Consider the following 112,575-nt stretch of genomic DNA (forward strand, 5'->3'; position numbering starts at 1 on the left):
CCGCCGCCGGGGCGCGAGCGCAGCATGGCGCGCACCACGCCCTGGGTCAGGGTGTCGACTGTCTCTCGCACGCTGGCGGAGGCCGCGCCCTGGGTGCCGTGCACCGCGAGGAAGGCCTTCATCATCGCGATCGCGATCTTGTTGGGCTCGAAGGGAACGACCGCGCCGTTGCGGCGGATGATCTGGTAGTTGGCAAGCGCATTGCCGGCGGGTGAGCCGGCTTTGTCACGGGCTTGTTGCGGCGTCGAGGGAACGGCGCGGGACGTGACGGGATGGTTCTGGGCAGTTTGCATTCAGTCCTCTGTAGGCAATTCTTGTTGGGGCGGCCGTGCCGCGTCTGGCCGGTTGCTCGGCGTGAAGCACGGGGCAGGGCACACTATATCTGGGGTCTCAGAGGGCCACAACCCACTAGATGTAGTGTTTTCCTTGTAGTTCAATGGCATGCATCCCCGTGAAAGCGGGCCTCGATGGGGAGTTATTCCGCATCGTTGCTGCACGACCTTAGCGCGTACCGCTCTCCATGCGCCCTGCGCACGCATTTGGGCTTGGAAGGCGCATGGTTGCTGAGTGGCCGCGGGCGAGGGCGGCGGTGGCGGCAACGTGGCGCCGGTGCATCAGGGCCGAGGTGAAGATTGAAAAAATTCAGCGCGCCATGACGGTGTCGGGAAACATCGTGCGCTGCCAGCCCAGCTGCTGTTGCAGGAGCACCCAGTCGAAGCCGCTGCCGGGGTCCGCCTTCCGGCCCGGCGCGATGTGCTCGTGGCCCGCGACGAAGGCGATGGCGTAGCGCTGCGCGATGGCGGGACAGAGGCTGGCCAGGGTTTCGTATTGGGCGAACTCGAAGCGCTCGCCCTCCAGGCCTTCGAGCTCGATGCCGATCGAATCGTCGTTGCAGTTGGCGCGGCCGCGCCAGCGCGAGGGCCCGGCATGCCAGGCGCGGTCGTCGCAGCTCACGAACTGCCAGAGCTCGCCGTTGCGGCGCACATAGAAATGGGCCGAGACCTCGAGGCCGCGGATGCTGTCGAAGTAGGGGTGCGCCTCCCAGTCCAACTGGTTCATGAAGAGCTGCTGCACTTCGTCGCCGCCATAGCGGCCGGGCGGAAGGCTGATGGAGTGCAGCACGATCAGGTCGATCTGCGCGCCGGCCGGGCGTGGCCCGAAGTTCGGGGAGCGCAGCGATCTGGCGAATCGGTACCAGCCCTCCTGCCAGAGCTCGGCGCTCGGGCCCTCAGTCGTCGGCGCCGCTGCCATTGTTGTCGTCGCCGCCAGGCGTCGCAATTCCCAGGCGCGCGATGCGATAGCGGATCTGCCGCAGACTCAGGCCCAGCCGCGCCGCGGCCGCGGTGCGGTTGAAGCCGCTTTCCTGCAGTGCGCGCACGAGGATCTCGCGTTCCTGCTGGTCCAGATAGCTTTGCAGGTCGCTCGGGACCGCGACGGGTGGCTTAGCCGCAACCGCCGCGGCCTGCGGCTGTTCGACTGCTGCCGGCGCCGCTGTCTGGGGTGTTGTACTCGCCGGCTCGAGCGGCGCCGCGGGACTCGAAACATCGATGTGCAGCACATCGCCGTCGCTCAGGGCAACCGCACGGTGCAGCAGGTTCTCGAGCTCGCGCACGTTGCCGTTGAGCGGATGCTGCGACAGACGCTGCAGCACCTCGGGCGACAGCGCGGGGATCGGCATGCCGGCGTCGCGCGCGATCCGGGCCAGCAGCGCCTCGCAGAGCGCCGGCAGATCCTCGCGGCGCTCGCGCAGCGCCGGCACCGCGATCTCGATCACGTTGAGCCGGTAGAACAGATCCTGGCGGAAACGGCCGGCCTGCACCTCGGCCTGCAGGTCCTTGTGCGTGGCGCTCACGATGCGCACGTCGACGGCGTCTTCCTGCGTCGAGCCGATCGGCCGCACGCTGCGTTCCTGGATCGCGCGCAGCAGCTTGGACTGCATCGCCAGCGGGAGGTCGCCGATTTCATCGAGGAAGAGCGTGCCGCCGCGTGCGGCCTGGAAGTAGCCGTCGCGGTCTTGCGAGGAGCCGGTGTAGGAGCCTTTCCGCGCGCCGAAGAACTCGGCCTCGAGCAGGTTCTCGGGAATGGCACCGCAATTGACCGCGACGAAGGGCCCATCGCTGCGCTGGCTGCACGCATGCACCGCGCGCGCCGCCAGTTCCTTGCCAGTGCCGGACTCTCCGCGCACCAGCACCGGCGCCATGCCGCGCGCCACCTTGGCGATGCGCGACTTGACCAGGCGCATCGGCTCGGAATTTCCGACCAGCCTTTCGAGGGCCGCCGTGCCGGCGTTGCTGACGGTCGCGGCCAGCTTGCTGCCGTTGCCCTCCGCCTGGCGCACCGGCCGCGCGGGCGCGGCCTGCGCCTGCACTGCCGAAGCCACGACGGTACGGAACTGCTTCAGGTCCACCGGCTTGGTCAGGTAGTCGAAGGCGCCCGCCTTGAGGGCCTCGACCGCATTCTCGGCCGAGCCGTAGGCCGTCATGACCACGCAACGCTCGCTGCGCTGCTCCTGCTGGATGCGCTGCAGGATCTCCATGCCCAACCCGTCGGGCAAGCGCATGTCGGTGATCACGGCATCGAAGCGGCCCGCGTCCAGATGCTCGCTCGCCTCCGACACGCTGCCGGCCGCCTCGACGCGGTAGCCCTCGCGCAGCAGCGTGAGCTCGTAGAGCGTGCGCAGGTCGGGCTCGTCGTCGACGACCAGGATCTGGGCGGGGCGTGGCGCGGAAGGATTGGGGCTGCTCACGGCGCTATTGTGTCAGCCCGCCTTCGCCCGGCATGAAGACGACGGCGAATTCATTGCCCTCCGGCCCGCCTGCCGGCAAGGCACGGCGCTCGTAGCCGATGGTGGCGCCGTGGCGTTCGCACAACTCGCGGCACAGGTAGAGGCCTAGGCCGCTGGAGCGGCTCTCGGACGAGAAGAAGGGCTCGAACAGATGGCGCTGCACCGCGGGCTCGAGCGGTGCGCCGTCGCTCCACACCTGAAGGCTGGCGCGGCCGGCGGCGTTCAGCCGGGTCGTCACCTGGATCGAGCCGTCGCGCGCACCCGCGTAGCGCGCGGCGTTGTCGAGCAGGTTCACGAGGATGCGCCGCAGGTGCTCGATGTCGAAGCGCACCACGCTGCCGGGCGCCTCCAGCACCAGCAGCACGCCCTGGCGCTGCGTTTGCCGCACCCATTCTTCGGCCAGCGTGCGCACGGTGGGATCGAGCACCAGCTGCTCGCCGAGCGGCAGCACGCGCTGCTGGCGGGCGCGGGCGACGTCGAGCACGTCGTCGACGATGCGCGACAGCCGCTGCGCATTCTGCTGGACCATCGTCGTCAGTCGCCGGTGGCCGGGATCGACCAGGTCCTCGCCCAGCAGTGCGCTGGCCTGGGCGATTGCGGCAAGCGGGTTGCGGATCTCGTGCGCGACCGCGGCCGACATGCGCCCCATGGCCGCGAGCTTCTCGGTGCGGATGCGTGCCTCGAGCTCGCGCAGATCCTGCAGGAACATCACGCACAGGCTCTCGATGCCACGCTCGGCGGCGCGGGTGAGCCGAGTGCGCACGCGCACCTCGCGCGGCGCGCCCTGGGCCTGCGCGATCGGGATCTCGCGCGACTGCGACGTGCGTCGCGCGAACGTGTTGCGCGCGATCGCGGCCAGCGGCATCCAGGCCGGGTGCGCGCCAAGCGCGAAAGGCAGCTCGAGCTGTGCCAGTCCCTGCCCGAGAATCGCGTCGGCCGCGGGGTTGGCCGCGTGCACCTGCCCCTTGGCGTCGATCACCAGCACACCTTCGCTGAGCGTCTCGATCACCAGGTCGTTCACCAGGGCATGCATCTGCGCCGTGCCCCGGTTGCGCTGCGCCAGCGCCTCCTCGCGTATCAGCCGCCGAGCCAGCTCATGCGCCAGCAGCGCCACCACGAACAGGCCGGTGCCGGTCAGCGCAGCCTGCACGAAGCGCGCCGATGGCTCGGCCTGCTGCTGCAGCCAATACCAGCCGGCATGCGCCAGCAGCAGCAGCGTGACCACGGCCGTGGTGCCCAGGCCGACGGCGCCGCTGCCCAACACGGCGCCCATCAGCACCGGCAGGGCGAACAGCGGCGTGTAGTTGATGCTGCCCACCTGCAGAAGCTGCAGCGCGCTGAAGACCACCAGGTCGACGCCGATGGTCGACAGCCAGGCCGTGCCGAAGCGCCGCACCGGTGGTTGAAAGAGCGCATAGCGCGCGACCAGCAGGGTGGCAAGCAGGTAGCCGCCCGCCAGCGCGAGGACGATCGGCTGCACGGCCTGCCCGAGCGCGAAGACCAGCGCCTGGAGCAGCAGCAGCACGACGGCGACGAAGCTGCGCGCGGTCATGAAGCCGCGCCACAGGCGCAGCAGGGCGGAGCTTTCACGGCCGGCCGCCTGGTCGAGCGGCGTCCAGTCGGTCCCGGGCTCGGCACGCGACCAGAGGAAGGTGCTCATAAGGCAACCTCCGCCCTGCGGGCTGCGGTGCTGTTGGCCTTGGGAGCGGCCCGGCGGCTCATCGGGGGCGCCTCGTTCAGTGCGTCGCGGCCCGGCGGTGCGCCGCGCTGCAATACGCCGTGCCGTCGGCACCACGCACCGCGTCCGAGGCCGGCAGGTGCAGCCCGCAGTGCGCGCAGCGCAGCATGGCTTGCGGAGGCCCGATGCTGCGCGGTGCAGGCGGAGGAGGGGGCGGCGGCGTGCGCGACTGCAACTCTTCGCGCCGGGCCTTGCGCCAGAGCCAGACCGCCACCAGGATGATCGCGAGCACCAGCAGGTATTTCATGTCGCTGCGCGCCCCAGCACCACCTCGAGCACGAAACGCGAGCCCACATAGGCCAGCAGCAGCAGGGCCGCGCCGGCGTAGAGCACGCGCCGCGCGGTGCGGCCGCGCCAGCCAAAGCGCGCCCGCCCGACCAGCAGCACCGCGAAGCTGATCCAGGCCAGCACCGAGAACACGGTCTTGTGGTCCCATTTCCAGCCGCGCGCATTGGCGCCGTACAGCTGCTCGCTGAACAGCAGGCCGGCGAGCAGCGTGGCCGACAGCAGCACGAAGCCGGCGGTCACGAAGCGAAAGGTCAGCCGCTCCATCGTGAGCAGAGGCACGCCGGCCTGCGGTTCGGCCGCCAGCCGGATCTGCTTCTCGGCGCGGGTCATGAGCCAGGCATGGACCACGGCTGCGCCGAACAGGCCGTAGGAGGCGATGCCCAGCGCCAGGTGCAGCGGCAGCCAGGGCGAGGCCGAGACGTGCAGCGGCGTGCCCGGAAAGACCATCGCGAGCAGCACGGCCGCCGCGCCGAGCGCCGCGAGCACTCGCCGAATCTTGAGCTGCGGATACAGGCGGCTCTCGATCGCGTAGATGGTCATCACCAGCCAGGCGGTGACCGACAGCGCCGGCGCGAAGCCGAAGTGCGGGTCGCCGCCGGCCAGCGACCAGGCGAGCACGCAGGCGTGCAGCACCCAGGCCAGGCCCAGCATCCATTGCGTGGAAGGCCGCCCGAGCCAGGAAGAGGCTGCGGCAGTCGCGCCGTAGGCCGCGGCGGTGGCGATGCCCAGCGCCACGCCGAGTGGGGAGGGGATCGCTAAAATCATCGACCGGAGTTTAGCGTCTCGCCTTTGCGTGATCCCTCGCGAAGACGCCCTCGCTCCCCACCTACCGATCCCGCCCGCGGGAAACACCATGGCCAGCGCCCTCACCGAAAAATTCTCACGCCTCGTCAAACAGGTCAGCGGGCAGGCCCGCATCACCGAAAGCAATGTGCAGGACATGCTGCGCGAGGTGCGCATGGCCCTGCTGGAGGCCGACGTCGCGCTGCCCGTGGTGCGCGACTTCGTGGCCCGCGTCAAGGAAAAGGCGATGGGCCAGGAGGTGCTGGGCTCGCTCAAGCCCGGCCAGGCGCTGGTGGGCATCGTCAACCGCGAGCTCGCTGCGACCATGGGCGAAGGCGTGGCCGACATCAACCTGGTGGCGCAGCCGCCCGCTGTGATCCTGATGGCGGGTTTGCAGGGCGCCGGCAAGACCACCACCACCGCCAAGCTGGCCAAGCACCTGATCGAGAAGCGCAAGAAGAAGGTGCTCACCGTCTCGGGCGACGTCTACCGGCCGGCGGCCATCGAGCAGCTCAAGACCGTCACGAAGCAGGCCGGGGCCGAGTGGTTCCCGAGCACGCCGGACCAGAAGCCGCTGGACATCGCCCGCGCCGCGCTCGATCACGCCAAGCGCCATTTCTTCGATGTGCTGCTGGTCGACACGGCCGGCCGCCTCGCCATCGACGAGGTGCTGATGAACGAGATCCAGCAGCTGCACGCGGCGCTGAACCCGGTCGAGACGCTGTTCGTGGTCGATGCCATGCAGGGCCAGGACGCGATCAATACCGCCAAGGCCTTCAAGGAAGCGCTGCCGCTGACCGGCATCGTCCTCACCAAGACCGACGGCGACTCGCGCGGCGGCGCCGCGCTGTCGGTACGGCAGGTGACGGGCGTGCCGATCAAGTTCGCCGGTGTCAGCGAGAAGATCGACGGCCTGGAGGTGTTCGACACCGAGCGCCATGCCGGCCGCATCCTCGGCATGGGCGACATCGTGGCGCTGGTCGAGCAGGTCACGGCCGGCGTCGATGTGGCGGCGGCACAGAAGCTGGCGGCCAAGGTCAAGAGCGGCGCGGGCTTCGATCTCAACGATTTTCTCGGCCAACTGCAGCAGATGAAGCAGATGGGCGGGCTGTCCAGCATCATGGACAAGCTGCCGCAGCAGCTCGCCGCCAAGGCCACCGATGCCGACATGAACCGCGCGGAGCGCGACATCCGCCGCAAGGAGGGCATCATCAACAGCATGACGCCGCTGGAGCGGCGCAAGCCGGAGCTGCTCAAGGCCACCCGCAAGCGCCGCATCGCCGCCGGCGCGGGGGTGCAGGTTCAGGAAGTGAACCGGCTGCTCAACGAATTCGAGCAGATGCAGCAGATGATGAAGAAGATGAAGGGCGGCGGGCTCATGAAGATGATGAAGCGCATGGGCGGCATGAAGGGCCTGCCCGGCATGGGTGGAGGCGGCGGCATGCCGCGCTTCTGAGCAAAGAAAAAGCCCGCTCGTCGAGCGGGCTTTTTCCTGGGCAGCGAACCGTCAGGCGCGCGCCAGCCGCACCGCGTGCATCCACGCCCTGCGCAGCACCGCCGGCGAACGCGACTCTTCCGGAATCACCAGGAAGCCCCGGTCGCGCATTGCGTTGCCCAGCGCGATCTGGCTGGTCAGAACGGTCAGAGGGATCGCCAGCAGCAGCGGGAGGCCCACGGGCATCAGCCAGGCCAGCGCGCTGGCGTCGATCAGCGCAATACCCACCGCCAGCGCCGCGATGACCAGCGACATCGGCGCCAGCTGGGTGAAGGCGATGCGCCACGGCACGGCAGCGGCTTCCCGCGGCGGGGACTTCCAGTCCAGCTTGATGCCGGTGAGCGCCACCACCACGAACAGCGAGTGGGCCAGCATGCGCACGGGTGCCTGCACGATGGCCAGCGCGCTTTCGAGCGCGGCGCTCTTGAGCAGGCCGCCGACACCGCCGTACTGGCGTTGCTCGCGGCGCATCACCACGGCGGCAATGCCCAGCATGCGCGGCAGGAACAGCAGGCACAACGTCCACAGCCAGAGGCCGGCCAGTTCCATCGGCATCGCGAGCCAATGCGCGACCACGCTCGAGCCGGTGAGCCACAGGGCCGTGCCCAGCGTCAGGAAGGCGAGCCACATCGGCGCCGAGGCATAAGCCATTGTGCCGGTGACGAACATCGCGCGGTGCACCGGATGCAGGCCGGGCTCGGCCATCAGGCGGGCGTTCTGCAGGTTGCCCTGGCACCAGCGGCGGTCGCGCTGCAGCTCGGCCAGCAGGTCCGGCGGTTGCTGCTCGTAGCTGCCGACCAGGTCGGCGACCAGCCACACGTGGTAGCCGGCGCGGCGCATCAGCGCGGCCTCGACGAAGTCGTGCGACATGATGCCGCCCGACATGCCGCCGGTGCCCTTGATCGGCGCCAGCGCGCAGTGCTGCATGAAGGGCTCGATGCGGATGATCGCGTTGTGGCCCCAGTAGTGCGACTCGCCGAGCTGCCAGAACTGCATGCCCAGAGTGAACAGGCGGCCCGTCACGCGCGAGGCGAACTGCTGGGCGCGCGCGTGCAGGGTGACGTGGCCGATGGCCTGCGTCGCGGTCTGGATGATGCCGGCCGTCGGATTGGCTTCCATCAGCTTGACCATCGAGGTCAGGCAGTCGCCGCTCATCACGCTGTCGGCATCGAGCACCACCATGTAGCGGTAGTCCTTACCCCAGCGGCGGCAGAAGTCGGCCACGTTGCCGGCCTTGCGGTGGGTGCGGCGCTTGCGCAGGCGGTAGTACACCTCGACCTGCGGCTGGTTCGGGCTGTCCGCCAGTGCGGCGCGCAGATCTTCCCAGGCGGCGCGCTCGGCGGCGGCGACCTCGGGCGTGTAGCTGTCGGACAGCACGAAGACGTCGAACTGCCTCGCATGGCCGGTCGCGGCCACTGATTCGCAGGTCGCGCGCAGGCCTGCAAAGACCGTCGCCACGTCCTCGTTGCAGATCGGCATGACGATCGCCGTGCGCGCTTCCGGATTCATCGGATGGTCAGCCACCTGTTTGGCCGACAGCGCGTGCTTGTCCCCGCGCACCGAGACATAGAAGCCCATGAGCGCGGTCACGAAGCCGGTCACCACCCAGCCCGAGAGCAGGCCGTAGAGCGCGATCTGGCTGTATTCGAGCCAGAGGTTGTCGTAGTCGGGCTGCACGCGGGCAAACAACGTCGAGGCGACGACCGTGCTGAACACGGTGAGCGCCATGAAGGCGAGGCGGCGCTGCTGGGCCGCGCGTTCCCAGGCCTGGGAACGCTGCGGTGCGCGCGACGCGCTGGCCGCGGCCTTGCCGCCGGCGCCGAGCTTGACCAGCAGTGCCGTGCCGATGCTGTTCCAGAAGCCGCGCCAGGGGCGGGGCGTCATCGAGCCACGGTTGATCGGCGGCGCCGTCACCGAGTTGGGATGGCGTTCTTCACGCAGCGTGCTGCGGCGGGAGAAATCCGCTTCGGTGAGAACGTTGAGCTGGGAGAAGTCGTTGGGCTTCATGTGCGACTCACCACCGTTGCTTGTCGGCGGAAGGCGTGTCGCCAATAGCCGGAAGACGCTTGAAGACGCAGTCCGGTGCCGCACCGCCGGCGCTTGCCAGGCCGGCCGGCGGATGACCCGCGGCGCGGGACCGCGAGAGGGAAAACTGCTTTTGACGCAGGCCGTCGCGCTGCGGACGCAGTGCGAAAGATGGGCTGGTAAGGGCTGTCATGCCCTTCTAAGGGCAATCCCTGTGCCAGCCAGGAATAACGCTTTCAGATCAACGAGTTAGCGCGGTCTGCGACTCTTGAGGCCCGGTTTTGAAACCAAAAGGCCACCAAAAACCCTGAATTTGTCGCCGTAGCCCGACAGCGCAAGTGAACTCTGGACGAACTCTCAATGAAATCAAGTACTTAGGAGCGTCGCTCGTCAGCGACAGTGTCGCCGCCCGGCGGCACGGCATCCGATTTGAAGTGCCCGGCGGTGAGCCCGTGCTTCTGCAGCAGCCGGTAGAACTCCGTCCGGTTGCGATCCGCCAGACGCGCCGCGTCGGCCACGTTGCCGTCGGTCAATTTGAGCAGGCCGACCAGGTACTCGCGCTCGAAGCGCTGCTTGGCCTCGGCATAGGTCTGGACCTCGACGCTGGGCGAGCGCAGCGCCCGCTGCACCAGCGCCAGCGGGATCAGCGGCGAGCTGGACAGGGCGCAGACCTGCTCGACCACGTTGAACAACTGGCGCACGTTGCCCGGCCAGGGCGCCATGGTCAGCGCTTTCAGCGCCTCCGGCGCGAAGCCCGACAGGCGCTTGCCGTACTTGCTCGAGAGCCGGTTGAGGAAATGGTTGGCCAGGAGCGGGATGTCCTCGCGCCGCGCCGACAGCGGCGGCAGGTGCAGCGTCACGACATTGAGGCGGTAGTAGAGGTCCTCCCGGAACTGCCCGGCCTCCATGGCGGCATCGAGGTCGCGATGGGTGGCGGAGATGATCCGCACATCGACCTCGATGGACTGGGTCGAGCCCACCGGCCGCACCGCGTGCTCCTGCAGCACCCGCAGCAGCTTGACCTGCAGGGCCGGCGGCATGTCGCCGATCTCATCGAGCAGCAGGGTGCCGCCGTCCGCTTGCTGGAACAGGCCCTTGTGATTGGCCACCGCGTCGGTGAAGGCGCCCTTCACATGGCCGAACAGCTCCGACTCCAGCAGCGCCTCCGGAATGGCGCCGCAGTTGACCGCCACGAAGGGCTTCTCCGCGCGCGTGCTGGCCCGGTGGATCGCTCGGGCCAGAAGTTCCTTGCCGGCGCCGCTGTCGCCGCGCAGCAGCACGCTGGCGTCGGACTTGGCAACCATCCGGGCTTCGGCCAGCAGCTCGGCCATGCGGTTGCTGCGGCTCACGATCTCCGAGCGCCAGCTCTCGTCGACGCCCTTGCCGCCGCTGGGCGCGGGCGCGCCGAGCGCCAGGGCCTGCGCGATCTTGTCGAGCAGCTCGCGGGCGTCGTAGGGCTTGGTGAGATAGGTGAAGACGCCGCGGGCCGTGGCCTCGACCGCGTCGGGAATGGTGCCGTGGGCGGTCAGCAGGATCACCGGCAGCGTGGGGTGGCGCTTGCGGATCTCGTCGAACAGCTGCAGGCCGTCGCGGCCCGGCAGCCGCACGTCGCTCAGCACCAATTGGGGATGCTCGATCTCGAGCTGCGTCAATGCCGACTCGGCCGAGGTCACGGCGGTGACCTGGTAGCCGGCGCCCGTGAGCCGCATCGACAGCAGGCGCAGCATGTCCGCGTCGTCGTCCACCACCAGCAGGCGGGCGCCGGGCGGGCTGGCGGATTCCTTCGCGGAGCCGGTGTTGTTCATGGTGCGGGCTTTGGAGCCGCCGGTGCGATCGGTGGTGGCGGGCTGTTGGGACGCGAGAAGCTGCGCTCGATGGCACGCAGCGCCTCGATGCGATCGCTCAGCTGGTCGATACGCCGCTGGCTGTCGCGCACCTGCTGCGCCTGGCGGTCGCGCTCGTCCTCGACGCGGCGCTGTTCCTGGTAGCGCGCGGCCAGCAGCCGGGCGAGCGGGTGCAGCGCCTGGGCCTCGCTCGCCGGGTTGGCGATCACGCGCTGCACCAGGCCGAGGGCGCGCGCGAGATCGGCGGGGGCGCGCGTTTGCGCGAGCAGCAGTGCCAGCTGCATCTGCACCAGGGGCTGCTCGCCGGGCTCGCCCAGGCGTGAGATCTCATTGGCGAGCTCGTTGCCGCCCAGCGGGCGCACCTTGTCGGCGTAACCGAGCAGGGCGGCCACCGGGCCTTGCGTGAGCTGCGCGAAGACCAGCGCCGGCTGCGTGGCTGGCGCCATCGGCTCGGCCTCGACGGGCTGCACCGGCGGTGGCGGGGGAGGCGGTGGCGGCGGCTGCACGGCCACCGGCTGGGGCGGCGGTTCGGGCGGCGCGGCGCATGCAGCGAGCAGCAGCGGCATGACGAGGACGGTCATGGCAAAGGCGGATCTGCGAGCGATCGAACTGAAGAGCATGGGTCGGAGAAAACGCTTGAGGCGGGGGCGGTGGTCAGGTGGAGCGCGGCAGCTCGATGCGGAAGCGCGCCCCGGGTCCCTCCGGCAGCAGCGTGATGCGACCGCCATGGGCTGCAATGTACTCCTGCACGATCGACAGCCCGATGCCGGTGCCCTTGACGGCATGCTGGGGTTGGCGCTCGCCGCGGAAGAAAGGCTCGAAGATGCGGTCGCGGTCGCCCTCGGCGATGCCGGGGCCGGCGTCCTGGATCTCGATGCAGACGGTGTCGGGCGTGCTCGATACGGTGATCGCGATGGTGCCGCCGCGCGTCGAATAGCGAATCGCGTTGGACAGCAGGTTGGCCACCGCGGTGCCCAGCTTCACCGGGTCGACCACCACCGCGATCGGCTCGCCTTCGGCCCGCACCGTGAGCCCGTTGGCCTGCCATTGCAGGCGCTGGGCCTCGATCTGCTCCTCGATCAGCGGCAGCAGGGGCGTGCGCTGGCGGCGCAGCTCGCGCGCTTCGAAGGCCGCCGCGTTGAAGCGCAGCAGCGCCTCGATCTGTCCCTGCAGCGCGACGGTGTTCTGTTGCAGGATCTGCGCCACCTCGCGCTGTGCCGGGTTCAGGGCGCCGGTCACGCCATCCTCCAGCAGCGAGACGCCTTCGCGCAGCGCGGCCAGCGGGGTCTTGAGCTCATGCGAGACGTGGCGCAGGAAACGCGCCTTGTCCGCGTCCAGCTCGGTCAGCCGCAGCCGCAGCCATTCGAGCTGTTGCGCGATGCGGCGCACGTCGGCCGGGCCGCGGATGTCGATCGGCTCGTCGAGGCGGTTCTCGCCCAGCCCGACGATCGCGCGCTGCAGCCGCTTGAAGGGCCGCGCCAGCCACACACCGAAGGCCAATGCGAGCGCCACGGCCAGCGTGCTCGCGGCCAGCACTTCGCGCATCAGCCGCCGGCGTGCGTTCTCGATGCGCTGCGCCAGCGCGTTGTTCTGCGCCTCGATCAGGATCTGGGCCTGCTGGGCGAGGTTGGTGTTGAGCGCGTCGAGGTCGCGGAACTGCATCGCCATCGAGCTTTCGCGCGCGAGCGCGGTTTCGGGCGCGCCGCTCATCAAGCCCTCGATGACCGCGAGCTGGGCCCGCCACAGGTCGAGGCCGGTGGCGGGCAGGCCGTTCGCGCCCAGGCGGTCGAGCGCATGGTGCGCGTCGCGCGCCGCGTCGTCGAAGCGGCGGCGCAGCACCGCGTCGTTGAGCACCAGCGACTGGCGCCCGGCGCGCTCCATCGCGGCGCTGCGCTCGGCCAGGGACTGCGCCGCGCCCGAGAGCGTGAGCGCGCGGCCCGCGGCGTTGCGGCTCTGGGTCATCAGCGCGTCGTACTGGAACACGGAGCGCAGGGCCACGCCCACCAGCAGCGCGGTGATCAGCAGGAACGCGAACAACAGCAGCTGCTGGAACGAGCCGCGCGCCGATTTCAGGCTCGCCATCAGGCGGCCGGCGCGGCGAGGCCCGCCGATGACGCGGTCGATTCCGCGGTGGGCACCTCGCCGCGCAGCGTGTAGGCCAGCGAGCGGGTGATGTTCACGTCGACCATGCGGCCGGCCAGCCGCGGGTCGCCCTCGAAGTTGACCACGCGGTTGCACTCGGTGCGGCCCATCAGCTCGTTCGCATCCTTGCGCGAACGGCCTTCGACCAGCACGCGCTGGGCCGTGCCCACGAGCGCCTGGCCAAAGCGCTTGACGTTGCCGTCGATCACCGCCTGCAGCCGCTGCAGCCGAGCCAGCTTGATGTCGTGGGGGGTGTCGTCATGCAGCTGCGCCGCCGGCGTGCCGGGGCGCGGGCTGAAGATGAAGCTGAAGCTGTTGTCGAACTCGAGCTCGTCGATCAGCTTCATCATCTTGTCGAAGTCCGCGTCGGTCTCGCCCGGGAAGCCGACGATGAAGTCGCTGCTCAGCGAAAGGCCGGGGCGGATGGCGCGTAGCTTGCGCACCGTGCTCTTGTATTCCATCGCCGTGTAGCCGCGCTTCATCGCCATCAGGATGCGGTCGCTGCCGTGCTGCACCGGCAGGTGCAGGTGGCTCACCAGCTTGGGCACGCGGGCATAGGCCTCGATCAGGCGCGGCGTGAACTCGTTGGGATGGCTGGTGGTGTAGCGGATGCGCTCGATGCCGGGGATCTCGGCGATGTACTCGATCAGCAGCGCGAAGTCGGCGATCTCGGCCCCGTCGCCCGCGCTGCCCATGCGGCCGCGGTAGGCATTGACGTTCTGCCCCAGCAGCGTGACCTCGCGCACCCCCTGGTCGGCCAGGCCGGCGACCTCGACAAGCACGTCGTCCAGCGGCCGGTTCACCTCCTCGCCGCGCGTGTACGGCACCACGCAGTAGCTGCAGTACTTGGAGCAACCTTCCATGATCGAGACGAAGGCGGTCGCACCCTCGACGCGTGCCGGCGGCAGGTGGTCGAACTTCTCGATCTCCGGAAAGCTGATGTCCACCTGCGGCTGGCCGGCGCGCTCGCGCTGGTGCAGCAGCTCGGGCAGGCGGTGCAGTGTCTGGGGGCCGAAGACCACGTCGACGTACGGGGCGCGCGCGATGATGGCCGCGCCTTCCTGGCTGGCCACGCAGCCGCCGACGCCGATCTTCACGCCGCGTGCCTTGAGGTGCTTGACGCGGCCGAGGTCGGAGAACACCTTCTCCTGCGCCTTCTCGCGCACTGAGCAGGTATTGAAGAGGATCAGGTCCGCCTCTTCCACGTCGTTGGTGGGCTCATAGCCTTCGGCAGCGCGCAGCACGTCGGCCATCTTGTCCGAGTCGTACTCGTTCATCTGGCAGCCGAAGGTCTTGATGAAAACTTTTGGGGTCATGAGGAGGCTCCTTGGGGGGCGCCATCGGAAAGCGGAAATCCTGCCGCGAAAGGAAGGAATCCGCGAAGGACGCAAAGGAAAACCAGGAAAAGGCTTTCGGATGTCCTTCGCGCTTTTCGCGTCCGGCACCCGAATTCGACAGCTACTGGCCGTAGCGGGGCAACTGGTCGAACGGCGTCTTGCCGTCGTCGCGCGGTCCGGTGTCGGCCACGAAGGGCCAGAAATTCAGCAGCGGCTTGTCGGCGGTTTCGCGCTTGGCCTGGGCCTCCTCGGGCGTGAGGATCCAGACCTCGCTCACCATGCCGGCGGGATCGCGCTTGTAGTTGACCAGCAGGTTCTGGCCGGTGAGGTTCGCCGGCATCACCAGCATCTGCTGGGCGCTGCGAATCCGGGCGCCCGGCGAGAGCCGCTCGGGCTGGCCGTCGAGCTGGATCTCGGGCGCATTCACGACCATGAAGCGGCCTCGCAGGGTGCCGATGGGGAAGTTGCGGCCGCCGAGCGCGGCCTCGTTCTGGGTCTGGACCGGGTCCTGCGCGACAGCAGGCGCCGTCACGGCGCACAGCGCTGTCAGAAGGAGGGCAGTCCAGGGGGTGTTGCAGCGGTTCATGGTGTTCATCCAGAGGCTGTGGGGCAGCGGCGATTCTAGCGGTGGCCTCCCGCCCTTCCCCGGAGAACGCAGCGCCTTCCGTGCGGTGCTTCATATCCGCTTTACTTATCTTTACGGCACCGATGGACGGCAGTCCCCGACCCCTGCTCCAATAGCTGTTGTCAGGCAAAAGTGCGCCTCGAACAACCGCGGCCGGCTTTCTACCCAACCCAGAAGTGCTCATGAACAAGAAACTCGTCCTCGCCCTCGCGGGTGTGCTGATCCTGAGCGCAGCCGGCGCGTGGCGCTGGGCGGGAAACAGGACGCAGGACGGGGCGCAGACGGGCGCGCCGCCCGCAGGAAGCACCGCCGCGCCCGGCAAGGGCGCCGGCCCGGGCGCTGCGGCGCCGGCCCTGGTTACGCTCGCCGCGGCGCAGAAGCGGGACGTGCCGGTCACCGTGCAGGTCAACGGCAGCGTGGTCTCGCTCAACAGCGTGGACCTGCGCCCGCAGGTCACGAACACGGTGCGCGAGGTGCATGTGAAGGAGGGGCAGTTCGTCAAGCAAGGGCAACTGCTCTTCACGCTCGACGACCGGCCCGACCAGGCCAACCTCGCCAAGGCCCGCGCGCAGCAGCAGAAGGACGAGGCCACGCTGGCCGACCTGCAACGGCAGTACCGGCGCAGCCAGGAACTGGTGGCGCAGAACTTCATCGCCAAGGCCGCCGCAGATGCCACGCTGTCGCAGCTCGAGGCGCAGCGCGCCGCGGTCGCGGCGGACAAGGCCGCGGTGCAGTCGGCGCAGGTGGCGCTGGGCTATGCCACGCTGCGCGCGCCCATTGCCGGGCGCATCGGCGCCGTCAACATCTACCCGGGCACGCTGGTGCAGCCCAGCCTGTCGCTGGTGACCATCACCCAGCTCGATCCGATCGCGGTCAGCTTCCCGGTGCCCGAAGGCAGGTTGCAGGACCTGCTGGCCGCCGCGCGCTCGCACACGCCGGTCGAAGCGCTCGTGAGCGGGCGCAAGACGCCAATGAAGGGCATCCTGAACTTCGTCGACAACACCGTCGACCCGCTGATCGGCACCGTGCGGGCCAAGGCGGTGTTCGACAACGCCGACCAGGGCCTGTGGCCCGGCCAGTTCGTCGAGACCCGCGTGACCGTGCGCACGCTCGAGGGCGCCACCGTGATTCCCGCGGCCGCCATCATGATGCTGGCCGAGGGCAGCTCGGTCTACGTGGTCGACGCCGAGCGGACGGCGACGCGCCGCAAGGTGCAGGCGCTGTACACCTTCGGCACGCAGGTCGCGGTGCGCGGCGTGGAGCCCGGCGAGCTGGTGGTGATCGAGGGCAAGCAGAACGTGCGCCCGGGCGGCAAGGTGCGGCTCGACAGCGCCGCGCAGCCGCAACAGCGCCCGAACGGCAATGCGCCCGAGGCGACGCCGGGCAGCGCCGCCTCGGCCACGCCGGGCAACGCCAGCGTGGTGGCGGAGCGGGAGCGCACATGAGCCCCGCCCGGCCGCCCGAAGGCGCTCGCCCCCTTCTTCCGGCGAGGGTGCGCGAAGAACACGGAGTGACGAGCCTGGGGGAGGCCATCCAGTGAACATCTCCGAGCTCTGCATCCGTCGTCCCGCGATGACGGTGCTGCTCTCTGCCGCCGTGGTGGTGGCTGGCATCTTTGCCTACTTCCAGATCCCGGTCGCGGCCCTGCCCAGCTACAACACGCCGGTCATCAATGTCAACGCGCAGTTGCCGGGCGCCAGTCCCGACACCATGGCTTCCTCGGTTGCGCTGCCGCTGGAGAAGCAGTTCTCCACCATTCCGGGCCTGTCGACGATCAGCTCGGTCAACACCCAGGGCGTGAGCTCGATCACGCTGGAATTCGTCAGCAGCCGCGACATCGATGCCGCCGCCGTCGATGTGCAGGCCGCGCTGTTGCGGGCGCAGCGGCAATTGCCGGTCGAACTGACGCAGATGCCCTCGTACCGCAAGGTCAATCCGGCCGACGCGCCGGTGCTGTTCATCGCGCTGGTCTCGCCCTCGATGAGCCCGTCCGAGCTGAACGACTATGCGGAAAACCTGATCTCGCCGACGCTTTCCACCATCGACGGCGTGGCCCAGGTCGTGGTGTATGGCCGCAAGGCGTTCGCGGTGCGCATCAAGGCCAACGCCGACCTGCTCAACGCCCGCAACATCACCCTCGACGAACTGGCCAACGCGGTGCGCCTGGCCAACGCGAACACGCCGGTGGGCGTGCTCGACGGCCCGCGCCAGACACTCACCATCCAGGCCAACGAGCAGATGCTCAAGGCCGCCGACTTCGCCAAGGTGATCGTTGGCCAGCGCAACGGCGCGCCGGTGCGGCTGGACGAGGTAGCCACCATCGAGGACAGCTTCGAGTCGGTCAAGACCGCCAGCAGCTTCAACGGCCAGAGTTCGGTCTCGCTGGCCGTGCAGAGGCAGCCCAATGCCAACACCGTTCAGGTGGTGGACGCGGTGCGGGCGCTGATGCCGCGGTTCCGTGAGGAGCTGCCGCAGTCGGTCGAGATCAACATGGTCAACGACCGCTCGATCTCCATCCGGGAGGCAGTGCACGACGTTCAGCTCACGCTGCTGGGCACGGTGCTGCTGGTGGTGCTGGTGATCTTCCTGTTCCTGCACCGCGTGGTGGCCACGCTCATTCCGGCGGCCACCATCCCGATCTCGCTGATCGGCGCCGTCGCGCTGCTCTACGCCTTCGGCTACAGCCTGGACAACGTGTCGCTGCTGGGCATCACGCTGGCGGTCGGCCTGGTGGTGGACGACGCCATCGTGGTGCTGGAAAACATCATGCGCTACGTCGAGAAGGGCATGGAGCCGATGGCCGCCGCGCTGCGCGGCGCCCGCGAGGTGGGCTTCACCATCGTCTCGATCTCGGTCTCGCTGGTGGCGGTGTTCATCCCGATCTTTTTCATGCCGGGCGTGATCGGCCTCCTGTTCCACGAGTTCGCGGTCGTGGTCGGCCTGGCGGTGCTGGTGTCGGCCGTGGTGTCGCTGACCCTGGTGCCGATGATGGCCAGCCGACTCGTGCGGCAGACGCATCGCTCCGCAGGGGCGGAGGAGCACGAGGACGGCCACGCCGAGCCTGGCACCGCGATAGGCCGCGCGTTCGAGCGTGGCTACCGCTGGGTCCACGGCACCTACCTGCGCTCGCTCGACTGGACGCTGCGCCGCCGCAAGCTCATGCTGGTCGTTGCGGCATCGACCTTCGCGCTGACGGCCTGGATGTTCATCGTCATCCCGAAGGGCTTCTTCCCCGAGGAAGACATCGGCCAGATCTTCATCACGACCGAAGCGGCCGAAGACATCTCGTTCCCGGCCATGAAAGCCTTGCAGGATCGCGTTGCCGAGGCCGTGCGGACCAATCCGCACGTGGCCTATGTCAACTCCTTTGTCGGGGTCGGCGGCTCGAGCTCTACACAGAATAGCGGCCGATTGTTCGTGGTGCTCAAGCCGCGCAACGAGCGCGGCACGATGGCGCAGGTGATGGAGTCGCTGCGGGCGCGCTTTCGCGAGATTCCCGGCATCGCCGCGTACATGCAGCCGCTGCAGAACCTGCGCCTGGGCGGCCGCCCGAGCAAGGCACGCTTCCAGTACACCCTGCAGAGCGTGAACGCCGGCGCCATCAACGAGTGGGCCGAAAAGCTGATGGAGCGCATGCGTGCCGACCCCGCTTTCCGCGACGTCACCAGTGACTCGCAGAACCGGGGCCTGCAGGCCACGTTGGACATCGACCGCGACAAGGCCGGCGTGCTCGGCGTCGCGGTCGGCGACCTGCGCACTGCGCTCTACAACGCCTACGGCGACCGCCAGATCGGCAGCATCTACGCGCCCAGCAACACCTACCAGGTGATCCTCTCGGCGGCCGACGACGACCGCCAGTTCGAGGAAGACATGTCGCGCCTGTCGGTGCGCAACAAGGCCGGGCAACTGGTGCCGCTGTCGGCCTTCTCGACCGTCAAGCGCACGGTGGGACCGACTTCCGTCAACCACCAGGGCCAGCTGCAGGCGGTGACGGTGTCCTTCAACCTCGCGCCGGACGTGCCGCTGGGCAACGCGACCGCGAAGATCGATCAGCTCAAGGCCGAGCTCAAGATCCCGCCCTCGATCATCACCAGCTACGGCGGCGACGCCGCGGTGTTCCAGAGCTCGCAGACCAGCCAGGCGGTGCTGCTGGTGCTGGCGGTGCTGGTCATCTATGTGCTGCTGGGCGTGCTCTACGAGAGCTACATCCACCCACTCACCATCCTGGCCGGCCTGCCCTCGGCGGCGGTGGGGGCGCTGCTCTCGCTCAAGCTCTTCGGCTTCGACCTCACGCTGATCGCGACCATCGGCATCCTGCTCTTGATCGGCATCGTCAAGAAGAACGCGATCATGATGATCGACTTCGCGCTGGACGCGCAGCGCACCCAGGGTATGCAGCCGGTCGACGCGATACGAGAGGCCTGCCGGCTGCGCTTCCGCCCGATCCTGATGACCACGCTGGCCGCCCTCATGGGCGCGCTGCCGCTCGCGCTGGGCCTGGGTGCCGGCGCCGAGCTGCGCCAGCCGCTGGGCGTGGCGGTCGTCGGCGGGCTGCTGTTCTCGCAGGTGATCACGCTGTACATCACGCCGGCCATCTACCTGGCGCTTGACCGCTACAGCGGCAGCGGGCCGATGCAGGAGCTGCCGGGGGAGAAGCTGGCGCACGTGGCGCCTGGATCTGCCGCCTGAGCATCGGGCCAAGCCGAGCCGGCCCTCACTTCGCGAACAGCCGCCCGATGTCGGCGAAGGCTTTGAGCTCCAGCGCATTCCCCGAGGGGTCGAGGAAGAACATGGTCGCCTGCTCGCCCGGCTCGCCCTTGAAGCGGATATACGGCTCGATGACGAATTGGACGCCGTGCGCCTTCAGCCGGGCCGCCATCGCCTCCCAGTCCGGCATCGGCAGCACGATGCCGAAATGCCGCACCGGCACGCCGTGCCCATCGACCGCATTGCGCTGCGACGCGCCGGTCTCCTCGGGCGCGAGGTGGGCCACGATCTGGTGGCCGTAGAAGTTGAAGTCCACCCAGTCCTGCGCGCTGCGGCCCTCGGGGCAACCCAGCAGCTCGCCGTAGAACCGGCGGGCCAGCGCGAGGTCGTGCACCGGGAAGGCGAGATGGAAGGGAGACAACAGGGCGGGGTTGGTGGTCGGGGTGAGCATCGCTGTGGCTGGCGTGGAGATGGATGCCTGATCCTAAGCCTGCGCGAGATGCTGCCGCACGCGCGTGGTCCCCGGCGCGTCGACGGGCTTGCTCGGCCTGGGCATGCTCCTCCCGCGGGTCACGGAACGCCGCTCGAGGGCGGCAGCCCGCTCAGATCACCGGATCCCGCTGCAACGCAACCGCCGGCCTGCCGCTCGCGAACTGCCCGCCCGCGCGTGCTGGCTCGGCGGCATGCGGCGAGGGAGCCGCTGGCGCACCCTGCACCACCCGCAGGGCCCAGTCGCACACCACCTCGATGAAGATCTGCTGCGAAGCCATCGAGGTGAGGCTGTGGTCGATCTCGCCGATGAACTGGTACTCGAAGTGCTTCGTGAAGGCCTCCTTCGCGAAGGGGCCGAGCTGGTCGCGCTTCCGGTCGGTCACGTGCATGGTGCCGGTGTAGAGCAGCAGCACCGCGACGTTGCGCTCCGCCACCTGCGTCATCGAGCGGCGGAACAGCGCGGCCGTGACCTCCGGCGGATCGGGCTCGAAGATGTGCGGCGCGGCGGCCGCCGCGGCGGCGGTGGAGAACTTGCGCTGCAGCCAGCGCATCGTCTTGCCGATCACCGCGGGATTGGTCAATGCCAGTGCGCGCCACAAGGTGCGCTCCAGCTGCGCGCGCCGGCCGGGGAAGGCATAGCCGTCGAACATCAGCAGGCCCACCACGCGGGAGTCGGCCACCGCCAGCGACAGGCCGTTGGTCGCGCCGGAGCACAGGCCGATCACGATGAAGCGGCGCACGCCCAGCATGGTCTGGATCAGGTTCATGGCCGCCTGCAGGTCGAGCACCGCCTGCGTGAGGAAGTGCTCGGCGCCGCTGGCCGGCCCGCTGTCGCCCAGGCCGGCGAGGTCCATGCGGATGCAGCTGATGCCGCGCGCCGCCATCTCACGCGCCAGCTTGACGTTGATGCGCCGCGGTCCGATGCGGTGGTTGGCGCCCATGTTGAGCATCAGGCAGGCCACCGGCGCCAGCGGCCCCTCGGCCGGGGTGGTGATGATCCCGATCAGCGAGCCGTCGGGTCCGAACTGAACGGGTGTCTCTTTGTAGTCACTCATGTATTACCGCCAGCAGTCGTTGCAGCGCCTCCGTGGGAACCATCGCGTTGTTGGGATGCGGATCGGAGGTCCAGACCAGCGGGTGCTGGAAGGCCGAGATCCGCAACGGCATGTGGCGGGCCGTCTCCTGGGCCGCCCATTGATGGGTCGCGTGGTCCTCGGCATCGGCCAGGACCACCGTCTCGTGCAGCGCCGTGAGCTGCAGGCTGGCCGGCGAGAGCGCGCGCAATTGGTCGCGCATCAGCGGCGACACGCCGAAGCCGAAGGTCTCCTCGGTGAAGGCATCCGGGTCCCGGGCGAGCTGGCGGCGCCAGGCCGCGTCGGGCACGCAGAAGGAGCGCTCCAGCGCGTCGACATGGCCGGCGCGCAGCTCGTCGACGTAACGCGCGCCGTCCACGATGGGGTCCCAGAGGATCAGTCGCGCCGGGTCGCAGCGTCCGCTCTTGGCGGCCATCACCGCCAGCGACGCGCCCAGCCGAGCGCCGAGCCAGATGATGCGCCGGCTGCCGGTGCGCCGCCGCAGCTCCTCGTGCGCGGCGCAGACATCGCGGCGCCAGCCCTCGAGATCGCCGTCGGTGTCCTCGCCGGGCGAGTCGCCGCTGCCGTAATAGTCGAAGCGCAGCACCGCCACGCCGGCCCGCGCGAGCCGGTCGGCCAGCACGCGGAACAGCCGGTGCCCGCGCACGGCCTCCTGGCCCAGGGGCATGCAGATCACCACCGCGAGCTTGGCCTCGCGCTCGGGTGCGTGGAAAAGCCCGAACAGCTGCCTGGAGGCCGGGCCGAAGAGCATCGGAGTCATGCGTACATCTCGTTGTCGACCAGGGGCCGGCACGCTGCCTGGGCCGGCCCGCAGGCCAGCACGCGGGCCACGGCGCACTGCGCTCCCTGGACATCGTGGAAAGAGGATAGCGCCAGCCGCGCGCAGCCGTCGGCGGCGTCGATCTGCACTTCGCGCGCATCGGGCAGGACGCCCACCTCGAAGCTGCGCGTGTCCACCGACAGGCCCATGCCGGTGGCCTTGAGGCAGGCCTCCTTGCGCGTCCAGCAGCAGAGGAAGGCGCGGTCGCGGGTTTCCTGCGGCAGCGCGGCGAGCGCGCGTCGCTCGGCCGCGCTGAAGTAAGTCTCGGCCAGGGCCTCAGCGTCGGGCATCGGGCGCAGCAGCTCGATGTCCACGCCCACCTCGGCGTCGTCGCACACCGCGATCAGGGCCAGCGACTCGCTGTGGCTGAGGTTGAAGCGCAACCCGCCGTGCTCGATCAGGCCCGGCTTGCCGAAGGGGCCCAGCGCGAATTCCAGCGTGGAGGCCGGGAGGCCGCATTGCGAGGAGAGCGTCTCGCGCAGCGCGGCATGGGCGGCGATGAACCGGTTGCGATCGCGCTTGAAGACGAAGCGCCGGGCACGGTCCCACTCCGCTTCAGAGAGGGCGGCCACGGCCTGCGGCGCCGGCGCGGCGTCCAGGTCCACCTGCCAGAGGCGGCAGTTCATCGAGGACGGCAGCTGCATCGTCGTCATGGCGATTCCCTCAATGCTTGCGGCCCCAGCCCAGCACCCGGCCCAGCAGGCCGCCGCGTTTCGCGCTGCCCTCGGCGGCAGGTGCGGCTGCCGCCTCGAGCGGCGTCCCCGCAGCGGCTGAGGCGAGCTGCCCCAGGTTCTCGAACACGTAACGGCGCGGCTCCACGCGGAACCCCATCACCTGCTCGGCCTGCTGCACCACCCGCATCGCCAGCAGCGAGTCGCCGCCCAGGTCGAAGAAGTTGTCGTTGGCGCGGATGTCGTTGACGTCGATGGTGAGCGCGCTAGCCCAGATCTGTGCCAGCTTGGCCTGCTCGGGCAGGAGCAGCGCAGGCTGCGTCTGCGCCGGACGCGCGGCCACGGTCTCGGCCGCGCTCGGCGCCGGTGCCGCGTCGGCGGCCAGGCGCTGCAGGTAGACCGCGCTCTCCGAGCCGTCGGGCGCGGAGAGCGTCGCAAGCGTCGTATCCGGCTGCTGGGCCACCCGGCGCAGCAGCTCCATGTAGCGCTCCTTGAACGCTTCGCCGGTCTCGCGCCGATAGATGTCGGCGTTGTAGACCACGGCGCCCTCGAGGCCCTGGGGCTTGTCCATCAGCCAGATGCCGAGGTCGTCGGTCGCGCCGCGCTGCGGCAGGTGCATCTGCCGATGCGCGAGGCCGCCGATGTCGCGCGGGCGCTCGCGTGCATCCTGGAAGGAGAACAGGGCCTGGTACAGCCCCACGCCCTGGGCCCGCTCCACGAACTCCGGCTCGCTCACCAGGCGCTCGAAGGGGATCTGCTGGTGGCTCATCACCGCGATGAGCTCCTGCTTGACGTAGCGCATGAACTCGCCGAAGCGCAGGGAAGGGTCGACCTGGAAGGACAGCGGCAGCACGTTGTTGAAGAAGCCCATCACCGGCTCCAGCTCGGGCGCCTCGCGGCCGCGCACCGGCGTGGCGATGACGATGGCGCGGCTGTCGATGATGCTGCTCATCATCAGGATGTAGACGCCCAGCGTCAGCATGTTGAGCGTGACGTCGTTGCGCTGGCCGATCTCGCGCAGGCGCTCGGTCAGCGCCTTGTCGACGGTGATCCAGTGCGCGCCACCCTGGCCGCTCATGCCGGCCTTGCGCGGCATGTCGGTGCGCGGCGCCTTCGGCGTTGGCGAGTTGGCGAAGCGGTCCTTCCAGTAGCGCAGCTGCGACTCGAACTCGGGCTCGGTCAGCCACTTCGCATACCAGTCGGCATAGTCGCCGTGGGTCACGGCCAGTTCGGGCAAGCCGTGCGGCTCGCCGCGCACCAGCGCGCCGTAAATGGCCGAGAGCTCGCTCTGCATCACGTCGAAGGACCAGCCGTCCCAGACTAGGTGGTGCGGCACGAACACGAAGGCGTGGTCGTCCTCGGCGATGCGGAACAGGGCCGCGTGGAACATCGGCGCCTGGTGGATGTCGATCGGCCGCTCGGCCAGCGCGTGCATGCGCTCGACCAGCTCGGCCTCGCGCTGGTCCGCCGGCAGCGTGCCCAGGTCGATGACAGGCAGCTCGTAGTCCACCTTCGCCGCGATCAGCGCGGCGGGCGCGCCGGTGGCCGGATCGGGGCCGACGGAGGTGCGCAACGAGGGCTGGCGCTCGATGATCATGGCGAGCGCGGCCTTGAATTTCTCCACGTCCAGCGGCCCGCCGAGGCGGTGCGCCGAGGGCGCGTTGTAGGTCGGCCGGCCCGGATGCAGCTCCTCGATGAAGCGGATGCGCTCCTGCATCGGCGTGAGCGGGGCACTGCGGCGCTCGGCCATGTGCGCGATCGGCGCGCTGCGCGGCGCGTTGCTGCCGTTCAGCCCCTCGATGGCCGCGGCCAGCCGCTCGGCGGTCGGCGCCTCGAAGAGCATGCGCAGCGGCACGGTGAGCTCGAACTCGCGGCTCAGCAGGGTGGTCAGCCGTGCCGCCAGCAGCGAGTGGCCGCCCAGCGAGAAGAAGTCGTCGCGGATGCCCAGGCCCGGCAGGTTGAGCACCCGCTCCATGGTCTGCAGCACGATGCGCTCGCGCTCGTTGCGCGGCGCCAGCCGCTCGCCGGCATCCTGGTGCGTGGCGCTGGGCTTGGGCAGCGCCTTGCGGTCCACCTTGCCGTTGGGCAAGAGCGGGATGGCGTCCAGCGGCACCACGTGCTGCGGCACCATGTACTGCGGCAGGCGGCTGCGCAGATGGCGGTCGAGTGCGGCCAGGTCCACGCTGGCGCCCGGCGAGACGGCCAGGTAGGCGACCAGGCGGACGTCGCCCGGCTGGTCCTCGCGGGTGATCACCACACTGCGCGCCACGCCCTCGGCCTCGTTGCAGCGGGCCTCGATCTCGCCCAGCTCGATGCGATAGCCGCGCACCTTCACCTGGAAGTCGAAGCGGCCCATGTGCTCCAGCAGGCCGTCGTTGCGCCAGCGGCCGCGGTCACCGCTGCGGTAGATCAGGGTCGGCACGCCGTCGATGGGGATGGTGACGAAGCGCTCGGCCGTCAGCTCCGGGCGATCCAGGTAGCCCAGAGTCACGCCCAGGCCGCTGATGCAGATCTCGCCCGGCACGCCGATCGGGCAGGGCTGCAGGTTGGCATCCAGGATCCAGACGCCGGTGTTGGCCATCGGCTTGCCGATGGAGACGCCGCGCGCCGCGATGAGCGGACGCTCCATGCGCCAGACGGTGGACCAGACGGTCGTCTCGGTCGGGCCGTAGAGGTTCCACAGCTCGCTGGTGCGGCCCATCAGTTCGAGCGAGAGGTCTGCGGGCACCGGCTCGGCGCCGATCCAGGCGCGGAAGCCGCGCGGGCCCGACCATTGCGCATCGAGCAGCAGCCGCCACATGCCGGGCGTGGCCTGCAGGATGGTGACGGCCTCGGATTCCAGCAGCGCGCGCAGCCGGTTGCCGTCCATCGCGACTTCGCGCTGCACGATCACGATCTCCGCGCCGGCGGCCAGCGGCAGCATGACCTCGGGCACCGCCATGTCGAAGGACAGGGTGGTGACGGCGGCCAGCCGGTCCTCGGGGCCGATGCCCGGCTCGCGCTGCATCGTCTGCATCAGGTTGGCGACCGCGCGGTGCGGCACGCACACGCCCTTGGGCTTGCCGGTGGAGCCGGAGGTGTAGATCACGTAGGCCGTGTCTTCCGCCTGCGCGTCCTGCGCGCCGGGCGGCAGGGCGGTCGCGGGCTGGTCGAGCCAGGCGGAATCGGTGTCGAGCAGCAGCACGCGCTCGGCCGCGTCCTCGCGCCAGGCCTTGGGCGCGGCGGCGATGGTGGAGGAAGTCAGCAGCAGGCCGAGCCTCGCATCCTGCGCGTAGTAGTCCAGGCGAGCTTGCGGGAAGGCCGGGTCCAGCGGCACGTAGGCCGCGCCGCTCTTGAGCACGGCCAGCAGGGCGACGAACATGTCGAAGCCGCGGTCCAGGCACAGGCCGACGCGTTCGCCGCGGCCCATGCCGCGCGCGCGCAGCGCGTGGGCCAGGCGGTTGGAGCGCTCCTCGAGCTCGCGGTAGCTCAGGCGCTGGGCGCCGTCGCGCAGGGCGGGGCGCTCGGGCTGGGAGGCCGCGTGGGCCAGGAAGCCGGCATGCATCAGCGGCGCGCCTTCGAGCGGCGTCGGCGCCGGCTGCAGGGCTGCCAGCGCGTGCGCCTTCGCCTCAGACAGCAGCGCGAGCCGGCCCACGGCCTGGGAGGGCTGGCGGACCACGGCGCGCAGCAGCTGCTCGTACATGTCCAGCCAACTGCGCACCGTTGCGTCGTCGTAGAGGTCGGCGTTGTACTGGGCCTCCATCTGCATGCCGCCCACCACGGGCGTGATGTTCAGGAACAGCTCGAAGTTCTCGTAGCGCCGGCCGATGGTGCTCTGCTCGACCTTCAGCTCGGGGAAGTTGCCGTCGTTGGGCGCCGCATCGCGGTCCACGTTGAACAGCACGTTCACCAGCGGCAGGCGGCTGGGATCGCGCGGCACCGGCAACTTCTTGAGCAGCGCGCCGTAGCCCAGGGTCTGGTGCTCGAAGGCGTCGAGCAGGGTGCTGCCGGAGGTCCGTGCCAGCTGGTCGAAAGGAGCCTGCGCGTCGACCGCGACCCGGATCGGCAGCAGGTTGACGCAGTGGCCCACCAGCGAGGGCATGTCGCTCGGCATCTGGCCGGCGGCGGCGATGCCGATCACCAGGTCGTCCTGCGCCGTCAGGCGGTGCAGCATGGCCGCGAAGGCGCTGAACATGGTGGCGAACAGGCTGGTGCCGGCACTGGCGCCGAACTTTCGCAGGCCGTCGATGAGCGGCTGCTCCAGCAGATGGTCGATGCGGTAGGCGTTGAAGGTCCGCACCGGCGGGCGCGGGCGATCCAGCGGCAGCTCCAGCACCGGCAGGCTGCCGCCGGCAAAGCGCGAGAGCCAGTAGCCGATGTGGGCGTCCATCTCGGGGCTGTTCGCCTCCTTGGCTTCCCAGGCGGCGTAGTCGGAGTACTGGGCGGCCGGCTCCAGCGCCGGGCCGGCGCCGATCTGCTCGGCGTAGAGCGCGCCCAGGTCCTGGCTGATCACGCCCCAGGACCAGCCGTCGCAGACCGCGTGATGCGCACTGAGCACCAGCACATGATCGATGGACGACAGCCGGTAGAGCGCGGCGCGGAACAACGGGCCCTGCTCCAGGTTTAAGCGCTCGAGCACCACGGCCAGGCCGTCGTCCTCCAGCCGGCGCGCCTGCGCCGCCGGGTCGAGTGTGCTCAGGTCATGCTCGGCGAGGACGACCGGGGCCGGCTCGCCGATCAGCAGTTGCGTGCCGTCCGGCGAGATGGTGGCGCGCAGCGACTCGTGGCGCCCCACCAGGCGGTCCAGCGCCAGGGCGAGCGCGGCGGTGTCCAGCACGCCCTTCAGGCGCAGGCGCATCGACTCGTTGTAGGCCAGCGAGGCCTCGGGGCTCAGGCGATCGCCGAGCCAGACCTCGCGCTGGGCCTCGGTGGTGGGAACGATCCGTTCGATCAGGCCCGAGGCGAAGGGATCGAAGTCCTCGGTGGTGTCCTCGGGAGCGAGGGTGGCAACGGCGCTCATTCATTAACCTCCGCCCTGCGGGCTACGGTGCTATTCGTCTTGGGAGCGGCTGTGCGGCTCATGCTTGGTACTTCGTGAACTTGCCCTGGGCCTTGGGGTCCGGCACGAACCAGGCAGGCTGGCCGTCTTTGTCGCGTCCGAGGCGGGCGTTGGGCGTAGGAGGATGCGCCGGATCGAGGGCCATCCGGGGGGCCGCGCGGCGCGGCAGCAGCTCGGCTTCCTGCATCTCGGCGATCGACTCCTTGAAGGCCGACTTGATGGTCGCGATGTCCTGCTGCGAATGCGCGGTGGTCATGAAGCAGGGGAAGTTGTCCAGGATGTGCACGCCGCGGCTGCGCATCATCGCGAACAGCAGGTCCTGCAGCGGATGGTCTTCCAGCCAGCTCACGCGCCAGAGCGACGAGAAGTAGCGGATCTCCAGCGGCGCGCCGACCTCGCGGCAGAAGGCCGTGAGCTCGTCGGCCATCGCCGCCGTGTGCAGGTTGAGCTGGGTCTGCAGCTTGTTGTTGTCCTGCTTGAGGTGCTCCAGCGCGGCCTTGGAGGCCGCCAGCGCGAGCGGATGCCGCACGAAGGTGCCGGCGAAGTAGGTCACGCCCACGGTGGGTACCGAGTCGTCGCCGTACTGCCAGGGGCCGCCGTCCAGCGCATCCATGTAGGTGCGCTTGCCGGCGATCACGCCGACGGGCATGCCGCCGCCCAGGACCTTGCCGTAGGTGGCGAGGTCGGCGCGGATGCCGAACAGCGCCTGCGCCCCGCCGAGGTCGCAGCGGAAGCCGGTGATGACCTCGTCGAAGATCAGGCAGGTCTCGGACTTCTCGGTGATGGCGCGCACCTCGCGCAGGAACTCGCGCGGCTGGAAGTCGGGCCGGCGGCTCTGCACCGGCTCGACCAGCACGGCGGCCAGGTCGTCGGCGTTGGCGCGGATGAATTCGAGCGCCTCGGGCGTGCCGTAGTCCAGCACGCGCACGTCGCCGAACATGCCCTGCAGCACGCCGGGCGCGGCCGACATGCCCTTGGCGCTGCGGCCGGCACGCACCAGCACCTCGTCGAAGGTGCCGTGGTAGGAGCCGGTGAACAGCACCACCGTGCTGCGGCCGGTCACGGTGCGCGCGATGCGCAGCGCCGCCATCACGGCCTCGGAGCCGGTGTTGCACAGGCCCGCGCGGTCGAAGCCGGTGAGCTCGCACAGCAGCCGGGTCACGTCGGCCGCCAGGGGGTGCTGCGGGCCGATCTCGTAGCCCAGGTCGAGCTGCTTCTTCACCGCCTCGTTGATGAAGTCCGGCGTCCAGCCGAAGAGGTTCATGCCGAAGCCGTTGAGCGTGTCGACGTACTCGTTGCCGTCGATGTCCCACAGGCGCGACCCCTTGGAGCGCTCGATCACGATCTGGTAGGTGATCTCCTTGGTCGCGGGCCGGAAGCCGTTGACCACGCGCGGGTCCGCCATGTGCGGGCGGTTGTGCTCGGTGAACGCCTTGCTCTTCTGCGTGCGCTCCACGTAGCGGCGCATGAAGGCGGCCAGCCGCGCCTTCTGGCGTTCGGTCGGCTCCTTGCTTTGCGTGTGGATGCGCGCGATCGCGCCGAAGGCCTTCTTGACGTCGTACGTCGGCGCCGGGACCGGCTCCTCGGGAGCCGGCTCGGGGGTGTTGGACGCCGTGGCCGCGGCGGTGGCCATGGGCGTGGGTTGCTCCACCGCCGGCACCGGCAGCGCGGGGCTGACCGGAACCGTCGGCGCCGCCGACAGCAATGCGAGTTGCTGTTGCATCAATTGCATCTGTTGCGCGATGACCTGCTGGACCAGGCTGCCGCCGGCGTGCGCGACGGCAGGCAGGGGCTGCAGGACCTGCACCGCCGGCATCGCCATCGCAGGCACCGCTGCCGCCGCCTGCTGCGGCGCCACGGCCGCGGGCATCGGCGCTGCGGGCGGCATCGCGGGCGCGGCTTCCGGGGGCAGCGTGGCATCGAGGAATTCGGCCAGCGCATCGAAGCTGCGATAGCTCTCCATCAGCTGCCGGAAGCTCAGGTTGACCTTGAAGGTCTTCTTGACCTGCAGCGCGGCCTGGGTGAGCGTGAGCGAGTCCAGCCCGATCTCGACGAAGGGCGCGGCCCCGTCGACCTCGGCCATGTCGGCACCGGAGAGGTTCTCGAACAGCTCGCGCAGGCGTGTGACGAGCGAGGCGCGGCGCGCGGGTGGCGGGGAAATGGCGGCTGCGGCGGTCATGGGTGTCAACTCCGGAATCGATGGGGCCTGGGGTCCAGGTTCAGGTGTGGAAGAAGAAGCGAGCGCAGGCGCGACCGGTGCCGACGATGCGATGTCGACCCAGAAGCGCTTGCGCTCGAAGGGGGTGGTGGGCAGGCGCACGCGGTGCTTGCGCGCACGACGGTCCAGCGGCGAGAGATCGATCTCGGCGCCCTGTGCCCACAGCCGGCCCGCGGCCAGCCGCCAGGCGGCGCATTCGCTCGCGGGCTGGTCGGCCAGCAGCGAGACGGCGGGCGCCGGCTGGGCCTTGCTCGCGTGCTGGCGCACCAGCGTGGCCAGGGTGTTGCGTGGGCCGAGCTCGACGAAGAGCGGATGCGCGAGCTGGGCCAGCACCTCGCGCACGGCGGGCGAGAAGCGCACCGTCTCGCGCAGATGGCGGGCCCAGTAGCGCGGGTCGGTCGCTTCCTCGGCTGTCAGGAGGCGGCCGGTGAGGGTGGAGTAGATCGGCAGGCGAGGTGCCGAGAGGCTGAGCTCGCCCGCCAGGGCCTCGAAGGGCGCGACGGCGGGCTCCATCATCGCGGAGTGGAAGGCATGCGAGGTCTGCAGCGCCTTGGCGACGATGCCCTTGGCCTCGAGCGCGGCGCGCAGCTGCTCGATGGCCTCGGCCGGGCCGGCGGCGACCGACACCGCGGGGCCGTTGTCCGCAGCCAGCGAGATGCCTTCGGGCAGCAGCGGCAGCAGCTCGGCTGCGGCCAGGCGCACCGAGAGCATGATGCCCGCCGGTTGCGCCTGCATCAGCGCGCCGCGGCGTGCGACCAGCCGCGCTGCGTCTTCCAGGCGCATCACGCCGGCCAGCACGGCGGCGGCGAATTCGCCCACGCTGTGGCCGATCATCGCGGCCGGCTGCACGCCCAGAGACATGAGCTGGCGGGCCAGCGCATATTCGAGCGCGAAGGTGGCAGGCTGGGTGACCGAGGTGGGCGAGAGCGCCGTCGGATCTTCCGAGGCGATGCGCTCGCGCAGATCGAAGTCCAGCACGCCCTCGAAGGCCTGCAGGCATTCGTCGAAGGCGGCGCGGAACACCGGCTCGGCCGCGTGCAGCGCCAGGCCCATGCCCGCGTACTGCGCGCCTTGGCCGGGGAACATGAACACCGGCTGCGGCACCCAGGCCGGGGCGGCGGCGCCGGCACGGGCGGGGGAATCCGCGGTGCGCAGGGCAGCCACGGCCTCGTCGATGGATGAGGCCACCACGCAGGCGCGCTGGGCGAAGGCCTTGCGGCCGACGCGCAGGGTGTGCGCGACGTCGGCCAGCGGCAGTTCGCGGTGGGTGTCGAGGTGATCGGCCAGCTGGGCCGCCGCCGTCGCGAGCGCGGCCGGCGAGCGGGCCGACAGCACCAGCAGCTGCGGGCCGGTGGCCGTATCGGAGGGCTCGCGCAGCGGCGCCTCTTCCACGATCACGTGCGCGTTGGTGCCGCCCACGCCGAAGGCGCTGACGCCGGCGCGCCGCGGCGCGGCGCCGCGCGGCCACGGGCGCAGCTGGCTGTTGACGCTGAAGGGCGTGGCGTCGAAGTCGATGGCCGGGTTCGGCGTCTCGTAGTGCAGGCTGGCCGGGATCGCCTCGCAGTGCAGCGCGAGCGCGGTCTTGATCAGGCCCGCCGCGCCGGCCGCCGTGACCATGTGGCCCACGTTGCTCTTGAGCGAGCCGATGGTGCAGAAGCCCTTGTCGGCCGTGTGCGCGGCATAGGCGCGCACCAGGCCCTCGACCTCGATCGGATCGCCCATCGGCGTCGCGGTGCCGTGCGTCTCGACGTAGGAGATGCTGCGCGCCTCCACGCCGGACTGCGCGAGCGCAGCCCCGATCACTGCGGCCTGGCCGTCCACGCTGGGTGCGGTGAAGCTGGCCTTGGCGCCGCCATCGTTGTTGACGGCCGCGCCGCGCAGCACGGCGTAGATGGTGTCGCCGTCGGCGATCGCGTCGGACAGGCGCTTGAGCAGCACCACCGTCGCGCCGTCGCTGAAGACCGTGCCCTTGGCCTTGGCATCGAAGCTGCGCGTGTGGCCATCGGGCGAGAGCATCGAGCCTTCGTTGTAGAGGTAGCCGCTCCTCGGCGGGCAGGTGACCGAGGCGCCGCCGGCCAGCGCCATGCGGCACTGCCCGGTGCGCAGCGCGTGGAAGGCCTGGGCCACCGCCACCAGCGACGTCGAGCAGGCGGTGTGCACGCTGACGGCCGGGCCGGTCAGGTTGAGCCTGTTCGCGACGCGGGTGGTGATGTAGTCCTTCTCGTTGGCCAGCATCACCTGGAACTCGCCGACCATCTCGACCAGGTCGGGCCGCGTGGACACGTGGCGCTGGAAGTAGCTGGCGTTGTACATGCCGGCGTACACGCCGACCGGGCCCGGCGCCTGGTCGGGCGCGTAGCCGCCGCGCTCCAGGCATTCCCAGCAGATCTCGAGGAAGACGCGCTGCTGCGGGTCCATCAGCTCGGCTTCCTTCGGGTTGATGCCGAAGAAGGCGGCGTCGAAGTTCTCGATGCCGTCGAGCACGCCGCGGGCGCGCACGTACAGCGGGTCGGCGCGCAGCGCGGCGCTGACGCCGGCATCGAGCGTCGCATCGTCGAAGAAGCTGATCGACTCACGCCCTGCCATCAGGTTGTCCCAGAACTGCTCGACATCCGCGGCGCCGGGGAAGCGGCCGGCCATCGCCACCAGGGCGACGGCTTCGCTGTCGGCGCCGGCCGCGGGCCGGGCGGGCGCGCGTTCGGCAGGGGCTGCCACCGGGGTGGTCTCGGCGGCCTGCATGTCGCCCGCCAGCGCGGCCGGCGTAGGTTGCCGGAAGAACAGGTTGGTGCTGAGGCGGCGCGTGCTGCCCTGCTGCAGGTCCTTGAGCACCCGCAGCACCAGCAGCGAATCGCCGCCCAGGTCGAAGAAGTTGTCGTCTCGGCCGACCTGGTCGAGGCCCAGCGCGCGGGCAAAGGCGGCGCAGACGCGGCGCTCGGTCTCGTTGCGCGCTTCAGCGTAGGGCTGCGCCAGCTCGGGCCGCTGGCGCGGCGGCTCGGGGAGGGCGCGGCGGTCGAGCTTGCCGTTGGTGGTCACGGGCAACTGCGCGAGCCACACCTGGGCCGCGGGAATCATGGGCTCCGGCAGGCGTTCGGCCAGGTGCTGGCGCAGCGCGCTCCAGGGCAGTTCGGCATCCCGCGCCACCAGGTAGGCGACGAGGCGCAGGCGGCCGGCCGCGTCCTTCTGTGGCACGACCGCGCAGGACTTGAGGCCTGGATGGGCCAGCAGCGCGGCCTCGATCTCGCCGGTCTCGATGCGGTGGCCGCGGATCTTCACCTGGCCGTCGATGCGGCCGATGTATTCGATCGTGCCGTCCGGCAGCCAGCGCACCTGGTCGCCGGTGCGATAAAGGCGCTCGCCGTCGGCGAAGGGATCGGCCACGAAGCGCTCGGCCGTGAGCGCAGGGCTTTGCAGGTAGCCGCGCGCCAGGCCGCGGCCGCCGATGCACAGCTCGCCGACCAGGCCCGCGGGCAGCAGCGCCATGGAGGGGCTCAGCACGCGCAGCGCGGTCTCGTTGATGGGACGGCCGATCGGCACCGAGCGCGCATCGGCCGGCAGCTCGCGCGGAATGCGGTGGGTGGCCGCGAAGGTGGTGCACTCGGTCGGGCCGTAGCCGTTGATCAGCGTGGTGTCCGGCAGGGCCGCCAGCGCGCGCCGCACATGCGGCACCGACAGCGCCTCGCCGCCGGTCAGCAACTGCCGCAGGCCGGCGAGCTGCACCGGGTCGTCGTCCACCACGGCGTTGAACAGGCCGGCCGTCAGCCAGGCGGTCTTCACCTGGTGCCGGGCGATGGTGCGCGCCAAGCCGGCACCGCTGGGCACCTTCTCGTCGTGCACCACGCAGATGCCGCCATTGAGGAGCGGGCCCCAGATCTCCAGCGTCGATGCATCGAAGCCCAGCGGCGCCGCATGCAGCACGGCCTCGCCGGGCGGCAGCTCGACGTAATTCGAATCGACCGCCAGCCGCAGGATCGAGCGATGGCAGATCTCGATGCCCTTGGGCGTGCCGGTCGAGCCGGAGGTGTACATCACGTAGGCGACGGATTCGCCATCCGCGGCTGCGGGTGCGAAGGGAGGCAGCGCGGCCTTTCCATCGCCCTCGGCGGCGCCTTGCTCGTCGATGGCCAGCAGCGGCCGCTCGGCCGGCACCAGCGGCTTGTAGGCGGCCTGCGTCACGACCAGCCCCACATCGGAATGCGCCAGCATGAAGGCGATGCGCTCGGCCGGGAAATCGGGTTGCACCGGCACGTAGGCCGCGCCGGCCTTCAGGATGCCGAGCAGCGCCACCACGGCGGCGCTCGAGCGATCCAGCAGCACGCCCACGGTGTGGCCGGCGCGCACGCCGCGCGCCTGCAGCCGGCGGGCCAGCGATTCGGCATGCTGGTCCAGCTCGCGATAGCTCAGCGCGCCCGTCTCGCCGATCAGCGCGACGGCGTCGCCCCGCGCGGCCACCTGGCGCTCGAACAGGGCGTGAACGGTCAGCGCCCGGTCGAAGGCGCCGGGCGGGGCGTTCCAGGTCTCGAGCTGCCGCTGCCGGTCCGCGGCCGGCAGGGTGCGGATCTCGCCCAGGCGGGCTTCCGGGTGGTCGAGCAGGTCGGCCGCGGCATCGGCTACGGCCAGCAGCAGGCTGATCTCGATCGCGCTGTCCATCAGCGAGGCGGCGCCGGTCAACCGCAGTGCGGCCGGCAGGCCGGGCGGCGCCTGCAAGCCCAGCTGAAGCATGACGGTGCCGTCGGCCTCATGGGCCACGCCTTCGCGCAGCCAGCGGGCAAAAGGGCTGGCCGATGCTTCGACCGGCTGCGCGTCCCGGCGCGCGCGGTCGACCTGTGCGATCCATTGCCAGGCCGAGCTGTCCCGGTCGCAGTGCAATGCGAGCCGGGCCGAGGCGCCGGCGCCCAGCGCCTCGTGGAATTCCACTGAGGGCTGACCTAGCCAGTGGGACTGCAGCAGCACCCAAGCCGCGGCGAACAGGGTGTCCGGGAGATAGCCGCCCTGCTGGGCTTCCGACGCCCAGCGCGCTGCGAGCGCCGCCGGAATGTCGAGGCTGGAAGCGTGTACTGCGGCTTGACCCGGCTTGCTGGAACGGGGAGCGAACAGGTCAGCGAGTGAAAGCGCGCCGGCCTCGGTCGAGGAAGGGGGGAGGGGTTCGTGCTCCATGAACTGTTGATTCCGCATTGAACTGCCCTTGCCTTCCTAACCCCGTATGTGTATCGATGCCGCAACTGGCGACACATGTATCGACCCCGCGGTGATTAACTACAAAGCATTCAAACCACCAGGGCCGATATTGCTCTCCGGGGGCGAATCGCGCCACCTTACGAAAGCCATGCTGGCCGCCTATGCCGTTCGGACACCCTGCGACACTCCACGCATTTGGTTGCGTTCGGCGTGTCAGCCTGAAACCCGTCTGGTCACGATTTTGCCCCTGTTTTTACATTTTGAATACAAAGGGGGTACTGCAAAAGGCTTGAAAGCGGTAAGAACTCATAGAAAAGTTCTATTTCAGGCGTTTCGCCCGCGGGGCGGCTCAGGTCGTCGCTTCGTCCAGCGTGCCGTGGTCGAGGTGACTGACATCGCCCCAGCCAACGAGCGTGAACCCCTGGGGGGTCCAGAGAAGGCGGTTGATGGCGGCATTGCCCAGGTGCCAGGTGCGCGGGGCCTGGAGTTCCTGGCGGGTGGCGGCGCGGTAGAGCACGTCCATCACGCCGCCATGGGCCACGAGCACGACCAACTCGCCCGGATGCCGCTGCGCCAGTTGCCCCGCGATGCCGGTTACCCGCTGCCTGAACGCCAGCAGCGATTCGCCGCCGCCTTCCGGCGCGAATTCCGGGTCGCGGGTGCGCCAGAGCCGGGCCTGTTCTGGCAGCGAGGCGTCGATGTCGGCAAAGGTGCGGCCCTCGAAGTGGCCGAAGGCCCGCTCGCGCAGCCCGGGCTCGGGCAGCACCTCGATGGCGCGCGGGCGCGCGATCTCGAGGGCGGTCTGCCAGGCACGGGCCAGGTCGCTGGCGTAGATGGCGGCGACGGGCTCGTCCGCCAGCGCCTCCCCGACGCGCCGGGCCTGCCACAGGCCGGTGTCGTTCAGGCCGATGTCGAGCTGGCCCTGGATGCGGGTGTCGACGTTCCAGGCGGTTTCGCCGTGACGCACGGCGATGAGTCGGGTGGCCTCCATTGGAAAGATTCTAGGAGGGGGTGGACTCCGAACGTCAGTTCCTGGCGGCAGGGATCTCGATGTCCACCCGCCGCTCGCCGGCCGGCGGATTCGGGAAGCCCTGCAGCGCGGCCTGGAACATCACCGGCAACACGGCCCCGCTTGCGGTGTAGGGGCCGTCGTTGCGGGCGTGCGTTTCATAGACGACGCGGTTGGAGGGGAGCTCGCGCAGCACGATGCTGACCTCGCGCGCATACCAGGGATTGGCCGGCGGCGTGAAGGCCGGCCCGTACCAGCCGCCGCCATACCAGCCGCGCCCGTGCCAGCCTGCACCGTAGCCCCAGGGCCGGTAGCCCGGGGTCCAGGCGCCGTGGAAGTACCAAGGGTCGGCCCAGGGCGAGAGCTCGGCCGTCACGCGTGCGCCGATCTGCGCCGTGTATTGCGGGTTGGCATCGTCGCGGCGCAGGCCGACGCGTTCGAGCGCGGCGCCGGCCATCGCCTCCAGCTGCTGTTGCTGCGCCTCGCTGGCCTGCTGGGAGGGCAGTCGCTCGAAGCGGTAGGTGGCGCCTGCAGGCACGGCGCCGAGGCTCGAGAAGCTGCGGACATCGCTGTCGACCACCCAGCGGGTGGCGCAGCCCGCGAGGCCGGTGCAAAGCGCGAGGGCGGCGACTCTGGACTTTTTCATGCGGATCTCCTCGTCGGCGGGCCAGCCTCGCGCGAGGCCCCGCCCTCAAAGCTGCACGACGCGAAGCGGCGAAGGCGGCGGGAAATCCGGTGGATCGAAGGCCTTGTCACCTTCCTCGTCGGCCACGCCGGTCGTCCTCAGACCCTTGAAGTCGAAGGCCGTTCCGTCCAGCAGGTGCGAGGGCACCACGTTCTGCAGCGCGTTGAACATGTTCTCGATGCGTCCGGGGTGCTTGCGCTCCCATTCGCGCAGCATCTCGCCGACCTGCTTGCGCTGCAGGTTCTCCTGGCTGCCGCAGAGCGTGCACGGAATGATGGGGAAGGCGCGGTGCTGCGCCCAGCGCACCAGGTCCTTCTCGGCCACGTAGGCCAGCGGCCGGATCACGATGTGCCGGCCATCGTCGCTCACCAGCTTGGGCGGCATCGACTTGAGCTTGCCGGCGAAGAACATGTTGAGGAAGAAGGTCTGCAGCATGTCGTCGCGGTGATGGCCCAGCGCGACCTTGGTGGCGCCCAGCTCGTCGGCCACGCGATAGAGGATGCCGCGGCGCAGCCGGCTGCACAGGCCGCAGGTGGTCTTGCCCTCGGGGATCACGCGCTTGACGATGGAGTAGGTGTCCTGCTCCTCGATGTGGAAGGGCACGCCCAGCGCCTTCAGGTAGGTGGGAAGCACTTCCTCGGGAAAGCCGGGCTGCTTCTGGTCGAGGTTGACCGCGACGATGTCGAAGTGCACCGGCGCGCGGGCCCTGAGCTTGAGCAGGATGTCGAGCAGCGCGTAGCTGTCCTTGCCGCCAGAGACGCAGACCATGACCTTGTCGCCCGCCTCGATCATGTTGTAGTCGAAGATGGCGCGGCCGACCTCTCGGCACAGCCGCTTCTCCAGCTTGTGGGTCTCGCGCTCGATCCTGGGCGATGTGGCGCAAGGTGACCCGATTTCGACGTCAGTCCAAAGAGCACTCATGGTGCAACCCGCTTTCCAATACAGCCAACAAGAGAACTTGATACCAGGAACACCGCGGAACTGGCTTTGCCAGGCCGCTGGTGTTGCCCCCGGTGAGGGGGTGGGCGGCTACACGAAGTGAGCCAACCTGGGGGAGAGCCATTCATTTGCTCCTGAAAACTTCAACCCCGACCGCTGCGCAATCGGGATACACATCGGGCTTGGCGGTCGACACCCGCGCCGCCTGCACCTTGGGATGCATGAGCACCTGCGTGAGGATGTCGTCGCACAGCGTCTCCTGCAAGTGGATGTGCCCCTTGGACAAACGCGTGGCGACAGTGCGGCGGATGAAGTCGTAGTCGACCACCTCGTCGAGCTCGTCGGCCTTGGGCGTGGAGACGTCCAGCGGCACGTAGAGATCGACGTTGATCACCACACGCTGCTCGGCGCGCTTCTCGAACTCGTGCACGCCGATGTTGATCCAGACCTCGTAGTCGCGCAGAAAGAGGCGCCTGCAGGTACTCAGCAACGGGTCGATGGAGGTCGGGCTCATGACTTGGGTGCTTTCAGCAGCTCGTCGACGACGAACATGATGTCGCGCGGCAGCGGCACCAGGTGCTGGCCGTTGTCCACGCTGAGGGTGCTGCCGGTCACGCTGGGCGTGCCGGCGAGGAAGACGCAGGTGCGCGCCACGTCGGCCGGATCGATGGGCCGCCGCAGCAGGTTGGCGCGCGCCGCCTGCTGGAAGTTGTCCTCGTCCTGCGGCCCGCTGCGGTAGAGGATGCCCGGCGCCACGCCGCACACGCGCACCGCCGGTGCCAGCGACTGCGCCTGCAGCGCCACCGCGCGCTCCAGCGCGAGCTTGGACACGGTGTAGGAGAAGTAGTCCGGATTCAGGTTGTGGACCTTCTGGTCGAGGATGTGGATCGCGCAGCGGTCGATGCCGTCGCCCGCGGCGGCGCGTTGCGCCAGCAGGCGCGCGAAGTCCAGCGGCGCGATCAGGTTCACGCCGATCTGGCGCAGGGCGGCTTCCTCGTCGAAGTCCAGGCCGGTGTCGGGCTCGAAGGCCGAGGCGTTGTTGACGATGCAGCCGACAGGGCCCTCGATGCGTTCGAGCAGGGCGCGCCGCCCCGCGGCGCTGCCGATGTCGGCCTCGATCGCCGTGGCCCGGTGCCCTTCGCCGCGCAGCCGGGCGCACAGCGCCTCGGCCTCTTCGCGCGAGGCGCGGTACTGGCACCACACCGGCCAGCCCGCGCGCGCGAAGGCTTCGCAGACCGCGGCGCCGAGCCGTCGGCCGCCGCCCGTCACGAGAACGCCGGGGCGTAGGGTGGATTCGGGCATGCTGATAGATTTCCTGTCTTATGAACGAGGAGCCGGGCGCCGCGCGCGCCAACCCCCTGACCCGGATTATCGACGCCGCCCTGCAGCGCGACGGCGGCTGGCTGTCCTTCGACCGCTTCATGGCCCTGGCTTTGTATGCCCCCGGCCTGGGCTACTACGCCAACGCGAGCCGCAAGTTCGGCCGCATGCCCGATTCGGGCAGCGACTTCGTCACCGCGCCCGAGCTCACGCCCCTGTTCGGGCGGACCCTGGCGCTGCAGCTGGCCGAGGCGCTGGATCGCACCGGCACCGACGAGATCTGGGAGTTCGGCGCCGGCTCGGGAGCCCTGGCGGTGCAACTGCTCGGGGCGCTGGGCGAACGCGTCGCGCGCTACCGCATCGTCGACCTGTCCGGCACCTTGCGGGAGCGCCAGCAGCAGGCGCTCGCGCCGTGGGCCGCCAAGGTCGAATGGCTTTCCGAGCTGCCGGCGCGGATGCGCGGCGTGGTGGTGGGCAACGAAGTGCTCGACGCGATGCCGGTCCAGCTGCTGGCGCGCCGCGGCGGGGTGTGGTTCGAGCGCGGCGTGATCGCGCAGGATGCGGGTTTTGCCTGGGACGACCGCCCGACCGAACTGCGTCCGCCGGTGGAGATCGCCGGCGCGCACGACTACCTGACCGAGATCCACCCGCAGGCCCGTGCCTTCATCGCCACGCTGGCGGAGCGCCTCGAACAGGGCGCCGCCTTCTTCATCGACTACGGCTTTCCCGAAGCCGAGTACTACCACCCGCAACGCCACATGGGCACCGTCATGTGTCACCGCGGCCACCAGGCCGATGCCGATCCGCTGGTCGAAGTCGGCGCCAAGGACATCACCGCCCATGTCGATTTCACCGGCATCGCCCTGGCCGGGCAGGACGCCGGCCTGGCAGTGCTGGGCTACACCAGCCAGGCGAGGTTCCTGCTCAACGCCGGCCTCCTGCCGATAATGGAAGAGGCTTCGCTCGCCGAGCGAACGCTGGCGGCGCGGCTGATCCACGAGCACGAGATGGGCGAGCTGTTCAAGGTGATCGGCTTCGCGGCGGGCGAGGGCTGGGAGCCGATCGGCTTCGCCGAAGGCGACCGCAGCCATACGCTGTGATGCAGGAGAGGCGGGCACCAGAGGCCCGGGCGCGATTGCGGCACCTCGACACAGTCCTCCTGGCCGCCGTGCGCGCCGCGCCGCGCAGGTACCGCATGCCGCCGTTGCCGGCCGACGCCGATGCGGCCGCGTCGATCGGGGTGGACGCCGCACTTGCCTTCGCGATCGAGACTGTGCGCGCCGTGCGCGAACGCGGATCGACAACGCCGGCGCGCATGGAAGATTTTTTTACGCATGCCCTTGCCGGCCTGATCCGCAGGGCGCTCGCGCCCGAAGGCGGCGACCCGGTATTCCAGGCGCTCGTGCTTCAGGCGCAGAGCGCGGAAGTTCGCGAGTATGTGCGCATGGCCTCGCAACTCGCGAGCGACCGTCGTGCGGTTCGTGCCGCCACGGATGCCATCGGACATCCCGGCAAGCTGCGCGACATGCCCGCCGGCGCGACGCGGGATGCGCTGGCCCGCTTGCACCGTCTCGCGGCCGACAGTGCCTGGACAGAGCTGGCCGCGGCGACCGGGCAACCGCTCGCACAGGACATCACGGCAGGGGAGCAGGTGGTGCGTTCACTGCTGGAGGGGCTCCGCTCGAGCCCGGCACTGCAGCGTCTTGCGCATGGCAGCGCATTGCTGCGCAATGAAGCCGTGCAACGCTACCTGCGGCTGAGCGAACGAAGGGGGCCGCCGGCGGGCAGCGATGCCGCGGCCGCGTCGGGGCGCGCGTCGGCCCGCCTGGGTGAACTGGCCGAGCACGCCGCCGTGCAGGCCTTAGGCGCCATCGCCGAATTGCTGAACCGGCACCGCGAACAAGGCGGCGGCGGCTACCGTGTCGTGCAAAGCCTTCGCCCGCCGCGAGGGTTCCCCGGAGAGACGAACAAGGCGAAGGACGAATGGGACGCGGCGATCCTGCGAAGCGGCCAGGACGGCGCCGACGAGATCGTTCTTCTTGCCGAGATCAAGGCATCCCCTGCTGCTGCCACGTCCGACTTCTCGCGGCTCCTGCGCGGCTTGCGGCGACTCGCGCATGCCGACCCCGACCGCACCTATGCCTTTGCTTCGGTACACGGCCAGACGCACATCGCGGGCACCTCGCTTTGCAGGCTCCGGCCCCATGGCCATTCGCTGCCGCCCCACGTGATCTATTGCTGTTCCGCGCCGAGGGAATCGCATCCGCCGTACTTGAGTGCAGCGACAAGGGCGGTCCTGCTCGGCGGGCCCGCTAGCTTTGCATTCGCGTGCCGGCTCGCGCGCGGCGAGGCGCCGCCGGATTCGGAGCTCCTTGCGGTGTGGAGCGCCCTGGCAACAGAGCCTCGATTGCGCTCGGCGCTCTACCAGTACGAAACCGCGAAGCGGGTGCGCGACGCCATGGTGCACCCGCTCGACCTCTTGTCTGCGATGGGCAACGGGCCTGCCTAGTCGCCTTGCCTCAGTCCTAATCTGGCGGGCGCGTCAACGGCCGGGCAGGGGCTGTTCGGGCAGTGTCCGCGAGCGGCCCTGCTGCCGCATCGCGTGCAGCTCCTGCATCAGGAAGCCGCGTGCCTCGAGCGCCTTGCCGTCCGCGAGCGTGACCATGTAGGGCTTGCCCGTCACTTCCGAGCGCGAGGCGCAGCGCTCGATGAAGTCTTCCGCCGTCACGATCTCGTTGCGGAAATGCTTGTACTTGGCCTGCATGTGCTCGGCCGCCTCGGCGGCGTTGTGTGCCTCGTTGTTGCGCAGGAACTTCATCGTCGTCATGCCCTGGACGCGCGCGATCAGGGCCATGATCAACTTGTGTTCCTGCTCCGAGGGCGTGGCGGCGGCGAGCGGCGCCATGGCGGCCAGCAGGCAGAGGGCGGCGATGCGAAGGCACCGGCGACGATCGGGCATGGGGGCCTCTTGTTGGAGCTGTTTGAAAGCCATGCTCGCCCAGCCCGGGCAGCATGTCAAACAGCCGTCTCGGGTCTAATCGGCTTCTTTGGCCCGTTCCTCCATGAGCTCCACTGCCTCGCCCCAGGATGCCCTGCGCATCGCCAACGCCCTCGCCGACGCCGCCGCCGCCCATTCGCTGCGCCTGTTTCGCACGCCGTTGGAGGTGATCGCGAAGGCCGACGAAAGCCCGGTCACGATGGCGGACCGCGCGGCCGAGACGGCGATGCGCGAGATCCTGGCCACGCAGCGGCCGGCCGACGGCATCTTCGGCGAGGAGCACGGCCCGGAGCGCGTGGACGCCGCCGACGTCTGGGTGCTCGACCCGATCGACGGCACGCGCAGCTTCATCACCGGCTCACCGCTGTGGGGGACGCTGATCGGGCTCGTGCGCGGCGGCCGCGTCGAGCTGGGCATGGTCGACATGCCGGTGCTGGGCGAGCGCTGGGTCGGGCAGGCCGGCCTCGGAGCGCAGCGCAACGGGCAGCCGGTGCGCGTGAGCGCCTGCGACAGCGTCGGGGCGGCGCGGATCTTCACCACCTCGCCGGACATCTTCGGACCCGCCGACTGGGAGGCCTTCGACCGGCTGAGCCGGCGCTGCGCGATGCGGCGCTTCGGCGGCGACTGCTACAGCTACGCCCAGCTGGCCGGCGGCAGCATCGACCTGGTGGTGGAGACCGGCCTGCAGCCCTACGACTACCTCGGGCCCGCGGGCCTGATCGAGGCCGCGGGCGGCGTGATCACCGACTGGGAGGGCCGGCCGCTGGGCCTGGCCTCGAACGGCCGCGTCGTTGCCGCGGCCACGCCCGCGCTGCACCGCGAGGCGCTGGCGATCCTGAACGCCTAGCCTGCGAGCCGCGCACGGGACAGATGTCCCGCTCGCGCGCCGCGCCACGGGCCCCGGCCCTCGAAAGCGGGACAGGCGCCCCGGGACGGAACGCACCCGGCCACGAACAATCGATGCTCCCCTTCATGTTTCATGGGAGTCCTCGATGTCCATCCACGCGATCCATGCCGCGCCCGCCAAGCGCTTCCATGTTGCGCATGCCTGCGCCGCTGCCGGGCTGCCGGGGCCGCACGTGGCGTCGCTGGGCCTGGTCGATGTCGAGGCCCTCGGAGGCGGCGTGCACCGGGGGCTGCCGCATGAGCTCTTCATGGTCACGGCCTACTGCGACGAGCGGCTGGACTGCCGCAGCGCCGGCGATGGCCGCGCGCTGCGCGTGATGGTCTCGGCCCTGCGTACGCGCCCCGTGGACTTCCAGACGCAGGGCCGTGGGCAGATGGCGGTCGCGATGCTCACGCCGCTGGGCCTGCTGCGCGCCTTCGGCCGGCCCTGGGACAGCCTTTGCAACGAACGCTTGCCGCTGCGCGAGATCGTCCCCCCGTACCAGGAGGCGATCCTGCACGGCGCGCTGATCGATGCGGCGGCGAGCCCGCAGCGCTGCGCCGTCTTCGGGCGCTGGCTCGAGACCCGCATCGGCGAGCGCCGCCCGCTGGGCTGGCAGGCCGAGCGCGTGGCGGCGGCGGCGATGTCGCTGCTCGAGGCGCCCGGGCTGTCGGTCGACGAGCTGGCCTCCCAGCATCGGGTAAGCCGGCGCCAGCTCGAGCGCGACTTCCGCCACTGGCTGGGCGTCGCGCCCGCCGGCTATGCGCGGCTGGTGCGCTTCCAGCGCGCCGCCTGCGCGATCGCCGAGGGCATGCCGCTGGCCCATGTGGCGGCCGAGGAGGGCTATGCCGACCAGGCCCACATGACCCGCGCCTTCTCCGATACGGCGGGCGTCACGCCGCGCGAGCTGCGCGAGGGGGGCGGCCCCGCCAGCGCGCTGCGGGCGGCCTTTGCGCAGCGCATGATCATGCTGCCCGCCGCCGGCGAACCCGAGGCGCTTCGGCTGGCAGCCTGAGACCGAAGGGCCGCGAACGCGCGGCGCTAGTACTAGACTGTCCCCCATGATTCGCTGGCTGATCGTCGTCGTGCTCGCGCTGCTGTTGATGAGCGGCCTGACGCAATGGCTGCGGCGCTTCGGCTTCGGGCGCCTGCCCGGCGACTTCGAATTTCGCGCCTTCGGGCGCGAGTGGCAGCTGCCGATCGGGAGCACCGTGGTGCTCAGCATGATCGCGGCCTTGATTGCACGATGGATCTGACCCCATGAGAGCCTGCGTCGATATCGGCGGAACCAAGGTGGCCGTGAGCCTGTCGCCCGACAGCAGCTCGCCGCTGGTCGGCCGCCGCAGCGAGCCGACCGCCAAGACCGGCAGCAACGATGCGGTGGCGCTGCAGATCCTGCGGCTCATCGACGAGATCTGCGCCGAGCAGGGCATCGCCGCCGCCTCGATCGACCGCGTGGGCGTGTCCTCGGCTGGCCCCTTCGTGCTGCGCGATGGCCAGGTCGAACTCGCCACCCCCAACATCTGCGGCGGCATCGCGGGCCCGGCGCGCGGCCTGCCCAACGACTGGATGACGGCCGTGGTGGAGGCGCCGCTGCGGCAGCGCTTCGGCCAGGTGCGGGTGGAGAACGACGCAGTGGCCGCGCTCGAGGCCGAGCGCACCTGGGGCGCGCTGCAAGGCATGGGCCACTGCGCCTATGTCACCTGGAGCACCGGCGTCGGCGTGGGCCTGTGCGTGGACGGCCGCATCCTGCACGGCAAGAACGGCAATGCGGGCCACGCGGGGCACAGCTTCGTGGCCGACGGCGACAACAGTGCGCTGTGCGGCTGCGGCAACGTCGGGGACGTCGAGGCCCTGGTCGCCGGCAACTCCATCGCCCGCCGCTTCGGCCGGCCGCCGCCCGAGCTGTTCGCCGCCGCCGCGGCCGGCGAGCCGCAGGCATTGGCCACCACCGAGGCGCTGTGCCGGGTGATGGGCCGCATGCTCTACAACCTGATCGCCACGCTCGACCTCCAACGCATCAGCCTGGGCGGCAGCGTGTTCTGGCACAACCGCGATTTCCTGCTGCCGCGCCTGCAGGCCGAGATCGACGGCAAGCTGGTCGCGCTCACCCGCGATGCGGTGCTGGCGCCCGCCGGGCTGGGCGACAAGGTCGGCGACTACGCCGCCCTCGCGTTGCTCGATTAGAGGAACATCCCGCCCGAGACCTCGATTCGCTGGCCGGTGATCCAGCGGTTCTCCGGCTGGAGCAGCGAGGAGATCGCACCGCCGATGTCGTCCGGCTGGCCCGCGCGCCCGAGCGCGGTTTGCGAGGCAACCATGCTGTTCACCTGGGCGTTGTCGCGCACCAGGCCGCCGCTGAAATCGGTCTCGATGGCACCCGGTGCCACCACATTGACCGCGATGCCGCGCGCACCCAGCTCCTTGGCCAGGTAGCGCGTCAGTACCTCGATGCCGCCCTTCATTGCCGCGTAGGCCGCATGGCCCGGGAGGGTAAAGCGCGCGAGGCCGGTCGAGATGTTGACGATGCGCCCGCCGTCGGCGATCAGCGGCAGCAGCTTCTGGGTCAGGAAGAAGGGCCCCTTGAGGTGGATGTTCATCAACTCCTCGAACTGTTCCTCGGTCGTCTCCTCGAAGCTCGCGTGAATGCCGATGCCGGCGTTGTTCACCAGGTAGTCGAAGCGCTCGCGTTGCCAGACCTCGCTCAAGGCCGCCTTCACCTGCGCCGCAAAGGTGGCAAAGCTCGCGCTGTCCGCCACGTCGATCCGCAAGGCAACGGCGCGCCGGCCCAGGTCTTCGATCTGCCGCACCACTTGCTGCGCCTCATCGGCGCCGCTGCGGTAGGTCAGCAGGACATCGACGCCGCGCTCGGCCAGCCTCAGCGCGCTGTTCTTGCCCAGCCCGCGGCTGCCGCCGGTGATGCGGGCGATGGGGTTGGTGGTTGGGGTGTTCATTTCGCTTCCTTGACAGAGTGCTACGGTGAAGTGAACTGTATGGAAGAACAATGAACGGATAAACTAGCTGAAAAAGATAGAACTGTTCAGGTAGAAAGAACAATAAGCCGAGAATTGGCTCTTCACCATGGACCTCGACACGCTTCGCATCTTCGCCAAGGTGGCTGAACTGGCCAGCTTCACCCGCGCCGCCGAGCAGCTGGGCCATCCCAAGGCGCGCGTCTCCACCGCCGTGCAGCAGCTCGAGGGGCAGCTCGGCACCCGGCTGCTGCACCGGACTACCCGCAGCGTGCGCCTGACCCAGGACGGCGAGCAGTTCCTCGAGCGCGCGAAGGAGCTGGTGGCGGACGCGGACGAGCTGCAATCGATGTTCCAGCAGGCGCCCAGTGCCCTGCGAGGGCGGCTGCGCGTGGACCTGCCGGTGGGCCTCGCGCGCCGCATCGTGATCCCGCGGCTGCCCGAGTTTTTTGCCGCGCATCCGCAGCTGGCGCTGGAGCTCAGCACCACCGACCGGCTGGTGGACCCGGTGCACGAGGGCTTCGATTGCGTCCTGCGCATCGGCCCGTTGCGCGATTCGGGGCTGGTGGCGCGTCCGCTGGGGCGGCTGCGGCTGATCAACTGCGCGAGCCCCGGCTACCTTCGTGCGCACGGCGTCCCGCGGACGCTGGAGGACCTGGCAGGGCATCGCCTGGTCCACTACTCGCCCACGCTCGGCGGCCAGGCGCCCGGCTGGGAATACCACGACGGGGAGCGCTACCGCTTCCAGCCCATGGGTGGCCAGATCACCGTGAACAGCTCCGAGGCCTACGAAGCCGCCTGCCTCGCAGGCCTGGGCCTGATCCAGGCGCCGGTGCTGGGCCTGCAGGCGCTGATCGACCAGGGGCTGCTGGAGGAGGTCATGCCGCAGGCGACGGCTGAGCCGATGCCGGTGACGCTGCTCTATCCGAACCGGCGCAACCTCTCCCAGCGCGTGCAGGCGATGCTCGACTGGCTGGCCCGGACGCTGGCGCCCCTGCTGCGTTAGCGCCGAGCGCGGTGGCGATGGCGCCCAGGCGCCGCAGCGCGGCATCGACCGCCTCGCCATAGGGCCAGCCGCAGTTGATGCGCAGGTAGTGGTCGAAGCGCGAGGAGTTCGAGAACAGCGTGCCGGGCGCCACCACGATGCGCTCGGCGAGGGCCGCTTCGAAGACCCGCATCGAGGACAGTCTTTCGGGCAGCTCCACCCACAGCTGCAGCCCGCCCGGCGGCAGGTTGATGCGCGTGCCCGGCGGAAAGCAGCCGGCGATCGTGTCGGCGGTCTGCTCGCGCTGGGCCTTCAGGCATTGGCGCAGATGGCGCAGATGGCGGTCGTAGCCGCCGGTGGCCATGAACTCGCCGGCCGCGGCCTGCGCGAGCGCCTCGTTGTTGCGCGTCTGCGCGAACTTGAGCATCTCCACCCGCGCCTGCCAGCGCCCGGCCGCGATCCAGCCCAGGCGCAGGCCGGGCGCGAGGATCTTGTGCAGCGAGGCGCAGTGGATCACGTTGCCGGCGTCGTCGAAGGACTTGAGCGCGCGTGGCGGGACCGGCGCATCGATCAGTTCGCTGTAGGTGTCGTCCTCGATCAGCGGGATCGCATGCTGCGCGCACAGCTGCGCAAGCCGTGCCTTGTGGGCATCGGGCATCACGCTGCCGAGCGGGTTCTGCAGGTGCGGCACCACCACCACGGCCTTGATGTTGTCGTAGGTGCGGATGGCGAGGTCCAGGGCCTCGATCGAGAGGCCGGTCTGCGGGCTGGTCGGGATCTCCAGCGCCTGCAGTCCCAGGCTCTCGAGCACCTGCAGCAGGCCGTAGAAGGTGGGCGACTCCACCGCCACCGTGTCGCCCGGCTGCGCGACCGCGCGCAGCGCGAGGTTCAGCGCCTCGATGCAGCCGTTGGTGACCAGGATCTCGTCCGGCGAGATCGCCATGCCCACGCGCAGGCTGCGCTGCGCGAGCACTTCGCGGAACGGGCGGTGGCCCTTCAGCGGCGCGGCGACCGCCAGCATGCCGGGGCGCTGGCGCAGCAGGCGCGTCATCGCGTTGCGCAGCGCCTCGGCGGGATAGAGCTCCGGCGCACCGCGCGCGATGGACAGGTCGAGCTTTTCGGGCACCTGCCGGCGCCGAGCCACGAAGTCCGAGACCTTGGCGTGGATGCCCACGTACTGCGCCGGGTCGGGCGCCCGGTCGGCCGCCGGCTCGTCCATCGGCGCCATCGCCAGGCGGCGCGGCCGGCGCACGAAATAGCCCGAGCGCTCGCGCGCCTCGACCCAGCCTTCGCTTTCCATCGAGCGGCACAGCTGCAGCGCGGTCGACAGGCTGATGCCGTGCTGTCGCATCAGGTGGCGCAGCGAGGGCAGCTTGTCGCCCGGCTTGAGCGAGCCGGCGTGGATCGCGTCGAGGTAGTGCGCGGCCAGCTGGCGGTAGAGCGGGGTGGAGTCCATGGGGCGATGCTGCGGGAAGGACCGCGGCGGGAACAGATGCAGACAGCGGCGAAAACCACCATAACAGATGCGGTGTGGAGGCGGCTGTTCTGCCTTCGATCGTCCCCGGCTGTGCCTGTTTGTCGAGCGGCTTGCTGCCTACGATTTCAGCATCCACCACTCCCCCGAGGCCGGCCATGATTTCCACGGATTTCTCTTCCACCACCAGGCTCCTTCCCGGGCAGTCGCTGCGCGTCGCCCTCGATGCCGGCACCGCGCTGATGGTGCTGGAAGGCCGCGTACGGATCATTTCGCCGCCGTCATGGTTCGGCGAGACCGCGTTCAGCGTGAAGAACGAGTTCGAGGAGGGAGAGGCCTATGTCGCCGAGCGTGGGGGCTGGGTCGAAGTCGATGCGCTGGCGCCGGCGCCAGCGCGGATTTGCGGCCTGCCGCAGCCGGCGCCGGGCACGGCGCTGCGCCCTTCCCCGGTGACGCGGTTGCTGCGCCTGCTGCTCGCCTGAGCCTAGCGCACGCTCTCTGCTTCGCGCAGTGCGTCGAGGAAGGTGCGCCGCCACCAGTGCACGTCCTGCGCGCGGATGCGCGACAGCAGCTTCTGGTGGCGCTCCCGGCGCTCCTCCAGCGGCATCTGCAGCGCCTGCTGCACGGTCTCGGCGGTGCCGTGGGTGTCGTAGGGATTGACCAGCAGCGCTTCCCTCAACTGCTCGGCGGCCCCCGCGAAGCGCGACAGCACCAGCACGCCCGGATCGGCCGGGTCCTGCGCCGCGATGTATTCCTTGGCCACCAGGTTCATGCCGTCGCGCAGCGGCGTCACCAGCCCGACCGCCGCGGCCCGGCACAGGCCCGGCACGCGTTTGCGCGCCACCATGCGGTGGATGTAGCGCACGGGCATCCAGTCGAGCTCGCCGTAGTCGCCATTGATGGCGCCGCACAGCGCCTCGAGTTCGCGCCGGATGTCGGCGTAGGCGTCCACCGTCTCGCGGGTGGGCGAGGCGATCTGGATCAGCGTCGCGCTGCGGCGGTTCTCGGGGTAGTTGGCCAGCAGCTCGCGGAAGGAGCGCACGCGGTTCGGGATGCCCTTGGAATAGTCGAGCCGGTCGATGCCCAGGAGCAGCCGACGGCTGGAGTACTCGCGCCGCATCGTCTCGTACATGTCGCGCGATTCCTTGCCGTGAGTGAGCGCCGCGAATTCGTCGACGTCGATGCCGATCGGGAAGGCGCTGCAACGCACCGTCTGCCCATAGGCGCGGTACAGGTCGCGGCCCACGGCTTCGCCGTTGGCCTCGTTGCGCACGTATTGCTCGAAGTGCTGCACGTCCTGCTGCGCCTGGAAGCCGATCAGGTCGTAGGCGAACAGCGAGCGCATCAGCCATTCGTGCTGCGGGATCGCGGCCATGATGATGTGCGGCGGCAGCGGAATGTGCAGGAAGAAGCCGATGCGCTGGCGGCAGCCCATGCCGCGCAGCTCGGCCGCCAGCGGAATCAGGTGGTAGTCGTGGATCCAGATGATGTCGTCGCTCTTCAGGAGCGGCAGCAGCTTGCGTGCGAAGAGCTGGTTCACGCGCCGGTAGCCGCCGATGAAGCCGGCGTCGAAGTTCGCCAGGTCGAGCCGGTCGTGGAACACCGGCCACAGCACGTCGTTGCTGTAGCCCAGGTAGTAGCTATCGTGGTCCTCGCGGCTCAGGTCGATGGTAGCGAGCGTGACCTTTCCGGCTTGCTGGATGCGCAGCTCGCCTTCGCCGGTGGGGCCGTCCTCGACGATGTTGCCGCTCCAGCCGAACCAGAGGCCCCCGGTCTGCTGCAGGCTCTCGCCCAGCGCGACTGCGAGTCCTCCGGCGGCGGGCTTGCGGGGATCGGCGACGCGGTTGGAAACGACGACGAGACGACTCATGGGCTTGTGATGGTCATATGCAGGAGTCCCAAGGCGCGGACAGCCGCACCGCCGCGTTGATGATCCCCACCATCGAGTAAGTCTGCGGGAAGTTGCCCCACATCTCGCCCGTGACCGGATGGGTGTCCTCCGACAGCAGGCCCAGCGGGTTGCGCGCCGCCAGCATGGTTTCGAAGATCTGCCGCGCCTCGGCCTTGCGGCCGATCTTGGCCAGGGCATCGATGCGCCAGAAGGTGCAGATGTTGAAGGCGGTTTCGGGCTTGCCGAAATCGTCGGCTGCCTCGTAGCGGCGCATGTAGGGGCCGTCGCACAGCGATTTCTCCATCGCCTCGACGGTGGAGATGAAGCGCGGGTCGCGCGCGTCGATGAGCCCGACCTCGGTCATCAGCAGGATGCTCGCATCGAGCTCGTGGCCGCCGAAGCTCTCGGCGAAGGCCTGGCGCTCCTCGCACCAGGACTTGGCGAGGATCTCCTCGCGCATCCGCGAGGAATGGCCGTGCCAGTAGGCCGCGCGCTCCGGCAGGCCCAGCGAGCGCGCCACCTTGGCCAGCCGGTCGCAGGCGGCCCAGCTCATCAGCGCCGAGCTGGTGTGCACGCGGGCGCGCGTGCGCAGCTCCCACATGCCGGCGTCGGGCGTGCCGTAGACGCGGATCGCCTGCTCGCCCACTGCCTCCAGGTGCGGGAACTCGGCCACGCCGCCGCGGCTGAGCAGCCGGTGGTCGTGGAAGGCCTGCGAGGCGCCCAGCACGATGTTGCCGTAGACGTCGTGCTGGAAATGCTCCTGCGCCTGGTTGCCCACGCGCACCGGGCCCATGCCGCGGTACCCGGTCAGGCCCTCGACGAAGGACTCGGGCAGCTCGCGCTCCAGGCCGATGCCGTAGAGCGGCTGGATGTGCTCGCCGTGCGAGCCGATCACCACGTTGGCCAGCCAGCGCAGGTAGTCCTCCATGGTGCCGACCTCGGACAGGCTGTTGAGCGCCCGCACCACGAAGAAGGCATCGCGCAGCCAGCAGTAGCGGTAGTCCCAGTTGCGCTGGCTGCCCGGCGCCTCGGGGATGCTGGTGGTCATGGCGGCCACGATGGCGCCCGTGTCCTCGTAGAGGGACAGCTTGAGCGTGATGGCGGCACGGATCACCGCGTCCTGCCATTCGAAGGGGATGGCGAGCCGCTTGCTCCAGGTGCGCCAGTAGGCGATGGTCTCCTGCTCGAAATGGCGCGCCGTGTCGGCGATGCCATCCATCAGCGTCTCGTCGGCGCCGAGCACGAAGTTGTGTTCGCGCGACAGCACGAAGGGCTGCCTCGAGAGCACGTGCGAAACCGGAGCGTCCATGTTGAGGCGCAGCGCGAAGTCCGGGCCCACATAGCGGATGTGGTTGCTGCCGCGCGTGATCTGCGGCGGCGTGCTGCCCCACTGGAAGCGCGGCGCCAGCGAGACGCGCACGCGCGGCGTGCCCTGGATGGGCTTCACCCGGCGAACGATGGTGAGCGGCCGGAAGTAGCGCGAACGGCTGTAGAAGCGCGGTGCGAAGTCCGTGATTTCCACACCCTGCCCGGCGCTGTCGAAGAGCTGGGTGCGCAGCACGGCCGTGTTCGGCTCGTACCACTGCTTGCTGGAGGCGAAGTCCTCGATCTCGATGGCCCAGGCGCTCGCGTCCTCGCCCGTGTGCAGCAGCGCATTGAAGACCGGCTCGCCGTCGAAGCGTGGCAGGCAGCACCAGACCACGCGGCCGCGCGCGTCGATCAGCGCGCTGAAGGAGCAGTTGCCGATCACGCCGACATTGAGCGAGGGATCGGCCGGCGGGCCGAAGCCGCCGCGTGCGGCCGGCCTGGTCACGGCTTCTGGTTGGGCGGCGGGCTTGTCGCTGGCGCTGGCGGCGCCGGCGATCGAGTCGCCGGCCCGGCTTCGCTGCTGCAGTTCTTCCTCCGTGGTCTCGACCTCTTGCAGGTTTTTCGTCATGCGGGTTTTCCTTGGGTGCCGGATGGCGTGTCGGCCAGCAGTTTGCGTGCCTCGACCAGCCATTCGAACACGGCGAGCGGGGAATCGAGCCGGTGCAGCGCCAGGCTGGGACCCGATCCGACCTTGATCGCCACGCCGCCGCGCGGCTGCACGACGGCAAAGCCGCTCTCATCGGTGGTGTCGTCCCCGGCGAAGACCGGTGTGCGTCCGGCAAACGGCGCCTCCCGCATGAAGGCGTCGATCGCGGTTCCCTTGTTGGTGCCGGCAGGCTTGACCTCGAACACGAACTTGCCGTGCATCAGCTCCAGCTGCGGCTGGTCGGTGATGGTGCGCAGCAGCGCGTCCCGGCACACCGCCTCGAGTTGGGGCGCGAGCCGGTAGTGCAGCGCGATCGCCGCGTGCTTGCGCTCCACCAGCAGGCCCTCGTAGACGCGGGCCAGTTCGTTGGCGGTGTCCAGCACCTCGGTCAGATCGGGCGGGCGCTGCTCCTGCATGTCCCCTTCGGCATCGCGGCGCTGCACGCCGTGCTCGCCGGCGGCCGGCAGGCGCAGCGGCGCGAGGAAGCGGTCGAGCACGTCGATCTGCCGGCCGGACACCACCGCCAGCGCGCCGCCCAGCAGGTCGGACAGGTCGCTGAGCAGCGGGACCAGTGCGCTGGGCACCTCGATCGCCTCGGGGGTCTCGGCGATCGCCACCAGCGTGCCGTCGAAGTCGAGGAAGAGCGCGGCATCGTGGGTGAGGCGGGGAGGCATCTGCATGGGGGAAAACCATAGCAGACTCGGAAGGCGAGGGGGGTCGGCAGAAATCCAATTCATTGAAACAAGGCGAACGCGGTGGGACTGCGCCGACTGGCCGATGGGCGCGAAGGCCCCTGCCGGGCCTTCAGTCCTGCGACGCCAACGCCTGTGCCACTGCAGTCACGCGCGCGCGGGCGATTCTTTCTGCGATCTTCGTTCCCGCCGCGCCCTCTGCCTGCGCCTGCGCCGCAATCGGCGCGGTGGCCACCGAACGTGCCGCCGCCAGCGCTTCGCGCAGGCGTTGCCGCTGCGGGTAGGGGCTGTCTTCCATTCCCAGCCGCCCGCGCGCATCGCATTCGCAGGCCAGCAGTACCTGCTCGAAGCGCGCCGGCTTGCGAAAGGCGTCGCAGCGCTCGAGCAGCCGCACCAGCGCCTGCGCGCCGAACTCCCCGCTGCGGTGAATGTTGCCGTGCTCGCGCGCCACCACCTCGGCCAGTTCGCGCAGCTCCACCGGCACGCGCCAGCGCTCGCAGACCTCGCGCAACAGGTCCACGCTGCGCTGTTCGTGGCCGATGTGGCGCGGCAGCAACTCGGCCGGCGTGGTGCCCTTGCCGAGGTCGTGCACCAGGCAGGCGAAGCGCACCGGGAGCGGCGCATCCAGGCGTGCCGCGGTGTCCAGCACCAGCATCAGGTGCCGGCCGGTGTCGACTTCGGGATGGTGGGCTTCGGGCTGGGGCACGCCCCAGAGCCGATCCACCTCGGGCAGCAGCACGGCGAGCGCGCCGCATTCGCGCAGCAGCTCGAACATGCGCGAGGGCCTGGCTTCCATCAGGCCGCGCGCGAGCTCCTGCCAGACGCGCTCGGGCACCAGCGCGTCGGCCTCGCCGGCGTCGACCATCTCGCGCATCAGCGCCATGGTTTCGGGCGCTATGCCGAAGTCGGCGAAGCGGGCGGCGAAGCGCGCGACGCGCAGGATGCGTACCGGGTCCTCGCGGAAGGCATCGGTCACGTGGCGCAGCACCTTGTGCTGCAGGTCGCGCCGGCCGTGGAAGGGATCAACCAGGTGGGCGAGGTCCAGCGTGGCGCCGGCCTTGGCGGACGGCAGCGCGATGGCATTGACCGTGAGGTCGCGCCGCGCGAGGTCCTGCTCCAGCGTCACCTCCGGCGAGGCATGAATGACGAAGCCGCGGTAGCCGGGCGCGCTCTTGCGCTCGGTGCGGGCCAGGGCGTATTCCTCGCGCGTCTTGGGATGCAAAAAGACGGGGAAATCGCGGCCCACGGGCAGGTAGCCCTGCGCGGCCATTTCCTCGGGCGTGGCGCCGACCACGACCCAGTCGCGGTCACTGCCGGGCCGGCCCAGCAGGGCATCGCGGATGGCGCCGCCGACGAGGTAGGTTTGCATGCGCCTCAGTTTAGGCGCTGGGCCTCAGGCGGCCTGTCGGGTGAGTCGGCTCTCCCTATCCCTCAGCTCTCGATGCGGTAAGGCTCGTCGACGACCACGAATCGCTTCTCGACCAACGCCTCGTCGATCCAGGCCTTGACGCCGGGCAACTGCTGCACGCGCTCGATGTAGGCCGCGATCCCGGCAGGTACCGGCAGGCCGAAGGTCTTGATGCGCACCCCGACCGGTGCGAAGTACGCATCCGCGATGCCGAACTCGCCGAACAGCATCGGCCCGCCATGGGCCTCCAGGAGGCCGCTCCACATCTGCACGATGCGCGCAAGGTCGGCGCGCACCTGCGGCTGGTCGCGCAAGATGATCTTGCCCTGCAGGCGCAGGTCGGCCTCGATGTTCATGCCGCAGTGGGTGCGCAGCGCGGCGAAGCCCGCGTGCATCTCGGCGCAGACGCTGCGCGCATGCGCGCGGCGGGCCTTGTCGCGTGGCCAGAGGGGCTTGTCCGGGTGGTTCTCGGCGAGGTATTCGCAGATTGCCAGCGTGTCGTAGACGACGATCGCGCCGTCGACCAGCACGGGCACGCGGCCGGCCGGATTGAGGGCCTCGATGGTCTTCTTGAAGTGCGAGTCGGCATCGAGGGAGTCGAAGGGCACCATGACCTCCTCGAAGGCGATGCCGGCCTGCTTCATGAGCACCCAGGGGCGCATCGACCAGGACGAGTAGTTCTTGTTGCCGATATAGAGCTTGAGCATCGCGTTTCTCCGGTTCCTGCTGGAAAAGCTTTCGATGCTAGCGCCCGGTCGTTGCGCGATTGATGCCGAAGGCGCTCGGGATTGATGCTCAGCGCTTGTTCGTGTCGTTGCCATCGGCATCGCTGCCCGGCGGGACGATCATGCGCTTGCCGTCGCCACCCGATGGCGGGCCGACCACGCGCTCGACGGCCTTCACCACATGCGGCACCAGCGAGAGCACGGCCAGCGCCAGCAAGGTACTGAGCACTGCCGTCACCTCGCGGCCGAGACCGCAGGCCATGCCGATAGCGGCCGTCATCCAGAGGCCGGCCGCGGTGGTGAGGCCCTGCACATGCCGCTCGTCGCGGCCCTGCTTGAGGATGGTGCCGGCACAGAGAAACCCGACGCCCGCCACCAGGCCCTGGATCACGCGGCTCATGTCGGCCGGCTCGATACCGGACTGCTGCGGGACGAGCACGAAGAGTGCCGAGCCGATGGCCACCAGCATGTGGGTGCGAACGCCGGCTGCCTTGCCCTGCTGCTCACGCTCGAAGCCGAGCGCGAAGCCGAGCACCGAGGCCAGCACCAGGCGCACCGTGATGCGAGTGAGCTGGGTGACGTCGCCCACGTCAGAGAACTCGGCCGCGACCGTGGTTGCGACCTCGTCCCACCAGGTCATTCGACGACCTCCCCAGCGCTCATCAAGGCAGGTCCTTGTTGGGCTCGGGCTCGGCGGCTTCGCGGGGGCCCACGGTGCCGAGGCGGTCCTTGAGCGACTGCGGCCTGCCGGTGAGCAGGGCGGCGTAGTTGGTGGTGTTGGCCAGCACCTTCTTGACGTAGTCGCGGGTTTCGTTGAAGGGCACGTTCTCGGCCCATATTGCGGCCTCCACGACCGGGCCGTTGCGCCAGTTGCGCGGCCGGCCGGGGCCGGCGTTGTAGGCCGCGGCGGCCAGCGGCATGGAGCCGTCGAAGTCGTCGAGCGCGAGCTTGAGGTAGTTGGTGCCGATGGTGACGTTGGTGTCGCGGTCGTTGATCTGGCTCGGCGTGAAGCCGGAAAGGCCGATCTTGCGGGCGGTCCAGCGCGCGGTGGCGGGCATCACCTGCATCAGGCCGGAGGCGCCGACGCCGGAGCGCGCGTCCATGATGAAGCGGCTCTCCTGGCGGATCAGGCCGTAGACGTAGGCCGGGTCGAGGCCGATCTCCGCGCTCTTGGCGACGACCGTTTCGCGGAAGGGCATGGGATAGCGCTGCTCGACGTCGATCATTCCCTTGGTGCGCTCGCTGGTGTTGATGCAGCGGTCCCAGACCTCGCGCTGGCAGGCGAGGTCGGCGGCGGCGAGCAGTTCGCGGTCGCCCATGCCGCCCTTGTCGTGCAGGTTGGTGGCGTAGTTCCACTCGCGGACGCCCTCGGAACGAAGGCCGGTCTCGATCGCATACAGCGCGCGGGCCAACGCCGGATTGCTGCGCGCCGCTGCCTTCTCCTCGGGGGTGAGCGGCGCGGGGCGGGTCGGCACGCTGGCGCGCTGGCCCAGTTCCTCCAGCGCCAGAAGCTCGTAGAAGCCGCGGGTGCCGGCAATGCTCTCGTACAGCGTGCGCGCCTCGGCCCGGCGCTCGTCGCCGCCCTGCACCTGCAGGGCGCGCGCCTTCCAGTAGACCCAGGTCGGGTCTTCCTGGGTCGAGTCGCTCATGGCGGCGATGGCGGCCCGCACTTCCTTCCAGTTGCCGCTGCGCAGGGCCGCGCGGGCCTTCCAGGCCAGCATGTCGTCGGACAGGTCGGCGTTCTTCGTGACGTTGGCGAATGCACCGGCGGCGGCCGGCGAGAGCTTGACTGCGTACTGGCGGCCGATCGCGCCCCATACCCAGTTGCGCTCCTCGGGGGAGAGCATCACGCTCCACTTGCCATCGAGCTGGGAGGCCGCCATGTCAGGGTCGGCAATGGTCATCTTGATCAGTGCCAGCGTCACCAGCTCGCGCCGCGCCTTGCCAGGGGCGACGCCACGGCCGGCCAGGAACTTCGCCATGCTGGCATTGAGCTCGTCGAAGTGCGGCACGGCATCGGGCGCGGCCAGCAGCACCGCGGCGCGCGCCGCCTGCGGGCGGTTCATCTCGATCGCGAGCCGCGCCTTCTTCCAGGCGTCGTTGGGCGACATCATGCGCGCCGAGATCATGCGGTCGGCCGCGGTCAGGCAGCCGTCGTCGAGCTCGCGCTGGCCCAGCCAATTGCGGCGCACCTCCGCGGCCTGGGCGGCGGTGGGGTTGCCGGAGCGCAGCGCCTCGACGAGCACGGCGTAGCACCGCACCTGGGCATCGTCGTTCATGCGGAAGGCCGGGTGCAGCGCGGCGAAGCCGTCCCAGTCGCGGCGCTGCCCGAGCAGGAGGAGCCAGTCGTTGCGCAGGCGGTCCTCCTGGTAGGTGCCGGCGTAGCGCGAGAGGAAATCCTGCACCTCGGAGGGGCTGGCTTCCCCAAGGCGCGCCTTGAGCTCCCAGTAGGCCGCCCACGGCTCGAGCAGGTGACCGCGGGCCTGCGGCAACAGGGCGGACAGGCGCGCCTTGTCACCGCGCTGGGCGGCCTGTTTCATCTGCATGATCACGTCGTCGCTTCCGTTCTGCGCGCGTGCCGGCTGCAGCCATGCCGCGGCGACGATTGCGAGCGAAAGAAGGAGGGTGGGAAAGGGGGCGCGAGGACGACCGCGCGCAGGTGCCAAAATGCTTGCGAACTGCATCGGGGGATTATGGACAAGTCAAAGGGTGCCGACACCTCGGCAACTGCCAACTTTCTCAAGCAACAGCTGCGTTCCGCACTGGTTGCGCAACGGCTTGCCATGCCCGACCGCCTGGCGCGCGCCGACCTGTTGCAGCGCGTGATGCGGATCTGGCTGGTGGGCCGGCCCGAGACGGTGATCGGCGCCTACTGGCCGATCAAGGGCGAATTCGATCCGCTGCCCGCGCTGCATCGCTGGAAGGAAGACGGCGAGTTGCAGGGGGAGCCGCAGCGCCGCCGCATCGGCCTGCCGGTGGTCGACAAGGTGCACAAGACCCTGACCTTCCACGCCTGGCACCCCGGCTGTCCGATGGAGGAGGACGCCTACGGCATCCCGAAGCCCAAGGACACCGAGCTGATCGTGCCCACGCTGCTCTTCGTGCCCTGCGTCGGCTACAGCGCCGGCGGCTACCGGCTCGGCTACGGCGGTGGCTTCTACGACCGGACCCTGGCGGCGCTGGAGCCCCGGCCCTTCACGGTCGGGCTGGGCTTCACCAACGGTTTTCTGGAGGACTTCGAGCCGGAGCCGCACGATCTGCCGCTGGACGCGATCCTCAACGACAACGGGGTGGTCTGGCCGGTGGGGTGAATTCGGAGGGCGTCGAAAGCGGACATCCGGACGCACAGGACGCAGAGCTTCCCGATCCCGGTTTCCCTCAGTCGAGCTGATCCACGGTGTCCGGGTCCGGCACCTCCCCGATGGTCTCCCGCGTGATGGCCGCCTGCGCCTCCAGCCAATCGCGGAAGGCCTGGATCTCGGGCCGCTGCGCGCTGCGCGGGCCGACGATCAGCCAGTAGGCCATGGGTGAATCCATGCGGTGCTGCGGGAGTACCTCCACCAGGTCGCCGTTGGCCAGGCTCTCGGCGATCAGCGAGCTGCGCGCCAGCACCACGCCCTGGCCGGTGAGTGCGGCCTGGACCATCTGATAGGCGTAGTTGAAGTAGAGCCAGCGCCTGGGCTGCGCGCGCTGCAGGTCGTTCACCTCGAACCAGCGGCGCCAGGTCAGCCATTCCAGGTGCGTGCGGTGCGCATCGCCGGCCTCGATCAGGGCGAAGCGCGCGATGTCGGCCGGGGTCTTGATCGGCGGGTTGCTCTTGATCAGCCAGGGGCTGGCCACCGGCGTGAGGTTCTCGCCGAAGAGGCGTATCGAGCCGGCCGGCATGTTCTCGCCGGGGCCGTAGCGCAGGGCGATGTCGATGTCCGCGAGGTCCAGGTCCAGCGCGGAATCGGTGGCGTCGATGCGGATGTCGATCTCGGGGTTGTCGCGCTGGAAGGCTTCCAGCCGCGGGATCAGCCACATCGACGCAAAGGAGGCGAAGGTGGTGAGCGAGACGCTCTTGCGCCCCGCGCTCTGCCGGATCTGGCGCACCGCGCCGTCGATGCGCGGCAGCGCTTGCTGCACCGCCAGCAGCAGCTGGGCGCCGGCGCTGGTGAGCTCGACGGCGCGCGTATGGCGCAGGAACAGGCCCACGCCTACCTCTTCCTCCAGCGATTGGATCTGCCGGCTGACGGCGGACTGGGTCAGCGCCATCTCCTCGGCGGCGGCGCGGAAGTTCAGGTGCCGGGCCACGGCCTCGAAGGCCCGCAGGTGGCCGGCGGAGATCGGGCGGGAGCGCAGGTGGGTCTGGGAATGCTGCATGGAGATGATTTCAAGGTCCGCGGATTGATGCGAAAGCGGAATCATTAGGGTAGCGCGTTTTCATTGGACCGCGAACGAGTCAGCGTCGATCATTCATTCCCGAAGCGCGCCATTGCGCTGACGGAGCAACCCCCTTCTAGGAGCCTCTTATGTCCGCCGCCTGCACCACCTCCACGTTCCCGTCGTCCCCGGCACTGAACACCCGCCCGGCCGCCGTCCCGCCGGCCGTTCGCCGCGGTGCGTGGCAACTGGGCGCGGGCGAGGCGACCAGCCTCAGGGCATCCGGGGCGAGCATCCTGCGCATCCGGCAGGGGCGCGTCTGGGTCACGCGCGACGCCACCGCCCGATGGGGCAGCGAGGACCTGGTGCTGGCACCGGGTGAGACGCTGCGGGTCGAAGCCGGCGAGCGCATCGTGATGGAGCCGTGGGACGGCCACGGCGCCACCTACAGCTGGGACCTGGCTTCCGCCTCCGAGCGGGCCTGAACAGGTCCTAGATGTCCAGCCGGGGGCGCAGCGCCATGAAGCGCGCGAGCGCCTCCACCCCGTCGAACTGCTGGACGACTGCGATGTCCTCGCTGTCCTCGACCTGGGCGAGCCCCAGGTCGAAGGCGCGGTAGCGGCGCTGCAAGAGCTCGCCTTCATACACCACCCGCATCTGCACGTGCCTGGAGTCGGCCTCGAGCCGCTCCATCAGGCGCAGCACGTTGCGGCGCGGGCCTTCGAAGTGATGGCAGAAGCGCATGCCGTCGAAGACCAGCAGGCCCGTGATCTCCTCCTTCGCGTTGCGGGCGCGCGCCTGCGCCACGATCTGGCCCACCACGTCGGTGGGCTGGTCCGGCGCCAGCAGGCTGCAATAGAGGATCTCGTGGAGTTCTGTCATTCTTTCCGGGGGTGGAGCGCGCCCGCAGTGTAGGAGTGCCCCGCAGCGAGCGAAATGTGAAAAGACATAGATCGCCCGCCTATAGTCGGAAGGTGACTCTCGACTATCCAGCGCTCAGTCATCCGCCCACCGGCACGCATCCTTGCGACCGCTGCCTGCTGCGCTCCAACCCCGCCTTCCTGCCCGTCACGATCGAGGAACTGCGCCTCATCGAATCCTTCCGCACCGGCACGCGCACCTTCGAGGCCGGCCGGCTCCTGATCGAGGAGGACCGGCCCAGCGCCCTGCTCTATACGATCTACTCCGGCTGGGCCTTCCGCTTCAAGACGCTCAGCGACGGCCGGCGGCAGATCCTGGGCTTCCTGCTGCCGGGCGACTTCGTCGGGCTGCAGGACGAGTTCGCCGAAAGCCATACGCACGGCGTCGAGGCGGTGACCGACGTCGCGGTCTGCTGCTTCGCCCGCGACCGCTTGTGGGAGCTGTTCCATGCCCAGCCCAAGCTGGGCTACCACATCACCTGGCTGGCGGCGCGCGGGGAGAAGATCGTGGACGACAACCTCGTGACCGCCGGCCGCCGCAATGCGGCCGAGCGGGTCGCGATGCTGCTGATGCATCTCTACCGGCGCGCCGAGCGGCTCGGCATGGCGCGCGATGGCTGGGTGCAGTTCCCTTTCAACCAGCAGCACATCGCCGATGCGCTGGGCCTGTCGCTGGTACACACCAACAAGACCTTGAGGCGGCTGCAGCAGTTGCGGCTGTACAAGCTCGATGCGGGCTGGCTGCGCATCCTCGAGCCGCATGCGCTGGAGACCCTGGGGGACTACTTCGACCGGCCGCTGCAGCCCACGCCCCTGATCTGAGAAGAGGCGTGGACGAACCCGCCGTGCCCGCTCATCCTGCCCAGGCGCGCCTGCGTCCGGCGCCGGGGCGCCGTCCCGCCGCAGCCATCGCGTATCGTAGAGGCCCTGTCCGCCCGCGCGGACGAAGTCTCGACCCGGCAGCTGCCGGCCAACTCCCTTGACCGTCGCCCGCTCATCCGTGAAGCTCCTGCCCCGTCTGCGCCAGATCGCCATGGTCGGCAGCGTCGAAACCTTCGGCGTGGCCATCGGCGGCATCGCCGGCCTGCTCATCGTCAACGTGCTGCCCAAGGACCAGTATGCGGCGTACACCTTCCTGGTGGCCTGCATGACCCTGATCCTGGGGGTGACCGACCTGGGGCTTGCACACTGCTGCATGCCCATCGTGGGCCAGCGCGCGAGCGAGCGGCCCTGGGTCGTGGGCGTGTGCCACCAGGTCTTCCGCAAGCGCTGGGTGCTGCTGGCGCTGGGGCTGGCGCTGGTCGGGCCCTATTGGTACTACAGCTCGCAGCAGCATGGCTGGTCCGGCGCCGCCTACCTGGCGGGCTCGCTGCTGATGGTGTCGGTGGTCCTGCTCACGCTTCGGGAGCACTACGCCAACACGGTGCTGCTCATCCTCAGCCAGATCGGCACCCTGAACCGCATCGCGTTCGCCTCTCACAGCGTGCGCATTGCATTCGTGGGCGCGGTGCTGCTCCTGCCCATCACCTCCTGGTCGATGGTCGGCATCGTGGCTGCAACGGCGGCCGCCAGCTTCGTCAGCGTGCTGCTCTATCGGAGGGCCTTCCGCACGCAGCGGGTGCCCGATGCGGACCTGGACGCCGGCGACTCGAAAAAGGTGGATGCCGAAATCCTGCGCATCGCGAAGCCGCTGGTACTGCCCGGCGTGTTCTACCAGGTGCAGGGTGTGATCACGGTGTTCCTGGTGTCGTTGTTCGGCACTTCCAGCATGCTGGCCGAGGTCGGTGCCTTTGGCCGGCTCGCCATGGTGCTGATGGTGGTGGATCGCGTGACCAACGTGCTGCTGTTCCCCGCGATCGCGCGTGCGCCGATGGGCCCGCGCCTGGGCACCATCGTGGCGCAGGCCCATGTGGCCTACTTCGCCATGGGCACAGCCGTGCTGCTGACCTCCGTCGTCTTTCCGCAGTATTGGATCCTGCTGCTGGGCAAGCAGTACGCGAGCATGGCGCCGCTGGTGTGGATGGTCTTCCTGGCATCCATCGTGATGAATGCGTCCGGCTTTGCCTTTCGCACGCTCTCGGTTCGCGGCGCGACGTCGGGCCAGACCTACAGCATCGCAGTGACGCTGGTCACCCAGGTGCTCTACCTGTGGCTGGTGGGCGTGAGCGATCTGCGCTCGGTGCTGTGGTTCGGCATCGCCACCAGCCTGGCCAACTTCTTCTACCAGTACGCGTTGCTGGCGGTGCGCTGGGTCGAGTGGCGCAAGGACAAACCACTGCCGCCCGACGACGCTCAGGCGCGCTTGTAGACCCGCCCGATCGCCGCTGCGACCTTCAACGCCAACTGGCTCTTGCGCAGCTCGCCGTCGGAATACACGCGAATCGGCGCATTGGCGTAGCGCCAGTACCATTTGCTCGCGAGCGACGGGGGCCGCCCACGCAGGGCCTGGCCGATGAAGCCGCCGTGCCAGGGCTTGACCGAGCCGATCGCGTGCGAGAGGTAGTAGCCGCCGGGCGCGAAGTCCATCGCCTCCGGGCCCGCCGTGTTCAGAGGGGCTTCGCACACCGTCAGGGCGAAGTTGAGCGCATCCTGGTCCGTCGAATGGAAGAGCGCGGCCGAGCCGCCGGCCTTGAGCTGCTTGGCGCCCTCGTTGTAGTCCACCACCAGGTCGCACAGCCGGCGCCACAGGTCCAGGAACTCGAAGTGCGCGCGCGAGACCGCGATGAAGCCCGCGTTGTAGTAGCGGTCCAGCCCGCGCCGCGGCGCGGCGCCGTGCGGCGCGAAGAAGCGCGCCCACAGCAGGCGCTTGGGATGCCGCGCCGGAAAGCACCAGTTGACGTCTTCGGCCAGCGAGATGCCGTCTTCGGTGAACCAGCCCGCCAGCGATGGCCAGTCGCACTTCACCACGATGTCCGGGTCGATGTAGGCGCAGACGTCGGCCTGCGGGGCGTGCTTTTCCAGCATCTCGCGGATGAAGGTGGGCTTGTAGTAGGTGAAGTGCAGCGGCGTGTCGAGCTCGAGCATGCACAGCGTCAGCCGGGGCGCGACCTGCAGCCGGCCGCTGGTGCGGTCGAAGGCCGGCGCGTCGACGATCCAGCCGGGCAGGGCGCCGCGGTAGCCTACCCACAGCTCGCCTTCGTAGCCGGCCGCGATCAGCGAATTCGCCAGCGCGGCGACGCCGAAGTGGTAGTTTTTCTCGAAGAGCGTGCAGAGCGTGATGTTCATGGAGAGTGTGGGAAAGTCGCGCCGAGTGTAAACAAATGTTCTACCGAGCCGTGTTCAGTGCTCCGCGAACAGTTCGCGGAGATCCCGCTCGTAGGCCCGCACGCGCCGGGCGGCCTGTTCGCGCTGAGCCGCGCTGGTCCTGTTGTGCAGCGCCGCCAGATTGCGGCAGCCTTCCTGCTGAAGCGCCTGCTGCCGATCGCGCCAGGGACCGGGCGGCGGGTCGGCGACGCGCAGCACGTAGGCATGGATGGCCGCGCGCGCTTCGGCCGGCGGCGTCCGCTCGGCCTGGAAGCGGCGCAGCAGCCCCAGCACCTCCTGCTGGCGCCGGCGGCGCTCGGCGTCGAAGGCGTGCGGATCGAAGGCGGACTGCGCCACCTGCTGCTTCAGCATTTCGCGCTGCGCCGGCTCGAGCCGTCCGTAGAAGTCCTCGTTGCGCTCCAGGAGCCGCTCGTAGCGCTTCTCCTGCCAGCGTGCCGGGCCGCCCTCGAGCCACTCCTTGCGGTACTCGGCGTCGTTCCTCGCGTACTTGCGCTCCAGGTGCTGCAGCTGAGCTTCGCCCAGGCTCAGCGCCAGGCCGGTTCCTGGCCCCTCGGCCTGCACGGCCACTGCCAGTAGCCGCTCGCGGATCTGGTCTGCGAACTCGCAGGTCTGCTTGGTCGTGACATCTTCGGGCGCCAGCGCCTGGGCCCGGCGCAGCAGCTCGACCAGCCGGGGCAGCTCGTGGCGGCGGTGCCAGGCGAGCAGCTCGGCAAGGTCGTCGCGTACCCGGGGCGTCTGCGCGCCATCGAAGTCCAGGTAGGCGTCCAGCCACCAGTAGCTCAGCTCCGGCAGGTTGTTATAGGCCAGCTTGAGGGTGCTGCAGGCCGCCAGCGTGGCGGCAGCGAGCAGCACGCCGATAATGCGCGCCAGCCAGACCCAACGCATTCGAGAAAGTGGCATGAACAAGACTCCGCAGGACAACCGGCAACCGGTCGATGTCGTCATCATGGCGGCCGGCAAGGGCACGCGCATGAAAAGCAGCCTGCCCAAAGTGTTGCATCGTTTAGGTGGCCGCGCGCTGGTGGCGCACGTCGTGGACACGGCCACGCGCATCGGCGCGCGCAAGGTGGTGGTGGTCACCGGCCATGGCGCGACCGATGTCGAGGCCGCGCTCTGCGACGGCGCTGCGGGCGTGCTGCCGCAATTCGCGCGCCAGGTGCCGCAACTGGGCACCGGCCACGCGATGCAACAGGCTGCACCGCTTCTGCCCGACGACGGCACGGTGGTGGTGCTTTCGGGCGACGTGCCCTTGATCGGCGACGCCACCCTGCGCGCGCTGATCGCCCAGAGCGCCGGGCGCCGGCTCGCGCTGCTCACCATCCAGGTCGAGGACCCGACGGGCTACGGGCGCATCGTGCGTGCGCCCGCCGTCGAGGGCGAGGGCGAGGTGCAGGCGATCGTGGAGGAGAAGGACGCGAGCGACGCGCAGCGTGCAATCCGGGAGATCTACAGCGGCGTGATGGCCGTGCCGGCCCAGCTGCTCAAGCCCTGGCTGGCGCGGCTGGACAACAAGAACGCCCAGGGCGAGTACTACCTGACCGACGTGGTGGGCTTCGCCACCATCGACGGCGTACCCGTGCTGGCCCACCGCATCGACGACCCGCTGGAGGTGGCCGGCGTCAACACGCCGGCCCAGCTGGCCGCGCTCGAGCGCGCCTACCAGCGGCGCCAGGCCGATGTGCTGATGGCGCAGGGCGTGCGGCTGGCCGATCCAGCGCGCATCGACGTTCGCGGCACCCTGGCCTGCGAGGCGGACGTCGAGATCGATGTCAACTGCGTCTTCGAGGGTGCGGTCTCGCTGGGCGCCGGCGTGCGCGTGGGCGCCAACTGCGTGATCGCCAATGCGCGCATCGAGACTGGCGCGGTGATCCATCCCTTCACCCACATCGACGGCGAGAAGGCCGGCGTCACGGTCGGCGGAGGCTCCCGGGTCGGCCCCTTCGCACGGCTGCGGCCCGGGACCCGCCTGGGCGCCGACGTGCACATCGGCAACTTCGTCGAGGTCAAGAACTCCACGCTGGCCGCAGGCGCCAAGGCCAACCACCTGGCCTACCTGGGCGATGCCAGCGTGGGCGCACGCGTGAACTACGGCGCCGGCAGCATCACCGCCAACTACGACGGCGCCAACAAGCACCGCACGGTGATCGGCGACGACGTGCACGTAGGCAGCAACTGCGTGCTGGTGGCGCCGGTCACCATCGGCGCCGGTGGCACGGTGGGGGGCGGCTCGACCGTGACCAAGAGCACCGAGCCGGGTGTGCTGACCATTTCGCGGGGGCGGCAGGTCAGCTTCTCAAACTGGAAGCGACCGCGGAAGGCGCCGAAGGAGTAGGCAGCGGCACGCGCGGATCGAACTTCGCGCGCTTGACGCTGAAGAACGCCTTCACGTTGCGCACATTGGCATCGGTGGTGAACAGACGCTGCGCGAGCACCTGGTAGCCGGGCATGTCGCGCACGGTGGCGATCAGCACGAAGTCCGGGCCCGGCGACACGCGGTAGCACTGCTGCACCGCTTCGTCAGCGACCGCCCGCACCTCGAAGGCCTCTAGCGCGGCCGCGTCCTGGCGGTCCAGCGAGACCTCGATCACCGCCGTGAGCAGGGCGCCCACCCGCTCGGGGTCGAGGATCGCGGCCTCGCGCACGATCCAGCCGGCGTCGCGCAGCCGGCGGACGCGCCGCAGGCAGGTCGCGGTGGAAAGGCCGAAACGCTCCGCCAGCGACTGGTTGCTCTGCGACGAATCCTGCTGGAGCGCATCGAGCAGTCGCCAGTCTACCGAATCGATGGTCGTTGATTTCATAAATCCAGAAATGGTGAAATGCTAGTTCATATCGGGCGCAATATGAAATTGTGAATCTTGTTTTATATTCATTTGACAATAAATTTCAATCCTACCTGACTACCATCCTCGAACTTCCAATTCGCAGGAGCTCTCCATGTGTGGCATCGTCGGCGCCGTCTCCGGCCGCAACATCGTTCCCATCCTTGTCCAGGGGCTGCAGCGCCTCGAATACCGCGGCTACGACTCCTGCGGCGTGGCCGTGCATGCGGGCGGCCTGGCGCGTGCACGCACCACCGCTCGCGTGGCGGACCTGCTGGCGCAGGTGCGCGACGATCACATCGAAGGCAGCACGGGCATCGCCCACACGCGCTGGGCCACGCACGGCGCGCCGGCGGTGCACAACGCGCATCCGCATTTCAGCCACGGCCCCGGGGCGGGCGCCGAGGCCGCCCGTCCCAGCCGCGTGGCGCTTGTACACAACGGCATCATCGAGAACCACGAGGCGCTGCGCGCGAAGCTGCAGACCAAGGGCTATGTGTTCGTGAGCCAGACCGACAGCGAGGTCATCGCCCACCTGATCGACAGCCACTACGACGGTGACCTGTTCGAGGCGCTGAAGGCCAGCGTGCTGCAACTGCAGGGCGCCTACGCGATCGCGGCGATCTGCCGCGACGAGCCGCACCGCGTCGTGGGCGCTCGCGCCGGCTCGCCGCTGATCCTCGGGGCCGGCCAGGAAGGCGGCGAGAACTTCCTCGCCAGCGACGCAATGGCACTGGCCGGCGTGACCGACCAGATCGTCTACCTGGAGGAGGGCGACCTGGTCGACATCCAGCCGGGTCGCTACTGGATCGTCGATCGTGCCCACAAGCCGGCCACGCGGCCCGTGCGCACCGTGCTCGCCCACAGCGGCGCCGCCGAGCTGGGCCCGTACCGCCACTACATGCAGAAGGAGATCTTCGAGCAGCCGCGTGCCATTGCCGACACGCTGGAGGGCATCGAGGGCATCGTGCCGGAGCTATTCGACGGCGTGGGCCAGGACGGCACGCCGGGCGCCGCCGCCTGGCGCGTCTTCAAGGAGATCGACAAGGTGCTCATCCTGGCCTGCGGCACCAGCTACTACAGCGGCTGCACCGCCAAGTACTGGCTGGAGAGCATCGCGAAGATCCCCACCCAGGTCGAGATCGCGAGCGAGTACCGCTACCGCGACTCCGTTCCCGATCCAAAGACCCTCGTCGTGACCATCAGCCAGTCGGGCGAAACAGCCGACACGCTGGCCGCGCTCAAGCATGCGCGCTCGCTGGGCATGGAGCAGACGCTGACCATCTGCAACGTCGCAACCAGCGCGATGGTGCGCGAATGCAAGCTGGCCTACATCACGCGCGCAGGCGTCGAGATCGGCGTGGCTTCCACCAAGGCCTTCACCACGCAGCTCGCGGGCCTGTTCCTGCTCACGCTGGCGCTGGCGCAGGCCAAGGAGCGCCTGGGCGAAGCGGACGAAGCGCGCTATCTGAAGGAGATGAGGCACCTGCCGGTCGCGCTGCAGTCCGTGCTGGCGCTGGAGCCGCAGATCATCAGTTGGGCCGAGGACTTCGCGCGCAAGGAGAACGCGCTCTTCCTGGGCCGCGGTCTGCACTACCCTATCGCGCTCGAGGGCGCGCTCAAGCTCAAGGAAGTCACCTACATCCACGCGGAGGCCTATGCCGCCGGCGAGCTCAAGCATGGGCCGCTCGCCCTGGTCACGAGCGAGATGCCGGTGGTGGCCGTCGCGCCCAACGATGCGCTGCTGGAAAAGCTCAAGAGCAACCTGCAGGAAGTGCGTGCGCGCGGTGGCGTGCTCTATGTGCTGGCCGACGGTGATACGCACATCGAGCGCGGCGAGGACCTGCACGTGATCCGCATGCCCGAACACTACGGGGCGCTGTCGCCGATGCTGCACGTGGTGCCGCTGCAGTTGCTGGCGTATCACACGGCGTGTGCAAGGGGGACGGATGTCGACAAGCCGCGCAACCTGGCGAAGAGTGTGACTGTGGAGTAGCGGCGCACGTTGATGTCGGCAGCCCCTAGGTTTCCTAAAGTTGTGGTCATTTTCTCCCTGTGAGGACCCCAAATTCACATATAAAAATGAGTTGTGGTCATTTTTGACCAAGAAAACTGGGTTGTGGTCCTTCCGCGTTGGAAGCGCCGGCCGGATTGCCGCGTCCAGAAGTCCGAAAACGCGGTGTAAGGCGGCAGAAGCAGGGGGCTCAAAATCCCCCCAAAAAGGTGCCGGTCCGATTCCAGCCCCGGCACCAACGATTCCACGCATGGTGGATGAGAGGGTTCTGTCGCAATAGCATTGCCGGGCCAAGTAAGTTCGCGTCGTCTGAGTTGCTCAGTAAGCCAGCGAACAAAACTTCATCGCTGCGGACGAGGATTGGCCTTCGAAGCATTCCATCTGTCCCTTTCTGATCATGTGCATCGTCTCGATGCCGGCAATCAGCGCTCGCGCGCAGCGGAAAGACTTGAAGCCGAGCATCGGCCGCACGATGCGTTTGACGGCCCGATGGTCTTGTTCGACGATGTTGTTCAGGTACTTCGACTGACGCATCTCGATGCCCGCACCGGAGTCGGCTTGAATGCTCTGAATGGCGGCCGTGTTGGCACCGCTCTTGTCGATAGTGATCTTCTGGGGTACACCGTGCAGACCGATGGCCTGTTCGGAAAAGCTTCGGGCAGCTGCGTGATCTCTCTTGGCGCGAAGCAGGAAGTTGATCGTATCGCCGCCGCGATCAACGGCCCGGTACAGATACTTCCATTGGCCCGCAACCTTGATGTAAGTTTCGTCCATCCGCCAACTCACGCCCACCGGACGCTTGCATCGGCGAAACGCCGCTGCGAGCACCGGCAGAATCCTGATCGACCAGCGATGAACCGCCGCGTGATCGACGAGCACGCCAGGCTCGCCCTTCATCTCCTCAATATGACGAAGGCTCAGAGGGTAGGCCGCATACTACCGCACGCAGACCAGCATCACCTCCAGCGGGTAATGCATCCGCTTGATCACCTTACGCAGCGCTTCAATCACCGTCTTTGCCCCGTCATCATCCAAATCCCCAGCGTAGCAGCGCCGGCTCATTGCTATTGCGACAGAACCGCTTGGTCGCGTGTGGTTCAGGCTGCCAGCCCTTGCTCGATGTGGTGCCCGCCGCTGTTCCACGGGAGCAGCTCGTCGAACTATGCGTTCCGAGCAAGAGAATCAACGGATAAGGTCCGGTATGCTTTGCAGGACTATCGCGCAACCTATGCCTTCACCTTCGCCCAAACTCCTTCGCACACCGGGCATGTCGCTCCACCGACAGCTATATATGTTCCTTCGCGCCGACATCCTCAACAGGACTTGGCCAGTAGGAAGCGCGCTGCCCACCGAGGACTCACTGAGCGCGCAGTTCAATGTATCCCGCATCACGGTTCGGCGCGCCCTAACTGATCTCGCTGCTGATGGGCTTGTTGTTCGCAGGCACGGCGTGGGCACCTTCGTGAACGGCGGTATCGACCTTCCGCGCCCGAATGCCACGCTTACGATGCTCGAAGAACTGCGGCGGGCGGCGGGTGAAACCGATGTGCGCGTCCTGGATGTCGCACACCAGCCTGCTCCTCCAGCGATTGCAAGGATGCTGCAGCTTTCCGATGACGATCCGGCGTTCCACGCGGTGCGGCTGCGCATTCTGGAGCGCATTCCGGTGATGATCACAGACGCGTGGGTGCCTGAGCGCTTCGGCGCGAAGATTACAGCGGCTGCCCTGAAGAAGCATCCCCTTTACGAACTGCTGCTGGCCCACGGCATGGTCTTCGGCCGCGTGATCCAGGAAGTCAACGCGGAGGCTGCGAGCCCTCAGTTGGCGCAGCAACTCGAGATAGAGGTCGGATCGCCTCTGCTAAGAGTGTCGAGGCTGCTGCACGATCCGCAGGACCAGCCTGTCGAGTACATCACCGTGCACGTGGTGCCTGAGCGCACGCGCCTGCTGATGGAAGTGCCAGGGCAGGCGATGAATACTCTATCTGCGGGCCAGTTCGTGCATGACGGGGTCGCCCAGACACAGGCAAGACGCCGCAAAAAGCACGCCTCAAAGTAACTTCGAAAGGAGTTGACTCACCTCGTCAGCACTGCTAAGCGGCCTCGGATTCGTGCGCAACCAGGGGTCCTGTAGCACCGCATCAGTTAGCCGGGGAATGTCCGCGGCAGCCAAGCCCACCTCGCCCAAGGTCCGAGGCAAATCCATCGCCCGGATCAATCTGTCCAAGCTTTCTGCCGCAGGACGCCTCTTGCTACCAAGCGCTGTGCGTATGCGACGCTGCTTACCCGCATCGAAGTCTTGATTGAAGGCAAGGACAGCGGGTGCCGCAATACAAGAAGTGAGGCCATGACCCACGCCGAACGAGCCGCCGAGCGCGTGCCCTAACGCGTGGCTGAGCCCCATGGGAACCCCCCCTGATAGGGCAATCATGGCCTGCCATTCGGCGCGCAGGCACTCCAAACGGGCGCTGAAGTTTTCTGGGTCGCGTGAACAGGCTGGCAGCGCCGTTGCTAGTGCGCGCAGCGCGCTTTCTGCCAGAGCATCACAAACAGAATTGGATTGCACGGATGCGAGCGTCTCAATGGCATGGGGTCTGGCCGCCGATGCGCAACGCAAGGAGGTCTTCGATTGCGTCGAGGTCGCGCTCCAGACACAAGGTGACAATCTTTGCAGCGTCGATCACAGATCCCCCGCCCACTGCTACTAGCAAGTCCGCCTGGCAGTGCCGCACGTATCGAACTGCTTCGATGATGGAGTCCAGCGGGCTGTGAGCGGGAATGCTGGCGAACGTACCGGCGTACCGGTCGCCTAGCGCTTGTTGTAAGCCGGAGATGCACGTAGTGGTTGTCGCAAGTGTCTTGCTCGCGATCATGACCACGCGGTGAGACGACGTCCTGCGGATCTCCTGGTGAAGCGCACCGGCGGCTGTTTTCCCCAGATACACCGTCTCGACGGCCGACTGGGAGAACGTCACCTCCCCGCTATTGCCAAGTCCATCGGTCGAGGCAAATCGCCGGTGTATGACCTCAGTCTCCCATGATCCCACGCCTAGCCTCGTAGATATAGTCCGACTTGTCTCGTTTTCCAAGAACGAATCCCGTGGCGGATGCATCCGATCCAATTGCCGTTTCCCAGCGCATCATCGAATCATGTACAACGGTTCGGCGCGCGATCCGCCAATGGGCGTCCCGCACCTCGAACCGGTCGATGTATCGCCCGATCATGAGCAGGTCAGTTGCGGATTGGTCTCCGTTCCTAGAAGTGCCCGACATCTGCGACAGCGCCGAACACGCGTTCTCGGGGTATCGACTCCTCCTGAAACAACTTCTTGAAGCTCTTCACGTCACCCGAAAGCGGCACAACTGCAGGGATGGTGGTCGGCGCCTGCCGCGTCCCTGGATCCGCAAGCGTTTTCGTCAAAGCGATGGAAAGCTGTTCGGCAATGGCCGGGCTGGTTCCCGGCGGCGCAACCAGGCCGCTCCAGGACCCCGCCTCGAAATCGACCCTCTGCTCGCGCAGCGTCGGTACGGTTGGGGTTTCGGCGTCGCGCGATTCGCTGGTGACCGCATAGGGCATTTTTCGGTGTCAAAGTAAAAGGACAGGTTTACCGATCATCCGGCGCGACTCCAGCGCATCTAGTGCCTCATGCACAGACTCCAACGCATAGGTACCGGCGATATCGATGCGCAGCCAGCCATTCAGGATTCCACCGAAGATGGCGTCGGCGCGCATCTGCACCTCATCGGCTGTGGTCATGTGATCCCCTAGGCGAGGGCGGGTGAGAAACAGCGAACCGCTTTCGCCCAACTCCAGCGGGTCAAGGTCGGTCACCGGCCCGGACACGGAGCCATAGTTGATCACCAGCCCACGGCGGCGCGTGCAACGCATGCTTGAACGCAGCGTGGTGAGGCCCACAGAGTCGAACACCACATCGACGCCCACGCCGTCAGTTGCATCGCGCACGCGCTGGTCGAAATCCTCGTAGCCCCACACCGCGTCGGCCCCGCGGCTGGCCACCACGGCGCGCTTCTGCTCGGTGCTCGCCGTGGCAAAAACGCGCGCGCCGCGATTGCGGCCCATCTGAGTGATGATCTGGCCAATGCTGCCTGAGGCGGCATGCACCAGGCAGGTGTCGCCGTCCTTAAGGCGCGCGACGTCATGTACCAAGTAGTGCGCGGTCGCTCCCTGGAACATGGCTGCGGCCGCCTGTTGGAAGGCGATGCCGTCAGGCAGGCGGGCCACCAGATTCTCGGGCACGGCCGCGAACTCCGCATAGCTGCCCCAGGACAGGCACCAGGCCACGCGGTCGCCGGGGCGGACACGCGTAACGCCGGCGCCAACCTCCACCACCTCGCCGGCGCCTTCCATGCCCAGAGTGCAGGGCAGCGACACCTGGTACGTGCGCGAGCTTTCGTAGCGGCCCTGGCGCGTGCCAATGTCCATGAAGTTGATGCCTGAGGCAGCCACCCGCACGAGCACCATGCCGGGGCCGGCCACGGGCATGGGTGCATCGACGATGGACGCTACCTCGGGCCCGCCATAACGCTCTATACGCATTGCCCTCATCGCGCACTTCCCCTTCGGTAGCGCGCCGCCGGATGCGTGGACTTCACACGGCCGCCCGTCCCTGGGAAGAGCTTTTCGCGCAGGCTGCCGGGCGCATACTCCGCTTTGAAGGCACCGCGGTTTTGCAACTCGGGCACCAGCAGATCGCAGAAGGCCTGCAGGCCCTTGGGTTCCACGGTGCGGATCAGGTTGAGGCCGTCCACGCCGGTATCCTCCGCCCAGGCGACTAGCTTGTCCGCCACCGTGGACGGCGAGCCGATCAGGAAGAGGTCTCGACCTTCTCCGAAGCCCATCAGGTCGCGGATGCTCAATGGCTTCTGTGCGCCAGTGGTGAGTGCTGCAGCGGCCGCCTGGCTGGCATTCGTCTTCTGCACCGAGGGCACCGGATCGTCGAGGCTGTACTTGGCCAGGTCGATGCCAATCAACTGTGAGCGTGTGGCCAGATTGCCCGGTCCGTCCGTATGATTCTCGTACTCCCGCTGCAGCTCGCGCGCCTGCGCATCCGTGGGCGCGACAATGATGGTGGCGGGCACGAACACTTTTACGTCATCTGGCGCGCGGCCGTACGCTACTGCCTTGTCGCGAATCTGCCGGACCTGCTTGCGCGCGAAATCCTGGCTGCCGTAGGCGATGAATGCACATTCCGCATGCTTGCCCACGAAATCCAGGCCCGCAGCCGATGCGCCAGCTGAGAACATGAGCGGAGTGCGCTGTATCGAGGGCTCGGACATGTGCACCGCATCGCAGCGGAAATACTTGCCGGTATGGTGTATGGCATGCACGCGGGCTGGGTCCACGAAGGTGCGGCTGGCCTTGTCACGTACCGCAGCGCCGTCCTCCCAACTACCTTCCCACAGCTTGTACATCAACTCGACAAACTCGTCGGCCACCGCATAGCGCTCGTCATGCGCCACTTGGTTCTGCACGCCCACCCCGCGAGCCGTCGCTTCCAGGACGCCCGAGACCACGTTCCAAGCCACGCGGCCCTGCGTGAGATGGTCCAGCGTTGAGAGGCGGCGGGCCAGCAGGTAGGGCGTTTCGTAGCTGGTATTGCCGGTGACGCCGAAGGAGAGGTTGCGCGTCGCGTGTGCCATCGGGGGCAGCAACAGCATGGGATCCAGCAGTGGCACGAAGCTGCCCGCACGCAGCATGGCGTCCGGCTTGCCTTCGTACACGTCGGAGACGCCCAACCCGTCCGCGAGGAAGATTCCATCGAGCAAGCCGCGCTCGCAGGTCTGCGCGAGTTCCGTCCAGAAGCTAGGCGTGTTGTATTCCGTCGCCTTGGAATCGGGATGCGACCAGAGGCCCGCCCAGGATTGCCCTGGCGAGCCACAGTAGAAGGCATTGGCGAGAAGTTGCAGCATTCAGTGCTCCTTGATAGTGGATGCGACGCTCAGCGCGAGCATGGGGGTCAGGCTGTCCAGGGTCTCGATGCGCATCACCAGTTCCTGCAGCTGCTGCGCGGCATCGGCATGGATGACGCGGGTTGCGTTCGATAGGTACTTCGATTGCAGCGCCGACTGCGACAGCGGGCTCTCCGGCGTTCCCAGACTTACGGGCTTGCGGCAGCGCAGTACGCGGCCGTCGCGCAGGTGAATCACCAACTCGCCCGGAAAATGCGCGGGATAGTCGCTGAGCGGGTCGTCGATGCACCACACCTTGTTCGCCAAAGCGAGGATGTCGGGCGCCTGCAACGGACGGTCGTAGAAATCAGCTAGTTCGACCCGGCCGCGCAACAGCGCGAGCGCCACTACGTACTGCATGCTGAAGAGCGCGCGATAGGGTGTTGTCGGCTGCACGCACTCCGCACGCGGCTCGGCGATCAATTTGTGCCAGTCCAGTACCAGCGGGCATTCGATTCGCTCTACGTCACCGACATCGAACTGCTCGCGCAGTTCCAGTGCTGCGTCGACGAAAGCGTGGATGATGTGGCAACAGGGGTAGGGCTTGAGTGCGATGTCTAACACGCGCCAGCGCCCGCCCAGTGCGAAGGCAGGCATTTCCTCGGGCTGCGGCATGCGACCGACGTGAGTTGCGTAGAAGCCGCGCGTACCATCCATGCTGGTGGTGGGCCCGACGAAGCCCGCGCGGCCGAACAAGGCGGCGGTTACGCCCGCATGGGCAGCCCATCCCGGGTGGAGGCGCTTGAGCCAAGAGTCGCCCATCTCCAGCATGCCTGCGGACATGCTGCCGGCGAGCCCGAGGGCATGCACCAAGGCCCTCTCATCGAGGCCATAGAGCATGCCCGCGGCGACTGTGGCTGCGTAAGCGCCACACACCGCGGTGGGATGGAAGCCGCGCCGCGTCAACTCGCCCGCACCTGCGATCGCGATGCGGCATCCAACCTCCATTGCCGCAACATAGGCCACCAGCACCTGAGACCCGTTCGCGCCGCTGGCCTGTCCTGCGGCGAAGGCGGCCCCCATCGCTGCGGCGCTCGCATGGTAGACGCCGCCGATGTGTGTGTCGTCGTAGTCCAGCCCGTGCGCCAGTGTGGCATTCAGCAGCGCTGCCGAAGGCGCGGGCAGCCTCAGTCCCGAGCCGATGGCAGAGGCGTCCTCGCCGTGGCCCATCGGCTGCACCGCGTCCAGGGTGACTTTGCCGAAGTCGAAGCCGGTGGATGCGACCGCGATGCCCAGTGTGTCGAGCAGGTGCCGCTTCGCGAGGGCCAGCACCTTGGGTGGGAGCGCACACAGCTGCAACCCCAGGGCGAAGCGTGCGATCTGCTCTGTCTGGGTTCCTGGGGGCTGGGTCATCACTTGCATGCGGCACCTTTCCAGTCCGAGAAGGCCTGTCCCGCCTCTTTCAAGGCGCGCGGGACCGCCCCATCCAAGTCGTCCGCGAGGCGGTCCGCGGGCGACACGACGGTAAGGGCCAGCACCATGCGGCCCGCGTCGTCCCTGATGGGTACGCTGAACGCGTTGGTCGCTACGCCGTGAAGCAGCTCCGCGGGCCAGAGGCCGGCTGCTCGTGCAAGGCCTTTATCGCGCGTCATCGCCATCTCGGCATCGAACGCCTGCCGTTGCGCAGCGGCGTCCTGCCCTGCCGTGCGGAACAGGCGCAAGTCCTCGTCCACGAAAGCCTGGGTCGCGTCCCCGGGAAGGAATGCAGCAAAGGCGCGGCCCGATGCCGACGCGGTCACGTTCATCACCAGGCCCGGGCGCAGCGCCGAACTGACCGGCCTCGCCGATGGTTCCCAGTGAATCGCCGTCGGGCCGCGATTGCCCCAGACGGCGAGGCAAAGGGTATGGTCGCCAATGCGCGCGGCCAGGCCCGGCAGCGCATCTTCGACGCGCCGCATCAGGGCCGTGGAGGGCGATGCAAGCGCGCCCGTGCGCACTTCCAGCGGCCCGACATCGTGTGCGTACGCGACCGCATAGCGCCCGCCCTCGAACACGAGCGGCCGCAGGCCGGACCGTCCGATGCGCTCCACGCGGCCGAGATAGACGGTGTGGTCCCCGCCCGGATACATCGCGATCTTCACGCACTCGAGGTGCGCGGCGGTTCCCTTCAGCACGGGCACGCCGCCGACGCCGCTGTCGTGGTCCAGCCCGGCAAACTTGTCGTCCACCGCCGACTTCGCGAACAGGTTCGACAGTGCGACCTGGCCCTCGGCAAGGATGTTGATCGCGAAGTGATCGCTGTCCTGAAACACCGCATGGCTGCGCGAAGTGTGCGATTGGCTCCACAGCACCAGCGGCGGCTCAAGCGAGACCGAGCTGAAGGAGTTGGCGGTCAGGCCGTGAGCCGCGCCGGTGCGATCGCGAGTGGTCACGATGGTGACCCCGGTAGCGAAGGCGCCCAGCGCGTCGCGCAGCTGGCGCTTGTCGAACGGAGCGGGTTGGTTCATGAGAGTGCCTCCTTGTCGATGGGTAGAAAGACCGCTCCCGCCATCAGCCGGCGCGCGGTGCGGGCGAAGCCCAGCACCTCGAACTGCGGCAGGACCTGGCTCGCAGCGGACAGCTGCACGCGCACGGAGGTCACGCCCGTGGAATGGCCGATGCGCACGACACCGCGGCTGGCCTGCGAACAGGCCGCGTGCACCACGCTGCCGGGGATGCTCGCAGCCGCCGCCACGCAGATCGCGCCCGTGGCGGCAATGCTGGGATGGCAGACATTCGCGTAGAGCAGCCGCGTCATGACGTCGCAGTCTTGCGCATTCGCCGGTGCGGACACGAGCACGAGCATTGGCATCGCAGGCAGATCCGCCGCACGCCAGTCGCTCCAGAAGCCGAGGCGGACGCCGCATTTGCCGCGGATTTCCCGCATCAGATCTTGCTGGGGTGCGGCGTTGATCGCGAGCGGCGCCTCATGGCCAGTGAGCCCCACGTCCGTGGCGCGCACGAACACGCAGGGATTGCCCGCATCGCAGAACGACACCTCGATGCGGCGGCCGTCCTCCAGCACCACGAGGTCGCGCGCATTTCCCGTAGGCAGCAGGTGGCCAGTGCGGGAACCGATCGCCCCGGCGTAGTTCATCAGGATCTCGGCCGCCGTGCCCGGGACTCCCGCAATGGCGCAGTCGCCGAGCACCCGTGCGCGTCCGCGCGACACGGGCACGCGTGCCACCATCAGCGCGCCGGTGTTCACGTTGTGGATGCGCACCGCGGTGAACGGCTCCTTCGCGTGCACCAAGCCTTCGTCGACGGCATAGGGGCCGACCGCAGCGGAAATATTTCCGCAGTTCCCGTCGTGGAATACCTGACGCTGCTCCACATCGACCTGCACAAAGGTGTAGTCCACATCGGCGTCGTCGCGACGCGACGGCGCGATGATTGCTACCTTGGACGTGGACAGGCGCGAGCCGCCCAGTCCATCGATCTGCAACGGATCGCCCGCGCCCATCACGCGCATCAGCAATTCGTCGCGTGCGGCGCCGGACGGTGGTAGTGCGGACTCGTGGAAGAACACTGCCTTGCTTGTACCGCCGCGCATCAATACGCAGGGCAATGTGAACTGCTCGCCGAAGCTGCTCATGGCGCTGTTCACTCGCTAGCCAGTTGCTCGCGAATGCGCTTCTTGTCCAATTTGCCAACGCTGGTCTTGGGCAACGTTTCGACGAACTCAATGCGCTCGGGAATCGCAAAGCGGGAGATCTCTCCGCGGTGCGCAAAGGATGCAAGATGTTCACGGATCGTCGCAGCCTGCAACGCCGTACCTGCCTTGCCCACGACGAAGGCGCAGGGCCACTCACCCCAGTGCGCATCCGGCACGCCCACCACGGCCGTTTCCGACACGTCTGGATGGCGCGAGATGAGATCTTCCAGTTGGATGGATGAGACCCACTCGCCGCCGGACTTGATCACATCCTTGATGCGATCGGTTAGCACCAGCTTGCCGCGCGTGTCCAATACGCCGATGTCGCCGGTGTGCATCCATCCGCGCGACCACAGGCTGGCGGACGCTTCCGGATTGTTGAAGTAGCCCTGCGTCAGCCAGGGCGCACGCGCAACGACCTCGCCAGCAGCGCTGCCGTCGTGAGGAAGATCGTTCATCTGCGCATCCACGACGCGCAACTGCACCAGCGGTGTGGGATACCCGGCGGCGGTCCGCGCGGCCAGGCTTTCTTCGTCCCCCGTGCCGACGCGCCCAACCGTAACGGCAGAGCAGGTCTCGGACATGCCATAGCCGGTGAAGATGTCGATACCGCGCGCATGCGCCTGGGCGGCCAGCCCACCCGAAAGCGCCGAGCCTCCGATGACGACCTTCCAGCCTCGCAGATCCTGCACGTCGGTGTGTGGATGTGAGAGGACCATGTGCAGCACCGTGGGAACGCAGTGCGAGAAGGTGACCTTCTCTCGGCGAATCAATGACAACAGTCGTTCTGGCGCGTACCGGCCTGGATACACCTGCTTGAGCCCCAGCATCGTGGCCATGTACGGGAAGCCCCAAGCATGCACATGAAACATGGGCGTGATCGGCATGTACACGTCTTCCCTGTGTACTCGAGCATGGTTTGCACCACTGGCCAGGGCGGCCGTTACTGCGAGCACGTACACCACGATCTGCCGGTGGCTGAAGTAAACCCCCTTGGGCGCGCCCGTCGTCCCGGTGGTGTAAAAGATCGTGGCGCGCGTGTTCTCGTCGAAGTCGGCGAACTGGTGTTGCGGATCGCCCGCGTCCAGCAACTCCTCGTACTCTCCGCAGAAGCCTGACGGAATGGCGGCCGAGTCGCCGTCGTCCAGCAGCACGAAGCGGTCCACCGTGCGCAGCTGCGGACGGATCGCCTCCAGCATCGGCAGGAACTCGGCGTTCACCAGGATCGCTTTGGCGCCCGAGTGGTTGAGCGTGTAGGCCAACTGCTCCGCCGACAGGCGGATGTTTGCCGTCATGAGCACCGCACCCAACATAGGCACGGCGAAGTAGGCTTCCAGGTAGCGGTGCGTGTCCCAGTCCATCACCGCCACGGTGTCTCCCGCGGCGATGCCCAGCGACTTCAGCGCCGACCCGAGCCGGGCCACGCGCTCCTGCAGTTGTGCGTAGGTGTGGCGCCGCTCACCGTGCACGATCTCCTGTGCTGCGCTGCAGGTCTGCGCCGATTTCAGGATCTGCCCTATCAGCAGCGGATATGCATAGGCTTCCGGTGTACGTGGGATGGTGAATGGCGCTTCCATGATGGTGTGACGGAGAGGTGGAGATGTCTAGGCGGCCGGGGTGCCCAGCAAGAAGGGCAGGCAGGCGCGCGCGATCGGTTCGGCGCTGTCCTGCAGCGCAAGTGGATAGCCCGTCTCCACGGCGGCGGCGCGGCCGTCCTGCATGGACGCGGCGACGCGTTCCGCCTGCGCACCCAGGTGCTGCTCCTGCGGAACGCGGAATTCGAGAACCAGGGTGGGCGCCGCGATCCGCTTGAAGTGCTCGGCGAGATCAAGGGCGAAGACTGCCTCGTACATCGCGACCGTGTTGCGCCACCCCTGCACATAGTCGATCGCGTGCGCTTCCGCGTCGCCGATGTCGGCATCGGTCACTTCGGCGCCGACCAGCAACTTCTGCGGCCACCACAGGTTGCCCAGTGCTGCCTGCGCCGCCGCCCAGGCCCGCACCCGGTGCGAGCCATGCGCGTCCGCTGCGTATTGCGGGTTGAAGCGATCGAAGATCGGCTTGATGGCCGCGTTGCGTGCCACGTTCTCCGGGATGATGCTGTGCGGATAGCCCGCGAGCACCACGCGGTCCACCATGTGCGGCCAGTCTGCTGCGAGCACCGCGGCCAGCTTGTTGCCCGTGTGCACGCCGAACACTTTTACGCGCTCATGCCCCAGTTGCTGCACGAACTCCACCAGCGTGGCGGCCACGTTTTCAATGCGCACGGGCTGTGCGGGCGGGTCGGAGTTGCCGTAGCCGGGGGTGTCAACCGCAATCGTCTGGAAATGCGGTGCCAGCAAGGGTGCAAGGTGCCGAAACTGGCGGTGCGTGCGGGGCGATTCGCTCAACAACAGCAGTGGCAATCCCTCGCCCATCACCTGGTAGTGCACCTGCCCGCTGCGCGTCCGCGCATAGGCGCGACTGCTCGCATGCGTGGTCATGTCGATTAGTCCAAGCGGATGTTGGTGACGCGGATCACCTCGCCCCACTTGCGGTACTCGTCGGCGTAGAACTGAGCGAACTGCGCCGGCGGCAGGCCGACGGGGGTCATGCCCATCTCGGCCCACTTCTTCATCATCTCCGGCGATGCCACGGAGTCTTGCAACGCGGCCGACAGCGTCTGCACGATGGGCTGCGGAGTACCCGGCGGCGCGAGCAGTGCACCCCAGGATTCGCACACCACGTTGAGGCCTTGTTCGCGCAGCGTTGGAATGTCCTTGATCGACTCGACGCGCTTCGCTGCCGTCGATCCGTAGGCCTTCAATCGCGAACGATACTGCGGCGCGACGGCGATGGGTACCGGCATCAGGTCGACTTGGCCGCCCGCAATGGCCTGCAGCGCCGGGCCGGCACCCTGGTAGGGCACGTGCAGCAGCTTGATGCCCGCCTCACGCGCGAACAACTCCATGACAACATGTAGCGATGATCCGGTGCTTCCACTGCCATAGGTCAGCTCCTTTTGCTTCGCCAGCGCGATCAAGGCAGAGAGGTTGTCCGCAGGCAGTTCCGCGCGCCCCATCAGCGCGTAGCCCATCTGGGCCGTTCCACCGAGTTGGACAAAGCGCGCAGAATCGAATCCGACCTTGCGCAGGTGAGGGTACATGCCCTGGGCGTCGAGTCCGCCCAGCAGCAGGGTATAGCCATCGGGCGCCGCCCGATAAACAAACTCGGAACCGATGGCGCCGCTGGCCCCCGCCTTGTTCTCCACTACCACTGCTTGGCCCAGACGCGTGGAGAGCTGCTGCGCCAGCAGCCGCCCGGCGATGTCGGAGCCGCCGCCCGCCGGGAACGGCACCACGACGGTGATCGGCCGCGTCGGCTTCCACGCATCCTGCGCCCTCGACACCATCGGCACCAGGCCGCTGGCTGCGAGGCCAAGCATGTGCAAGGCGGCGCGGCGATTTAACTTCATCGAAGAATGGCTTGGCTTCATGGGGTGTGTCTCCTGGTGTCGCCGCTGCATGGACGTTGTTGGCAGGTTGTATTGTCATTATTACTCAAGTACGACTGATGGCAAGTGCGGCAGCCCACTGGAAGTCGCGTACGCGACGAATCATGGATGCGATTCCCGGACTCGAGCGCGTGCGCCGTCGCTGAAAAGCGGCGCATCTGGCGATCCGTGGCACCTATGGAATTCATGGGAGTTTCCTTTCGGCGAGACGACGCGCTTCGGCAGCTGCCAGTTCAAGTTGCTGAAGAATGCTCTGGGCGAGCCAGCTTTTGGTGCTGGCGTAAGCGTCTGCAGGTTGTGACGCGAGCCGCGTCGCGCATCTGCTGGCCACATCATCCAGGGCAGCGCCCGGCCCTGACGAGACAGCGCCCACACGTGCGTCGCCCGCGGCGCACTTTTCGCCGCCCAGCACCATGTGCCTGGCCAGCGGAGCGCCACCGCGCCACTGCGCGATCGTCGCGGCGATCGGCGTGGGCATACCCAATGCGACCTCCGGCAACGAGAACAATGCCGCGTCGCTGGCGACCAGCACGTCAGCCAGGAAGGCAAGCATGCATCCCGCACCGACCGCGGGCCCTTGCACTGCAGTTACCACGGGCTTCGGGAAGGCGGCCAGCGCCATCAGCGTCTGGCACAGCGCATCGCGGCGCAACTGCTGCGAGCGCTGCGGCACCGAGTCGATCATCTCCTTCAGGTCCACGCCCGCGGAGAACGCATTGCCCTGGCTGGAGAGCAGCACGGCGCCGGTGTTCGCGTCCTCACGCGCGGCCGCCAGCGTCGCCTGGATTGCGCCCAGCATGTCCCGGTTCAGCGCGTTGGCCGCCTGCGGACGGTTCAGCCGGATCTCAAGCACCGCGCCACGGCGGGCGGTGGTGATGAAGTCTGTGGTCATAATTCACTGAAATGAAGCGTTAATTCAAAAGGTGCCCACATGGAAGAGGAGCGTGGCGGTGTCGTGATCGCCCTGGCGCGTGGCCTGTCGATCCTGCAGTGCTTCACTGCGGAGCGGCGCGAGCTCGGCCCGACCGATCTGGCGGGCATGCTGGGCCTTCCGCAGCCCACTGTGTGGCGCCTGTGCCAGACGCTCAAGAAGCTGGGCTTTCTGGTGCCCGGCACCGCGCAGGACAAGCTGTGCATCGGCGAGGCCGTGCTGCGCCTCGGGCATGCGGCTGCCGCCAACACCGGCGTCGTCGAATACGCCTATCCGATGATGCGCGAGCTGGCACAGCGCTTCGGCGGCTCGGTATCCTTCAGCTCGCGCTTCGGCGCGGACATGCTGATCGTGCAGCGTGCCTCGGGCGAAGGCATCCTGCAGTTGAACCTGCAGGTGGGGTCGACCTACGAAGTGATGAACTCCGCCGCAGGTTGGGCTTACCTGTGTGGACTGTCCGTGCCCGAGCGGCGGCAGGTGCTCGAGGACATCCGCATCGAGCGCCCCGCGAAGTTCTCCATCTACCGCCAGAATTTCAAGGAGGCGCTTGCGCAGTACGAGGCCGCTGGCTACGTGATCGGGTTGGGGAAGATGCACCCGTTGGTGAACGCGGTCGGGGTGCCCGTGGTGTCGCCCGACGGCAAGCGGGTGATGGCGCTGAACCTGGGCGGCGCCTCCGCCATCCTCACGCCCGAAGTGCTTGGCGGGCCGGCCGCGGAAGCACTCAAGGACCTGGCCAGGCGCATCGGCGCGCGCCTGGGCGTCTCGGCGGTGCTTTAGGTCGCCGCAGGCCCGGGCGCCCACGCCGTCAGAGCGAAGCACCGAGCAGTGCCGTCGTCTGGCTGGCCAGGCGCCCGCCATTGCCGTGGCAAAGCACGACCTCCGCATCTGCCACCTGCCTGTCACCCGCGGTCCCGCGAATCTGCCGCGCGCCTTCGATCAGCGTGAAGATGCCGTACTGCCCCGGATGACAGCAAGACAGCCCGCCGCCGTTGGTGTTCACCGGCAAGCTGCCGCCGGGCGCGATGCGGCCGTCCTGCACGAAGCGGCCGCCCTCGCCCTTGGAACAGAAGCCGAGGTCTTCCAACGCCAGGATCACGTTGATGGTGAACGCGTCATAGATCTGCAGCACGTCGACATCCGGCGGCTGCAGCCCCGCCATCCTGAACGCGGCGGGCCCCGACTGCGTGGCCGCGGTGCGCGTGAAATTCTCCAGCTGGTCGATCTGCATGTGCCAGTGCGCGATGCCGCCGCCCAGGAGGTAAGCGGGTTTTTGCGGCAGGTCCCGTGCGTGCTCCGAGCGCACCATCACCACCGCGCCCGCGCCGTCGGTCACCAGGCAGCAGTCGCGCACCGTCAGCGGGTCGCTCACCATGCGCGCGGACAGCACCTCGTCTACCGTAATCGGCTTGCGCATGAAGGCTTCGGGATTGAGCGCCGCCCATTCGCGCGAAGCCACCGCCACCGACGCCAACTGCTCGCGCGTGGTGCCGAACTCGTGCATGTGCCGCGCGGTGGCCAGCGCGAAGCTGGTGATCGGGTGGAGGGGCCTGTAGGGCGTCTCGTAGTCCTGCGAGCCTCCCTTGGCCTGCAGCTTGCCCAGTGCGGTGCGCTGGTTGCTGCCGTAGCAGATCAGCGCCACATTGCACAGCCCGGCCTGCAACGCCATGGCCGCGGTGAGCGCGTAGCCGAGGAAGGCGGAGCCACCGATGCTGGAACTTTCGGAGTAGGACGGCTTCAGCCCCAGGTATTCGCCCACCGAGAGCGCCGGATGCGAATGCGCCGAGGTGTTGCAGAAGAGGCCGTCTACATCGCTCATGCGCAATCCCGCATCCGCGACTGCCGCATGCGCGGCCTGCCCGAGTAGCTCCAGGGCGCTGTAGCCCGGCGCTTCCCCGATGCCGGCCACTCCGACGCCGGCGATGGCGGCCACGCCGCGAAGACTGCCGTTCATGCGCCCTCCTCACACAGGTCGAACACGAGGATCGCGCCAGCGCCTTCGTCCGCGATGCGCGCCGCCACGCGCGCGCCGATGCGCACCTGCTCGGGCGGTACGCCTTCCACGCGCGTCATCATGCGCGGGCCCTCGTCCAGCTCCACCACGGACACGTTGTGGTTGCCGCCGTCCTCAGGTTTGCGACGCACGACGGTGGTGGAGTAGACGGTGGCGCGGCCGCTCGGTGCGACCCACCGCACCGCGTCGCTGCCGCAATGGCGGCACAACATCCGCGGATAGAAGAAGTGCTTGCTGCAGGCTTCGCAGCGCTGGATTTCGAAGACGCCCTCTCCCAGCCGCTGGCGATAGGCAGCTTCCGGGCCGGCGGCCGGGGGGTTGTCGTTCATGGAGAATTCCTCAGGTGAACTCGGATGGAATGAAGATGTCGCCGTCCATGAGGCGCCTGGCCGAACGGCTCAGCGACACGCTGGCCACGTGCCATCGGCCCGAGACCTGCATGCACTGCGCAGCGATGCGCGCCTTGCCCGACGGATGGCCGAACCAGGCCGGCATTTCGCGGATGCCCAGGCGCTGCGGCACCGTGCCGGGCACCGAAAGCGCGGCCGCCAGCGCGACTGCGCCGGTCCCGGTCATGGCGTGGTGCAACACACCCATGGACAGGATGCGGGCGAGCAACTGCACGTCCCCGCGCGGCACCCGCGCGCCGTTCGACGCGGTGTAATCCTGCGGCGCGGCGACGAAGGCGAGCTTGGGCACATGCTGGTGGCGTGCGGACGCAGTCCGCACGTCGGGCGCGATGCCCATGGCCACGGCGCCATGGGCGCGGATGGCTTCCAGCCGCGCCAGCAACTGCGCATCGCCATTCAGGTCCGCCTGCAGCTCAGTCCCGCGCAAGCCCAGGCGGGCCGCATCGACGAAGATGGTGGGGTTGCCGGCATTGATGTACGTGGCCTCGATGCAGCCCTCGCCAGGAACCTTGAGCAGTTCCACCACGCGGCCCGTGGGGAACAGCGATTCGCCGCTGCCCGGCTCTATGAAATCCAGTTCCACCTCCGCCGCCGGGAAGGTGACCCCAGCGAGCTGGAAGTCGCCCAGCTCCACCACATTGCCTGCCGCCATGGGCACGCGCGCGACGATCAGCTTCTGCAGGTTGGTTTGCCAGATGCGGACCTGCGCCACGCCATCGGCCGGCGCATTGACAAGGCCGCGCGCGATCGCGAAGGGGCCCACGGCGGCAGTGAGGTTGCCGCAGTTGCCTCCCCAGTCCACATGGTCCCCGTTGACGGGCACCTGCCCGAAGGTGTAGTCCACATCGCAGCCGGACTGCCGGCTGCGCGCCACGATCACCACCTTGCTGGTGCTGGAGGTCGCGCCGCCCATGCCGTCGATCTGCTTGCCGTAGGCGTCCGGGCTGCCCACCACGCGCTGGAAAAAGCGGTCGCGCGCGGCCGCATCGCTGCGCACGCGCGTGGGCAGGTCGTCGGCGAGGAAGAAGGTGCCCTTGCTCGTGCCGCCACGCATATAGGTGGCGCGCACGCGCACCTGCCGCGGCGGACGACTATTGGGCACGCCAGAAGCGCTCGTAATCGGGCGCCCTCTTCTCGACGAAGGCGGTGGTGCCCTCCTTGCGCTCGTGCGGGTTGGAGCGGCTGCGACCCGACCGTGCCCAGGCCCAGTCGACCGCGATCCAGCGCTCGAACTGCGCCTTGGCCTCGGCGATGCCGGTCGGCGGTGCGCTCGCGACGATGCTGTCGGCCAGCGCGCACGCGGCGTCTTCCAGCACCTCGGGCTCGGTGACCGCATGCACCAGGCCAATCTGCTGCGCCTCCTGCGCGGGCAGCTTGCGGCGCGTGAACGCGAGTGCCTTGGCGCGGGTCACGCCGATGAACGCCGGCAGCCGCGCGAGCGCCGTGTTCGGCAGCACGCCATGGCCCAGTTCGGGCAGCACGAAGAATGCCTTGGTGGAAGCCATGATCGCATCGCAGCACAGCGTCAACTCGAAGCCGCCGCCGTAGGCGCCGCCGTTGACCGCGGCGATCACGGGACGTGTCTCGCGCGTGAGGGCCTCGAATAGGTCGAACGGGCTGCCCGGGGGAGCGGTCTTGCTTTCCGCGCTCTCCTTGCTCATGGCGGCAAGATCGGCGCCGGCGCTGAACACCGAAGACGCGGACATCAGCACCACGGCGCGTACACCTTCGGCACGGCTGGCGCGGATGGCCTCGATGGCCTCGGCCACCAGCTGTACCGACAGCGCATTGCGCCGCTCGTGATCACAGAAGGTCAGGACTAGCACGTCGCCGCGCCGCTTGGTGGAAATCATCATGGCTGACTCCCTGCAGTGGGATGAAGGAAGGGAAGGATGGCGTCCGCAAACTCCTGCGGACGCCTCTCGAGCGCGAGTCCGTCGCATTCGACGAGTTGCGCGGCGACGCTGCCCGTGATCAGGCTGGACACGCGAGCCGCCTGGCCGCCAATGTGCTTTTCCTGCGCGGTGAGCAGCTCCAGCACCAGCGTGGGCACGCGGATGCGCTGGTAGGCCGCCGCGAGGTCATACGCCAGCACGGCTTCATATACCGGCACGCAGCTGCGCCAGCCCTGCACGTAATCGATGGTGCGCGCTTCCGCGTTCTCGATGTCGGATTCGCGCACCTCGGCGCCGTGCAGCACGGTCTTGGGCCACCAGATCTCGAAGGCATTGACCTGCGCGTTCAGCCAGTCGCGCAGCAGGTGGGCGCCATCGGGCGCGCTGGCGTAGTGGTTCTTGTACTTGGCGAACCACGGCTGGATCGCCGCGCTGCGGCCCTCCGCCTCGGGGATGATGCTGTGCGACTGTCCCGCAATCACCAGGCGCCGCACGCGCTGCGGATGGTTGGCCGCGAGCGCCGCAGCCAGCTTGTTGCCGGTGTGCAGACCGAACACATCCGTCTGCGCGATGCCCAGCGCGTCCAAGACATCGCGCATGCAGTCCGCGAGCACCTCGATGCTCAAGCGCTGCGGCAAGGCATGCGAGTTGCCGAAGCCCGGCATGTCGACCGCGATCGCGCGACAGTGCGGCGCCAGGAGCACCATCAGGCGCAGATAGCAGCGGTGCGTGCGCGGCGTGGCGCTGAACAGCAGCAGCGGCATGCCCTCGCCCGCCTCGGCATAGTGGACCTGCCCCGCGGGCGTGTCCGCGTAGGCCTTGCGGACCTTGCAACGATCAATTGGCACGGATACCGCCCTCCCGGATCACCTGGCCGTACTTGGCGATGTCCTTCTGCAGCACGCTGCGAAACTCCGCGGGCGTTGTGCCCACCGGCGTGATACCCAGCGTGTCGAACTTGTTGCGCACGTCGGGCGTGGCCAGGCTGGCGTTCACCGTCGTGGCGATCTTTTGTGCCAAGCCGGGCGGCATGTTGGCAGGGCCGAGAAGGCCCCACCACACGGTGATGTCGAATCCCGGCAGGCCACCCTCGGCCATGGTGGGCACCTCGGGCAACTCCCGAATGCGCTTGTTCGAGGTCACGCCGATAGGTCGCAGCTTGCCGGCCTTGATGTGCGGCAAAGCCGAAGGCAGCGGCTCGAACATCATGGTGACCTGTCCGCCTAGCAGGTCGGTCATGGCGGGCGCCGAGCCCTTGTAGGGCACGTGTGTGATGTCGGCCTTGGACATCTGACGCAGCATCTCGCCCGCGAGGTGCGGGCTGGATCCAGCGCCCGTGGATGCGAACGACAACTTGCCCGCCTGCGAGCGCGCCGTGGCCAGCAGTTCCGTAAGATTCTTCGCAGGCTGGTCGTTGCGCACGATCAGCACCAGGGTGCTTTCGCCTACCAGCGTGATCGGCGTGAAATCCTTGTCCGCGTCGAAGGGCAGCTTCTCGTACAGCGCGTTCACCATGGAATGCGTGGTCGCGTTCATGATCAGCGTGTGTCCGTCGGCATGCGCCTTCGCGACGAAGTCGCTGCCGATGGTCCCGCTCGCCCCGGGGCGGTTTTCCACGATCACCGGCTGATCGGTGGCCACATTGATCTTCTGCGCGATGGCGCGGGCGATGATGTCGTTGGGCCCGCCCGCGGGATAGCCCACGACGATCTTCACCATCTTGGTGGGCCAGTTCGCGGCCGGCGCTTGCTCGAGCGCGAACGCCGTCCAGACCATGCACGCGGCAGCAATGCCAAGCAAGAGTTTTTTCATGTCGTGTCTCCTGGACGGGTGCGCTAGGCCTTGAGCAGGTCGCGCGAGATCAGCATACGGTGCACTTCGGACGTGCCCTCACCGATGCGGTAGTGCCGGATGTCGCGGTAGAAGCGCTCCAGGTTGAAGCCACGCATCAGCGCCATTCCGCCGTGGATCTGCACCGAGCGGTCCGCCACCCGCCCCACCATCTCCGAGCAATACAGCTTGCACATGCTCGCGGCCGTGCCGATGTCCTCGCCGGCTTCCACGCGGCGCAGGGTTTCGTAGACCAGCGCGCGCGCGAGCTTGATCTCGGTGGCCGAGTCGGCCAGCATCCACTGGATGGCCTGGCGCTCGGCGAGCGGCTTGCCGAAGGTCTGCCTGTCCCTGGCGTGCTGCACGGCCATCTCCAGCATGCGGTCGGCCGCGCCGATGCACGCACAGGCCACGCCCAGGCGTCCGCTGGTGAGCGAACCCATGGCGATCTTGAAACCGTCGCCCGGCTGCCCGAGCAGTGCGGAGTCGGGCACATGGCAGTCCTCGAAGGTGAGCTCGCCGAGCTTGATCGCGTCCGAGCCGATGGTTGTGTCAGTGCGCGTCACCTCGAAGCCTGGCGTTCCCTTCTCCACCAGGAAGGCGCTGATGCCGCCGCGCGCACGCTTCTCCTTGTCGGTGAGTGCGATGACCAGGATCACCTCCGCGCTGTTGCCTCCGCTGATGTAGTGCTTGCGGCCGTTGATCACCCAGCCCTTGTCGGTCTTCTTCGCGTTGGTGGCGATCGCCGCCGAATCCGAACCCGCGCCCGGCTCAGTGAGGCCGAAGGCGGCACGGAATTCGCCCGTAGCAAGCTTGGGCAAATAACAGTCCTTCTGCTGCGGCGTGCCGTGGCGCGCGATGGCCAGCGGCGCGAGGCCGCTGGTGTAGTCCAGCAGCATGGTGAACACGCGGCTGGAGCGGCTGAATTCCTCCAGCGCCAGGCAGTAGGTGCTCATGTCGAAACCGCCGCCACCATAGGTCTCGGGCAATTGCATGCCAAGATAACCGGCCTCGCGCATCAGCGCCCAGGCGCTGGCGGGGATTTCTCCGATGCGGTCGATCTCCAGCGCGAGCGGCTCCAGCTGTTCCTGCGTGAACTTTCGCAGCGCGCTGCGCACTTCGGCGAGTTCGGGGTTGATTTCCAGTTGCACGATGTGTCCTCGATCAGATGAATGGTGATGCGATCACTCGGTGGTGATGTTGTTGTCTTTGACCAGCTTGGCGAATTTGGCGATCTCGCTCTTGATGCGCTGCTCGAACTGCGCGGGCGTGCTGAGCTCCAGCTCCTGACCGGCGGCGCGGTAGATCGCCGCCACCTCGGGCTGGCGTAGGCCTTCGACCACTGCTCGATAGATCTTGTCCACGATGGCGGGCGGCGTGCCGCCGGGCGCGAGCAGCGCATACCAGGACACCATCTCCACGCCGGGCAGGGTCTCCGCGATGGCCGGCACATCGGACATCTGAGGCGAGCGCTTCAAGGTGGTCACCGCGATCGGCCGGATGCGCCCGCTGCTCATGTGCGGCACGATGCCTGCGATGTTCAGGAAGGTCATGCTGATCTGCCCGCCCAATAGGTCGTTCATCACCGGGCCCGCGCCCTTGTAGGGCACATGCGTCATCTGGAAGCTGCCGGCCGCCTTGAGCATCTCGCCCGCAAGATGCGTGGTGCTGCCGGCGCCCACCGAGCCAAACGAGAGTGCGGTCGGGTGCGCCTTCGCATAGGTGATCAGGTCGGCGATGTTGTGGATCGGCAGGTCCGCGCGCACCGCCAACACGAGCGCCGCGGAGGTGACCTGCGTGATCGGCGCGAAGTCCTTGATCGGATCGTAGGGCGTCCCCTTGCCGATGCTCGGCGAGATCGTGTTCGGGCCGGTCTGCCCCAGCAGCAGGGTGTAGCCGTCGGGCGCGGACCTGGCGACGATGGCGCTGCCGATCACCGCGTTCGCGCCCGGACGATGATCCAGTATGACGGGCTGCTTCCAGGCCTTGGTCAGGATGTCGGCGATGGGTCGTCCCACGGTTTCGCCAGGGCCGCCCGGCGTCCAGGGATTAATCAGCTTGATCACGCGGTCGGGGTAGGTGTCCACGCGTTGCGCGAAGGCGCGCGGCACCAAGCTCGCACCGAATGCGCCCAGCAGGGCGCGCCGAACACTGGAAATACGCTGCATGTTGTCTCCTTCTGGTAAGAACGTCTTGCGCATCAGCGCGCGCACCGGCCCACCACCAAGGCGTCCACTGCACGGGCGCCGCCGTTGGCGTGCTGCACCACGAATGGGTTGATGTCAATTTCCTGGATGGCCGCGCCGTAATCCACGCCAAGCCGCGACAGGGCCACGATGCCGGCGATCACTGCTTCGGTGTCGTAGCCGGCCTGCCCGCGCGTGCCGGCCAGGATGGGCCAGATGCGCAGCGAGCGCAGCATGTCGCCGGCCGCCCGGGCATCCACGGGCGCGACGCGGCGCGCCACGTCCTTCATCACCTCGACGTGGATGCCGCCGTGGCCCACGGTGATGACGGGGCCGAACACCGGGTCGTGCACCAGCCCCAGCAGCAGTTCGAAGCCGGGCGGCACCATCTCTTGCACCAGCACGCCCCGGATGTCCGCCTGCGGCGCGTGCCGCCGGGCGGCCTGCATCACCTCGTCGAAGGCCTGCCGCACTGCATCCGCGCCGCTGACGCCAAGGCGGATCGCGCCCGCTTCGGTCTTGTGCGGGATGTCGGGCGACTCGACCTTCAGCGCCACCTTTGCCGTGATGCGCCGGGCGATGCCGGCCGCCTCCTCCGGCGAGGTCGCCAGGGCTTCGACGGTGACCGGCACACCGTAGGTGGCGAGCAGCGCCTTGGACTCGCGTTCGGTCAGCGCACCTTGGGCCAGGCGCCGGGCCATGGCCGCATCGACCGGCCGCTGTCTCGCGCCGACAGCCAGTGCGTCGGCCAGAACACGCTCGCGGGCAGTTGCCAGCCAGGCGCTGGCAGCGATCGCGCGGAAGCAGCGGCGTGTGTCATCAAACACAGGCACACCCTGGCGCACCAAGTCGGCCAACTTGAGCGCCGGGTCGTCCACGCAGCTGCCGGTCCACAGCAGCACCGTGGGCTTGCTGCCGGTGGTCGCCATCATCGCGAGGGCCTCGAACTCGACACGCTTGGTCATGGTGACCACGGGCACGAAGGCATCTATGTTCTCGTCTTGCAGGATGGCTTGCCCGGCGAGCACCAACGCATCGTCGCGACCCACGGCCGCTGCGGTCAGGTCCAGTGGATTGCTGGTCTTGCCGAAGTCGGGCAATTGCTGCTGCAGGCGCTCGTCGCAGCTTTCGCTGAGGGCAGGCCATTGCAACCCGCAATCGCTGGCCGTGTCCACCGCGATCACCAGGCTGCCGCCGGAGACCGATGCCGCTGCCACGTTGCGCCCCCGTGGGCGGTTGGTGCGCCGCAGCAGCCGCCCGAACTCGTAAAGCTCCTCGGTGTCGTGGACCCGCAGAATGCCCCATTGCGCGAGCGCGGCGTCGGTGATGTCATCGGCGCCCGTGATCGATCCCGTGTGCGATGCGGCAGCCGCACTGCCTGCGGCACTGCGCCCCACCTTGAGCATGACGATGGGCTTGTCGAGCGCCGCGGCCTTCAGCGCCAGCTTGCGCAGGCGCTCCCCGCTGGAGATGCGCTCGGCGACAACCAGCACGACGCGCGTGCTTTCCGCCTCGACCATGAAGTGCATGTAGTCCAGCAGGTCCAGGTCGGCGTCGTTGCCGCTGCTGACCTGGTAGCTGATGCCCAAGCCGCTCTGCATGGCGCGCCACATCACGTTGATCTGCCCCGCGCCGCCGCTCTGGCTGGCGATGGCGATGTCGCCATGCGGGCTGTGCCCTTCGCTGATGGCGAACGTCGACGAGAGCGCGAATCGGTCGACGAAGCTCACGACCCCATTGCAGTTGGGCCCCATCACGCGAATGCCGGTCTCGCTGGCAATCTGCCGCAGGCGTGCCTGCTGGCGCAGGCCTTCGAGCGTGCCGGTCTCGGCGAAACCCGCGGAAAACACCGTCGCGAACGGCACGCCGAGGCGGCCGCACTGCTCCAGCGCATCCAGCGCCCCATTGCCCGACAGCGCGATGCCCACGTGGTCCGGCACCTCAGGCAGCTTGTCGACGCCCGCGAAACAGGGCACATCGAAGAGCTTCTCGCGCTTGGGGTTCACCGGCATCACACGGCCGCTGTAGCCGAACTTCAGCAAGCTGGCGAAACACTTGCCGCCGAACTTGGTGGTGTCCTCGGTGGCGCCGATGAAGGCCACGCTGCGCGGTGCGAAGAAGCGGTCCAGGGAAAGTGAATTGGCCAAAGCCGCTTCTCGGGAGGGGGAATTCATTCGGATCTGTCTTGTTAATTCACTGTATGAATTCATCATTCATTTGTTGATTCATTCAAGCACGCGGCATGAAAACCGGTCAATACCCTGAGGGGCGCAGAGGTTCATTCGCGCCGACCATGATCATGTGATATCGTGGATATAACAACCAGACTTCATGAAAGGCAACCGTGACTGCATCCACACTCCGCCAGCTGCTAGGCCGCCCGGGCATGCTGGTCGCCCCCGGCGCGCATGACGCGATCGGTGCGCGCCAGATCGAACAGGCGGGCTTCGACGCCGTGTACATGACCGGCGGCGTCACCTCCATGGCGCACGGCTTTCCCGATTTCGGGCTGGTGGACTTCAGCGAGATGGCGGGCAATGCGCTGCGCATCACGCGCGCCACGCGGCTGCCGGTGATAGCCGATGCGGACACCGGATACGGCAATGAACTGAACGTGATCCGCACTGTGCGCGAGTACGAGTTGCGCGGCGTGGCCGGTCTCCACATCGAGGATCAGGTCTCGCCCAAGCGCTGCGGCCACCTGGAGGGCAAGGAGGTTATCCCGCGCGCCGAGTTCGTCTCCAAGATCCGCGCGGCCGCGGAGGCACGGCGCAATGCGGACACCGTCATCATCGCCCGCACCGATGCACGGGCCGTTCTCGGGATGGACGAGGCCGTCGCGCGCATGAACGAAGCGCTCGCGGCCGGCGCGGACATCGCTTTCGTCGAGGCCATGCAGACCATGGAAGAGATCGCGGCCGTTCCCCGGCTGGTGCGCGGGCCCTGCTTTCTCAACCTCGTTCCCGGCGGCAAGACGCCGCTGAACGACTTGCGCGAGGCTGAGGCTATGGGCTACAAGGTCTGCATCCTGCCTGGCCTGCTGGTGACGGCACAGATCGAAGCGGGCGACGCGGCACTGTCGCAGGTAAAGGCGACACGGCAAGTGCCCGTGGCCAACACACCTATCGGTGACATATTCCGCCGCTTCGGTGCGGAGGAATGGGACGCTCTGCGCGCGCGCTACGGCGCGGGCGCGGTGGCCACGCACACGAAGGATGGGCGCTGAAATGGCACGCACTCTCTTCGACAAGGTGTGGGACATGCATGTGGTGCGTGACCTCGGCGACGGATGGGCGCTGCTGCACATCGACAGGCAACTGATGCACGACCTGGGTGGCGGCCCCGCCTTTGCCGATCTCACGCAGCGGCGCATGAAACTGCGCAATCCCGAGTTGGATTTCGCGGTGCCCGACCATGCGGTGTCGAGCCAGCCGGGCCGCAGCGCCACGACCTTTCCGCTTGGCGGCAGGCTACACGCCGCACTGCGTAGGGGCGCCGAGGAAGCCGGCGTACGCTTCTTCGAACTGGGCCAGCCGGGCCAAGGCATCGTGCATGTGATGGGGCCCGAGTTGGGCTTGGTGCTGCCAGGGCTCACGGTGGTGTGCACCGACAGCCACACCTGCACCAACGGAGGGTTGGGGGCGCTCGCTTTCGGCGTGGGTTCGTCGGAGAGCGTGCATGCCCTCGCGACGCAGACGCTGCGTCAGCGCAGGCCCAAGCGCATGCGCATCGTCTGCGACGGCGTGCTGGCGCAAGGTGTGAGCGCCAAGGATCTCGCGCTGCACATCGTCGCCGCGCTCGGGGCGGATGGCGGCGTGGGGTACGCGGTGGAATACGCGGGTGCCGCGGTCGAAGCGCTGGAAGTCGAGGGGCGACTCACCCTCTGTAACCTGTCGGTCGAACTCGGTGCGCGCTTCGCGCTGATCGCGCCGGACGCGAAGACCTACGCGTACCTGCGCGGCCGCTCTTATGCACCACAAGGCGACGCTTTCGATGCCGCGGTGCGCGACTGGGAGCAATTGCCGAGCGACCCAGACGCCGCGTACGATCGCGAAGTTCGCATCGACGCCGCCGCGGTCGTGCCCACCATCTCCTGGGGCATCAGCCCCGACCATGCGATTCGCATCGACGCACTCGTACCCGATCCGGCCGCAGTCGATGGCCCGCGGCGGGAGGCCTACGCCGCCGCGCTCGACTACATGGGATTGCGCGCGGGCGATGCGCTCGCGGGCATGCCGGTGGACTGGGTGTTCATCGGTTCATGCGCCAATTCGCGCCTGTCGGACCTGCGCGCGGCGGCCGACGTCGCACGCGGGCGTCATGTGGCTGCGGGCGTCACGGCCTGGGTGGTGCCCGGCTCTGAGATCGTCAAGCGTGAAGCCGAGGCCGAAGGCCTGCGCGAGGTGTTCGAGGCCGCCGGTTTCCAGTGGCGTGAGCCCGGCTGCAGCATGTGCGTGGCCGCCAACGGCGAGCAGGTGCCACCGCAGGCACGCTGCGTGTCCACCTCCAACCGCAACTTCGTCGGACGCCAAGGGCCCGGCGCGCGCACGCACCTCGCCAGCCCCGCGATGGCGGCGGCCGCCGCGGTGACGGGCCGCATCACGGACGTGAGGACACTCCAATGAGCTTCCAGCCTTTCACCGTGGTGCGGGGCGCGGCCATCCCCTTGATGCGCAGCAACGTGGACACCGACGTCATCATCCGCATTGAGCGCATGACGGCCCTGCCGAAAGAGGCGTGGGGTCGGTGGGCGCTCGAGCCGCTGCGCTACCGCGAAGATGGCAGCGAGGACTCGGAGAGCATCCTCAACCAGCATCGCTTCCGCGATGCGCCCATCCTGCTCGCGGGCTCCAACTTCGGATGCGGCTCGTCGCGCGAGCCCGCGGTAACTGCGTTGCAGGGGCTCGGCTTGCGCTGCATCGTGGCACCGAGCTTCGGCGACATCTTCTTCGCGAACTGCTTCCAGAACGGCGTCCTGCCAATCCGCTTGGCGCTGCCGCAGGTGGAAGCCCTCGCGGCGCAAGCCGGCTCCGGAGCCGCGCTAACTGTCGACCTCGAAAGCCGCGTCGTCGTGGCGCCGGACGGAACCCGCTTCCCGTTTGAGGTCGACGCGCTGCGCCGCGAAGCTCTGTTGCAAGGCCTGGACGACATCGGCCTCACCCTGCGAGACGAGGTGCTCATCACTGCATGGCAACAGGCCGACCGCGCACGTCGCCCCTGGGCCTGGCCGCAGCAGCGCTGAACATCATTGCCCACATCTACATTTAAGGAGACAAGCTATGACATTTACCCGCTGCATCGCGCTGGCACTGGGCGCCGCCGCGCTGGCCACCAGCGCCATGAGCCAGCAGTTCCCCGACCACACTCTGCGCTTCGTGGTGGGCTATCCGCCCGGCCAGAATGTCGACATGATGGCGCGAGCATTTGCCGACGCTATGGGTAAGGAGCTAGGCCAGAATATCATCGTGGATAACAAGCCTGGCGCCAACGGAATCCTGGGCGCACAAACCGTGAAGACGGCCAAGGCCGATGGCTACACGCTGCTCTTCGGCACTTCGGGCCAACTCGCGATCAACCAGTCGCTCTACAAGAAGCTACCCTATGACACGCTGAAGGACTTCCTTGCCGTGGGCATCGCCGGCACCGCGCCACTGGTGTTGGTGGCCAATCCCGGATTCGCTCCGAAGAACGTGCAGGAGCTCCTAGCCTACGTCAAGGCGCACCCAGGGAAAGTTGATTTCGGCTCGGGTGGCAGCGGCATCACGGCTCACTTGGCCATGGAACTGTTCCAAGAGGCCTCTGGCGTTAAACTCAATCACATACCCTACAAGGGCTCGCCAGCAGCAATGAACGACCTAATGGGTGGGCAGATTCCGCTGATGATGGAGCCACTGCCCTCCGTGCTGCCGTACGTGAGAGCGGGGAAACTCAAGGCACTGGCAATCACTTCGCCACGACGCAACCCATCGCTACCGGACGTCCCGACGGTGGCCGAACAACTGCAAAAGGACTTCGACGTGGCCGCGTGGAGCGGTATTGTGGTGCCCGCCGGCACGCCGGCGCCGGTGGTGGCGAGACTGTCCGAGGCCTTCCGCAAGGCCGGCCATTCGCCCGCGGTGCAGCAAATGCTGGCAAGTTCAGGGCTGGAGTTCCCGACGATGTCGACGCCGCAGTTCCAGGCCTTCATGGAAGCCGAAGTCAAGAAGTGGGCGCGCGCCGTGCAGCAATCGGGCGCGCAGGTCGATTGACGGCAGGAGTTGCGCAGCATGGACCACTCTCCCGACCAGATCGCCGTTCGCTGCGTGCTGATGCGCGGCGGCACAAGCAAAGCCCTCTTCTTCCACGAGCAGGACGTGCCGCCGCCCGGCGTTCGGCGCGACAGGTTTCTGCTGCGCGCCATGGGCACGCCCGACGTGCTGCAGATCGATGGTCTGGGCGGCTCGAGGCTGGTGACCTCCAAGGTGGCGATCATCAGCAAGTCACCGCGCGCCGACGCGGATGTGGACTACACCTTTGCGCAGCTCGACGTGGAGCGCGCGCTCGTGAGTTACGACGCCAACTGCGGCAACATCTCGTCGGCCGTCGGTCCGTTCGCGATCGACGAGGGCCTGGTCGATGCCGTGGAGCCCGTCACCGCGGTGCGCATCTTCAACACCAACACGCAAAAGATGATGATCGCCAAGGTGCAGGTGGCGGGCGGCAAGGCGCGCGTACTGGGCGACTGCGCCATCGCCGGAGTCCCGGGCACGGGCGCCGAGATCCTGATGGACTATGCGGGCACGGTGGGCGCCAAGACGGGCAAGTTGCTGCCGACGGGCAATGTGATCGACGTGATCACGCTGGAGGATGGACGGCGCGTCGAGGTCACCATCGGCGATGCGGCCAACCCATGCGTATTCATCGCGGCGAAGGACCTGGGCCTTGGGGGCAGCGAGCTGCCGATCCCGATCACCAATGACCGCGCGTTGATCGAAACCATCGGCGAGATTCAGGGCAAGGCCGGCGCAATGATCGGCTTGTACCGGCAGTGGAATGACCAGCATCTGCCTGGCCTGCCGCTGGCGATCATGGTGGCTCCGCCTGAGAACTATGTCGATGTGAACGGTGTCGTGCAGAAGGAGCGGGAAATGGATGCGTGCGAGCGTCTCGTGTTCCTGGGCAAGTGCCATGACAGCATGGCAGGCGCGGGCGCCATGTGTTCCGGCGCCATTTCGCGCGTGGCGGGCTCGGTGCTGCACAAAGTGCTCGACCCCGCGGTCGCCCGGACCCCATGGCTGCGCATCGGCCACCCACTGGGCGTGATGTACGTGAAGGTAGAGCCGCACGCCGGCGCGGTGCAGCCACAGCTGCACTTCGAGACCCTCAGCTTCCCGCGAACGGCGCGACGCCTCATGCAGGGCGAAGTGCTGATGCCGAATGACTTTGGGTAACGGATCGAAAGAGCCACTGATCCTGAGGTAATGCCAATCCGGTCATCCCATCGTTTGCCGGTCAACAATGCCGATCAAGTCCCTTGCACAAGCAAGGTGCGCAAGTCCATATCCCCGCGTTTGGTGATTTCGCCCAACTTGGCCTTTCCGCACTTTGAATGTCTAGTGAGGGCGGCACTGTCGCACGCCGTGGTCATTTCCTTGCGGCCCTGGTTTCTTCACGGTTGCGTACCCTTGACTGAAGGCGTGCCTCTGCATAGCTCCGCCACTCGCGGGCGATCCGCGATCTCTGCCGCTGACGAGCGCACGGTGACCGACGTGGTGAACCGCAGCCAGTCAGCCGTCGGTGCGCTGCAGGCGACGCAAGCCACCAACCAGCTGCTCGCGCTGCAGTCGCGCCAGGCGATGCAGGCGCAGCAGCTCCAAATCGCGAAGTAGCGCGCCACCGCGCTGGAACAGGCGCGCCAGGTCGCCTTGCAGGAGCGCGCCCGCGAGGTGCGCCGGCGCTTTCAGCACTGCGGTCAACTCTACGGGAACTGAAGGGGAGGCCGACATGCAACGAATCCTGATCCTCGGTGTATGTGCGGTTGCGCTGGCCGCCTGCGAGTAGAAGCCACCACCCATCTAGAGCGCGTGATCTCAACGCCGGGGTGCGGAGCGCCCCGGTCGCACCGCGCGCGGACGAGCATCGCTCGGCGTTGTCGCTGGTACTGCCGGCCAGGCGTCTGAAGTACCAGGTTCGCGCGGGCTCATCGCGTGGTTCAATGTCGCTCTGCTCGCCAAGGTCTGCACGCGGCCTCCCTGCCAGTCGCCCCGTGGGCGCGCCTGGGAGGAACGCCGTCACACCGGATGGGCCTCAGGCTGACGAAACGCGCGTCCAACTGGTTGCTTGTCGAGAGCAGGTCCTCTTCGACCCTTTTTTCCTGGGCAGGGTGCGCGGGCTCGAGTTGCTTGCCCGTGTAGTTGAAGTAGGCGCCGTTGTGCGAGATGCCAAGCAGCAGGTCGGTGAGGACCGCCGAGGAGCGCTCCGTCGAGCTCGTGCCAGGCAGGAGGCTTGCAAGGCGAGGCAGGACGGTCTTCCAGATCCATTGCATCAGCGGGACCTGCTCGCGCGCGAGCCCCGTCCCGGGCATCAAGCCCGGATCGAAGGCGAAGTAGGTCCTGGTCACGCTGCCCGTGCGGGCGAACGCGCGGGCCGTCACGATGTTGCAGCGCTTGGAGGTGGCACGCATCCTTGCACGCCTGTTCGATCGAGGCATCGTCGTACTCCCCCCTTGCGATGCGCGCCCGCCACGCCAGGGGTGTGGTGGAGCGGCAGGCTCCGCCGAAGCCGGTGAGGGCCCTCCAGCGCCACCTTGTGTCCCTGTGCCTGGGCTACCTCGATCGCGCTGAGCGGCCGCCCATTCGATAAAGTCCGCCTTGTGCGCGTGGAGCCGCGCGCGCGCAGAACATCGCACCCCAGGCCCGAGATCTCGACGCACGTGGTCCTGTCGACAGGCAGCAGGCCAGCCAGGCCGCCGATGCCGGCGCCCGGCTGCAGGTAGATGTCTTCCGGCCGATCAGCACCGAGCATCTCTTGGGGCGCGACCGGAACTTGGCCGGGATGGCCATCGGATACAGGCTCGCCAGCACGTTGTTTAGGCGGTACGCGACTTCCGGGTTGATCTCGAGGTGCGCCGTCCCGAAGCCTCGATAAATTCGAATGCGCACCGCCCCGCCGTCGACGTCGTGCCACTCGCCCCATTCGCGGCCCTCGGCGAGGCGGCGAAGCAGGTTGCCCGTCTCGTAGTGCTTCAAGCCCGGGCGGCCCATGAAGGTCGCGATCACAGAGCGCAGATCGTTGATCAGGCCAGCGCGGCTGTGGTTCGGGTACCCGTCACTGAGCACGTAGTTGAGGATCATTCGTTTCGAGAACCCCTGAGGCTCGTTTGTTGCATGGGTCCCAGAAAGGCCTCGGAAGATGCCGTCCACGCGCTCGCAGAAGTACTTGTGACGCGAGGCGAGCAGATCGGCGATGGTGGGCCTGACGGCATCCTCGGTGAACGGCACGGTCTTGCGATCGGCAATCGCCTTGTTCCACTCATCTCTGCGGCTCTGAGGCATGCAGTCGAGGACGTCGGTGAGCGCGAGCGCCTTCGACCAGTAGCTGGCATCGAGCACTGCGAGCGCGGCGTCCACGTTCGCGAGGGAACTGAGGGAGAGGTAGTGTCCGCCACGGATCTCGCTGGCTTCCAGGAAGTAGCTCATCGCGGTCCTGAACTCCTCACCGAGGAGCGCCTCGGCGAGCTGCTCGATGCTGCGCTTGCGCGCCTGGTACTGGCCAAGCAGCTCGTCGAGCACATCGCTGCTGACAGGTGCGAAGAAGGTGGCGCTCTCGTTGACCAGCTCGGCTTTGGCATGCTCGACGGCTTGTAGTTCTTGGGCGTTAAGGTTCACTGCAAACCAAGATGCAGAACGCAGAGCGGTTCGTAAGCAGCGGTTCTCAGCGACAAAACATGTCCTACGCACCGACTGGCTACGCGACTACCGCGACCGCGTTTTCAAGTGCCTATCTTGGCGTCGGAGCGTTGTTGCTCCGCCCATCAAGAGAGGCATCCCTATGAACCAAGGTCAGAACAACCCCAACCAGTCCGGCAATCAGACGTCCAATCCCGGCCAGCAACAGCAGGACCCGGGCAAGCAACAACCGCCGGGGCAAGGCGGCCAGGGCAACCCCGGCCAGCAACAGCAGGACCCCGGCAAGCAACAACAGCCAGGGCAAGGCGGCCAGAGCAACCCGGGTCAGCAGCAGCAGGATCCCGGCAAGCAACAAACCGGCCAACAGCCTGGTCAGGGCACGCAACAGCAGCCTGGTCAGAAGAGCTGACACCGTTGAGTTTGAGCATCAGGGGCGCAGCCGCACCGCGGCGCGCCCCTTTTGTACCTACAGAGACCAGGTGAACGCGTGATTGCCGGGATGCCTCACTTATCTACCTTCGCGAGCACTTTGGCCATTGGTGCCTCCTCCGCGTCGGATCTGTGACCTCAGTCTCGCCCGCACCGCAGAAGCCACTGCATCAACGAGAGTCGCGCAAGCAGACTCGCGCTAAGCTCGAACTCGCCCTGCGCCGGTTGATCGACACGGACATGCTGGACTACGACAAATACCGCTGTGCCAGAAGCGCATAGAGCGGAACCCCCAACAGGATGTTGAACGGAAACGTGAGTCCCAGCGACATGCCGAAGTACAGCGACGGGCTGGCTTCGCGCCATCAGTAGCGCACCGTTGACGGCCGACATGCCGGCGGTCCACGCCAACGCCAGCGCCACGCCCGCGTGCACCACGGGAGCGCCCAGCGCATAGCCCAGCAGCCACGGCGAGCGCCCGCGAATAGCCGGCCAGCGGTACTGTGACCGCGAGGCCCAGCGCGTACGCCAGGCTCACCGCAATCTCGTGCGAGAGCCCGGACTCCGCCAGCGCGAAGCCGCGCTTGAGCCCGAGCGCCATCAGCAGGTAGAGCGACAGAAAGCGCGAGATCGGCTGCGGAACCTCCAGGTTGGAGCGCAGCAGGCCGGCCAGGATGCCGAACACGAAGATAAGGATTGCCGGGTCCAGGAAGTTCTGCATGGCGCGCGATCAGAGCAAGCTGCAAGTGGACGCGACGGCACACCAGCCGCCGTGCGCGGCGAGCACCGTCACGCCGCCCGTGAAGGCCAGCGCCAGCGCGCGCAGCGCGGCCAGCCCCTGGTCGCCAAACACCACCGCCAGCCCGAGCGCCGCGATGCTGGTGGCGGGCAGCAGGTTGCCCAAGGGGATGGGCAGTACGATCAGCGCCGCCATGGTGGCCAGCAGCGCGGCCATCGCGCGGTTTATGCGGAACTCACCGCCCAGGCGCGCAAAGCGCTGCGCAAGACCGTACAAATGGGCGAGCCCGCCCAGAAGGCGGCGGGCGCTGGTGCCGGAGACCTCGCACTCCTGCGTCAGCGCCGCGGCGGCTGCTCGCAGCGCTGAGCGGTCGAATCGCTCACGACGAGCCGAGTTGCGGTTGTGCGCGGCCGCTACGGGTCTTCCACAGCGAGACCAGCACGCCCCCGGCGATCAGGCCGAAGGTCACGCTCAACGAAATCACCGGTGGCGTCTTGCCGATGATGCCGACCAGGAAGATCTTGCTGCCGATGAACACGAGCACCAGCGCGAGCGCGTACTTGAGGTACTTGAAGCGATGGATCATCGCGGCCAACGCGAAGTACAGCGCGCGCAAGCCCAGGATCGCAAAGATGTTGCTGGTGTAGACGATGAACGGGTCGGAAGTGATGGCAAAGATCGCCGGCACCGAATCGACCGCGAACACCAGGTCGATGAACTCGACCATACACAGCGCGAGAAACAGCGGCGTGGCCCAGCGCACCACCCTGCCGCCGGCCGCCGGGTCGGGCCGCTGCACGAAGAACGCGTTGCCTTCAATCTGCGGCGTCACGCGCATGTGGCGGCGCAGGAACTTGAGCAGCGCGTTGTTGGCGATGTCGGGCTCATGGTCGGCCATCAGCCACATCTTCACGCCGGTGAACACCAGGAACGCGCCGAACAGGTACAGCGTCCAGCTGAACTGGCTGACCAGCGCGGCGCCCAGGCCGATCATGATGGCGCGCAGCACGATCACGCCCAGGATGCCCCAGAAAAGCACGCGGTGCTGGAACTGCCGAGGAATCGCCAGGTAGGTAAAGATCAGCGCGATGACGAACACGTTGTCCATTGAGAGCGATTTCTCGATGAGAAAGCCTGTGTAGTACTCGGTGGCGCTTTGCGCGCCCATCAGCCACCAGACCCATCCGCCGAACAGCAGCGCCACGCTGATGTAGCCGGCCGAAAGCATCAGGCTCTCGCGCACGCCGACCTCGCGGTCGTCCTTGTGCAGCACGCCTAGGTCGAAGGCGAGCAGCGCGACCACGACTGCCATGAAGCTCAGCCACAGCCACACCGGCGTGCCGAGAAAAGATTGCTGTATCAGACTCAAAAGGGGTTCCACGTCTGCTCCTCAATTGGAATGGAGCGAGCTTAGGCGCCCGGGCGCTCCGATAAAATAAGCTAATCAGAGCTGAACATTCAGGTTTTCTCTGAATATCAGGCAGCTTCACCCTTGCCCTGCGTGCACGTGACGCGGTTGAAGTAGCCCCAGGCCGCCAGCAGCGCGGCGGCGCCCAGCGCAATCGACGCTGCGTGCGGCAGCTTCGACGGATCGTCGTGGACCAACTGGAACACCGCCACCAGCGACTCGATCGACAGGGAGACGACCACCACCAGAAAGCGCGACAGCACCCGGCGGGTACGCGCCGGTGCGCTCATGTTGGCCTCGCGCTTGAGCTCCTCCTCGATCACGGTGTCGGCCAGGTCGAGCGAGGCCAGCGCGATGGTGAGCATCGCCACTCACTTGAGCACGGAATTAAGGCGCTCGGTCATGGCTAGGGTGCGCCGCGGGTCCAGCGCCTCCCACAACTCGAAAGCGCCGAAACCGATCAGCCCGAACGCGCCAATGCCGAACAGCACCACGATGCCGATGTAGCCGAAGGCGAAGACTTTCTTAATGGCGAACATGTGTTCTCTTCACGCTCTGGCGATCAGCCGGCTCCACGCGCCGTAGCGTTCGCGTATCGGCCCGCGCGGAATGCTCAGCAGCACCAGCGCGGCGCCGCAGAGCGCGGTGTAGGCAGCGAGCGGTCAGCCCATCGGCAGCAGGAAGGCGGCGGCCAGCAGCGCAATACCAATTGGCACGTTCAGCAGCCGCAGCGGGCGCGCCACTTCGGCGGCGGCGAGCGACACCACCATGAGCGCGAGCGAGCCGGCTACGTGGTGTGCACGTTCGCCAGGCTGCCCTCGGCGCCGAGGGTGACGCGGCTGAACAGCAGCGACAGTCCGATGCCGGCGCCGAGCGCCAGGGTCCATGGCAGGTTGACGCCGCCGGCCAGCATGTCGCGCACCACGGCGCCGGGCCGCCGCGCGAACTCATCGACGCGCGTGGCCCCCGGGGGGCCGGCTGGCTCGTCCAAGTCGCCGACGAACAGCACGCGCAGCCAGGGCCGCCCGGCGCGCGCGCGGCGCCGCAGGAACTGGACGGTCGCGATGATCTCGTCGAGCGAGTACGGAACCTGCAGCAGGATCGCCGCCGCGCCGATCAGCGCCACCACGCTCCAGGTGCCGAGTACCACGGGCTGGATGATGATGAAGAAGATCGATGTCACGCCCAGCGGGACAATCGTCAAGTCGAACAGGATGACGCGCCAGGGCATGGTGCGGCGGAACGCCTCGAGCATGTCGTCGCGGTGCAGCGTCGTGGCCGACCAGCAGGCTACCGGCGTAGAAGTGGCTTTGCACCTCGCGCTCGTACACGCGCGCGATCTGGTGCGCGAGCGAAGGCACCATCGCGCGCTCGTCGTACACGCCCGCGAGGCGCAGCGCCACGCAGGGAATGGGGCCGCGCGCCTCCCACATCGCCGCCTCGGCGCGCGCCCTGGAGCGCGGGTAGGCTCAGCGCGGCTCCAGCGCCTGGTTCTCGTCGATGCGCTGGCCTGGCTGGCAGGCGCAGTACACACGCGGTAGTCGGCCAGCAGATCCTGCGCGAGGCGGCGGCCCAGATTGCCGCCCGAACCCGTGATAAGGATGAGCGGTTTGCTGTTGTCGTTGTGGTGGCTGCTCATCGTTGCTGCGGCGCCTCAACCGGCCGTGGCCGTGGCGTCGAGCCAGCGTGCGCGCGCCGTGTCGATCACGCGGAGCTCGCTGTCGCTCCAGTGCGCGTCGGCTTCGGCGACTGCGGTGCACAGGCGCAGCACCTCCTGGCGCAGCCGCGGATCGCGCACCTCCGCCAGCATCCCATCCAGCGAAGCCGGGTCAAGCCGGCTGGCGTCGGCCCAGCCGTACTCGCCGTACAGCTGCATGTCCTCGTAGTAGTCCTGCATCACACGCAGCAACTGCTCGCGAGTGAGGCCGAGCGCGGCGGTGGCGCCCAGCGCGTGCATGCGGTCGAGCTCGCGGCTGCACAGGTGGCCGTCGGACAGCGCCACCAACGAGACGATGCGTGCGGCCGCTTGCGGGCTGTCAGTGCTGTAGTTGCGCATGGCGGTTCTCCTTTCGCGCGGGCATGGAAAGATTCTGCGCAGCCGGCGTTGCGGCGTGCTTCGCGCGGGCGTCGATGCCCCACTGCGCGAACATCTCGGCCAGCACGGTGGCCTCGCCGTCGGCCAGGTGGGCGTCGGCCTCGATTACCTTCTTGCAAATGCGCAGCACCTTGCGGCGCAGCGTCGGGCATTCGATCTCGCGCAGCATCGCCGAAAGGCTTTCGGTGCCGCTACGGCAGGCCTGCGCCCAATCGCCCGGCGCTGCCTGCAGGATGTCATCGCAGAAATCGCTGATCAGGTCGCGCAGCTGGGCCGAATCCAGGCCGAGCTGCCGGTGGGCGTCGGCATGGGCGAAGGCCTCGATCTCGCAGCGGCTCAGGTGGCCATCGGCCAGCATCGCCATCACCACCACGCGCGTGGCGGCCTCGGCGCTGTCTCGCTCGTAGCGCCTCATGTCCGCGCCTCCTGCGCCCAGCAGCGACGCACCGTGTCGATCATCCGGCGCTCGGCGGCGCTCCAGTGGGCGTCGGCATCGGCGATGGCGCCGCACAGTTGCAGCACGTGGGCGCGGCGCAGCGGGTCCTGCACCTCGGCCAGCAGACGGTGGAGCGACTCGGGGAGGCACTCGCCGCGCTCGGCCCACTCGTAGCTCGTGTACAGCGCCATGTCCTGGCAGTGGTCGCGCAGCACGGTGTGCAGCTGTTCGCGGGACAGGCTGAGCACGCCGGCCTTGCCAAAGCGGTCGATCAGGTTCAGCTCACGGCTGCAGAGCTTCCCGTCCGACAGCGCCATCGTCGCGACGATACGGGCGGCGGCCTGCGGGCTGTTCAGGGGATAGGAACGCATGACAGTCTCCTCTTGTGCGATAGGAAAGGAAGCGCGCCTCAGTCAAACAACTCGCCGAGCCACGAGCGTCGCTTGTGTGGCCGGCCGCCGTGCTGGCGGTAGCCCGAATCGTCGAAATCGCGCTACGCCGACGAGGCCTGCGGCCGGGGCGGTGGCTCGTTGCCGGCGCGCTCGATCAGTTTGTCGAGCTCGCCGCGGTCGAGCCAGACGCCCCGGCAATTGGGGCAATAGTCGATCTCGACGCCCTGGCGGCTGGTCATCGCCAGCACGGCATCTATGCAGGTGGGGCATTGCATGGTTGCGCTCCTTTTGGGGCAGGTCAGTCGTCGCCGCCGCCCAAGCCAAACAGGCTGAGCAGGCTGGTGAACAGGTTGAAGATCGAGACGTACAGGCCGACGGTGGCGAGCACGTAGTTGCTTTCGCCGCCGTTCACGATGCGGCTGGTCTCGTACAGGATCAGGGCCGCCGACAGCAGCGCGACCATCGCCGAGACCGCGAGGCCCAGCGCGGGAACCTGGAAGAAGATGGCGCCCAGGCCGCCCAGCAGCGCGATCACCATGCCGGCAAACAGGAATCCGCCCATGAAGCTGAAATCGCGCTTGGTCGCCAGCACCCAGGCCGACAGCGCTAGGAAGGTGGCGCCGGTGGCGCCCAGCGCCATCGCGATGACCTGCGCGCCACCGGGCAGCCCCGCCATCTTGGCCAAGAGCGGCCCCAGCGTGTAGCCCATGAAGCCGGTGAGCGCGAACACGGCCGGGATCGCCCACCCGCTGTCCTTGAAGCGATACACCACGAACAGCAGACCGAAGTAGCCGCCCAGCGTGAGCAACAGGCCGGGCGCCGGCAGCTTCAACACCATGCCAGTGGTGGCGACGGCGGCGCTGAACAGCAGCGTCAGCGACAGCAGCGCATAGGTGTTGCGCAGAACGCGCGCCACCTCGGGAACGTGAGACGACAGCACTTCGCCGCGAGCCGGCGGTTGGGTTGGGTGACTGTCGATGGGGATGGGCTTGAGTTCCATGTGACTCCTTCGTAGTCGTTCGTCAGTTGGCAGGCAGCAGTCGCACGCGCGCGGGCCTGCGCAGCCGGTTCATCGCCCGGCGCAGAGTCCGTACGGCACGCGCCAGCGCGTCGTCGAGCGCGGTGCGCCAATCGCGCGCCATCGACGAGACGATGACGTTGCCGGTGTGGGACTTGATTGCCAGACAGCAGCGTTTGTCTTTGCCGCCGCGCGGTCCGTTGACGTCGGCCAGGCGCACCAGCACGTGCATCACGGCCGCATCGGCGCGGCGCAGCACCAGCCGCACGCGTGATTCAGCGTCCGCGCGCAGCGGCTCCATAGGTTGGAGGGGACCGTTGAAGAACACTTTCATCAAAGACTCCAAGTAAGCGATGAGGTCTCAACGATAAATTTGCCTACCAACAATAAAAAGCAGAAACTAGAAGATCGAATATTCGAAAAAACAGGAACATGAGCCAAGCGTTCAACTACCGCCATCTGTACTACTTCTGGGTCGTCGCGAAAGAAGGTGGTGTGGCGCGTGCGGCCGCGCGGCTTGACATGGCAGTGCAGACGATCAGCGCCCAAGTGCGCGAGCTCGAGCGCTCACTCGGCCACGCGCTGCTCAAGCCGGCGGGCCGGGGACTGGCGCTCACGGAAGCGGGCCTGGCGGCCATGCGCCATGCCGACCAGATCTTTCAGCTCGGCGAGGAACTGCCCGCCGTGTTGCGCGACGCGGTGACCGCGCCCGCGGTGCGGCTGCTCGCCGGGGTCTCGGATGCACTGCAGAAGTTATTGGTCTGGCGCGTGATGCAGCCCGTCATGGCCGAGCCGAACCTGCGACTGGTATGCCACGTCGGCGAGTTCAACGACCTGCTCGCCGACCTGGCGCTGCACCGGCTCGACGTGGTTCTTGCCGACCGGCCAGCGCCGGCCAACCCGAACCTCAAGCTCTACAGCCACTCACTGGGCACATCGCCGATCCACTGGTACGCACCGGCCGCATTGCAGGCCAAGGCACGGCGGGGCTTTCCAGCTTCGCTGGGGCAGCTACCAGTGCTGCTGCCGAGCGCGCATGCGGCGGTGCGGGCGCGCATCGACCATTGGTTCGAGCAGGTGGGCGTACGGCCGCGCGTGATCGGCGAGTTTGAGGACAGCGCGCTGCTCAAGACCTTTGGCGCCAGCGGCATGGGCATTTTCCCCGCGGCCAGCATCGTCAATGACGACCTGACCGACCGGTATCACGTGAAAAGTGTTGGGGCATGCGGGAGCGCGGAAGATCACGTCTTTGCGATTGGAACTGAAAAGAAGGTCTTGCACCCACTGGTTCAACGTTTGATTGCAGCCGCTGCGTGAGCCCTGTTCGCAATCCCCAGGGCGCGGGCGTGAACGCGCAACACTCCAAAAGTTGCATTAGGCATCACCACCAGGCGTTGCGATGCTTCCGTCCACACGCGACAGAGCGACAGGATTACATAAATGGTGTTTTCAACGAAGGCCTTGGCCTCTCGCTCTTCGATCGCCTCGACGCTCGCGCGGCCCGGGTCTCTGGCGGCAAGGTGGCTATCGTGCGGCCTGACTACTTCGCGAATCGTAAACTGGTCGAGTTCATGGGAGGCGATGTCGTCCCAATCACGATGGACTACCTGGGAAGATCAGATGGTGCTGGGATCGATCTGGTCCAGCTGGAGGCAGCCTTCAATGCCGGCGCGACAACGTTCCTCTTCTCGAATCCGAACAACCCGGCGGGGGTGGTGTACTCGGTGGACGAGATCGGGAGAATCGCGGACCTAGCGAATCGCCATGGCGCAACGGTGATCGTGGATCAGCTGTACTCGCGGCTGCTTTACTCGGGCGTGAAATACACCCATCTGCGCGCAAGCGACATGAGCTCTGACAACCTGATCACCATCATGGAGTCATCGAAGACCGAGTCGCTGAGCGGCTTCCGTCTGGGCGTTGCTTTCGGTGGAGCCCGTCTGATCGATCGAATGGAGAAGCTACAGGCGATCGTTTCCCTTCGAGCTCCAGGCTACTGCCAAGCCGTGCTTCGCACCTGGTTTGCGGAGCCGAGTGGTTGGATAGCCGACCGCATCGCGAAGCACCAGGCGATCAGGGATGACCTTTTGAAGGTGCTGCGCGCGGTAAAGGGTGTCGATGCACGAGCTCCTGAGGCGGGCAGCTACCTGCTTCCACGTCTTGACGACGTACGAAGGATGCGCGCTTGCCTGGCCGCATTTCAGAATACACGGGCCCGCAATGAAGGCGTGCTTTCAGCGCTGGCCACGAGCGGTCGGATTTCGATGGCGGTCGTGCGACGAAGACGGCGCGCGAGCGCCGGTCCCCTGAGCCCACGCTTGATGTCGTCACGACAACGTCGGTCCATCGATGGCGCTATGACGCGCACGCAACGTTCACCATGTCAAGGCTCGCAAAAATCCCATAACCGGGGCGGGTCTTAGTCGAAAATTCCCACAACCTTAGGCATCTAAGGGCAGCACGTAGGTCTCCAAAAGATGTGGTCATTTTTCCCCACCGAGGACCCCCAGATTCACTAAAAAGATGAGTTGTGGTCATCTTTTACAAAGGAAACTGGGTTGTGCTCGTTCCGCCAAGGCAAGGGTGGTCCGCTCACGCAAACTGTCACAACAAGAAACTTCCTTCAGTCTCCAGAGACCAGCTTGAGTCCGATAACGCCTGCCAGGATGAGAACAATGCAGAGCAGCCTCATCGGCGCCGCGGACTCGCCCAGCACCACCATTCCCACGATCGCGGTGCCCGCCGCGCCGATGCCGGTCCAGACCGCGTAGCCGGCCCCCATCGGCAATGTGCGCAGCGAGAGCGAAAGGAGAATCACGCTCGACAGGCCGGTGGCGACCGTGAACAGTGCGGGCGTCAATCGCGTGAAGCCTTCGGACGACTTCATGCCGAAGGCGAATGCGATCTCGAGAATGCCCGCGATACCCAGTAGTGCCCATGCCATGGTGGGTATCTCAAGCCTTGGCTGCTGCTGCCGCAGCAGGTGTCGAACGGAACGTGATCCCGAATCGATTGAACGCATTCATCAAGCCGATCGCGTAGGTGAGATCGGCCAGCTCCTTGGCGCCGAACTCGGCAGCGGCGGCTTCGTAGTCGGCATCGGGCACGCCGGTTTCGGCCACGCGCGTGACGGTTTCCGCCCAGGCGAGCGCGACACGTTCGCGGCGATTGAATACGTCACCCGCTTCGCGCCACACCGCGACCAGCACGAGCTTGTCGACCGCAAGGCCGGACTTCAGCAGATCGCGGGAATGCATGTCGATGCAGTAGGCGCAGCCGTTGATCTGCGAAACCCGAAGGTAGACGAGATCGACCAGTTCCTTGGGCAGGCCGCTTTTCTGAAGGGTGGCGTACACGCCGCCGAAGGCCTTGTAGCCTTCGGGCGAAGCCTTGGCATAGTCAATGCGATTGCTCATGACGAATCCTTGTGTGGGTTGATTGAAGGACTCGATCGTGCTGCATCTTGGCCTACTCAAGAAGGTCCATGATCCGACTTGCGCTCTAGGCCATGATCAGCCTCAGGATCCGCTTTCCGAGCTTCTCGGCGGTGCGCTGGGAATCGACATTCGTGAAGTTGAGAAGCAAGGCCGAGGCGCCATCAGGGCCCATCGTCCAATCCGACAATGCTTCTGCGTACAGGCCATCACCTCGCATGCGCGCGACGAGCCGGCGGTCTGATCGCTGCCCTTGCAAGCGCAGGATCAGGTGCATGCCGCCCGGTTGCGAATCGATGCGCATGTGCTTGCGCAGCACGCCTTCCAGGCCTGCCGCGGTCGCTTCCCGGCGCTCGGCGTAGAGCTTGCGCATCCGCTGGATATGGCGTGCGAAGTGCCCGTCGGTGATGAAGGCCGTGACGATGGTTTGCGTCAGCTCGGGACTGCCGCCTGCAAAGACCTGGCTGATCTGCTCGAAGCGCTCGACCTGCTTTTCCGGCACGACGAGATAGGCCAGCCGGATGCTCGGCAATAGCACCTTGCTGAAGGTGCCTGCATAGAGCACGCGCCCGTCACGATCCAGGCTCTTCAATGCCGGCAGGGGACGGCTGACATACCTGTACTCGCCATCGTAATCGTCCTCGATGATCCATGCGTTGTTTCGCACCGCCCAGTCCAGCAGCGCCAAGCGCCGGGGCAGGGACAAGGATACGCACAGCGGGCTCTGGTGCGCGGGCGTGACCACGGCCGCGCGCGCCCGTGGCGCCGTCTTGATGCCGTCGGCGACGACCAACCCCTCCTGATCAACCGGCACCGGCACGGCGGCCACATGCATATGCGCCAGCAGTTCTCGCGTGGGCGGGTAGCCCGGGTCTTCGAGCCAGACGCGATCCCCCCCCTTCAACAAGGCATGGCCGATGAGCGCCATCGTGTGGCGGTATCCCGAGGTCACGAAGACCTGGGAAGGGGAGCAGTCGATCCCGCGCGACACGTGGAGATAGGCGGCGATCTCGGCACGCAGCTCGGGCAGGCCGTAGACAGGCGGATGAACCATGCCGGGCGATTGCATGCCACGTATGCATCGCGCGCCCAGGCGTGCCCAGATCTTTCGGGGGAACGCATCGAGGGCAGGCAAACCCATCTGGAACGGCAGGATCGAATCCGGACGAAAACTGGGTTCGGGAATTTCGCTGTGGGCTCGAGGAATTGGGCTGGCAACAGGCATTCGCGGCTTGAGGCCCGGCGTCACGATGGTCCCGGCCTGGCCACGGGCCTGGATGTACCCCTCGGCGGCCAGCAGGGAATAGGCTGCATCCACGGTGCCTCTTGCCAGGCCCAATTCCTGGGTCAGCGCGCGTGCCGAGGGAATTCGGTCGCCCGGCTTCAACAATCCGCCGGCAATGGCTGCGCGAAATCGATCGTAGATCTGCCGATAGAAAGGCTCGGCCGCCGCTGGATCCAACGGCGAGATGGGGCTGGTCTTTGGGGCGGGCATGGGCTGGTGAGCGTATCACCAGCATGGCTCATCCGAAAACTTCATTCATGGCCTGAAAAGATAGGCCAAGCGGTTCCTAGAATGATCGATCAAAACCTGGAATTGGACAGATGATGAGAATCCTGCATGTGAGCTGCAGCCCGCGTGGCCAAGCCGCCGAGAGCTACAAGCTCTCCCAAAAAGTCATCGGATTTCTGCTGAAGGCCGAGCCCTCGGCAGTTTTGG

The 112,575-nt window shown here is 68.0% G+C and carries 102 protein-coding genes and 5 pseudogenes (2 of these 107 cut by a window edge); 29 read left to right on the top strand and 78 right to left on the bottom strand.

The features are described 5' to 3' along the window. From E5P3_RS05590 to E5P3_RS05615, 6 genes are all read right to left on the bottom strand, one after another. Positions 1 to 293, bottom strand: partial view of a ribonucleoside-diphosphate reductase subunit alpha gene (locus E5P3_RS05590; RefSeq protein ID WP_162585072.1) — the start only. Its footprint begins 2,629 nt before the window's first position; the window shows 293 of its 2,922 coding nt (coding positions 1-293); its start codon is at positions 291 to 293; its stop codon lies beyond the left edge, outside the window. Between the two features lie 349 nt (positions 294 to 642). Then, positions 643 to 1,251, bottom strand: a complete 609-nt coding sequence (ampD, locus tag E5P3_RS05595) for a 1,6-anhydro-N-acetylmuramyl-L-alanine amidase AmpD (protein ID WP_162585073.1) — start codon at positions 1,249 to 1,251, stop codon at positions 643 to 645. Then, on the bottom strand, positions 1,229 to 2,746 hold the full coding sequence (locus E5P3_RS05600) for a sigma-54-dependent transcriptional regulator (protein WP_162585074.1): 1,518 nt from the start codon (positions 2,744 to 2,746) through the stop codon (positions 1,229 to 1,231). The genes ampD and E5P3_RS05600 overlap by 23 nt, the downstream gene beginning before the upstream one ends. Positions 2,747 to 2,750: 4 nt before the next feature. Next, complete coding sequence (locus tag E5P3_RS05605; protein WP_162585075.1) at positions 2,751 to 4,445, bottom strand: sensor histidine kinase; 1,695 nt, start codon at positions 4,443 to 4,445, stop codon at positions 2,751 to 2,753. A 76-nt stretch (positions 4,446 to 4,521) separates the two neighbouring features. After that, positions 4,522 to 4,770 carry a PP0621 family protein gene (locus E5P3_RS05610; protein WP_162585076.1) on the bottom strand — a complete coding sequence of 83 codons (249 nt, stop codon included), beginning with the start codon at positions 4,768 to 4,770 and terminating at the stop codon, positions 4,522 to 4,524. After that, a complete protein-coding gene (locus E5P3_RS05615; RefSeq protein WP_162585077.1) occupies positions 4,767 to 5,576 on the bottom strand; it encodes a cytochrome C assembly family protein in 810 nt (269 codons plus the stop codon). The genes E5P3_RS05610 and E5P3_RS05615 overlap by 4 nt, the downstream gene beginning before the upstream one ends. An 88-nt stretch (positions 5,577 to 5,664) precedes the next feature. On the opposite strand from E5P3_RS05615, the gene ffh reads away from it, so the two are divergent. After that, a complete protein-coding gene (gene ffh, locus E5P3_RS05620; RefSeq protein ID WP_162585078.1) occupies positions 5,665 to 7,050 on the top strand; it encodes a signal recognition particle protein in 1,386 nt (461 codons plus the stop codon). 51 nt (positions 7,051 to 7,101) lie between these two features. On the opposite strand, the gene mdoH is transcribed toward ffh, so the two are convergent. The 6 genes from mdoH to E5P3_RS05650 form a co-directional block, all read right to left on the bottom strand. After that, entirely contained in the window at positions 7,102 to 9,096 is a 1,995-nt protein-coding gene (gene mdoH / locus E5P3_RS05625) for a glucans biosynthesis glucosyltransferase MdoH (protein ID WP_162585079.1), read from the bottom strand. A gap of 392 nt (positions 9,097 to 9,488) precedes the next feature. After that, entirely contained in the window at positions 9,489 to 10,919 is a 1,431-nt protein-coding gene (locus E5P3_RS05630) for a sigma 54-interacting transcriptional regulator (protein ID WP_162585081.1), read from the bottom strand. Next, positions 10,916 to 11,539, bottom strand: coding sequence for a hypothetical protein (locus tag E5P3_RS05635; protein WP_332107369.1), 624 nt, complete (start codon positions 11,537 to 11,539; stop codon positions 10,916 to 10,918). Before E5P3_RS05635 ends, E5P3_RS05630 begins: the two co-directional genes overlap by 4 nt. Before the next feature lie 73 nt (positions 11,540 to 11,612). Next, on the bottom strand, positions 11,613 to 13,040 hold the full coding sequence (locus tag E5P3_RS05640) for a sensor histidine kinase (RefSeq protein WP_162585083.1): 1,428 nt from the start codon (positions 13,038 to 13,040) through the stop codon (positions 11,613 to 11,615). Next, positions 13,040 to 14,416 (bottom strand): tRNA (N6-isopentenyl adenosine(37)-C2)-methylthiotransferase MiaB, encoded by a 1,377-nt coding sequence (miaB, locus tag E5P3_RS05645; protein WP_162585084.1) that lies wholly within the window; start codon positions 14,414 to 14,416, stop codon positions 13,040 to 13,042. The genes E5P3_RS05640 and miaB overlap by 1 nt, the downstream gene beginning before the upstream one ends. Positions 14,417 to 14,558: 142 nt before the next feature. Next, positions 14,559 to 15,023: a hypothetical protein gene (locus E5P3_RS05650; RefSeq protein WP_162585085.1), complete on the bottom strand. Its 465-nt coding sequence runs from the start codon at positions 15,021 to 15,023 to the stop codon at positions 14,559 to 14,561. A gap of 221 nt (positions 15,024 to 15,244) precedes the next feature. On the opposite strand from E5P3_RS05650, the gene E5P3_RS05655 reads away from it, so the two are divergent. Together E5P3_RS05655 and E5P3_RS05660 are read left to right on the top strand one after the other, a co-directional pair. Further along, positions 15,245 to 16,507 carry an efflux RND transporter periplasmic adaptor subunit gene (locus E5P3_RS05655; RefSeq protein WP_162585086.1) on the top strand — a complete coding sequence of 421 codons (1,263 nt, stop codon included), beginning with the start codon at positions 15,245 to 15,247 and terminating at the stop codon, positions 16,505 to 16,507. Between the two features lie 91 nt (positions 16,508 to 16,598). Beyond that, on the top strand, positions 16,599 to 19,751 hold the full coding sequence (locus E5P3_RS05660; protein WP_162585087.1) for an efflux RND transporter permease subunit: 3,153 nt from the start codon (positions 16,599 to 16,601) through the stop codon (positions 19,749 to 19,751). A 25-nt stretch (positions 19,752 to 19,776) separates the two neighbouring features. Here E5P3_RS05660 and E5P3_RS05665 read toward each other — a convergent pair whose 3' ends face one another. The 11 genes from E5P3_RS05665 to E5P3_RS05715 all read right to left on the bottom strand — a co-directional run bounded on the left by E5P3_RS05665 (position 19,777) and on the right by E5P3_RS05715 (position 39,212). After that, positions 19,777 to 20,220: a VOC family protein gene (locus E5P3_RS05665; protein ID WP_162585088.1), complete on the bottom strand. Its 444-nt coding sequence runs from the start codon at positions 20,218 to 20,220 to the stop codon at positions 19,777 to 19,779. Positions 20,221 to 20,371: 151 nt separating this feature from the next. Further along, positions 20,372 to 21,316 carry an alpha/beta hydrolase gene (locus E5P3_RS05670; RefSeq protein ID WP_162585089.1) on the bottom strand — a complete coding sequence of 315 codons (945 nt, stop codon included), beginning with the start codon at positions 21,314 to 21,316 and terminating at the stop codon, positions 20,372 to 20,374. Then, positions 21,309 to 22,115, bottom strand: a complete 807-nt coding sequence (locus E5P3_RS05675; RefSeq protein WP_162585090.1) for an alpha/beta fold hydrolase — start codon at positions 22,113 to 22,115, stop codon at positions 21,309 to 21,311. Before E5P3_RS05675 ends, E5P3_RS05670 begins: the two co-directional genes overlap by 8 nt. Continuing rightward, entirely contained in the window at positions 22,112 to 22,828 is a 717-nt protein-coding gene (locus E5P3_RS05680) for a 4'-phosphopantetheinyl transferase family protein (RefSeq protein ID WP_162585091.1), read from the bottom strand. Before E5P3_RS05680 ends, E5P3_RS05675 begins: the two co-directional genes overlap by 4 nt. 10 nt (positions 22,829 to 22,838) lie before the next feature. Beyond that, positions 22,839 to 27,845, bottom strand: a complete 5,007-nt coding sequence (locus E5P3_RS05685) for a non-ribosomal peptide synthetase (protein ID WP_162585092.1) — start codon at positions 27,843 to 27,845, stop codon at positions 22,839 to 22,841. Between the two features lie 58 nt (positions 27,846 to 27,903). Beyond that, positions 27,904 to 35,256 carry a polyketide synthase gene (locus E5P3_RS05690; RefSeq protein ID WP_162585093.1) on the bottom strand — a complete coding sequence of 2,451 codons (7,353 nt, stop codon included), beginning with the start codon at positions 35,254 to 35,256 and terminating at the stop codon, positions 27,904 to 27,906. A gap of 370 nt (positions 35,257 to 35,626) precedes the next feature. Beyond that, positions 35,627 to 36,268 (bottom strand): histidine phosphatase family protein, encoded by a 642-nt coding sequence (locus tag E5P3_RS05695; RefSeq protein ID WP_162585094.1) that lies wholly within the window; start codon positions 36,266 to 36,268, stop codon positions 35,627 to 35,629. Between the two features lie 34 nt (positions 36,269 to 36,302). Further along, positions 36,303 to 36,932, bottom strand: a complete 630-nt coding sequence (locus E5P3_RS05700; protein ID WP_162585095.1) for a DUF4136 domain-containing protein — start codon at positions 36,930 to 36,932, stop codon at positions 36,303 to 36,305. 45 nt (positions 36,933 to 36,977) lie between these two features. Next, positions 36,978 to 37,892, bottom strand: a complete 915-nt coding sequence (gene ttcA / locus E5P3_RS05705) for a tRNA 2-thiocytidine(32) synthetase TtcA (RefSeq protein ID WP_162585096.1) — start codon at positions 37,890 to 37,892, stop codon at positions 36,978 to 36,980. A gap of 142 nt (positions 37,893 to 38,034) precedes the next feature. Beyond that, entirely contained in the window at positions 38,035 to 38,424 is a 390-nt protein-coding gene (locus E5P3_RS05710; RefSeq protein WP_162585097.1) for a dihydroneopterin aldolase, read from the bottom strand. Beyond that, positions 38,421 to 39,212: an SDR family oxidoreductase gene (locus E5P3_RS05715; protein ID WP_162585098.1), complete on the bottom strand. Its 792-nt coding sequence runs from the start codon at positions 39,210 to 39,212 to the stop codon at positions 38,421 to 38,423. Before E5P3_RS05715 ends, E5P3_RS05710 begins: the two co-directional genes overlap by 4 nt. Positions 39,213 to 39,232: 20 nt before the next feature. Between E5P3_RS05715 and E5P3_RS05720 the strand changes: the two genes are divergently transcribed. Further along, positions 39,233 to 40,330, top strand: a complete 1,098-nt coding sequence (locus E5P3_RS05720) for a class I SAM-dependent methyltransferase (RefSeq protein ID WP_162585099.1) — start codon at positions 39,233 to 39,235, stop codon at positions 40,328 to 40,330. Positions 40,331 to 40,425: 95 nt separating this feature from the next. Then, positions 40,426 to 41,739, top strand: a complete 1,314-nt coding sequence (locus E5P3_RS05725; RefSeq protein WP_232072990.1) for a hypothetical protein — start codon at positions 40,426 to 40,428, stop codon at positions 41,737 to 41,739. Positions 41,740 to 41,772: 33 nt separating this feature from the next. Here E5P3_RS05725 and E5P3_RS05730 read toward each other — a convergent pair whose 3' ends face one another. After that, complete coding sequence (locus E5P3_RS05730; protein ID WP_162585101.1) at positions 41,773 to 42,189, bottom strand: DUF5329 family protein; 417 nt, start codon at positions 42,187 to 42,189, stop codon at positions 41,773 to 41,775. Between the two features lie 103 nt (positions 42,190 to 42,292). Here E5P3_RS05730 and hisN point away from each other — a divergent pair, with 103 nt between their 5' ends. From hisN to E5P3_RS05750, 4 genes are all read left to right on the top strand, one after another. Beyond that, positions 42,293 to 43,075: a histidinol-phosphatase gene (gene hisN / locus E5P3_RS05735; protein ID WP_162585102.1), complete on the top strand. Its 783-nt coding sequence runs from the start codon at positions 42,293 to 42,295 to the stop codon at positions 43,073 to 43,075. Between the two features lie 145 nt (positions 43,076 to 43,220). Continuing rightward, a complete protein-coding gene (locus E5P3_RS05740; protein ID WP_162585103.1) occupies positions 43,221 to 44,129 on the top strand; it encodes a helix-turn-helix transcriptional regulator in 909 nt (302 codons plus the stop codon). A 46-nt stretch (positions 44,130 to 44,175) separates the two neighbouring features. Next, on the top strand, positions 44,176 to 44,370 hold the full coding sequence (locus E5P3_RS05745; RefSeq protein WP_068677862.1) for a DUF2905 domain-containing protein: 195 nt from the start codon (positions 44,176 to 44,178) through the stop codon (positions 44,368 to 44,370). 4 nt (positions 44,371 to 44,374) lie between these two features. After that, on the top strand, positions 44,375 to 45,301 hold the full coding sequence (locus E5P3_RS05750) for an ROK family protein (protein WP_162585104.1): 927 nt from the start codon (positions 44,375 to 44,377) through the stop codon (positions 45,299 to 45,301). Here the strand turns inward: E5P3_RS05750 and E5P3_RS05755 are convergent. Continuing rightward, positions 45,298 to 46,068, bottom strand: coding sequence for an SDR family NAD(P)-dependent oxidoreductase (locus E5P3_RS05755; RefSeq protein ID WP_162585105.1), 771 nt, complete (start codon positions 46,066 to 46,068; stop codon positions 45,298 to 45,300). The genes E5P3_RS05750 and E5P3_RS05755 overlap by 4 nt on opposite strands. A 127-nt stretch (positions 46,069 to 46,195) precedes the next feature. Here E5P3_RS05755 and E5P3_RS05760 point away from each other — a divergent pair, with 127 nt between their 5' ends. Further along, positions 46,196 to 47,092, top strand: a complete 897-nt coding sequence (locus tag E5P3_RS05760; RefSeq protein WP_162585106.1) for a LysR family transcriptional regulator — start codon at positions 46,196 to 46,198, stop codon at positions 47,090 to 47,092. Positions 47,093 to 47,096: 4 nt separating this feature from the next. Here the strand turns inward: E5P3_RS05760 and E5P3_RS05765 are convergent. Further along, a pseudogene (locus E5P3_RS05765) lies at positions 47,097 to 48,527 on the bottom strand (aminotransferase-like domain-containing protein); the annotation flags it as partial. Between the two features lie 176 nt (positions 48,528 to 48,703). On the opposite strand from E5P3_RS05765, the gene E5P3_RS05770 reads away from it, so the two are divergent. After that, positions 48,704 to 49,027, top strand: a complete 324-nt coding sequence (locus E5P3_RS05770) for a hypothetical protein (RefSeq protein WP_162585107.1) — start codon at positions 48,704 to 48,706, stop codon at positions 49,025 to 49,027. Between the two features lie 2 nt (positions 49,028 to 49,029). Here the strand turns inward: E5P3_RS05770 and otsA are convergent, their stop codons facing one another. The 7 genes from otsA to E5P3_RS05805 all read right to left on the bottom strand — a co-directional run bounded on the left by otsA (position 49,030) and on the right by E5P3_RS05805 (position 57,959). Further along, positions 49,030 to 50,415 (bottom strand): alpha,alpha-trehalose-phosphate synthase (UDP-forming), encoded by a 1,386-nt coding sequence (gene otsA / locus E5P3_RS05775; protein WP_162585108.1) that lies wholly within the window; start codon positions 50,413 to 50,415, stop codon positions 49,030 to 49,032. A gap of 13 nt (positions 50,416 to 50,428) precedes the next feature. Next, positions 50,429 to 52,372 carry a glycoside hydrolase family 15 protein gene (locus tag E5P3_RS05780; protein WP_162585109.1) on the bottom strand — a complete coding sequence of 648 codons (1,944 nt, stop codon included), beginning with the start codon at positions 52,370 to 52,372 and terminating at the stop codon, positions 50,429 to 50,431. Then, positions 52,369 to 53,130 carry a trehalose-phosphatase gene (otsB, locus tag E5P3_RS05785; RefSeq protein WP_162585110.1) on the bottom strand — a complete coding sequence of 254 codons (762 nt, stop codon included), beginning with the start codon at positions 53,128 to 53,130 and terminating at the stop codon, positions 52,369 to 52,371. The genes E5P3_RS05780 and otsB overlap by 4 nt, the downstream gene beginning before the upstream one ends. 124 nt (positions 53,131 to 53,254) lie before the next feature. Further along, positions 53,255 to 54,511 carry a multifunctional CCA addition/repair protein gene (locus E5P3_RS05790; protein ID WP_162585111.1) on the bottom strand — a complete coding sequence of 419 codons (1,257 nt, stop codon included), beginning with the start codon at positions 54,509 to 54,511 and terminating at the stop codon, positions 53,255 to 53,257. Between the two features lie 62 nt (positions 54,512 to 54,573). Beyond that, complete coding sequence (locus E5P3_RS05795; protein ID WP_162585112.1) at positions 54,574 to 55,257, bottom strand: glutathione S-transferase family protein; 684 nt, start codon at positions 55,255 to 55,257, stop codon at positions 54,574 to 54,576. A gap of 88 nt (positions 55,258 to 55,345) precedes the next feature. Beyond that, complete coding sequence (locus tag E5P3_RS05800) at positions 55,346 to 55,915, bottom strand: MgtC/SapB family protein (RefSeq protein ID WP_162585113.1); 570 nt, start codon at positions 55,913 to 55,915, stop codon at positions 55,346 to 55,348. A 22-nt stretch (positions 55,916 to 55,937) separates the two neighbouring features. Continuing rightward, on the bottom strand, positions 55,938 to 57,959 hold the full coding sequence (locus E5P3_RS05805) for a lytic transglycosylase domain-containing protein (protein WP_162585114.1): 2,022 nt from the start codon (positions 57,957 to 57,959) through the stop codon (positions 55,938 to 55,940). Positions 57,960 to 57,968: 9 nt separating this feature from the next. On the opposite strand from E5P3_RS05805, the gene E5P3_RS05810 reads away from it, so the two are divergent. Further along, positions 57,969 to 58,586 (top strand): 5-formyltetrahydrofolate cyclo-ligase, encoded by a 618-nt coding sequence (locus tag E5P3_RS05810; protein ID WP_068677854.1) that lies wholly within the window; start codon positions 57,969 to 57,971, stop codon positions 58,584 to 58,586. 67 nt (positions 58,587 to 58,653) lie between these two features. Here the strand turns inward: E5P3_RS05810 and E5P3_RS05815 are convergent, their stop codons facing one another. Further along, positions 58,654 to 59,637 (bottom strand): LysR substrate-binding domain-containing protein, encoded by a 984-nt coding sequence (locus E5P3_RS05815; protein WP_162585115.1) that lies wholly within the window; start codon positions 59,635 to 59,637, stop codon positions 58,654 to 58,656. Positions 59,638 to 59,786: 149 nt separating this feature from the next. Between E5P3_RS05815 and E5P3_RS05820 the strand changes: the two genes are divergently transcribed. Beyond that, a complete protein-coding gene (locus E5P3_RS05820; RefSeq protein WP_162585116.1) occupies positions 59,787 to 60,122 on the top strand; it encodes a DUF2917 domain-containing protein in 336 nt (111 codons plus the stop codon). A 7-nt stretch (positions 60,123 to 60,129) separates the two neighbouring features. Here the strand turns inward: E5P3_RS05820 and E5P3_RS05825 are convergent, their stop codons facing one another. Beyond that, positions 60,130 to 60,519, bottom strand: coding sequence for a BLUF domain-containing protein (locus E5P3_RS05825; protein ID WP_162585117.1), 390 nt, complete (start codon positions 60,517 to 60,519; stop codon positions 60,130 to 60,132). A 92-nt stretch (positions 60,520 to 60,611) separates the two neighbouring features. On the opposite strand from E5P3_RS05825, the gene E5P3_RS05830 reads away from it, so the two are divergent. Together E5P3_RS05830 and E5P3_RS05835 are read left to right on the top strand one after the other, a co-directional pair. Continuing rightward, positions 60,612 to 61,379 (top strand): Crp/Fnr family transcriptional regulator, encoded by a 768-nt coding sequence (locus E5P3_RS05830; protein WP_443083233.1) that lies wholly within the window; start codon positions 60,612 to 60,614, stop codon positions 61,377 to 61,379. 178 nt (positions 61,380 to 61,557) lie between these two features. Beyond that, positions 61,558 to 62,865 (top strand): hypothetical protein, encoded by a 1,308-nt coding sequence (locus E5P3_RS05835; RefSeq protein WP_162585118.1) that lies wholly within the window; start codon positions 61,558 to 61,560, stop codon positions 62,863 to 62,865. Here E5P3_RS05835 and E5P3_RS05840 read toward each other — a convergent pair. Beyond that, positions 62,850 to 63,782, bottom strand: coding sequence for a hypothetical protein (locus E5P3_RS05840; protein WP_162585119.1), 933 nt, complete (start codon positions 63,780 to 63,782; stop codon positions 62,850 to 62,852). The genes E5P3_RS05835 and E5P3_RS05840 overlap by 16 nt on opposite strands. A 54-nt stretch (positions 63,783 to 63,836) precedes the next feature. Further along, a complete protein-coding gene (locus E5P3_RS05845) occupies positions 63,837 to 64,721 on the bottom strand; it encodes a DUF6279 family lipoprotein (protein ID WP_232072992.1) in 885 nt (294 codons plus the stop codon). Between E5P3_RS05845 and glmU the strand changes: the two genes are divergently transcribed. After that, positions 64,720 to 66,153 carry a bifunctional UDP-N-acetylglucosamine diphosphorylase/glucosamine-1-phosphate N-acetyltransferase GlmU gene (gene glmU / locus E5P3_RS05850; protein WP_162585120.1) on the top strand — a complete coding sequence of 478 codons (1,434 nt, stop codon included), beginning with the start codon at positions 64,720 to 64,722 and terminating at the stop codon, positions 66,151 to 66,153. The genes E5P3_RS05845 and glmU overlap by 2 nt on opposite strands. On the opposite strand, the gene E5P3_RS05855 is transcribed toward glmU, so the two are convergent. Then, entirely contained in the window at positions 66,107 to 66,619 is a 513-nt protein-coding gene (locus tag E5P3_RS05855) for an Lrp/AsnC family transcriptional regulator (protein WP_162585121.1), read from the bottom strand. The genes glmU and E5P3_RS05855 overlap by 47 nt on opposite strands. 136 nt (positions 66,620 to 66,755) lie before the next feature. On the opposite strand from E5P3_RS05855, the gene glmS reads away from it, so the two are divergent. Continuing rightward, positions 66,756 to 68,636, top strand: a complete 1,881-nt coding sequence (glmS, locus tag E5P3_RS05860; protein ID WP_162585122.1) for a glutamine--fructose-6-phosphate transaminase (isomerizing) — start codon at positions 66,756 to 66,758, stop codon at positions 68,634 to 68,636. A 336-nt stretch (positions 68,637 to 68,972) separates the two neighbouring features. Here glmS and E5P3_RS05865 read toward each other — a convergent pair. After that, positions 68,973 to 69,632: pseudogene (locus E5P3_RS05865) on the bottom strand (IS6 family transposase). A gap of 313 nt (positions 69,633 to 69,945) precedes the next feature. On the opposite strand from E5P3_RS05865, the gene E5P3_RS05870 reads away from it, so the two are divergent. Continuing rightward, positions 69,946 to 70,713, top strand: a complete 768-nt coding sequence (locus E5P3_RS05870) for a GntR family transcriptional regulator (protein ID WP_232072993.1) — start codon at positions 69,946 to 69,948, stop codon at positions 70,711 to 70,713. Here the strand turns inward: E5P3_RS05870 and E5P3_RS36435 are convergent. The 12 genes from E5P3_RS36435 to E5P3_RS05935 form a co-directional block, all read right to left on the bottom strand. Next, on the bottom strand, positions 70,705 to 71,220 hold the full coding sequence (locus E5P3_RS36435; RefSeq protein WP_162585123.1) for an iron-containing alcohol dehydrogenase: 516 nt from the start codon (positions 71,218 to 71,220) through the stop codon (positions 70,705 to 70,707). The two genes, E5P3_RS05870 and E5P3_RS36435, sit on opposite strands and share 9 nt — an antisense overlap. Positions 71,221 to 71,233: 13 nt before the next feature. Next, entirely contained in the window at positions 71,234 to 71,629 is a 396-nt protein-coding gene (locus E5P3_RS05880; RefSeq protein WP_162585124.1) for an iron-containing alcohol dehydrogenase, read from the bottom strand. A gap of 281 nt (positions 71,630 to 71,910) precedes the next feature. After that, positions 71,911 to 72,231, bottom strand: coding sequence for a tripartite tricarboxylate transporter substrate-binding protein (locus E5P3_RS05890; RefSeq protein WP_162585126.1), 321 nt, complete (start codon positions 72,229 to 72,231; stop codon positions 71,911 to 71,913). 9 nt (positions 72,232 to 72,240) lie between these two features. Then, complete coding sequence (locus E5P3_RS05895) at positions 72,241 to 73,221, bottom strand: quinone oxidoreductase family protein (RefSeq protein WP_162585127.1); 981 nt, start codon at positions 73,219 to 73,221, stop codon at positions 72,241 to 72,243. After that, the gene (locus E5P3_RS05900) at positions 73,218 to 74,585 is read right to left on the bottom strand and encodes an NtaA/DmoA family FMN-dependent monooxygenase (protein ID WP_162585128.1); all 1,368 of its coding nucleotides are present in this window, start codon (positions 74,583 to 74,585) and stop codon (positions 73,218 to 73,220) included. The genes E5P3_RS05895 and E5P3_RS05900 overlap by 4 nt, the downstream gene beginning before the upstream one ends. Next, positions 74,586 to 75,986 carry an MmgE/PrpD family protein gene (locus E5P3_RS05905; RefSeq protein WP_162585129.1) on the bottom strand — a complete coding sequence of 467 codons (1,401 nt, stop codon included), beginning with the start codon at positions 75,984 to 75,986 and terminating at the stop codon, positions 74,586 to 74,588. After that, positions 75,977 to 77,071, bottom strand: a complete 1,095-nt coding sequence (locus E5P3_RS05910; protein ID WP_162585130.1) for a flavin reductase — start codon at positions 77,069 to 77,071, stop codon at positions 75,977 to 75,979. The genes E5P3_RS05905 and E5P3_RS05910 overlap by 10 nt, the downstream gene beginning before the upstream one ends. Beyond that, positions 77,068 to 78,198: a 2-methylaconitate cis-trans isomerase PrpF family protein gene (locus E5P3_RS05915; RefSeq protein ID WP_162585131.1), complete on the bottom strand. Its 1,131-nt coding sequence runs from the start codon at positions 78,196 to 78,198 to the stop codon at positions 77,068 to 77,070. Before E5P3_RS05915 ends, E5P3_RS05910 begins: the two co-directional genes overlap by 4 nt. An 8-nt stretch (positions 78,199 to 78,206) precedes the next feature. Next, positions 78,207 to 79,835, bottom strand: a complete 1,629-nt coding sequence (locus E5P3_RS05920) for a fatty acid--CoA ligase (protein WP_162585132.1) — start codon at positions 79,833 to 79,835, stop codon at positions 78,207 to 78,209. A 27-nt stretch (positions 79,836 to 79,862) separates the two neighbouring features. Beyond that, positions 79,863 to 80,741, bottom strand: coding sequence for an alpha/beta fold hydrolase (locus E5P3_RS05925; RefSeq protein ID WP_162585133.1), 879 nt, complete (start codon positions 80,739 to 80,741; stop codon positions 79,863 to 79,865). Between the two features lie 5 nt (positions 80,742 to 80,746). Further along, the gene (locus E5P3_RS05930; RefSeq protein ID WP_162585134.1) at positions 80,747 to 81,733 is read right to left on the bottom strand and encodes a Bug family tripartite tricarboxylate transporter substrate binding protein; all 987 of its coding nucleotides are present in this window, start codon (positions 81,731 to 81,733) and stop codon (positions 80,747 to 80,749) included. 202 nt (positions 81,734 to 81,935) lie between these two features. After that, complete coding sequence (locus E5P3_RS05935; protein ID WP_162585135.1) at positions 81,936 to 82,643, bottom strand: enoyl-CoA hydratase/isomerase family protein; 708 nt, start codon at positions 82,641 to 82,643, stop codon at positions 81,936 to 81,938. Positions 82,644 to 82,682: 39 nt separating this feature from the next. On the opposite strand from E5P3_RS05935, the gene E5P3_RS05940 reads away from it, so the two are divergent. Then, positions 82,683 to 83,462 (top strand): IclR family transcriptional regulator, encoded by a 780-nt coding sequence (locus E5P3_RS05940; RefSeq protein WP_162585136.1) that lies wholly within the window; start codon positions 82,683 to 82,685, stop codon positions 83,460 to 83,462. Between the two features lie 28 nt (positions 83,463 to 83,490). Here the strand turns inward: E5P3_RS05940 and E5P3_RS05945 are convergent, their stop codons facing one another. From E5P3_RS05945 to E5P3_RS05985, 9 genes are read right to left on the bottom strand one after another with little or no spacing between them, the layout of a single operon-like run. After that, on the bottom strand, positions 83,491 to 84,636 hold the full coding sequence (locus tag E5P3_RS05945; protein WP_162585137.1) for an acetyl-CoA acetyltransferase: 1,146 nt from the start codon (positions 84,634 to 84,636) through the stop codon (positions 83,491 to 83,493). After that, positions 84,633 to 85,025 (bottom strand): Zn-ribbon domain-containing OB-fold protein, encoded by a 393-nt coding sequence (locus E5P3_RS05950; RefSeq protein WP_162585138.1) that lies wholly within the window; start codon positions 85,023 to 85,025, stop codon positions 84,633 to 84,635. Before E5P3_RS05950 ends, E5P3_RS05945 begins: the two co-directional genes overlap by 4 nt. A gap of 10 nt (positions 85,026 to 85,035) precedes the next feature. Continuing rightward, a complete protein-coding gene (gene prpF, locus E5P3_RS05955; RefSeq protein WP_269473971.1) occupies positions 85,036 to 86,208 on the bottom strand; it encodes a 2-methylaconitate cis-trans isomerase PrpF in 1,173 nt (390 codons plus the stop codon). After that, entirely contained in the window at positions 86,198 to 86,962 is a 765-nt protein-coding gene (locus E5P3_RS05960; protein WP_162585139.1) for an enoyl-CoA hydratase/isomerase family protein, read from the bottom strand. Before E5P3_RS05960 ends, prpF begins: the two co-directional genes overlap by 11 nt. Beyond that, positions 86,959 to 87,849 carry an alpha/beta fold hydrolase gene (locus E5P3_RS05965; RefSeq protein WP_162585140.1) on the bottom strand — a complete coding sequence of 297 codons (891 nt, stop codon included), beginning with the start codon at positions 87,847 to 87,849 and terminating at the stop codon, positions 86,959 to 86,961. Before E5P3_RS05965 ends, E5P3_RS05960 begins: the two co-directional genes overlap by 4 nt. Further along, on the bottom strand, positions 87,839 to 88,813 hold the full coding sequence (locus tag E5P3_RS05970; protein WP_162585141.1) for a Bug family tripartite tricarboxylate transporter substrate binding protein: 975 nt from the start codon (positions 88,811 to 88,813) through the stop codon (positions 87,839 to 87,841). The genes E5P3_RS05965 and E5P3_RS05970 overlap by 11 nt, the downstream gene beginning before the upstream one ends. A gap of 23 nt (positions 88,814 to 88,836) precedes the next feature. Further along, positions 88,837 to 89,982, bottom strand: coding sequence for an acyl-CoA dehydrogenase family protein (locus E5P3_RS05975; protein ID WP_162585142.1), 1,146 nt, complete (start codon positions 89,980 to 89,982; stop codon positions 88,837 to 88,839). A gap of 33 nt (positions 89,983 to 90,015) precedes the next feature. Beyond that, complete coding sequence (locus E5P3_RS05980) at positions 90,016 to 90,999, bottom strand: Bug family tripartite tricarboxylate transporter substrate binding protein (RefSeq protein ID WP_162585143.1); 984 nt, start codon at positions 90,997 to 90,999, stop codon at positions 90,016 to 90,018. A 32-nt stretch (positions 91,000 to 91,031) separates the two neighbouring features. Next, the gene (locus E5P3_RS05985) at positions 91,032 to 93,191 is read right to left on the bottom strand and encodes an acetate--CoA ligase family protein (protein WP_162585144.1); all 2,160 of its coding nucleotides are present in this window, start codon (positions 93,189 to 93,191) and stop codon (positions 91,032 to 91,034) included. A 170-nt stretch (positions 93,192 to 93,361) separates the two neighbouring features. Here E5P3_RS05985 and E5P3_RS05990 point away from each other — a divergent pair, with 170 nt between their 5' ends. The 6 genes and pseudogenes from E5P3_RS05990 to E5P3_RS35690 form a co-directional block, all read left to right on the top strand. Further along, positions 93,362 to 94,243 (top strand): isocitrate lyase/PEP mutase family protein, encoded by an 882-nt coding sequence (locus E5P3_RS05990; RefSeq protein ID WP_162585145.1) that lies wholly within the window; start codon positions 93,362 to 93,364, stop codon positions 94,241 to 94,243. Between the two features lies 1 nt (position 94,244). Further along, positions 94,245 to 95,642, top strand: coding sequence for a 3-isopropylmalate dehydratase large subunit (gene leuC, locus E5P3_RS05995; RefSeq protein WP_162585146.1), 1,398 nt, complete (start codon positions 94,245 to 94,247; stop codon positions 95,640 to 95,642). Further along, positions 95,639 to 96,259: a 3-isopropylmalate dehydratase small subunit gene (gene leuD / locus E5P3_RS06000; RefSeq protein ID WP_162585147.1), complete on the top strand. Its 621-nt coding sequence runs from the start codon at positions 95,639 to 95,641 to the stop codon at positions 96,257 to 96,259. The genes leuC and leuD overlap by 4 nt, the downstream gene beginning before the upstream one ends. 37 nt (positions 96,260 to 96,296) lie before the next feature. After that, on the top strand, positions 96,297 to 97,265 hold the full coding sequence (locus tag E5P3_RS06005) for a Bug family tripartite tricarboxylate transporter substrate binding protein (RefSeq protein ID WP_162585148.1): 969 nt from the start codon (positions 96,297 to 96,299) through the stop codon (positions 97,263 to 97,265). Between the two features lie 18 nt (positions 97,266 to 97,283). Next, positions 97,284 to 98,447 carry a 2-methylaconitate cis-trans isomerase PrpF family protein gene (locus tag E5P3_RS06010; protein ID WP_162585149.1) on the top strand — a complete coding sequence of 388 codons (1,164 nt, stop codon included), beginning with the start codon at positions 97,284 to 97,286 and terminating at the stop codon, positions 98,445 to 98,447. A gap of 297 nt (positions 98,448 to 98,744) precedes the next feature. Then, positions 98,745 to 98,987, top strand: a pseudogene (locus E5P3_RS35690) (P-type conjugative transfer protein TrbJ); the annotation flags it as partial. 221 nt (positions 98,988 to 99,208) lie between these two features. Here E5P3_RS35690 and E5P3_RS06020 read toward each other — a convergent pair. Together E5P3_RS06020 and E5P3_RS06025 are read right to left on the bottom strand one after the other, a co-directional pair. Next, complete coding sequence (locus tag E5P3_RS06020; RefSeq protein WP_162585151.1) at positions 99,209 to 99,679, bottom strand: hypothetical protein; 471 nt, start codon at positions 99,677 to 99,679, stop codon at positions 99,209 to 99,211. 142 nt (positions 99,680 to 99,821) lie between these two features. Continuing rightward, complete coding sequence (locus tag E5P3_RS06025) at positions 99,822 to 100,883, bottom strand: DUF4942 domain-containing protein (protein ID WP_162585152.1); 1,062 nt, start codon at positions 100,881 to 100,883, stop codon at positions 99,822 to 99,824. A gap of 163 nt (positions 100,884 to 101,046) precedes the next feature. On the opposite strand from E5P3_RS06025, the gene E5P3_RS06030 reads away from it, so the two are divergent. Next, a complete protein-coding gene (locus E5P3_RS06030) occupies positions 101,047 to 101,313 on the top strand; it encodes a hypothetical protein (protein WP_162585153.1) in 267 nt (88 codons plus the stop codon). A gap of 268 nt (positions 101,314 to 101,581) precedes the next feature. Here E5P3_RS06030 and E5P3_RS35695 read toward each other — a convergent pair whose 3' ends face one another. From E5P3_RS35695 to E5P3_RS06090, 13 genes and pseudogenes are all read right to left on the bottom strand, one after another. Beyond that, a complete protein-coding gene (locus E5P3_RS35695; protein WP_232073431.1) occupies positions 101,582 to 101,665 on the bottom strand; it encodes a sodium-dependent bicarbonate transport family permease in 84 nt (27 codons plus the stop codon). Positions 101,666 to 101,874: 209 nt separating this feature from the next. After that, positions 101,875 to 102,054: pseudogene (locus E5P3_RS35700) on the bottom strand (sodium-dependent bicarbonate transport family permease); the annotation flags it as partial. A 9-nt stretch (positions 102,055 to 102,063) separates the two neighbouring features. After that, the gene (locus E5P3_RS06040; protein WP_162585155.1) at positions 102,064 to 102,348 is read right to left on the bottom strand and encodes an exopolysaccharide biosynthesis protein; all 285 of its coding nucleotides are present in this window, start codon (positions 102,346 to 102,348) and stop codon (positions 102,064 to 102,066) included. 103 nt (positions 102,349 to 102,451) lie between these two features. Further along, positions 102,452 to 103,453: a TerC family protein gene (locus E5P3_RS06045; RefSeq protein ID WP_162585156.1), complete on the bottom strand. Its 1,002-nt coding sequence runs from the start codon at positions 103,451 to 103,453 to the stop codon at positions 102,452 to 102,454. A 95-nt stretch (positions 103,454 to 103,548) separates the two neighbouring features. Next, positions 103,549 to 103,845, bottom strand: coding sequence for a hypothetical protein (locus E5P3_RS06050; RefSeq protein ID WP_162585157.1), 297 nt, complete (start codon positions 103,843 to 103,845; stop codon positions 103,549 to 103,551). Between the two features lie 6 nt (positions 103,846 to 103,851). Then, positions 103,852 to 104,019: a hypothetical protein gene (locus E5P3_RS06055; protein ID WP_162585158.1), complete on the bottom strand. Its 168-nt coding sequence runs from the start codon at positions 104,017 to 104,019 to the stop codon at positions 103,852 to 103,854. A 248-nt stretch (positions 104,020 to 104,267) separates the two neighbouring features. Continuing rightward, complete coding sequence (locus E5P3_RS06060) at positions 104,268 to 104,735, bottom strand: hypothetical protein (protein ID WP_162585159.1); 468 nt, start codon at positions 104,733 to 104,735, stop codon at positions 104,268 to 104,270. 399 nt (positions 104,736 to 105,134) lie between these two features. Beyond that, on the bottom strand, positions 105,135 to 105,536 hold the full coding sequence (locus E5P3_RS06065) for a TerB family tellurite resistance protein (protein WP_162585160.1): 402 nt from the start codon (positions 105,534 to 105,536) through the stop codon (positions 105,135 to 105,137). After that, positions 105,517 to 105,990, bottom strand: coding sequence for a TerB family tellurite resistance protein (locus E5P3_RS06070; RefSeq protein WP_162585161.1), 474 nt, complete (start codon positions 105,988 to 105,990; stop codon positions 105,517 to 105,519). Before E5P3_RS06070 ends, E5P3_RS06065 begins: the two co-directional genes overlap by 20 nt. After that, entirely contained in the window at positions 105,987 to 106,382 is a 396-nt protein-coding gene (locus tag E5P3_RS06075) for a tellurite resistance TerB family protein (RefSeq protein WP_162585162.1), read from the bottom strand. The genes E5P3_RS06070 and E5P3_RS06075 overlap by 4 nt, the downstream gene beginning before the upstream one ends. 38 nt (positions 106,383 to 106,420) lie before the next feature. After that, a pseudogene (locus E5P3_RS06080) lies at positions 106,421 to 106,678 on the bottom strand (zf-TFIIB domain-containing protein). Between the two features lie 23 nt (positions 106,679 to 106,701). Beyond that, on the bottom strand, positions 106,702 to 107,403 hold the full coding sequence (locus tag E5P3_RS06085; protein ID WP_162585164.1) for a Bax inhibitor-1/YccA family protein: 702 nt from the start codon (positions 107,401 to 107,403) through the stop codon (positions 106,702 to 106,704). 22 nt (positions 107,404 to 107,425) lie between these two features. Then, complete coding sequence (locus tag E5P3_RS06090; protein ID WP_162585165.1) at positions 107,426 to 107,755, bottom strand: HPF/RaiA family ribosome-associated protein; 330 nt, start codon at positions 107,753 to 107,755, stop codon at positions 107,426 to 107,428. A gap of 98 nt (positions 107,756 to 107,853) precedes the next feature. Here E5P3_RS06090 and E5P3_RS06095 point away from each other — a divergent pair, with 98 nt between their 5' ends. Both E5P3_RS06095 and E5P3_RS06100 read left to right on the top strand, forming a co-directional pair. Continuing rightward, positions 107,854 to 108,738, top strand: a complete 885-nt coding sequence (locus tag E5P3_RS06095; RefSeq protein ID WP_162585166.1) for a LysR family transcriptional regulator — start codon at positions 107,854 to 107,856, stop codon at positions 108,736 to 108,738. Then, a complete protein-coding gene (locus E5P3_RS06100) occupies positions 108,735 to 109,844 on the top strand; it encodes an aminotransferase class I/II-fold pyridoxal phosphate-dependent enzyme (protein WP_162585167.1) in 1,110 nt (369 codons plus the stop codon). Before E5P3_RS06095 ends, E5P3_RS06100 begins: the two co-directional genes overlap by 4 nt. 200 nt (positions 109,845 to 110,044) lie before the next feature. On the opposite strand, the gene E5P3_RS06105 is transcribed toward E5P3_RS06100, so the two are convergent. From E5P3_RS06105 to pdxR, 3 genes are all read right to left on the bottom strand, one after another. Beyond that, positions 110,045 to 110,365, bottom strand: coding sequence for a DMT family transporter (locus tag E5P3_RS06105; RefSeq protein ID WP_162585168.1), 321 nt, complete (start codon positions 110,363 to 110,365; stop codon positions 110,045 to 110,047). Between the two features lie 10 nt (positions 110,366 to 110,375). Continuing rightward, complete coding sequence (locus tag E5P3_RS06110) at positions 110,376 to 110,837, bottom strand: carboxymuconolactone decarboxylase family protein (protein ID WP_162585169.1); 462 nt, start codon at positions 110,835 to 110,837, stop codon at positions 110,376 to 110,378. An 85-nt stretch (positions 110,838 to 110,922) separates the two neighbouring features. Next, positions 110,923 to 112,350, bottom strand: a complete 1,428-nt coding sequence (gene pdxR, locus E5P3_RS06115; RefSeq protein ID WP_162585170.1) for a MocR-like pyridoxine biosynthesis transcription factor PdxR — start codon at positions 112,348 to 112,350, stop codon at positions 110,923 to 110,925. Between the two features lie 110 nt (positions 112,351 to 112,460). On the opposite strand from pdxR, the gene E5P3_RS06120 reads away from it, so the two are divergent. Then, positions 112,461 to 112,575, top strand: the beginning of a protein-coding gene (locus tag E5P3_RS06120; protein ID WP_332107370.1) for an FMN-dependent NADH-azoreductase. The gene runs 503 nt beyond the window's last position; only the first 115 of its 618 coding nucleotides appear in the window; its start codon is at positions 112,461 to 112,463; the stop codon falls past the right edge of the window.

Origin of the sequence: Variovorax sp. RA8 (assembly GCF_901827175.1) — a bacterium.
In the GTDB taxonomy this organism is placed as follows: Bacteria; Pseudomonadota; Gammaproteobacteria; order Burkholderiales; family Burkholderiaceae_C; genus Variovorax.

Coding starts and splice junctions, on each gene's coding strand:
- ampD (WP_162585073.1), bottom strand. CDS start 1,251: ATGGCAGCGGCGCCGACGACTGAGGGCCCGAGCGCCGAGCTCTGGCAG.
- E5P3_RS05605 (WP_162585075.1), bottom strand. CDS start 4,445: ATGAGCACCTTCCTCTGGTCGCGTGCCGAGCCCGGGACCGACTGGACG.
- E5P3_RS05610 (WP_162585076.1), bottom strand. CDS start 4,770: ATGAAATACCTGCTGGTGCTCGCGATCATCCTGGTGGCGGTCTGGCTC.
- E5P3_RS05615 (WP_162585077.1), bottom strand. CDS start 5,576: ATGATTTTAGCGATCCCCTCCCCACTCGGCGTGGCGCTGGGCATCGCC.
- ffh (WP_162585078.1), top strand. CDS start 5,665: ATGGCCAGCGCCCTCACCGAAAAATTCTCACGCCTCGTCAAACAGGTC.
- mdoH (WP_162585079.1), bottom strand. CDS start 9,096: ATGAAGCCCAACGACTTCTCCCAGCTCAACGTTCTCACCGAAGCGGAT.
- E5P3_RS05630 (WP_162585081.1), bottom strand. CDS start 10,919: ATGAACAACACCGGCTCCGCGAAGGAATCCGCCAGCCCGCCCGGCGCC.
- E5P3_RS05635 (WP_332107369.1), bottom strand. CDS start 11,539: ATGACCGTCCTCGTCATGCCGCTGCTGCTCGCTGCATGCGCCGCGCCG.
- E5P3_RS05640 (WP_162585083.1), bottom strand. CDS start 13,040: ATGGCGAGCCTGAAATCGGCGCGCGGCTCGTTCCAGCAGCTGCTGTTG.
- miaB (WP_162585084.1), bottom strand. CDS start 14,416: ATGACCCCAAAAGTTTTCATCAAGACCTTCGGCTGCCAGATGAACGAG.
- E5P3_RS05650 (WP_162585085.1), bottom strand. CDS start 15,023: ATGAACCGCTGCAACACCCCCTGGACTGCCCTCCTTCTGACAGCGCTG.
- E5P3_RS05655 (WP_162585086.1), top strand. CDS start 15,245: ATGAACAAGAAACTCGTCCTCGCCCTCGCGGGTGTGCTGATCCTGAGC.
- E5P3_RS05665 (WP_162585088.1), bottom strand. CDS start 20,220: ATGCTCACCCCGACCACCAACCCCGCCCTGTTGTCTCCCTTCCATCTC.
- E5P3_RS05670 (WP_162585089.1), bottom strand. CDS start 21,316: ATGAGTGACTACAAAGAGACACCCGTTCAGTTCGGACCCGACGGCTCG.
- E5P3_RS05675 (WP_162585090.1), bottom strand. CDS start 22,115: ATGACTCCGATGCTCTTCGGCCCGGCCTCCAGGCAGCTGTTCGGGCTT.
- E5P3_RS05680 (WP_162585091.1), bottom strand. CDS start 22,828: ATGACGACGATGCAGCTGCCGTCCTCGATGAACTGCCGCCTCTGGCAG.
- E5P3_RS05685 (WP_162585092.1), bottom strand. CDS start 27,845: ATGAGCGCCGTTGCCACCCTCGCTCCCGAGGACACCACCGAGGACTTC.
- E5P3_RS05690 (WP_162585093.1), bottom strand. CDS start 35,256: ATGGAGCACGAACCCCTCCCCCCTTCCTCGACCGAGGCCGGCGCGCTT.
- E5P3_RS05695 (WP_162585094.1), bottom strand. CDS start 36,268: ATGGAGGCCACCCGACTCATCGCCGTGCGTCACGGCGAAACCGCCTGG.
- E5P3_RS05700 (WP_162585095.1), bottom strand. CDS start 36,932: ATGAAAAAGTCCAGAGTCGCCGCCCTCGCGCTTTGCACCGGCCTCGCG.
- ttcA (WP_162585096.1), bottom strand. CDS start 37,892: ATGAGTGCTCTTTGGACTGACGTCGAAATCGGGTCACCTTGCGCCACA.
- E5P3_RS05710 (WP_162585097.1), bottom strand. CDS start 38,424: ATGAGCCCGACCTCCATCGACCCGTTGCTGAGTACCTGCAGGCGCCTC.
- E5P3_RS05715 (WP_162585098.1), bottom strand. CDS start 39,212: ATGCCCGAATCCACCCTACGCCCCGGCGTTCTCGTGACGGGCGGCGGC.
- E5P3_RS05720 (WP_162585099.1), top strand. CDS start 39,233: ATGAACGAGGAGCCGGGCGCCGCGCGCGCCAACCCCCTGACCCGGATT.
- E5P3_RS05725 (WP_232072990.1), top strand. CDS start 40,426: ATGCCGCCGTTGCCGGCCGACGCCGATGCGGCCGCGTCGATCGGGGTG.
- E5P3_RS05730 (WP_162585101.1), bottom strand. CDS start 42,189: ATGCCCGATCGTCGCCGGTGCCTTCGCATCGCCGCCCTCTGCCTGCTG.
- hisN (WP_162585102.1), top strand. CDS start 42,293: ATGAGCTCCACTGCCTCGCCCCAGGATGCCCTGCGCATCGCCAACGCC.
- E5P3_RS05740 (WP_162585103.1), top strand. CDS start 43,221: ATGTCCATCCACGCGATCCATGCCGCGCCCGCCAAGCGCTTCCATGTT.
- E5P3_RS05745 (WP_068677862.1), top strand. CDS start 44,176: ATGATTCGCTGGCTGATCGTCGTCGTGCTCGCGCTGCTGTTGATGAGC.
- E5P3_RS05750 (WP_162585104.1), top strand. CDS start 44,375: ATGAGAGCCTGCGTCGATATCGGCGGAACCAAGGTGGCCGTGAGCCTG.
- E5P3_RS05755 (WP_162585105.1), bottom strand. CDS start 46,068: ATGAACACCCCAACCACCAACCCCATCGCCCGCATCACCGGCGGCAGC.
- E5P3_RS05760 (WP_162585106.1), top strand. CDS start 46,196: ATGGACCTCGACACGCTTCGCATCTTCGCCAAGGTGGCTGAACTGGCC.
- E5P3_RS05770 (WP_162585107.1), top strand. CDS start 48,704: ATGATTTCCACGGATTTCTCTTCCACCACCAGGCTCCTTCCCGGGCAG.
- otsA (WP_162585108.1), bottom strand. CDS start 50,415: ATGAGTCGTCTCGTCGTCGTTTCCAACCGCGTCGCCGATCCCCGCAAG.
- E5P3_RS05780 (WP_162585109.1), bottom strand. CDS start 52,372: ATGACGAAAAACCTGCAAGAGGTCGAGACCACGGAGGAAGAACTGCAG.
- otsB (WP_162585110.1), bottom strand. CDS start 53,130: ATGCAGATGCCTCCCCGCCTCACCCACGATGCCGCGCTCTTCCTCGAC.
- E5P3_RS05790 (WP_162585111.1), bottom strand. CDS start 54,511: ATGCAAACCTACCTCGTCGGCGGCGCCATCCGCGATGCCCTGCTGGGC.
- E5P3_RS05795 (WP_162585112.1), bottom strand. CDS start 55,257: ATGCTCAAGCTCTATATCGGCAACAAGAACTACTCGTCCTGGTCGATG.
- E5P3_RS05800 (WP_162585113.1), bottom strand. CDS start 55,915: ATGACCTGGTGGGACGAGGTCGCAACCACGGTCGCGGCCGAGTTCTCT.
- E5P3_RS05805 (WP_162585114.1), bottom strand. CDS start 57,959: ATGCAGTTCGCAAGCATTTTGGCACCTGCGCGCGGTCGTCCTCGCGCC.
- E5P3_RS05810 (WP_068677854.1), top strand. CDS start 57,969: ATGGACAAGTCAAAGGGTGCCGACACCTCGGCAACTGCCAACTTTCTC.
- E5P3_RS05815 (WP_162585115.1), bottom strand. CDS start 59,637: ATGCAGCATTCCCAGACCCACCTGCGCTCCCGCCCGATCTCCGCCGGC.
- E5P3_RS05820 (WP_162585116.1), top strand. CDS start 59,787: ATGTCCGCCGCCTGCACCACCTCCACGTTCCCGTCGTCCCCGGCACTG.
- E5P3_RS05825 (WP_162585117.1), bottom strand. CDS start 60,519: ATGACAGAACTCCACGAGATCCTCTATTGCAGCCTGCTGGCGCCGGAC.
- E5P3_RS05840 (WP_162585119.1), bottom strand. CDS start 63,782: ATGAACATCACGCTCTGCACGCTCTTCGAGAAAAACTACCACTTCGGC.
- glmU (WP_162585120.1), top strand. CDS start 64,720: ATGAACAAGACTCCGCAGGACAACCGGCAACCGGTCGATGTCGTCATC.
- E5P3_RS05845 (WP_232072992.1), bottom strand. CDS start 64,721: ATGCCACTTTCTCGAATGCGTTGGGTCTGGCTGGCGCGCATTATCGGC.
- E5P3_RS05855 (WP_162585121.1), bottom strand. CDS start 66,619: ATGAAATCAACGACCATCGATTCGGTAGACTGGCGACTGCTCGATGCG.
- glmS (WP_162585122.1), top strand. CDS start 66,756: ATGTGTGGCATCGTCGGCGCCGTCTCCGGCCGCAACATCGTTCCCATC.
- E5P3_RS05870 (WP_232072993.1), top strand. CDS start 69,946: ATGTTCCTTCGCGCCGACATCCTCAACAGGACTTGGCCAGTAGGAAGC.
- E5P3_RS05890 (WP_162585126.1), bottom strand. CDS start 72,231: ATGCCCTATGCGGTCACCAGCGAATCGCGCGACGCCGAAACCCCAACC.
- E5P3_RS05895 (WP_162585127.1), bottom strand. CDS start 73,221: ATGAGGGCAATGCGTATAGAGCGTTATGGCGGGCCCGAGGTAGCGTCC.
- E5P3_RS05900 (WP_162585128.1), bottom strand. CDS start 74,585: ATGCTGCAACTTCTCGCCAATGCCTTCTACTGTGGCTCGCCAGGGCAA.
- E5P3_RS05905 (WP_162585129.1), bottom strand. CDS start 75,986: ATGCAAGTGATGACCCAGCCCCCAGGAACCCAGACAGAGCAGATCGCA.
- E5P3_RS05910 (WP_162585130.1), bottom strand. CDS start 77,071: ATGAACCAACCCGCTCCGTTCGACAAGCGCCAGCTGCGCGACGCGCTG.
- E5P3_RS05915 (WP_162585131.1), bottom strand. CDS start 78,198: ATGAGCAGCTTCGGCGAGCAGTTCACATTGCCCTGCGTATTGATGCGC.
- E5P3_RS05920 (WP_162585132.1), bottom strand. CDS start 79,835: ATGGAAGCGCCATTCACCATCCCACGTACACCGGAAGCCTATGCATAT.
- E5P3_RS05925 (WP_162585133.1), bottom strand. CDS start 80,741: ATGACCACGCATGCGAGCAGTCGCGCCTATGCGCGGACGCGCAGCGGG.
- E5P3_RS05930 (WP_162585134.1), bottom strand. CDS start 81,733: ATGAAGCCAAGCCATTCTTCGATGAAGTTAAATCGCCGCGCCGCCTTG.
- E5P3_RS05935 (WP_162585135.1), bottom strand. CDS start 82,643: ATGACCACAGACTTCATCACCACCGCCCGCCGTGGCGCGGTGCTTGAG.
- E5P3_RS05940 (WP_162585136.1), top strand. CDS start 82,683: ATGGAAGAGGAGCGTGGCGGTGTCGTGATCGCCCTGGCGCGTGGCCTG.
- E5P3_RS05945 (WP_162585137.1), bottom strand. CDS start 84,636: ATGAACGGCAGTCTTCGCGGCGTGGCCGCCATCGCCGGCGTCGGAGTG.
- E5P3_RS05950 (WP_162585138.1), bottom strand. CDS start 85,025: ATGAACGACAACCCCCCGGCCGCCGGCCCGGAAGCTGCCTATCGCCAG.
- E5P3_RS05960 (WP_162585139.1), bottom strand. CDS start 86,962: ATGATGATTTCCACCAAGCGGCGCGGCGACGTGCTAGTCCTGACCTTC.
- E5P3_RS05970 (WP_162585141.1), bottom strand. CDS start 88,813: ATGAAAAAACTCTTGCTTGGCATTGCTGCCGCGTGCATGGTCTGGACG.
- E5P3_RS05980 (WP_162585143.1), bottom strand. CDS start 90,999: ATGCAGCGTATTTCCAGTGTTCGGCGCGCCCTGCTGGGCGCATTCGGT.
- E5P3_RS05985 (WP_162585144.1), bottom strand. CDS start 93,191: ATGAATTCCCCCTCCCGAGAAGCGGCTTTGGCCAATTCACTTTCCCTG.
- leuC (WP_162585146.1), top strand. CDS start 94,245: ATGGCACGCACTCTCTTCGACAAGGTGTGGGACATGCATGTGGTGCGT.
- leuD (WP_162585147.1), top strand. CDS start 95,639: ATGAGCTTCCAGCCTTTCACCGTGGTGCGGGGCGCGGCCATCCCCTTG.
- E5P3_RS06005 (WP_162585148.1), top strand. CDS start 96,297: ATGACATTTACCCGCTGCATCGCGCTGGCACTGGGCGCCGCCGCGCTG.
- E5P3_RS06010 (WP_162585149.1), top strand. CDS start 97,284: ATGGACCACTCTCCCGACCAGATCGCCGTTCGCTGCGTGCTGATGCGC.
- E5P3_RS06020 (WP_162585151.1), bottom strand. CDS start 99,679: ATGCGTGCCACCTCCAAGCGCTGCAACATCGTGACGGCCCGCGCGTTC.
- E5P3_RS06030 (WP_162585153.1), top strand. CDS start 101,047: ATGAACCAAGGTCAGAACAACCCCAACCAGTCCGGCAATCAGACGTCC.
- E5P3_RS35695 (WP_232073431.1), bottom strand. CDS start 101,665: ATGTCGCTGGGACTCACGTTTCCGTTCAACATCCTGTTGGGGGTTCCG.
- E5P3_RS06050 (WP_162585157.1), bottom strand. CDS start 103,845: ATGCTCACCATCGCGCTGGCCTCGCTCGACCTGGCCGACACCGTGATC.
- E5P3_RS06055 (WP_162585158.1), bottom strand. CDS start 104,019: ATGTTCGCCATTAAGAAAGTCTTCGCCTTCGGCTACATCGGCATCGTG.
- E5P3_RS06060 (WP_162585159.1), bottom strand. CDS start 104,735: ATGCTCGAGGCGTTCCGCCGCACCATGCCCTGGCGCGTCATCCTGTTC.
- E5P3_RS06065 (WP_162585160.1), bottom strand. CDS start 105,536: ATGCGCAACTACAGCACTGACAGCCCGCAAGCGGCCGCACGCATCGTC.
- E5P3_RS06070 (WP_162585161.1), bottom strand. CDS start 105,990: ATGAGGCGCTACGAGCGAGACAGCGCCGAGGCCGCCACGCGCGTGGTG.
- E5P3_RS06075 (WP_162585162.1), bottom strand. CDS start 106,382: ATGCGTTCCTATCCCCTGAACAGCCCGCAGGCCGCCGCCCGTATCGTC.
- E5P3_RS06085 (WP_162585164.1), bottom strand. CDS start 107,403: ATGGAACTCAAGCCCATCCCCATCGACAGTCACCCAACCCAACCGCCG.
- E5P3_RS06090 (WP_162585165.1), bottom strand. CDS start 107,755: ATGAAAGTGTTCTTCAACGGTCCCCTCCAACCTATGGAGCCGCTGCGC.
- E5P3_RS06095 (WP_162585166.1), top strand. CDS start 107,854: ATGAGCCAAGCGTTCAACTACCGCCATCTGTACTACTTCTGGGTCGTC.
- E5P3_RS06105 (WP_162585168.1), bottom strand. CDS start 110,365: ATGGCATGGGCACTACTGGGTATCGCGGGCATTCTCGAGATCGCATTC.
- E5P3_RS06110 (WP_162585169.1), bottom strand. CDS start 110,837: ATGAGCAATCGCATTGACTATGCCAAGGCTTCGCCCGAAGGCTACAAG.
- pdxR (WP_162585170.1), bottom strand. CDS start 112,350: ATGCCCGCCCCAAAGACCAGCCCCATCTCGCCGTTGGATCCAGCGGCG.